Raw genomic sequence first — 115,343 nt, 5'->3', positions numbered from 1 at the left:
CGGCACCGGCAGCGCCTCACCGAGCCCAAAGGTTGCACCAGTTACAGTCCCACCAGACTGGGCTGCCATCGCCTGCCGCAATGCCGCAATAGTCTGCTCCCTAGACTGCCCCGCAGCAATATTGACCGCCGTTGTCACTTCTTGTTCCACCTCATTTCGTTGTCATCCCGCTGTCGACCCTCTGTCGACTCACTGCCATGCTCACCACGAACCCTGCTCGAATATTCTTTCCCAACAAGCGGATTAAACACTACCTTAAATAGCACGTACGTTCGATATTAATGTGCGAAGAAAAGCGCCGCACACCACCGCGCGACGCTCTAACCTCAGCCGAACACTACATTGCGTAATGCTTACGCCTTCACATCCAGGACTACATCGAATTCGAGCAAATCAGCCGACGACGACACCGGCTTGCGCTTTTCGCCCTCATGCGATGCCTTGAAGGCACGGCCCTCACGCCACCCCTGGTAGGCCTCCTCGCTCTCCCACTCAGTGAAGACGAAGTAGCGGCTCTCCCCTGCGGTTGGACGCAGCAGCTGGAAACCAATAAACCCCGGGACATCGGTCATTTTCGAAGAGTTAGCGGAAAAGCGACGTTCGAGCTCTTCTCCCGCACCCTCAGGAACGGTAATAGCGTTAATTTTTACAATGCTCATAGTCATAACACTAGCCACACGACTCTCAACAATCTATAGTTCCACCGCTACTAAACTTAAGAAGTATGACTGAATGCAGCCGATACCAACACTCTTCAGGGTCTTACCCAGACGCGACTCAACGCACGACAAAATTTATCAATAATCCCGTGCGGCTGGGGACGGTGATTGGCGTCATCACCGCAGTGATTACACTGCTCGCGCTGCTTAACGCACATATCATCGGCTCCATTGGCTGGTGGATCATGATAGCGCTTTTACTGGCTCTCATCGGCGCCACTCTTTTCGTGCGCCAGGCAAAAACACCCACCAAAGAAACTCGGCCGTCCTATTTCGCCGAGCCGATGCGTGAGTCACCAAACGACATCTCTTGGACCTCCAGCGTAAGCGTGCTGCTGATTTTCCCCGGCGCATGGATTATTGCGGCTGTCGCCGAACGAATCTCCTCTACACCGATCGCCTGCATAGTGACCCTAGTTCTGTCCGCCATCACCGCTACCTGCGCAATCCTGCCGCGGCAATTCGGCTTCCTCCCGATGGCCGCACAACTTCCCGACGACTTCTCCCAACGCTGCCCTTATCCCGCCGACTCACCAGAGGCCCGCATCCTCGCGGTCCTCTTCACCGCACGTCTGCGCGACAACTACGTCTTCTTCACCGACCAGCTGCCTTACTTCGCCATGCTTGACGACGATGCCGTGAGCGCAGCCCTCCACACGCTCGTGGCCGATAAGCGCATCACCATCACCAGGAACAATTCTGCCCTGACGGAAAAGGACCGTGCCCGCGAGTTTGCACAACTCACAGACACGGCCCTTGCCAACTAGTGGCTTACTCCCACTCAATGGTTCCCGGCGGCTTGGAAGTCACATCCAGGACCACTCGGTTGACCTCTGGCACCTCGTTGGTAATACGGGTGGAAATCTTCTCCAAAGTGTCGTACGGAACGCGAGTCCAGTCAGCGGTCATCGCATCCTCAGAGGAAACCGGGCGCAGCACAATTGGGTGGCCATAAGTACGACCATCGCCCTGAACACCGACCGAGCGAACGTCGGCAAGCAGGACGACCGGGCACTGCCAGACAACCTCATCCATACCTGCGGCCGTCATTTCCTCGCGCGCAATGGCGTCGGCACGGCGGAGGGTATCCAGGCGCTCCTCATCGACAGCGCCGATGATGCGGATACCGAGCCCCGGACCCGGGAACGGCTGACGAGCAACGATTTCTTCCGGCAGCCCCAGCTCACGGCCGACCGCACGGACCTCGTCCTTGAACAGCAGGCGCAGCGGCTCAACGAGGGTAAACTCAACGTCATCCGGCAGACCACCGACGTTGTGGTGGCTCTTGATGTTGGCAGTACCAGAACCGCCGCCGGACTCCACCACATCCGGGTACAGGGTGCCCTGAACCAGGAAGTCCACGGTCTCGCCCTCCGGAGCGCCCTCCAGTGCCTGAGCGACAGCGCGCTCGAAGGATCGGATGAACTCACGGCCGATAGTCTTACGCTTGGTCTCCGGATCGGTGATACCAGCCAAAGCATCCAGGAAGACTTTGGAGTCGTCGACGGTGATCAGCTTCGCGCCAGTTGCAGCAACGAAATCCTTCTCAACCTGCTCGCGCTCGCCCTGACGCAGCAGCCCATGATCGACGAAGACACAGGTCAGACGGTCACCAATAGCGCGCTGCACCAGCGCGGCGGCAACTGCGGAGTCAACGCCGCCAGACAGACCGCAAATTGCGCGACCGGTCTCACCGACCTGATTACGGACCTGCTCAATCAGCTCTTCCGCGATATTAGCGGCAGTCCAGTCCGGCTCCAGGCCAGCAATCTCGTACAGGAACTTCTCCAGAACCTGCTGACCATACGGCGAGTGGTTGACCTCCGGGTGGTACTGCACACCGGCCATGCGCTTTTCCAAGCACTCGAAAGCGGCTACCGGAGCACCCTTGGTGGACGCCGTAACGGTGAAGCCCTCCGGTGCCTCAGACACCGCGTCACCGTGGCTCATCCACACCTCGTGCGTCTCCGGCACACCAGCGTGAGCGACACCGCCACCGTCGACGACGTTTAGCTGCGTGCGGCCGTACTCACGGTCACCGGTAGCAGCGATCGTGCCGCCGAGCACCTCAGTCATCACCTGAAAACCGTAGCAAATACCAAACACCGGAATGCCCAGCTCAAGCCACTCTGGGTTGAGCTTCGGGGCACCTTCGGCGTAGGCACTGGACGGGCCGCCGGACAGCACCAGCGCGGCCGGGTTCTTGGCCTTGATTTCTTCGGTCGTCGCATCATGCGAGACCACTTCGGAATAAATTTTTGCCTCGCGCACACGTCGCGCGATGAGCTGTGCATACTGCGCACCGAAGTCCACGACGAGGACGGGCTTAGTCACCTGTTCAGACACGCCCTAAAGCTTATCAAGACTTACGGACTGCAGGCATACCCAGGTTCAGTGCAGCCGGAGCATCTTCCGGCACAGCCGGGTTCACCGGAGCAATCGGCTCCAGTCGCACGTAGGACTCACCCTGCGCCGGACGCTGATCTTCCTCACCCTTATTCGGCCACAGCGACGTTGCACGCTCCGCATTCGCGGAAATCGACAGTGACGGGTTCACCCCCGGGTTGGCTGCCATCGCCGAGCCGTCGTGAATCGAGAGCGTCGGGTAGCCCCACACGCGCAGGTACGGGTCGACTACGCCGTTTTCGGGCGAATCCGAAATCGTCGCGCCACCAATGAAGTGAGCTGTCAAAGGAATGTTTGCCAACTCACCGATAGTGCCACCAGCCAGCACACGACCATTCCGACCACGTGCATTGAGCTTGTCCGCCGCACGTTGCGTAGCTTCGTTGCCCGACGGAATCCACGTCGGGTTCGGCTCCCCCTCGCCCTGCTTACTCATCAGGAAACGCACCGGCCCGATCTTTTGCAGGTACGTCGTAATCGAGTTGTCGCGATTCTGCATCACCAAAGAAATCACGGTGCGCTGCGACCACTTACGCAGGTTCAGGAGTTGTGTCAGGTAGTTCGGGTGCTTTACGACGATCCCCACAGCCTGTAGCCAACGCGGAGTTGCACGACCCCCTTCGGTCATAATCATCTGCAGCATTGCAATGGCATTAGACCCCTTGCCGTAGCGCACTGGCTCGATATGGGTGTCCTCGTCCGGGAAGAATGACGAAGTGATAGCTACACCGTTAGAGAAGTCATTTTCCGGGTCCACCTTCGTACCCATCGCGCCCAAGATAGCCTCGGAGTTGGTGCGGGTCAGCTTGCCCAAAGACTTCGGCAGCAGCGGCAAGTACCCATCGGCCTGCTGCCGGTGCAGCAAATTCTGGGTTCCCCAGGCACCGGCGGCGAGAATAACGCGCTTAGCTCTAAACTGCTGCTTGCCCTTAGCTACCCAACGGCCACTGCGCTCAGTGTCAATAACCCAGGAGCCATCAGCCTGAGGATGCAGGCCAGTAACGGTAGTGCGGTCAAAGACCTGCGCACCGAACTTCTCCGCCAAGTAAAGGTAGTTCTTAACCAGGGTGTTCTTTGCATTGTGGCGGCAACCAGTCATGCACTCACCACATTCCGTACAAGCAGTGCGGTCCGGTCCAACGCCACCAAAGTAGGGATCGGAAACTGTTTGCCCTGGCACACCCTGACCACCAGTCTTGGCACCGAAGAACACGCCCACCGGGGTTGAGCGGAAAGTATGGCCCACCCCCATATCTTCGGCTACCTCACGCATGACAACGTCGGCAGGCGTGTCGGATGGGTTGGTGACCACCCCGAGCATGCGAGATGCATTGTCATAGTGCGGAGTGAGTTCTGACTCCCAGTCGGTAATGTGCCCCCACTGACGGTGCTGGAAGTACTCGGTACCCGGCTTATACAGAGTGTTTGCGTAGTTAAGGGAACCACCGCCGACTCCAGCACCAGCGAGAATCATGACATCTTTCAACATGTGCACGCGCTGGACGCCAAAGAGCCCCAGCTTGGGAGCCCACAGGTACTTATGAAGCCGCCAGCTGGTCTTGGCAAAGTCTTTATCTTCGAACCGTCGACCGGCTTCGAGAACTGCCACTCGGTAGCCTTTTTCGGTCAACCGCAAAGCAGAAACAGAGCCACCGAAACCGGAACCGACGATTACAACATCGAAATCACGTTGTTTACTCATGGGAAAAGCCACCTTCTCTAAGGGCGTAACACTAATGCGCGGAACTCATGTTCCTAACCCTAAGCGGAGGTGGCTTTTCAGTAAGGTAGTTTTGCGAAAAAACTATCCGATTACTTTAATTACAAACCCTTTGGACGTACCGACAGCTCAACGCGGTGGAAGGACTTCAGGTTGGTAAAGCCGCACTTGGCCATTGCGCGACGCAGGCCACCGACGAGATTGCGGTCACCGAACGGCGAGGCGGACGGGCCAAACAGAGCCTCTTCCAGGCTGACCAATTCCTTCTCATCGTCGACAACCGGCCACACCGCACCTCGCGGGTACTTCGGGTGTGCCGCAACAGACGGCCAGACATAGCCCTGCCCCGGGGCTTCGTTGACGGTTGCCAGCGCACTGGACAGCGCCACAGCATCCGCACCGCAGGCGATTGCCTTGGCAATATCACCGACGGTATCAATGCCGCCGTCGGCAATGATGTGGACGTAGCGGCCCTCGGTCTCATCGAGGTAGTCCTTACGAGCAGCTGCAGCATCCGCAATAGCGGTAGCCATTGGCACATCGATGCCGAGCGCATCCGGGGACGTCGTAAAGCCTGTACCGACGATTACACCAGCGGCGCCTGAGCGCATCAGATGCAGCGCAGTCTGGTAGTCGACAACGCCACCGGCAATAACCGGAACGTCCAGGCTGCCGATGAAGTCCTTGAGGTTCAGCGGCTCACCCTGAGCAGTGACGTGCTCTGCGGAAATCAGCGTGCCCTGGATAACCAACAAGTCAATGCCAGCTTTAATAGCCAGCGGCGCCAACTCACGGACGTGCTGCGGGGAGACACGAACTGCAGTGATCGCACCGGTTGCGCGGATTTCCTTGATGCGCTCAACCAACAGCTCCGTATCAATCGGAGCAGAGTGCAGTTCCTGCAGCTTGCGGTTCACTGCCTCGGATTCGCGCTTGGTGGCGGCATTCTTTGCCAACTTCACCAGCTCGGCAATCTTGTCCTGCGCATCGGCGTGACGGGCCCAGATACCCTCGGCGTTGAGAACCGCCAAGCCGCCCAGGCGAGCAAACTCAGCGACGGATTCCGGGCTGGCGATGGCATCTGTCGGATGCATCATCATCGGGAGTTCGAAATCGTAGGCGTCAATTCGCCAGGAGGTATCGACGTCCTTGGACGACCGAGTACGACGAGTGGGAACGAGTGCAATATCGTCCAACTCGTAGGTCCGGCGTGCCTCGCGGCCAATACCGATTTCAACGATGTCGCGCATGAGCTTTCCTCACATGCCCTTTCCGTGGAATTTAACTCGACTAAGCCAGTTTAGCGCTGGTAGTAGTTCGGCGCTTCGACAGTCATCTGGATATCGTGCGGGTGCGACTCGCGCAGGCCTGCAGCGGTGATCTGGACAAACTGTGCGTCGTGCAGCTGCTCGACGGTAGCGGAACCGGTGTAGCCCATAGCTGCGCGCAGACCACCGACCAGCTGGTGAACGATGGAGTCGATGCTGCCGCGGAACGGAACACGGCCCTCGATACCTTCCGGAACCAGCTTCTCTTCGCTCTTGACGTCAGCCTGGAAGTAGCGATCCTTGGAGTAGGAGCGCTTCTCGCCGGTCAGGCCGCGGCCCTGCATGGCGCCCAGCGAGCCCATGCCGCGGTACATCTTGTACTGCTTGCCGTTAACGAAGGTAACCTCACCCGGAGCCTCAGCGGTACCGGCCAGCATCGAACCGAGCATGACGGAGGATGCACCGGCCGCCAGAGCCTTGGCGATGTCGCCGGAGAACTGCATACCGCCATCGGCGATAATCGGAACGCCAGCCTTCTTAGCTGCGACAGAGGCTTCCATGATGGCGGTGATCTGCGGGGCACCTACACCTGCGACAACGCGAGTGGTGCAAATCGAGCCCGGGCCGATACCGACCTTGATGGCATCTGCACCCGCGTCAATCATGGCCTGTGCAGCACCACGGGTAGCTAGGTTGCCGCCGATAATCTGGATGTTCTCGCCGAATTCCTTCTTAACGCGGGAGACCATCTCAAGTACACCTGAGTTGTGGGCGTGAGCGGTATCAACAACGAGCACGTCTACGCCTGCGTCAGCCAATGCGTGTGCGCGCTTCCAGGAGTCCTCGCCGGTACCGATGCCAGCACCGACCAGCAGACGGCCGGAACCATCCTTGGAAGCATTCGGGTACTGATCCTTCTTGACGAAGTCCTTGACGGTAATCAGACCAGTCAGACGGCCTTCGCCATCGACGATCGGCAGCTTCTCCACCTTGTGAGCGCGCAGCAGGTTCAGCGCCGCATCGCCAGACACACCCTGCTCAGCCACGACGAGCGGCATCGGTGTCATGATTTCGGAAACCTTGCGGTTCAGGTCTGCCTCAAAACGCATGTCGCGGTTGGTGCAGATACCGACCAGCTTGCCGTCCTCGTCGACGACCGGCAGGCCCGAGATGCGGTAACGAGCGCACTTGGCATCTACTTCGGCGATGGTGTCATCCGGGGAACAGGTCACCGGGTCGGACACCATGCCAGCCTCAGAGCGCTTTACAATCTCGACCTGCTGAGCCTGCTCCTCGATGGACAGGTTGCGGTGCAGGATACCCATACCGCCCTGGCGGGCCATGGCAACAGCCATGCGAGCCTCGGTGACGGTGTCCATAGCAGCGGACACAATCGGAATGTTCAGACGCAGCTCACGAGTGAGCTGCGTCGAAGTATCAACGCCGGAGGGGATAACGTCCGAAGCGTCCGGCAGAAGCAGGACGTCATCGAATGTAAGGCCGACTAGTGGAATCTTGTTGGGATTGTCTCCGCCGAGGCTAATTCCCGTGGGGTTGGTCATGGACTCCTCCTGCTCCACCCTTGCCGACATCCGGCCAGGGGCGCTATCGCTTCGTGGTTGCCAAACGTTATATACAGGGTAGTCCTTAAGTGATAGAACGCGACAATTAGACGGAGCGACAGGCGCCCGACAAGGGTTAGCCAAAAGCTAGCTGAGGGTTATACCAAGGTGAACTAAACCCCAACTAAGTAGATTGCCAATCGTCAGGATTGCCGTACAGAGCTGTTACGGTAGTGATTGTGAACCATAACTTTTTCTCATCCATGCCGCGGGATCCGTTCGAGGGAGATCCCAATGACCCGGCAAGCTTTCTCGAGCCGGATGAGCCGTTTGCTCCGCTGACAGACCAGGAACGTCGAGAGGTTCTTGAAGATCTGGCCGCAGTTCGCCTATTCCGCACCGCTTTGAGCCCAGAGGGATTACTGGGTGTCTGCATGTTGTGTGAGGACTGCGGTGACGAGCACTTTTACAACTGGGAAGTTTTGGAAAACCACTACCTGATGCTCCTGTCTGGACAGGCGTCCCCGGTTCACGAGCCACAATTCGATCCAGACCCCTCCCGTTACGCTCCATGGGACTACTGCGCAGGCTTTGTCGACGGTCTGCGTTCTCGCCGACCTGGCCGTTTCTAAAAATTTGGTAAGAGTTTCACGGAATTGTTTGCGTAGTATCCCGGCTGGCCTCCTTAGGTTTACCAACCGTTCATTGTTGGCCTCCACACTTGAGCTCACTGCTTCAAGAAAGCTCAATGAAGGAGACATCAATTCCGATGACGTACATCGACCACTTGCCCGGGCCCAATGCGGATTTGTGGGATTGGCAGCTGCACGGCTCTTGCCGCGGGCAGGACTCCGCGACCTTCTTCCACCCGGAAGGCGAGCGCGGACGCGCACGCAGCCTACGCGAAGCCCGTGCGAAGGCTATCTGCCGTTCTTGCCCCGTTCTTATGCAGTGCCGTAGTCACGCACTCAAGGTTGGTGAGCCATACGGCGTCTGGGGTGGTCTCAGCGAATCTGAACGAAATGAAATCCTTCGAGCTAAGCCGGCCTCACGTGAACGCGAACTTGAACGCGTTCTAGTCGCTGCCATGTAGTCCCTCCCCTTCTCTCGGACTCCAGCCAGTTCCAGTTCACATAAAACCAAAATGCTCCCCACCCTCAGATTGAAAGGCGGGGAGCATTTCACGTACTAGCAGCTAGCACACTAGCTCATTAGCAATTAGTGAGCGTGATCGTGCTCCGGCTCCTCTTCCGGCTTGTCCACAACGGAAGCCTCAGTGGTCAGCAGCATGCGTGCCACGGAGGTTGCGTTGACGACTGCGGAGTGAGTGACCTTGACCGGGTCAATGACACCGGACTCAATCAGGTTCTCGTAAGTGTCAGTAGCAGCGTTGTAGCCGTTGCCGTTCTCCTGCTCGCCGATGTGGTAAACGACAACTGCGCCATCCTTACCAGCATTCTCAGCAATCCAGAAAGCCGGGCGGATCAGAGCCTTGGCAACTGCACGGACACCGACTGCCTCGTCACCCTCGAACTCGTCAGCAAATGCCTCGAGTTCACGGGAAATCTGCACCAGTACGGAACCGCCACCGGCGATGACGCCTTCCTGAGCTGCTGCACGAGCAGCGTTAATGGCATCCTCGACGCGCAGCTTGCGCTCGTTGACCTCGGTCTCGGTTGCAGCGCCGACCTTAATAACAGCCACACCGCCTGAGAGCTTCGCCAGACGCTCTTCCAGCTTCTCGCGGTCCCAGTCAGAGTCAGTGCGCTCAATCTCGGCACGAATCTGGTTACGACGCTCTTCCACGGCCTCAGCGGTGCCGGCACCGTCAACCAGGACGGTCTCGTCCTTGGTAATGGTGATGCGGCGTGCGTTACCCAGCACCTCAAGTCCAACGTCCTTCAGCTGCATGCCAGTGTCAGCCGTAACGACGGTTGCACCGGTGACAACTGCCAGGTCATCCATGAACGCCTTACGACGGTCACCGAAGTACGGTGCCTTCACTGCGGCAACCTTCAAGGTCTTGCGCATAGCGTTGATAACCAGCGCGGACAGAGCCTCGCCCTCGATATCCTCAGCCATGATCAGAGTCGGCTTGCCGGACTCGGCAATCTTCTCCAGAATCGGCAGGAACTCCGGCAGGGAGGAAATCTTCTCGCGGACCAGCAGCACCTGTGCACCGTCGAGAATTGCCTGCTGAGCCTCAACGTCGGTAATGAAGTACGGCGAGAGGAAGCCCTTGTTGAAGGACACGCCCTCGGTCACGGACAGCTCGGTGGCAATCGACTGCGACTCCTCCACAGAGACGACGCCGTCCTTGCCGACCTTGTCCATGGCACCTGCAACCAGGTCACCGATTTCAGTGTCGCGCGAGGAAACGGTTGCCACCTGTGCGATGGCAGCAGAGCTGCTGACCGGGGTGGCACGCTGCTTCAGCAGCTCAACCGCCTTGTCGGATGCAGCGTGAATACCGCGATTCAGAGAAATCGGGTTTGCGCCAGCTGCAACGTTGCGCAGACCCTCGTGGACCAACGCCTGTGCCAGCAGCGTTGCGGTAGTAGTGCCGTCGCCGGCAACGTCATTGGTCTTGACCGCAACGGACTTAACCAACTGCGCGCCGAGGTTCTCAAACGGATCCTCAACGTCGATGTCGCGGGCGATAGTCACACCGTCATTGGTGACCAGCGGACCGCCGAAGGCCTTGTCCAGGACTACGTTGCGACCCTTCGGGCCAAGCGTGACCTTGACTGCGTCGGCAAGCGTGTCCACACCGCGCTTGAGGCCTTCGCGAGCCTCTTCGTTAAAAGCAATAAGCTTCGCCATGTGTGGGTACGTCCTCCCTTTAGTTCTCGATAACAGCCAGGATGTCGCGCTGCGACAGCAGCAGGTACTCCTCGCCCTGGTACTTCAGCTCAGTGCCGCCGTACTTGGAGAAGATGACGATGTCGCCTTCCTTGACGTCCATAGGAATGCGGTCATCGTCATCGGCCCAACGACCCGGACCAACTGCGATAACGGTAGCCTCCTGCGGCTTCTCCTTAGCGGAGTCCGGGATAACCAGGCCAGAAGCCGTGGTGGTCTCTGCTTCGTTGATCTGAACGAGGACGCGGTCCTCCAGCGGCTTGATGTTGACGTTCGCCACGATGAATTCCTCCATACATGCGGTGATGTGATGTTCTTGTGCCGGTTGGTCTGCCGTGCACAGCCGTCGTCGCGGGTGAACAACTGTGTGTCAAACAACCTTCGTTAGCACTCTACCTCTGCAAGTGCTAACACTCAACAACAGTGAGCGCTAATGCTAATTGGTCAGCTTGTCGGGGTTGCAAGCCATACGACCGAACACAGTAACCGTCATCCCGTGTTCCTTGATGTACTCATCGCTAAAGCAGGGGCCACCAGAACCGGTCGTGTAACGACTGTCTGGCTCCCTCCTTTGCCAGGCACCTTCGTCCCATTGGTAAACCGCCAGTCCCCCCACTGTTTGTGCGTCCACCTATCGCCCACCATCCGTCACAGGCGACAATCGTAAAGTTTTCCTCCGTGGTTGGGAACTCCGGCGCCTCACAGTCTCCGCTAAACGGAGCCGAGTGGTAATCAGTCTCATTGCATTACAGGTTCTTCCACTGGCATCGATGGGTCGGTCGGACAGGCGTAACCAGAGGGATTGACCCCTGCGGCAATTAGGTAGGCGGCAGCTGCGCCAATCATGACACCGTTGTCGGTACACAGCTTAATCGGCGGCACGTGCAGCGTAATTCCCGCCGAGGTAGCTCGCGCCGCTGCGAGTTCACGCAACCTCGAGTTCGCAGCTACACCACCACCGAGCAGCAGCGTAGTAGCCCCCACATCCTGAGCCGCACGGACAGCCTTCTTGGTCAACACATCGCAGACCGCCTCCTGGAAGGAAGCACAAACGTCCTCTACGGAGTATTCACGACCTTCCTTCTCCGCTGCCTCGACATAGCGGGCCACGGCTGTCTTCAAGCCGGAGAAGGAGAAGTCATGGCGCGCATCCTGCTGGCGCATCATGGCCCGAGGAAACGCGATGGCCTTGCGGTTTCCCTGCTTAGCCAACTTATCGATAATCGGGCCGCCCGGGTAACCCAACCCAAGCAACCTAGAAACCTTGTCGTATGCCTCTCCGGCTGCGTCGTCAAGCGTCGACCCGAGCTCCTGCATCGGGCGACCGACCCCCTGTACACGCAGCAGCTGTGTGTGACCGCCAGAGACCAACAGCGCTACAGCATTGGACAAATCCGCGCCGTCAAGGGCACCAACAGCAACGTGACCGGCGAGGTGGTTGATGCCGTAGAACGGTACACCCCAGGCAGCGGCGTAGGCCTTCGCGCCTGCCGAACCAACCAGCAGCGCACCGGCGAGACCAGGCCCCACGGTAGCGGCAACGGCATCTGGGATAAAAGTATCGATACCGAGCTTGGCAGCTGCTTGCGCGCGCGCCTCGGAGACTACTGGCTGCAAGGCTTCCAAATGAGCGCGAGAGGCAATCTCGGGAACCACACCGCCGAAACGGGCGTGCTGTTCCATGGAGGATGCGACGACGTCGGCAAGCACTTCTACCTCAACAGCGGCAGGGGTGGCGGTGTCGTCGTAGCGCACACGCATCACTGCAGCGCCAGTCTCATCGCAGGAACTCTCGATTGCCAGCAGGGTCAACTCGGTCATAGCAGTCATGGTACTAGCGCACCACCGGGTCGCTTACCAGCGACCGAGTTAAATTTCGAGGCGACCGAGGTTCCTCACTGCAGCACGCCAGAGGGCGTATTCCTCTGGGTAGTCATCGCGGTAGTGACGAACGGCGCGCATACCGTGCTTGATACGCTCAATTTCCTCGTCGCCGATGTCCTCGCCCTCGGCGTCGACGAATACGACCGTTCCGCAAATTGCGGTGGTGGGGTCGGTGAAGAAAGCCGAGTTGCCCGTAGCAGCCTCATTGCGACCGAGGGACGCGACCGGGTTCGGTTCAGCGCCCTCAGCCTTGGCCGTCGGGTTGTAGAGAGCGGCGTAATCGACGCCATCTTCCTGAAACGCCACCGAAACACGGTCAGAGGAAACTCCGCCGAGGAATGTAGCAGCGGCCTCCAACTCAAATTCGACGATGCGATGCGTCAGGTCAGGGTTCACCAGAAAACCTTTAATCATGGAAACAGAGGTACCGCACCGCATCCGCTCCCGCATCTCGAGAGCGCTACCCCCACTATGGCCGCGGGATGTTGCGGAGGTTCGACCGTGCCATGTTGATCATCTGACCAACGCCGCCGCCAAAGACGGTGCGAGTAGCGGCCTTGGAGAATCCCATCAGCATGTCCCAGGTGATATTCGCCGGGATGGACAGGGCGTTCGGGTCGGTGACCATGTCCACCAGTACCGGACCGTCGTAGGCCAGCGCCTCTTGAATCAGGCGAGGTGCATCGGCCGGATCTTCAATTCGGATGGCCTTGATACCCAACGACTCCGCGACTCCCGCGTAGTCAACTGCGCCGTGATCGGTCTCGTGCTCCGGCAGCCCCTGAACCAACATTTCCAACTTGACCATACCGAGCGAGGAGTTGTTGAACACAAACATCTTGATCGGCAGCTGCTGCTGCTGCACGGTGATGAGCTCACCGAGCAGCATTGACAGGCCACCGTCACCGTTGAAGGTAATGACCTGACGGTCCCGGTCAGCAGCCTGCACACCAATAGCCTGCGACAGTGCATTGGCCATAGTGCCGTGACGGAAGGAACCAATCTGCTCTCGCCTGCCATTCGGCGTGACGTAGCGTGCAGCCCAGACATTGCCCATGCCGGTATCGACGGTAAAGACGGCATCGTCATCGGCGTACTTATCAATCAGGTCGGCCACATACTCCGGGTGAATCGGGCGCATGTTCTCAACGTCATGGGTGTATGCCTCGATGACGTGGCTGAGCAGGCGCTCGTGGTTCCGCAGCTGCTTGTCCAGGAAGGAGCGGTCGGTCTTTTCATCCAGGTACGGCAGGATGGTTTCGATCGTTGCGGCCACATCGCCGACGACTGGGTACTTCACCGTGGTACGACGACCGATGGCGCGACCATCGATATCGACCTGGGCGACGTTCTTAGTCGGCAGGAAGTCGTTGTACGGGAAGTCAGTACCGAGCAGAATCAACAAATCAGCATCGTTAGAGGCATCGTGGCAGGCGCCGTAGCCCAGCAGTCCGGACATTCCGACGTCATAGGGGTTGTCGTACTGGATGTACATCTTGCCACCCAGCGCATGCCCCACCGGCGACTTAATCTTCTCCGCAAGCTTGAGCACCTGTTCGCGGGCATCCTTCACACCTGCGCCACAGAAAAGCGTGACGGTTTTAGCCTCATTGATTGCGTCGGCAAGCGCGGCGGCCTGACCGGCATCAGGGAATACGACTGGGCGACCGCTGCTGATAGTGGAGGTGACGAACTCATCATTTTCCACTTCATGCGTTGTAATGTCGCCCGGCAGAACCAGCACGGAAACACCGTGGCCAGTCATGGTCGACTGGATAGCATGATGCAAAACGACGCCACCCTGCTCAGCGGAGTTCACCATCTCGCAGTAACCGGAGCACTCGTTGAAGATAAACTCCGGATGGGTCTCCTGGAAGAAGTTCGAGCCAATCTGGCGAGAAGGAATGTGCGATGCCAGCGCCAGCACCTTTGCGCCGTTGCGGTGGGAGTCATAGAGGCCCTGAATGAGGTGGGTGTTACCCGGACCGCAAGAGGCCGCACACACTGCTAATTCGCCGGTGACCAGGGACTCGGCACCGGCAGCGAAGGCCGCAGCCTCCTCGTTGCGGACGTGCACCCACTCAATGGAGGACTCACGCACCGCGTCGACAATGGGGTTCAAACTATCTCCGACGAGTCCGAAGATTCGCTTGACACCTTGATTCTCTAGGGTTTCTACGAGCTGCTTTGCAAAGGTTTTAGCCATGTGACCGGTCTAACGCAGAATAGTCGCTACGTCAACATTTAGCCGGCGGGCACAGGCCGGCACATTGTGTAAGCGTCCGCCCCAGAGCCCGGGTAGTAGTTTTTTCGTAGCCCCATATTTTCGAAGCCGTAGCGTCGATACATGGCGATAGCGGGTTCATTATCCGTGCGCACTTCCAAAAACACCGGGCCCGGATCCTCCGCCACAGCTGCCATCAGCGCGTCCATGAGCTGCGCCCCAAAGCCCCGGCGCTGCCACTTCTGCCCCACGCCGACGGTGTGAATCTCGTACTCGGCGCCACCCGCAGGTCCCAGCTTGGTAATCCCCGCATAGCCGCACAGTTCTTCGACCCCGTCTGCCTCTGCGATCAGCCCGACGTAGAAATTGTTCGGCGCGGCCAGCTCTGCCATAAAGGCCGATTCCGGCCAGGGATCATCGCCGGCAAATAGCTCCGCCTCAATCGCCGCACACGCCTTGGCTGCAGGAGGCCCGAGACGCACTAGCTTGACGACGCTCATCTCATAGCCTTCGGGACAACGGCATCCGGACGGCGCAAGTACAGCGGCACCAGTGGGCCCGGCGCGGTGTCAAAGTCAACCGTTTCAACCATGGCTTTCGGAGTGGGAAAGACTTGTTCGGCAGCAACCTCAAGCCCGGCAATTTGCTCGATGTGGCTGAGGCTGCCGCGGGCGTGGCTCGGCGTGAAGTCGGCGACTTCTGCTGCGAGTTCTTCCTTGAGCAGCTCCATGACGTCGGCTGGCTTGGCCACTGCCGGGCCGAAAACTCGCTGGCCATCGTGGTAGGCCGCGAAGTACACCTCGCGGCGGCGAGCATCGGTGACGACCAGTTCATCGCCAACACCAACCGCGAGCGCATCCAGGCTGCAGATGCCGTAGCAGGGAATTCCCAGAGCGTCGGCAAAGGAGGCTGCGGTTGCCATACCAACGCGCAAGCCCGTAAACGGTCCCGGACCACAGCCGACAACCACGGCATCTAGCTCGGTTGCCGCCACCCCACTGTCGGTGAGGCACTGCTGAATCAGCGGCACCAGCACCTCGTTGTGCGCGCGGGCATCCAGGTGCAGCTTTTCGGCCACGGTTTCACCATCGCGGACAATTCCCGCGGTGACCTGTGGGGTCGATGTGTCAACGGCCAAAATGTTCATACTCAGTAACCTACTTGAACCGACTTGAAGCTACTTGCTCCACTTCCAGGTGACGACGCGGGTATCGTCGTCACGCGAACGATCGATGCTCACCTGCAGATAGCGCTCAGAGAGCACCTCGGCGAGCCCCATTCCCCACTCGGCGACCACGACGCTGTCCTCGAGGTCGGTGTCCAGATCGAGTGAATCCAGCGCATCGAAGGCCTCGCCATCAGAGCCGGGTCCCTCTTCGCCGAAGAGTCGATAGGCGTCGACATGGATGAGGGTGACGCCGTCTTTTGCGAGCGGACGGTGCTCGCGGGCGATGGTGAACGTCGGCGATGTCACGCGCCCGCGCACATTCATGCCGCGGGCGATGCCCTGCGTGAGAGTGGTCTTACCCGCGCCGAGTGGGCCATCGAGAATCACCAAATCCCCGGCGGCTAGCTCCCGGCCAATCTCCTCGCCGAGGTCACGCATGTCCTCTGCGGTTGGCGCAATGCGGCTGCGCACCCACTTTCGCTCGCTGCGTCCCTTCGGTGCGGTGAGGATTTCGTAGTTAATGGTGCCGGATGCCTCCGCGAGGTCATCGAGACCGGGCTCCCCCAGTGTGGGATCACCGACGATGACCGCAGTGTCGCCGGCCTCGACATCACTGTCGGGACCAAGGTCGACGACGAACTGATCCATACATACGCGTCCTACCTGCGGATAGCGTGTGCCATTGATGCTGACTTCGAAACGACCGGATGCCGAGCGCATCATGCCGTCGGCATAGCCGCAGGGCACGATGCCGATGGTGGTATCGCGGTCAGCTGTCCAGGTCTGTCCGTAGGACACCGACTGCCCTGCCGGCAGCTTCTTGACCAAGATGACCGACGCTTCCCACCGCATCGCTGGGCGCAATCCATGGGTGGACCCCACAATTGGCTCGCCACCATAAATCGCCAGCCCTGGGCGCACCATGTCGAAGGCCAGGTCAGGACGCGACAACGATGCCGGCGAATTCGCCGCATGGTTAATCAGCTCATCCAGCCCCGCCTCGCGCAGTGCAGTAATCGCTGCACGGAAATTCTGCGCCTGCTTATCGACGCTCGCGTTGCCCGGCTCATCCGCGCACGCAAAGTGCGTGAAAGCACCGGTGATGTTCAGCGCACCGGTCTTGTGCAGCTCGACCAGCTGATCAACCGCATTCTCAAAGTCCCCATTGGTCATAGAGAATCCCGAGCGACCCAAGCCCGTATCGACCATCACCGTCACACGTGGTGTCACCGATAGCGCCCGCCCGGCATTGGCCACGGCCAGCGCATGAGCCATCGACGGCAGGCCGAGGTCAATATCTGCAGCCACAGCACGCTGCAGCAACGAGGTGGCTGCCGCGTCCCAGATCCAGGCGAGGATGGGGATGGTGTGGCCGTCGTCAAGCGTGGTGCGGAGTTCCTCGCGGAGGGAGAGCGCCTCGTCGATTGTTACGACGCCGAGCTGTGTTGCGCCGCCGGCCAGTGCGGCACGCGCCGTCTGCAGCGCACCCTGCGAGTAGCCGTCCGCCTTGACGACGGCCATGAATTCCGACACCCCTGCGATGGCCTTGACGGTCTTCACATTGTGGGTGATTGCGTCGAGATTAACGGTATGGGTCAGGATGGCTGGTGCCGAGGAAGTCATAGCCGTATTTTGCCACTGATGCCTTCATTGGTGAACCATGCGGTGGCATCTCGGATGGATTCAGCGATGTCCTGGGCGCTGCAGGGTGCTGGTCCGAACTCTGTCTGCGCGGCCAAGAATGCGGCGCGAGCGTGAATAATTACTGGTACGTAGAGGGATTCGCCTCGTGCTACCCAGGCGCCAAGAAGTCCGGACAGTACATCGCCGGAGCCCGGCGTGGCTGCCCAGGAGCTACCCGCGTCAATCACAACTGTGCGCTGCGTTTTCGGATTGGCAATCACGGTGCGGCGTCCCTTGAGCAACACTTCACAGGAGAACTGCTCGGCAAGTTCACGGGCATCTGCGATGGCGTTAGTGACCTCGTGCCCGGTAAGGCGCTCAAATTCGCCGGCGTGCGGCGTGAGAACAGTGCGCAGGTTGCGCTCCTGGCCGCGCTCGCGGACGAGCTGTCGGAGATTCTCATGCATCGAGAGCAGCGTCAGGGCGTCAGCATCGATGACTACTGGTTTGTCGGTGGCCAGGATGGCACGCAGTTCCTCGGCCGCGCGCTCATCAGTGCCCCGACCAGGGCCGGCAACCCAGGCATCGACGCGTACCTCTTTACGATCCACCGAGTCCGGCTGCGCAATGACCGTCGGTAAGGCTGCGGTGATGCGGTTGCGGGCGTCCACGTCGCCGACATAGATAACCGCGGGACTGGTCGCGTGCACGGCAGCGGAGGCACACAGCTGACCAGCGCCCGGATACTCCTGACTACCGGCGGCGATACCCGTTACTCCGGTAGAGTACTTGTGGTCAGCAGCACCGGGTTCGAGCTGAGTCTTCGCGCCAAAAGGTGCCGGAAAGCTCCCGCCTAGGGCTTCGTAAAACTCTACGGTCGGAGTCTGGTGGTGGACGGCATTGTAGTGACCGTTTTCATAGAGCGTCTGCCCCAGTCCTGGAAGTTCGAGGGAGCAGACATCGAGCGCAATTTCGTACAATTCGACCTCACCACAGGCTTCCGACAGCGCATGCGCGTAGCGCAGTCCGCCGAAGGTCACCGTTGTCGTGGCCTCGACGTGGGATGGCAGGTACGGATCCTGGCCCTCTTCCAGGTCGAGGTCGAGGTTGATGGTCTGGGAGGGCGGATCAAAAGTGCGTCCGGTATCGGCTTCCACGCCACTCGGCACGTCGACCGAGAGAATAGGCACCTCGCCTATGTTTGCCTCGCGCACCAGCCACGCAGCCTCTTCGCGCAGCGCACCATGACCACCGAGCCCCACAATTCCGTCGATAATCAGTGCGTAGTCTTCACTTATCGACCACAGAATCTTCGATAAATCCGTCTCCCGGTCACACCCCAACGGCAGCACCCGCCCGCCTGCGAGCTCAAACGCTTTCAGCGCCCGTTCATGTGGCTTGGTGCCCAGCAAAACTGCATCCACGCCATGTCCGCCCGAAGACAAGTCCCGGCCGGCATAGAGCGCATCGCCACCATTGCCTCCCGACCCAACCAACAGCAGCACACGACCGCGACCAGGCTCCGGCGACACCTTAGCGAGCATCCGCTCCGCCACCTCCGACACAGCGGTGGCTGCGTGGCGCATGAGTTCGTCGTCACGCGTTTGTGCGTCCAGATAGGGCTGTTCCGCGGCGCGAATTTCGGCAGCTGTGTAGCAGTACGTCATAAACCCAGCCTACGATTAGCCCCTATGGATGACTACTCCCCGAGCACGCGAGTTTTCGGCCCTCTACTGCGCGCCTTTCCGCAGGCATACCTGCGCTCGTTGCGTCATCCCGAATGGATCCCCCACGGCGTGCAGGACGTTCGCGAAATCCTCGACGGCAAAGTCACTCCCGACCTGGATGGATACAACGGCCGCACACCAATTGTCCTGGTTCACGGCACCTGGATGAACTCGTTCAACTCCTTCGCCATGTTGGGGCCGTTCCTCGCCCGGAATCGCCCTGTATTCTCACTCGATTACGGCTCCGACCCCGCCGCGCTGGTCAGCCGCCTCCGGAGCGTCAAAGCCACCACCGATTTGAGCGATGCGCTCGCCGAAGTCACCGACCTTCTCGACCGCTTCCGAGCCCAACTCTCCCTACCCCGCATCGACCTCATCGGTCATTCCCAGGCCGGTCTGCACTGTCGCAGTTACGCCAACGCGAGCATCGATTCGCTTTACGACGACGCCCTCAACCATGGCCTCAACGAAGAAGACGCCGAGCAGTTCGCCTCCGACAACAGCCCCGTGCGGGCAGTCATCTCGCTTGCGGGAAACCATCGCGGCACTACTGCGTGGGGCATGCGCCGAAGGCTCAGTGCCTTTGAACGATGCGGCCTACCAATGCACAAACTCGTCGACCGCCTTGTCGGCCGTGCCTGTATTCAACAGCTGCTGGACTCCGACTATATTGCGACTCTGAACCGCGCAGTGCGTGGCATTACCCGACGCGGCCCGCACTACCTGAATATCGGCACCCCTTTCGACACCGTAGTTCGCCCGTGGACCGGCGCCTTTTTGCCCGAACAAGAGGGTCACCACATTACGAACGTCAACAACGCCACCGGCGGTGGCGACTGGTCTGACCACCTCGCGCTGCTCTACTCCCCCAATACCTTAGAACTCATCCACGAGTTCTTAGACGAGCTGGATCGCGCCGAGGAGGGTGGCGCCGAGGACTCTTCGACCAACAAGCAAACGCCGCGCCATGTACGGCAGCGAGTCCTGCCTATGTACGGCGCACTGCCGACGAGGCTCGGGCGGCGGAGACTCGGACGGCGCGGCCAAATCTAATTCAACATGGACTTTTAGAACATATTTCTAAAACCCTATTGACACTTTTTCAAACAGGTGTACGATTTAGGTTGTAGGGAAAATTTGTAAGCAAAAGTTCTTGGTCCGGTGCACAGAGGTTGGCGGGGGCTGGTTGAACGAGCCTCTCCACGCTTCTCTCCACCACAGAACTCAATCTTCAATTCTCCGGCGGACACGTAGTAATCAGGGGGATAACCAATGTCATCGCCGCCCATAGAACTTCTAGCACCAGGTCAAAAGCCCTCATGGGCCAACCAGCAATCCGACGACCCCATTAGCATCGCGGCCCGTGCCACCAACGCCGCAGACCTTCAGCTCATCGATATCTGCGCTCCCGGTGACGCGGTAGATGTCAATCACCATCTCGCCCGCATAAGCATTCGAACCGGCCTTAGCCGCGGCAAGTGCTCTACGCTGTGCGAGATTGCACTGATGTTCGAGCGCCTACCAAAAGTCCGGGCTCTCATCGAATCCACCTTCTGTTTCTCTCTAGCCCATCTCCGCGCCATCGCCAATGGCGTTGCCGGGCTGTCACCAGACCAGTTCGACACGGTAGAGCCCCATCTTTTGGAAATGCTCGCTCCGACGCGACCTCGACAAGCAATGATTGGTGTCTACACGCTGTCTCGCCTAATCGGCGACTTGGTTTCTGAGTACAACGACTGCGCCCGCAACGACGGCACCCAACGGGTTCCAGAAGGCGAAGCGGTCACACTCGCCGACACGGGCGATGGCAAGCACAAAAAGGTCACAGCAATCCTTGAAAACGACCGCGCGACCGAGCTCATGGCCAGGATCCAGGGGATTCGCAACATCGCAATCAATCGTGGTGAACAGTGCACGCAGGCGGAAGCGCTACTACAGCTGGCACAGAATTCGACCAATGCCGAGATTGTCATCAATGTCTACCGCGAGGTCGGCGGTGGGCCAGCATGGATTGATGGCGTCGGCTGGCTGAGCGAGGTAGCCACCGAAGAATGGATTGCTCGCGCAACTCACATCCGTATCTCCGCCGACAGCAAGGTGGATGGTTACCGCCCCACCGAGAGCCAAGTGGCTCGCGTCCGTGGTCGCGACGGTACCTGCCGCTTCCCTGGCTGCGACGTCCCGGCATCCAAGTGCGACCTGGACCATATTCAGCCGTACAACCACGACAATCCCGACCAGGGCGGGCCAACTGACACAGAGAATCTACACTGTCTCTGCCGCCGACACCACAACCTAAAAACTCACGAGGGCTGGGACATCGACAGGTACCCCGATGGAACGGAAGTGTGGACTTCCCGCGATGGAGACACCGCGACTAGCGTTCCGGTTGGGGCGCTAAAGAACGTCGGCAAGCAAACTTTTCATCAGCGCGTGACACGAAAGATGAAGACGATTCAGAAACGCAACCTCGATTGGATGTTGTCATTTTGCGACGTACCTGACGAGGTCTGGGAGCTAACAGAGGAGGAAGAAAAACGCATCGGGTCCCTCACGGATGAAGAACTCGATGCGGAAATTGAGCAATACCGACGAAAGCAGGACGAACTACTCGACGGTGACTGACTTAGCCAGGTTGCGCGGCTTATCGATGTCCTCGTTACCGCACTGGCGAGCGATCTCAGCTGCCAGGAACTGCATCGGAATCGTAGACAACAGCGGCTGGAGCAGCGTGGACGTCTCCGGGATCTCAATCAGGTAGTTCGCAAACGGAACCACCGACTGATCCCCTTCTTCGGCAATCACGATGGTCTTGGCGCCACGGGCACGAATCTCCTGGATGTTGGAGACAATCTTGGAGTGCAGCACGGCGCGTCCCTTCGGCGATGGCACTACAACGACGACCGGAAGATCATCCTCGATGAGTGCAATTGGACCATGCTTGAGCTCGCCTGCCGGGAACCCCTCTGCGTGAATGTAGGCAAGCTCCTTGAGCTTCAGCGCACCCTCAAGTGCGACTGGGTAGCCAACGTGTCGGCCGAGGAAGAGCATCGTCGGAATAGCACCGATTTCCTTGGCCATGTCGATGAACTCATCGCCCTTAGCAACGACCTTGTCAATCAGTGCCGGGATGGTCTCCAGCTCTTCAAACTCGCGAGTGACCTCATCCGGGTACTTAGTGCCGCGTGCCTGGGCAAGAGCCAATCCGACCAGGTAATTTGCGGCTACCTGCGCCAGGAACGACTTGGTTGCAGCAACACCAATCTCCGGCCCAGCGTGCGTGTAGAGCACGGCATCAGACTCACGCGGAATCTGTGCACCGTTGGTATTACAGACAGCCAGCACGCGGGCGCCCTGGCTCTTTGCGTGCCGCACGGCCTCGAGGGTGTCCGCAGTCTCACCCGACTGCGAAATAGCGACCACCAGCGTCTGGCGGTCCAGCACCGGATCGCGGTATCGGAACTCGGACGCGACCTCAATCTCGACCGGGATACGCACCCAGTGCTCAATGGCGTACTTGGCCAACAAACCGGAGTGGTATGCGGTACCACAGGCGACGACGAAGACCTTCTCGATGTCACGCAGATCTTGGTCACTCAGGCGGGACTCGTCGAGAACGATGCGGCCATCAACGAGGTGACCGGCCAACGTATCGCGGACGGCGGCAGCCTGCTCGTGGATTTCCTTCATCATGAAGGAGTCATAGCCACCCTTTTCGGCTGCAGCGAGATCCCAGTCGATGGTGAATGGTCGACCCTGCTGCTCGTTGCCGGCGAAATCCAGGATGCGGTAATCATCTGCGGTGATGATGACGACGTTGTCCTGCCCCAGCTCCACGGCCTCGCGGGTGTGCGCGATGAAAGCCGCAACGTCAGATCCGAGGAACATTTCGTTTTCGCCCACACCGACAATCAGCGGAGTGGAGCGACGAGCAGCGATGATGCGATCCGGGTGGTCTGCATGAGTAAACAACAGCGTGAAAGCACCCTCGAGGCGGTTGAGCACGGACAGCGCAGACGCCTCGAAATCACCAGCGGTAGATCCGCCGTCGGAACCGTCCAGGGCACGTGCGAGCATGTGCGCAGCGACCTCGGAGTCGGTTTCGGACTTCAGCTCAATGCCGGCATCCTCCAGCTCCTGACGTAGCGGAGCAAAGTTCTCGATAATGCCGTTGTGGACGATAGCCACCTTGCCGTCATAGGACTGGTGTGGGTGGGCATTCTCATCAATTGGGCGACCGTGGGTAGCCCAACGGGTGTGCCCAATTCCAGTGGTTCCAGTGATTTTGTCGCGCCCATCCGCGTCAAGGGCAGCCTCGAGGTTGGCGAGTTTACCGGCCTTCTTCTCTACAGTGATATGCCCCTGATTGTCGACAATGGCGACACCCGCGGAGTCATAGCCACGGTATTCCATGCGTCGTAGCGCATCGACAGCAATATCCAGGGCGGGCTGATGGCCCACATATCCAACGATTCCACACATGCCCTACAGAATAACCCGCGAAGCGGAAAATCGTCATAACGAAATAGACATTCTCGCTCATCCTGGCACTTTTTCAGCAAAGGTATGCCCCTTATAGTTAAGCTATTCACTGTGGCTGACAACTTGAAGACTCTGACATCTAATCTTTCCAAGCGTGGACCGCACCGCGTCATGGTCGGTGACCTAGCTTTTACTGGCCTGCCGGGAAAGGTCTACACGCCTGCAGAGGGCAATGGCATCCCCGGTATCGCCTTCGCACACGATTGGCGCACACCGATTGAGGAGTACCACGCCACGCTGCGTCACCTAGCTTCGTGGGGCATCGCGGTCGCTGCTCCGGACACCGAAAATGGCATTGTGGCAGACCACCGTGGTCTCGCCAACGATTTGGAGACAGCGCTCCAGATTCTCGCTGGTGTCCGCCTCGGTGAGGGCAAGGTCGTCGTCCACCCAAAGAAACTCGGTGTCGCCGGCCACGGCATGGGCGCTGGCGTAGCCGTCCTCGCCGCCGCTGGTCACGACATCATCTCCGGCGTTGGCTGCGTCTACCCCGCGACTACCGCGCCTTCCTCCAGCGCGGCTGCAACTAATGTCTCGGCTCCGGGCCTCGTCCTGGCCCCTGGCGAGGATAAGTGGCTCGATCGCGGCAACCCGGCTCGCCTGGCTGTTCAGTGGAAGGGCGATGTCGTTTACCGCGAAGTAGACAACGCTGACCAGAGCAGCTTCTCGGAGACAACTCTTCTACGTCGCCTAGCGGGCTTCTCTTCTTCCAAGGTGAAGTACCAGGAGGTTGCGCGCGCCGCGCTCACAGGCTTCCTGCTGGCCACGGTCGGTGACGACAAGAAGTACTCGGATTTCGCAGACCCGACCGCCACTATCAAGGGCACAACTAACCGCGATATGGAGTGGCTCATCAAGGAGCTGCCGGAAAACCCGGAGCACTCGCTGGTTCCCGGCAAGTAGTCACTAGGCCACGCTTCAGGACACGCCCCGAATCGACTTCACCGTCGGCGTCCCTTTCCCCGCCCGCCCGAACAATCGCGTAACGGTTCCCTTCGGTCGGGCGGTTTTTTGCTGCTTCTCGACGCCCTTCGCCACCTCTCTCTCCTTAATTTCGCGTGCTTTACGACGCTCTTCCAAACCCTGCAATTCTTTCTGTGCCCTCTGTATCGCCGTTTCGAACTCCTGCCTGGTCATTGCAGCAGCGTCGTAATAGGCCTGCCCAATCCGGTCATATTTCGCGGCATGCTTACTCCCCATTACCACTCACCTGCCGTTGGCGAATTAACCGCGCCCACAAGCTCCTGGGCGTTGGGCTGCTCAGGGGGCTCGGGCACAGTTGAAGCAGATTCCTGCACTGATGCTGCCGAGTCCTGAGCTGGTTCTGGCTGCGTTTCTGCTTGTTGTTCTGGCTGCGGCTCCTGTGGCAGCTCGATTCCCAGGTGCTTTAGTTTCTCAGCTGGAGGAGGCGGTTCAGGCGCGTCTTCTGGTTCAGGTTCAGGCTCAGGCTCGGGTTCGGGTTCCGGGGCTGGTTCGCAATCCTCAGGTTCCGGTTCGGGTTCGGGCTCGGGTTCCGGCTCACAGTCCTCCAGCGCGGGAGCTGGTGCTGGTGCTGGTGCCTGTTCACACACTGGTTCTTCCATTTCTATGCACATGTCTAAGTTGAGCAGTGAGGACGCGACACTGCCTGCAACACCCACAGCCTCCGCAATTCCGGCGATGCTGGCCGCACCTACAGCACCAATGGCACCTCCAGCGGATATCCCAGCAGCAACGCCTGCCTCTATCCCAATATCAACGTTGGCAACAACCCCAGTTCCACCAGCGATAGCACCGTTGCCACCGGTTACAGTAGCTCCTTCGCCACTCACAGACTCAGCCACCTCTGCACAGGCCGCCGAGGTAGCACCCGAACTGGCAGGGACAGTAGGAGGCTGCGGCGGGGTGGCGACCACTGCGGCCTCAGTGTCACACGCTGCCTGCTCAAGACACTGCTCGATGCAGGCATTGCGCGCATCGTAGAGCTGACCAGTGGAGTCGACGAGACTGTTGCACACCTGCTGGGCCACTTGTGCGGCTTCGGCGCCGACCTCCGGATCGTCGACAAGCGCTTCGCACTGAGAGAGAACACCGTCGGTTTGCTCAGCCATATCTTCGGCCTGCTTTTCGCAATCCTCGAGGACCTCGTCGACTTTCTTGCCGCACTCGCCGACACTCTGCGCGCCATCGGCGGACTGCTCATCCTGATTCGCACAGTCCTGCGCGGCTTTATCACAGCGCTCTTTGGCAGCGCCGGCAGCATCGCCTTTCAAACCGCCCCAATCGAAAGCCATAGCAATAGTTATCGCGGAGGCTATCAACCCCACGGAGTTGGAGAACTTGGATAGGGCGCTGCCTTTCCAGCCGTCAGCGCGTCGCGCCTTATCCAAGACTTTGGGCAGATTCTTGCCGATGCCGCCGACCCCGCGCTTGGCTCCAATACGGCTTCCACGGCCAATAACACGCACCAATATCGGAAGAATTCGAGCAACCCATGGCATCAGTCCACTACCTCAATTCCACCGAGGTCGGCACTCCCGTCGCTGTCACAGCTTGCAAAGACACGCCACTGTTCCCGCACTGCCGGAGCATGGTTGCCAAGTCCCGCGTACATCGATTGCCCGTGCTCACGCAGCCGCACTGCCGCCTGCTGCAGACGATGCCCCTGGGCGGCAAAACCCTGGCCACAGTCTGCTGCTGAGATATTGGGAGCGCTTCCCCACCGCTCATGGCCGTCACGGCCGCGCTGCTCGATCTCTCGGGCAGCCGCTGTCACTGCATCCTCCGAAAAGTGCAGCAAGCCTCCGCCACTGCCTCCAGTAAAACTTGCGGACACGAAAAATCCCCTTCCCCCGCGAAAAACAGTTCTTATTACTGTTAGGCGCGAAAAAAGGGGATTCGGTTCCGTTGAGGTCCTAGCGCGGGTGCCCCCGGGCTAACGAGCGCGGTAGATGCGCTTACAGCCCTCAACACCGGTGAAGCTGAATGGACCGGTGCCGATCAGTGCGTCGTCTCCCAGGTTTGAGTACTCACCCGGATCTTCATGCGTCACCTGAGCGTGGCGGTAGTAGGTCGGATCATCGAGCTTTACGCGCTCTTCCAGTTCACGAGCATTATCTGCGGCGCGCAGCTGGGACTCGTAGCCCTCGACCACATTGCCGGTGAGGAACTCAGCAACTGAGCCGGAACCATAGGAGACAACAGCGACCTTCTTACCAGTCAGGTCCTTCTCGGTGTCCAGCAGCGAGAGCAGGCCGAAGTAGGCCGATGCTGTGTAGGAGTTACCGATGATGCGGTTGTACTCAGTGGTTGGGCCTAACTGGCGGGCCTCGTCCTCTGCGGTGAGCTCCACACCGTTATTGGCCGACAGCTGCCGGTGCGCCTTGTAGGCCATCTTGGTGAACGGCTGGTGGTAGCTGAAGTAGTCAATCTCGCTGAAGTCCACACCGCCGCGGGCACGGTAGTCCTCGTAAGCCCCCTGAACAGCGTCGATGTAAGCGCCAATAGAGAGCTTGCCCTCCACCAACGCCTGACTGCGGTGGTTCGGACGCCAGAAGTCCATAACTTCGCGGGTGAAGACGCCCGAAGCCGCATCGATGGCCAGGATGCGCGGATTAGCGGTCACCAGCATGGCCACAGCACCTGCGCCCTGGGTTGGCTCCGCAGCGGAGTCCAGGTCATAGCGGGCAATGTCGGAGGCGACAACGATGACCTTTTCCTCCGGATTGCGGGCCACCAGAGCGCACGCAAACTGCAGCGCCGCGGTACCCGAGTAGCAAGCCTGCTTCAGCTCAACAGAGCGCGCGTGCGGGTCAAGACCAACCAACTCGTGGACATAGACGGCAGCGGCCTTCGACTGGTCGATACCGGTCTCAGTGGCGAACATGATAGTGCGCACGCCGTCGATACCGTGGCGATCCACAATCTTCTTCACCGCAGTCGCGGCCATCGTCACCGGATCTTCATCAGAGGCAACCACGCTGGAGCGTTCCTGCCCCAGGCCCTTGTGATATTTTGCCGGTTCCGCTCCGAGTCGGGGCGCAATATCGGCGAGGTCAATGCAGTACGAACCCGTCGCAAAAGCGATGTCATCAATACCGACCGGGGTCACATTGCTTGTTGTCATCAAAACCGTGCCTTCACTACCTCTACAGATTTTAAGAAATAACGGGCAACGAAACATCCCATGTCATCAGAACGACCATCAGAGCAGTCATCAGACCACGGGATATTTTGCCCACAAAATGTTAATTGCCTACTACAGAAATCTAGCGCGTTTACCTGAGATTTGTCTTAGGTTTTGCGAATTGTTGCGACGCACTACTTCGCCCGCTCGATAGAAACGTGCGCCTCCATCAGCTCACCCGGGTTCGTCTGTGCCGCGAGCAGGGAAAGCTCACCACACCAGACGATTGCCGCACAGCACGCTGCTAGACGACGGGCATTCTCACCCGGCTCACGGTCCTCCTTGCAGCCCAGCGCCGTGAGATTCTTCTCCACGAAGTCCAAGCCCTTGCCGTTGCCCACGGAACCGACGATCAAATGTGGCAGGGTGCAGCTAAAGCGCACGGAGCCGTCGTCAAGCGCCTCTACCTGCGTCAGCCCCTGCGAGCCCTCGACGATATTCGCAGCGTCCTGACCGGTAGCGAGGTAAAAGCCCAGCAGCATATTGGCGTAGTGCGCATTACCGCTGCGCAGCGAACCGGCCATGATGGAGCCGACGAGGTTCTTGCGCTCGTTGAGCTCGGCCAGACGCTTGGCAGTTGTGCGCAGACGTTCGCGGACAACTGGCTCTGGAATGACGGCTTCGGCAATCACGTACTTACCGCGACCCAAAATGCCATTGACGGCGGAGGTCTTCTTATCGGTGCAGTAGTTTCCCGAGATAGAGCCATAGCCCAACTCTGGCATCTGCTCCATCAGGTAGGACATCAAACGCTCAGACGCCAGCGTGGCCATGTTGTGGCCCGAGGCGTCACCGGAGAAGAAGTCAAAGCGGACAAAGAGCAGACGCGATGCGATCTGAAAGTGAATATCCACCAGCCTGGCAAAACGCGAGGAGGACTCCACGACCTTCTTCAGCTCGTCATAACGAGACAGGATGCTGTCACGCGCAACGACGGCGTCAGCTGCCGAGTCGAGTGTGAAAATCACCGAGCGGGTCATCTTCTCGCCGACGAAAGTACAGGTAATGCCACCTTCAATCATGCGGGAGACCTTCGCACCGCGACCACAGGACGGCCACAGCGGGGTCTCGTAAGTCGCCAGCGGAATCTTCACCTCGTCATTCATGACGTTGCCACTAATGCGCACCGGGCCAATCCAGCTCAGTGGTACGTGTGCATATTCCAGGTCGTGCGAGCTCTTTTCAGCCATTATCCTAAGCGACCCTTTCTAGCTGCATGCAGCTTCGGTTCCCAGCTTCTGTAAATTTCAGCTGTCTTAAATTCTACGGTCAAAAAACTGTGGTCAAAGTTGAGCGGCCAGCTTCAGCGACAACGGCCGAATGCCAGCTGCCTGCCAGCGCGCGGTGATGTCCGCGGCAGTCTCTCGGGTCGAACTCTCAGCATCGGCACCATTTGAGGCTCCGACCAAAGCGATTCCACAGTCACCACCACCGGAGCCACTGCTCTTGCCCGCGGCCCCCGCGCCATCGGCGATGTCGGCGAGCGCTTTCAGTTTCTCCGTCTCAATGCACACAGCACGCTCGCGCTCATAGTCCTGCAGCAGCGTCCGATTCTCGCGCAGGCAGGCAAACGCCGCTGTGTGGTCGCCGTCGGCAAGCGCCTGCCAGAGTTTTTCGCTTATCGACGAGACCCCGCGTACAAAAACACGGTCTGCGCCACCGGCCTTCTTCAACTGAGAGTCCGTCTTCACCGGACTGCCCGTCCAGCCGACCAACAGTTGTAACCCGCCGAGGTCGGCACGGGCGTCAATGCGAAGATTCGGCCATGGTGCCGCCACGGCAGCGACAGGATCAGCCGCCACGAGTTCTGCGAGCGCCGTCGGATTCGGCCGGCGATAGAGCACCACCCCGCCGTGCGCGGAGCACGCGATATCGCCGCCGGAACCAGCCGCACCAGCCAGAAGCGTGGCCACCATCGCAATCTTGTACACGTCCAGCGAATTGAGCTCCAGGCCTAGGTGCGCTCCCAGCGCACGAGTCACTGCCACAGCGACAGCCCCGGAGGATCCCAGGCCGTACTTCGCACCGCTGTCGGCGTCATCGAGGTCCGATTCAATGACAATATTGATGGGGCTCTCTGGGGTGTTTTCCAGCTCGCCCGCAGCAATGCGATAGACCAGGGAAATCGTATAGGTAGCAATGTCACCTGGCGCATCGATATCAATGACGCGCCCCTGCGGGCCGTAATAGCTGGAGTACACGCGAGAGACCGGCTGCGATGGGTCGGCATCGTGGCACCGAACCGTCACATAGCGGTTGACTCCTGCGATGACGGCCAGCCCCTCAACATCCATCACCGCATATTCGCCGGTGAGATACAGTTTGCCACAGCCGCGGCCAATCGATTCGCCTTCGAGAGGTTCGCCCTTAGCGCTACTCAACTACTCCCCCAGCTACACCAGGTATGCGCCGGGGCCGGAGCCGGAAACCAGCACGTCAATATTCTCGAACTCTGCGCGGAAACGATCCGCGATGGTCTCGGCATCGCCGCTGCGGCACAGCACCTTCACATTCGGACCGGCATCCATGGTGGCGTAGCACTCGGTGCCCTCGTCGCGCAGCGTAGCGACGAGATCGAGAGCCGCCACCGAATCCGGATTCCAGTAACGCACCGGAGGAAGAGCCCCCAGCATAGTGGCGTGCATACGCATGGCATTGGCCTCGGCAAGCTCGCCGACCGCAGTGAAGTCCGCAGCGGCAATGGCGGCCTTCATGTCCTCGATATCGCGGGGCACCTGCTCCACCCACGCCGGGAAGAACGGTGAGGTCTCGACCGTGCGACGCATGGCGGCACGGCTGTCAATCTTCTTGCGGCCTGGGGCCAAAACCGCCACGACCAGGGAGAGGTCCAGGCCGGAATCCGGCAGAGCCACTGCATGGCTCGAAGCATCGTCATCGCCGGGCAGCCACTCGACGAGGCCGCCGAAAATAGAGCGACAGGCCGAGCCCGAACCGCGACGGGCCAGAGCCGAGAGCTGTTCCGGGGTGTAGTCCAGGCCGTAGGCCTTCGCCGCGGCCAGCGCGAGAGCACCGAAGCCTGACGCGGACGAGGCCAGTCCAGCGCCCGTCGGAATCTCGTTGGTGCTGGTCACCTCTGCGAAGCTAGTGCTGCCCGCACGCTCGCGGACCAAATCCAAAAACTTCTGAACACGGGACAGATCCTTGCCCGCCATCTCCTGGCCGTTCAAAGTGCCCAAGTCGGCGGTGACGCTGGGGTCGTCGATAAGCGACACCGTGGTGGTCGTCGGAGCGATGCCCAGAGTAAGGGACAGCGAACCTGTGGCCGGCAGCTGCACCGCCTCATCGCGCTTGCCCCAGTATTTAATCAGGGCGATGTTGGGATGAGCGACGGCGGTAGCGGTCGTGGTCACGAGGGATTTACCTCCACAGTCCAAGTAGCAACGGCATTGGCGCCCATCATGGCATGGCTAATCAGTTCCGCGTGATCGGCGGACTCTGCCAGCGCCATCACACAGCCGCCGCAACCGGCACCAGTGAGCTTTGCACCGTGGGCACCTGCCAGACGTGCGGCAGTGACGAGATCAGTGATGGACTCATGCCCAACACCTAGTTCCTCTAGCGCTTCCTGCGCCGAGTCCATGCGATGTCCCAGACGGGCAAAATCGCCCTTGGCCAGGTTGTGCACCGCAGCATCGGTCAGCTGCCCCAAGTGGTCCAACAACTCTTGGCCGTGGACTCGATGGGAATCGACGAAACCACGCACGCGGGCAACGGCCAGCGACGTCGAGCCACGCACACCGGTATCCCCCAGCACCAGCCACATCTTCTTGGCTACCTGCAGCGGATGGAACTCCCCCTGCTTGAAGTAGACCGGACGAGACGCACGGGCAACCGTGGCATCCAGGCCAGAGGGGTTACCGTGCGCCAGACGCTCAGCTTCCTGCACCAGGTCAAAGCGCTGACGCTCGGTCAAAGTGCCATCGGCGAGGTCACGCACTGCGTCGATAAGCGCATGTGCCACAGCGGCGGAACCACCCAGCCCTGCGGCGGGTGGGATACCGGAGCGGAGACGAATCAGCAGGTCACGTTCGGGAATACCGAAGGTGCGCAGGCCAGCGCGGAGTGCAGCGGCGATGGAGGAAAAGCGCTCCGGCAGCTCGTCGATGTCAATGACCTCGCCATCCATGGAAAACAGCACGGGAGAATCCTCCACGCGGTCAATCCACGCCATCGTGCGCAGCGATGTCACCGGCAGCGCAATAGCCGGCTTGCCATAGACGACAGAATGCTCGCCCAACAGAATCGACTTGGCATGCCCTTCACCGAATGCGGCACCCTGCTCGTTGGCCAGGGCATAGAACTCTCCGGTCTCCAATTCCTCGGACTTGTCGAGGCCGAAGTCGTCGACGCTGGCGTTTTCTACGCTGGTCACGAAGCTACACATCCCTTTCCGAAACCGACTGTGCGGCAGCCTGCGCCTCCGCGGGGCCATGGATACCCGGCACACCCGCAATGTCGAAACCGTACTTGGAGAACTTCTCCGCACCAACACCCCAGACGTGGTTAAACCACTCCGTCATCGGTTCGTTGGCGCGGCGTTCGGCGAGCTCCTGCGGGGTCACGTACACCACTTCATCGACCTCATCGGGGTTGATATCCACCGACTTCGGATCGACGATGCCGGCGTAGACATGGTTGTACTCGTGCTCCGCCAGTCCCGAACGATCATCGATGACCTGGTAGATAACGATGCCGATTTCCTCCAACTGGGAGACATCCGCACCGAGCTCTTCCTTCGCACGACGCTCAACGGCATCCGCCACCGGCTCCCCCGGCAGTGGGTGCGAGCAGGTCGCATTCGTCAGCAGCAGTGGTGAGTGATACTTCGACTCCGCACGGCGCTGCAGCAGCATGCGTCCCTGCTCATCGAAGAGGAAAAGAGAAAAGGCACGGTGCAAAATTCCCGGCGGAACGTGTGCTTCAAGCTTGCCGACGGTACCGAGAACTCGACCGTCACGATCGACTACCTCTACCTGGATGTCGGCTTCACCCGGGGCAAAGCGGGCTTTAATGTCCTCTGGCGCATCATTCATTTCCACACTCCTGACTTTAGACTGCGGCCACAACCGCAGCTAACTCCCCGGCAATCTTGCGGGCCGATTCCGCATCGGCGGCCTCCACCATGACGCGGAAGAGCTCCTCGGTGCCGGACGGGCGCAACAGCACGCGACCGGTGGAGCCCAGCTTCTCCTCGGCTGCATCGATGGCGGCCTTGACCTCATTAGACTCCAGAATTGCGGCCTTGTTGGACACCGGCACGTTGATAAGAGTCTGCGGCAGCACCTTCATTACCGAGGCCAGCTCAGCCAGAGACTTACCAGTGCGTGCCATCCGCGCCATGAGGTACAGACCAGTGAGGGTGCCGTCACCAGTGGTGGCGTGATCCGGAATGACCACGTGCCCCGACTGCTCACCGCCGAGCGAGTAACCGCCAGCGTTCAAATCAGCCAGCACATAGCGGTCGCCGACCTTGGTGGTGCGCAGGGCGATATCGTTTTCCTCCATCGCCAGCTTGAGGCCGAGGTTGCTCATCACAGTGGCCACCAGCGTGTTGTGGTGCAACAGCCCCTCTTCCTTCATGGCGACGGCCAGAATGGCCATGATTTGATCACCGTCGACGATGTTGCCCTGCGAATCCACAGCCAGGCAGCGGTCGGCATCACCATCGTGAGCCAGTCCCAGATCCGCGCCGTGCTCCAGCACTGCCGCGCGCAAAACCTCAATGTGGGTGGAACCGCAGTTATCGTTGATGTTGTAAGAGTTCGGCTTGTCGTGAATAGCGACGACGTCGGCACCGGCGGCCGCGTACGCCATGGGGGCTGCCTGCGAAGCAGCACCATTTGCACAATCCACCACGACGCGAATGCCGTCGAGCTTGGTACTGACCGCACGGGAGAGGTGGAACAGGTAGCGGTCGAGCCCGTCTGGGGCCTCCTCGATGACACGACCCACTCCGGTGCCCGTGGGGCCGGTCTCCGGCAGGTTGTGGAGAGCGTGTTCGATTTCCTTCTCCACCGCGTCGTCAAGCTTGGTGCCGCCCGCGGCGAAGAACTTGATGCCGTTGTCCGGCATGGGGTTGTGAGAAGCCGAAATCATCACACCCATGTCGGCACCGTAGTCGTCGGTGAGGAAAGCGACAGCCGGAGTGGGCAGCACACCGACACGCAAGACGTCGACGCCCTGGGAAGCCATGCCGGCAGACAGCGCTGCGGCGAGCATCTCACCGGAGACACGCGGATCGCGGCCAACAATGGCCAGGGGACGACGCCCCGATGGATTCGTGCCGCTAGTCAGCACAGTGGCCGCAGCAGCACCCAGCCGCATTGCCAGCGGTGCGGTCAGAGTCTTATTCGCCAAACCGCGGACGCCATCAGTTCCGAAAAGACGTGCCATTGTTGCTAGACCACTCCTTGGGGGTTTATGAGTTTTGGTATCGCGGACTGTTGCATTGTCAATGCTGTATTACTTTAGCCGGTCGCGCAGGCGAATCCAGACTAGCCACAGGACACAAATGGCTGCGGGTCATAAACCGTAGTCTGAGTTTCACGCGAGATTTCCGCGCCAGAGAGGTTCCGAATGACGCGTGTGTCGGAAGTGGTAAAACCCTGCGCACCCGACGACGGCTGGCAAGAGCTGCCACTGACCTGCATGCGCTGCGGTTGCGTGTATGCCCAACGGCCACCATTGATGGACTCGACGTTGACCCTCTTCACGCCCTTGATGCGCACAGTGACGTCGGAGCCAGTAGTAACGGCCTCGATAAGAATCGGAGTGTCGGAACTGTTCTTAAACGCCAGGTCGATTGCGCCCTCGTACACCGTCGCTTCACGGCCGGCCGGGTAACGCGAAATGTAGTAACTGTGCGGAGTGTGCGCGACATCCTCCATGCCCGCAAAGTACGAAGCATTGTACAAAGTAGTGGCGAACTGGCTAATGCCACCGCCGACAGCCATGTCCGCATGGCCGTTGAGGATGATGCCCGACTCGACAAAGCCCTGCGCAGTACCGCGCGGCCCCGTGTAGCCGTTCAGGCTGAATGTATCGCCCGGCGCCACGAATGCGCCGTTGACCATCTGAGACACCAGGGCAATGTTTGTTCCCGATGCCGAGCTGAAACCACCGGTGGTGAACTCACCAATGACATCATCGAAGGTCGCACTTTCCGCTTGTTCAGTGGTGTAGGTGGCGGGCTGGTCCTCGTAGACCGCATCGAACTCGCGCTTATCCGTCGAAGTCACACGCTCGGCGAAGTCCTTCATAGTTTCATCCCACTTCACGGCTACGCCATCAACTGAGGGGACCACTTCACGCGAACCACCGCTGAAGCGTATCGACGCATTGCGCTTATCAACCTCGGAAGCAGCCAGCCCCTCCTCGAGGATCTCGCGTGCGCGGTCGACATTGATATCGGCGGCCAATCCGCCGTCGCGCGGCACAAAGCTGATGATCTCAGCCATGCGCTCCGGAGGAATTACACCATCTTTGCCATCGCGGCCCTTGGCAACAATCGGACCCGACACGGCATCGGCAGCCTCTCCCTCAGCTGCCTCACGAACCTGATCTTCACCGATAGCCGGGTCGTGCGCGGTGGTCTCCACATCGATGCCCTCCGGCGACAACCACTTGGCGGCCAAATCCCCGCTGACCGCATTGCGGTCGACATCTTGGCCGATGACCGGTGGAGTTGTTTCCACGCGGCCGTCAACAAGCTTGACCTCACCATCGACGGGAGCAATAGTCAGTTCGCCGACGAGACGGTCGACCTGCGGTTCGAACTTAGAGCTATCGATATCGCTGACCAAATCCAGCTCACGGGTAGTAAAGAAACTGCGCACCCAGGTAACTGGGTTCGCCGTCTGCTTGCCCGCCTGAGCAACCGTCTTCTCCCAGTCGATGCTCAGCCCCGCCTCCTCGGGCAGAACCTCCGCCGCGCGCTCGCCGGCACGCAACACCACTGGATGAGTGGAAAGATCACCGAGCTGTTCTTCGAGCTTCGCTTCAGCGTGATTCGCGCTCAGCGTGCTGATGTCAATCCCCGCAACGGTAGACCCGCGCGGGACATGGTCCTTATTCAGCACGTAATCGACAGCGTAAAACACACCGAAGAGCGCGAAGATACCGAGGACAATGCCGAGGAAAATCTTTAATCCGCGGTGACTGGAGGAAGACTTTTGTTTGGCCACAGCCACTTACTTTACCGTGGAAACACTACTAACTAGATTTTTATTAGATTCCGCAGGTGTCCGGAATGCGTTTCTTGTTCTTCGCATACTGCTGGAAAGCATCGACCACGGCATTGGCATAGACCTCGGCACCATCCGGGGTCGGGTGGATAAGGTCCGCGCGCAGCTTGGACAAATCGTCACGCACACCATGGCACCAGTCAGCCACATAGACATTGTCGCGCTTCTTTGCCGCGTCGAGGACTTCCTTCTCCGACTGAGGCATCCACACGCGATCACCGTACGGGTTGATTAGGACAATGATGCGGTCTTCACCCAGCGAATCGAGAATCTCATCCAACAGGTGTTCGTCCGATGCCGCAGCCGACTGATTGATACCAAGCCCCAGCACAACGAATGGATCGAGCGTACCCGCCGCCTTCATACTGGCGATAATCTCCGGCGCGGCCGGATAACCACGGGAAACTGCCGCATCGATGTAGATGCCGGGCAGCTTCTCCTCCAACGCGGACGCCGAGGCGAGCATCACAGAGTCGCCGATAGCAGTGATCTGGTCACCACGCGGCATAACGCGCTTGGCCAACTCGGCTTCCTCCGCCTTCTGTGCCTGTGCACGGCGCTCAGCTGTCTCCTGTAGCTGTGCCTCCAAACGCGTCATCTTCGGCGCCGTGGCCATCCCTGCCACTGCACCAACCACGACGACCAACGCCAGCACTGCTGCAACGCGCGGCTTCCAAGAACCGGCGTACTGCGTGCCCGAAAACTGCGACATCCAACGGCGGTAGCCCATCCGGCGAATTGGGGATTCCACATTCTTGTACGACCAATTCGCCAAAAGCAGCGCCAGCGCAATACCTGCAAAGGCAGCGAGTTTCTCATACTGCATCGCCTCATTGCGCTCCAGCAGTTCACGGATGAGCACAATGACCGGCCAGTGCCACAGGTACAGCGAGAAAGAAATCTTTCCCAACCAGCACAGTGGCTTGAACTCAAAAATCTGACGCACGGGCGAGACACCGCGAACGACAAGGTAGAGAATCGCCGCCGACAGCAACGACGCGAACACCAACCCACCGCGGTAAGTCGCCGACGCGGTATCTGACATCATCAGCAAAACCAACGACAGGAAAATCAGCGGCAGCGAGGCCACTACGAAAGCCTGGGCAGAACTGCCAAAGAAATCTCGCAGCAAGGGTTCTGTGCGTGGCCAGGAGTCCGCCTCCGCGCGTGACGACGTCGACGTCAACCACAATGCGAGGGCCGCACCAAACAGGAGACCAAAGGCGTGAGTATCGGTGCCGTAGTAGACCCGCGTGGGGTCAACCTTCGGATCGTAGAGTGACACCATCCACACGAAAGAAGCAACCGCGCCAATGCCCGCCACTGCTGCCAGCTTGCGAGATGCCAGCTTCAGCGCGAGAAGAGCCACAAAGATTAGTGGCCAGAGCAAGTAGAACTGCTCCTCTACCGACAGTGACCAGTAGTGGGCTAGCAGCTGCACACCAGAATCCGCGAAATAGGACTGAGAGCCCGCAATCTGCGTCCAGTTATTGACGAAAAAGACCGTGCCGAGAAACTGCGTCGACAATCCAACAGCGGGATCACCGCCAACCAGACCTGCGGCGGCGATGGAAATAAATAACACAAATATCGCAGCCGGGGCGATGCGGCGCAGTCGACGGAGCCAGAAGTCCTTTAGATCGATGCGCCCAGTGACCGCGCGTTCGCGCACCAGAAGCGAAGTGATAAGAAATCCGGAGAGCACGAAAAAGATATCCACACCGATGTAGCCACCGGGCAGCACATTATCGAAGTAGTGGTAGATCACCACAGTGGCAACGGCCAGACCGCGCAGCCCATCAATGCCTGGTACGCGTCGAATGCGGAAGGGATGCTTCGCCACCGAAGACGAGTTAGAGGAGCTCTTCACGTCGGAGGTCTTGGTGGCTGTGGTGCTCACCGCCATACGGTTTCCTTCTTCCCATCGCACTGCAATCGCACTTCCATCGCACCGCAATCGCACCGCGAACAACGATTCTCGTGGCAGTTTTTAACGGATAAAAGTCTAACGTACGGGGCTTGCCCCAAAAATGCAGCCATGCCTGGTCACGGCGGACTTTAACCCAAAAAAGCACCCCGGCTTGCGCGTAATACGCAAACTGAGGTGCTTTTCGAAGCAGTAAAGCTTAACGCTTGGAGTACTGCGGTGCGCGACGGGCCTTGTGCAGACCAGCCTTCTTGCGCTCGACAGCACGAGCGTCGCGGGTGAGGAAGCCAGCCTTCTTGAGAACGCTGCGCTCCTCCGGGTTGAACTCGTTCAGGGCACGAGCGATAGCCAGGCGCAGAGCACCGGCCTGACCGGACGGGCCACCACCGTTGATGTTGGCCTTAATGTCGAACTGGCTCTCGCGCTCGACCAGGACCAGCGGGTCCTTGATTTCCTGCTGGTGCAGCTTGTTCGGGAAGTAGTCCTCGAGCTCGCGGCCGTTGCAGACAATCTTGCCGGAACCAGCGGTCAGAACGACGCGGGCGACAGCGCGCTTACGACGACCGACCGTCTGAATCGGACGATCCAGGGTCAGCGGTGCAGCCGGAGCCGCCTCAGCCTCTACCTCAGTAGCAACTGCATCGCCGATGGAAGAGGTGAACTCTTCGGTGGCAGCAGCAGCGGCAGCCTGAACATCATCGTAGGAAGCCTCGGTGGCCTCTACGTTCTGGTTCTCGTTGACGTCCTGTGGGTTGGTCACTGTGCCACCGCCTTGATCTCGTAGTTTTCAGGCTTCTGACCGGCGAACGGGTGCTCGGAGCCGGCGAAGACGTGCAGCTTCTTGATGGACGCACGCGAAAGCTTGTTGTGCGGCATCATGCCCTCAATAGCCTCAGCGATAACGCGCTCCGGGTGAACCTCGAGGGAACGACCCAGGGTCATCGACTTCAGACCGCCCGGGAAGCCCGAGTGGCGGTAGCGCATCTCACGTTCCCGCTTGTTAGAGGAGACGTGCACCTTATCGGCGTTGATGATGATGACGTGGTCACCGCAGTCGACGTTAGGGGCGAAGTAAGCCTTGCCCTTACCGCGCAGCAAGTCTGCGGCGTGAGTAGCCAGACGGCCGAGAACAACGTCGGTAGCGTCGATGACGTACCACTTGCGCTCGATGTCACCGTCCTTCGGATGGAAAGTAGACAACATGACTCCTTTTAGGGTCCGTGTAGATTTGCCAGCCACCGTGCACACTGTTGTTATTCCCCGGCGGCCGGTGGAGACCCGAGGCAACATTCACGTGTGCGCACACAGTTTGGCTACTTTACCTTGAGATGGCGCTAGAACAAAAATGCCAAAGCCAGTCTCAGCTGCAAACTGCTGAGACTGGCCTCCCCCCCCCGGAGTGCTGCTAGCAAGAATACGTCAAAGGCAGATACCTAATTGAGGATCTCAATTGAGCAAATGCCCTCCCCCTCCCCCGGTTACATAGCTCAATCAAAAGTGCCTCAACCAGGATCCAAGCTATCCCCAGCTAGCTGCCGCACGGCGGTTAATATCCGCCATTCGCTGACTACCTGCGCTGACAGTATCCGCAATAGTTGTGAGAATCATATTGAGCTCCTCCGCTGCTGTGTCCCATTCACGCTGAGCCTCCTGATAAGAATCCGAAGACTCACCCTCCCACGTAGAGACCATCGGCGCGATGCGCTTCTTCAAATCTCCGAGCAGCCCGTTGATAGTGCCAGAAGTGGAACGAATGTCATCCGCAGCACCGTCGATGCCGCCGAAGCTGTACCTAATTGGTTGCATTAAGAACCCTTTCCCCAAAAGGTGATGTGTGTTGTGTGATTCAGTGTTGTAATTGTGCGATCCGACAAAACGTTTAGAGGTTCAGCAACGACGCACCCGCTGCTGCCACCTGCTTGAACGACGACGCCCCCTCGTCCTCGCCCGCATCGAAGCTGCTGGAATTTGCGCGGATGTTATCCGCAATATCCGTCAGCGCATTGGATAGACGCATAGCTGCGTCATCCCAACGAAGCATCAGATCATCGAAGCTGTCTTTAGCCTGGCCCTTCCATTCCCCCGCCAGACCGTCCACGACGCCTCGAATGCGCCCCAGCTCGCCCTGTACTTCCGAGTTGACGCCATCGACGTCCCCTGCGGTAGTGGTCATTTGATCTGATTCGGCTGCAAATAGGTTTGCCACTGTTTCCCCCTTTTTCGTGTTGAGTGACTGATTAACGACGGCATTTTTACCTCCCCGCGCGAGCCAGCCAGCTTCCCGCGTTAAAAAACCCGTCATATTGTTTGGCGCGAAAAACCCCGATTCGGTTCCATTTTGGTTTTCCGACCTTTACCCCTACCTCCCCCCACCCCGCCCCAGTCACCTTCTCTACGCCCCTTGCGTATTACGGCACCGGCCGAGCGCTTACTACTGCCTGGTCGCATACGGGCCGTACCGGCGCAATAGTCCTTCCTCTGAACTGGCACCCCACACTGACTTGAGTTCCGTCCATCACTTTGTGATGCCAGAGCACTATCGAATTACCTGACGGCAGCCGCTCTTCTAGGACTACGACATCGGTGCCCAGTACTTGCCTGCGTTCCGGCGCGGACTTTGTCTCATCCCCGGCAACGGAGCTACTCAAAGCTGCTGCTAGATGTTCAAGCGCCATGTCCTGCGAAAGCGGATTAGCGAGCACCAATACGCGCATATCTCCGCCATCCACCGCAATCAGACGGTCGAACGGACTTGCCGAATCAAGCTCCCACCCGCCGGGAAATCGAGCTTCCACGCCTGCATTGGCCAGCATGACTACTGGAGCAGAATCGGGAACCGGTTTCGATGTGGGTGGAGGCGTAGTTACAGGTGGCGTAGTTACAGGAGGAGCCTGTGCGTGCGATGTCTCACGCTGCTTCTGCCTCCCCTCGTTCTCCCTGCCTATGCCGCCACTAATGAGCCATGCAGCAATCCCAACAATCAGCACCACCACCGTCAACAAACCAACGGCAGCTACTGACACAACTGTGCTTTGATTCGACACTGCGCTGGCTTCTCCCCTGGCTGCAGGATGCCTCCCCGCGAGATCCTCCAATTGCTCCACTTCACCGGCTTCAGCGTCGCCGATGCTTTTCAACCAGGCCGGATTTACGCACTCCCCGAGCCGCGAGGCTGGACAGTCGAAGACCAAAAACCCACGGTCGCGCAGACGATCGACTAGTAGAGCTCGCCGCGGGTTCGCTAGCCCAGGTGGAACTTCGCCGACGATGAACTCAATATCCTCCTGCCAGCGAGGCGGATACTCGGTAATACCGCGCCCACCGCTAACTTCCACATCATCAGGTATCCCCTGGGGTACATCCGGATACATGGTCAGCTGATAAGCCAGCGCAATAACTGTTTCCACCAGCGGTGCGCTGTCGTTCGCTCCGACCAAATGTGTCATCCGACTGTCAATGTGCCCACCGCTCAGACGAGTGACACAGACACGCGTTTCCTCTACTTCCACCAACACGCTATGAGACACAGTTGCCTCATCGAGTTCCACAACGGCGTCGGCAAGCGTCAGAATGTACGGATTGAGTTCGGCAGCCAATAGCGCGGAGGCCAGCCGGCACTGTCGCACAGCACCCCAATAGCTGGGCACAATGACTGTTTGCATGCTCTCGAGAAGCGGTCTAGGGCCATGCACAGCCAGTTCTGTGGTGTCTGCAGGTGCCGCGAGTCCCCACAGATGCCAGGTACCGTGGCGCAGCGTCGGGGTCTGCGTGGTGTCAGGAGAATCGACCCGAATCATCAACTGTCCTCCTGGTCACCAGCAGTATCCAACAAACCCAACTGCACAACCTGCGGACTCTGGCCGTGCGCCACCCAATAGCCACGACCCGGCGGCTGTTCGCAGGGCTTTACGCCGAGGATGGGGCCGTCGTCGCGTGTGCCATCCATAACAAAGACGCTGGCGCCCTGATCCTTAACCGCACCCATGACCGGGTCGTGGAGGGAACGCAACGCCCCGCTGATTCGACGGGCGAAAAAGATATTGAGCCCAATGTCGGCGGCGTGAGCGATGACTTCTGCCAGCGGCTGCAAGGGGTTACCCCGTGAGCCAGCCACGAGGTCATAGTCATCCACGATGACATTGATGGTTGGACCACTCCACCAATTTCGGGCCTTCAACTGCGCTGGAGTGATATCCGGTTGCGGGAGACGAGCCTTCAGTACCTCTGCCAGCTCCGCCAGCATGGGCGTCGCCACCGCAGCCGAGCCTGCATAGCCGGCCAGCCGCTCTTGGGGCACGGCCTCCATTAGCCCACGACGGTAGTCAATCACGACGAATTTCGAGTCCGACTGCGAGTACCGCAGCTGGTGAACGATGCCCCTCAGCGCGGCGGTTCTGCCACTGCCCGCCGAACCGAATATCAGTAGGTGGCGATCCTTTTCGGGGTGGAATATCACCGCGCCCAGACCGGCTTCTTCGAGACCCACTGCAATCGCACCTCTCGTCGCGGCCGCTGGTCGCGGCAAACGCGCAATATCAATCCGCCGCGGCAACAACTGGAGCTTGGGCGCCTGCTCACCGTGTGGCACCGTCTCTACAATCCGCTTGGTGTCCGCAGCACCGGTGAGAGCTACCAACATCGAAAAGCCGCCCGGCGCGACCCCACGTCCTGGGCTCTCCGGCACCAGCTCCGCTGCCTTACGATCAATCATTGAATCCATCGACTCCGCCTGACGCAGCTCAATCCGAGTACCAATCAGGTCGCGAACGGCAGGTCTCATGTCCGTCCACCGATGGGCTGTCAGCAGGACATGAATTCCCACCGCCAATCCATCTGCAACCAGCGCCTGCACATCGTCACTCAGCGCCGGAAGCTCCGTTTTGAACGCACCCCAGCCGTCAATGACCAACACCGAATCTGGCTGCCCTGCCGCCCGTGCTGCTTCCGACGAGAGCCATCCATTAGCGCGAAAGAGCTGTTCCCGACGACTTACCTCACGACGCAAAAAACCAAGCGTACGGCGAATAAGCTCCTCGTCTCCGCGGTGTGCAACCGACGCGACATGCGGCAACTCAGCCAGGTCGCTCAAGCCGCCCGCACCACAATCAACGATATAAAAATGCAGGTCACGGGCGCTGATGCCGTCGGCAAGCGCGAGGACCGCTGTGCGTGCAGCAGTGGTCTTTCCTGACCGCGGAGCTCCGACGATTGCCACGTGCCCGCCGGTTGTGCGCAGATCAATACGCAGTGGGTCTTGGCGCTGAAACAGCGGCTTGTCCACCAGTCCAATCACACCGGTCAATCGCTGTCGCGGCAGCTGCTCGTCGGGCTGGAACTCGATGGCCTCCGGTAATGGTGGCAGCCACACGCGATGCGCACGTGTCGGTACGTGCGATACCGCTGCCACCACGGCACCGAGCACCGTCTGCTCCGATGTCTGCACAGGCGGATCCACCATTCCACCATCGCTTGACGACGCACCGAAAGCCTCCCGCGTCCAATTTTCAGCGGTAAATTCAGCGACAGTGGCGACCTGCCCCTGCAGCCCCTGCTCTGCCCCAGCCGCCGCACCGTCAACAGGCTGCGGGCGGACCACCGGGCCGGAAACATACGCCGACCGAAAACGCACCGGCTCGGCGGCAGCAGATTTGATATACCCAATGCCCGGGATGGCCGGCAGATGATAGGCGTCCGGAACACCCAACACGCTGCGGGACTCCGCGACGGAAAAGGTCTTCAACCCAATGCGATAGGAAAGATGGCTTTCCAGCCCGCGCAAGCGGCCTTCCTCCAGACGCTGACTGGCCAGCAGCAAATGCATGTGCAAACTGCGCCCCAACCGACCAATCGCAACGAAGAGCTCGGCAAACTCCGGGCGTGCGGAGAGCAGCTCCGAAAACTCATCCACCACAATCAGCAACGCGGGCATAGGTGGCGCATCTATCTGCCCAGAGCGCCGGGCCTGTTCATAGTCGCTGACACCGGCGAAATTCCCCGCAGCGCGTAGCTGCTCTTGGCGCCGCGTCATCTCACCGCGCAGTGCGTCTTCCATGCGGTTGACCAGGATAAGCTCCTGCTCCAAGTTGGTAATCACCGCCGAGACATGAGGCAATTGATCCAGTCCCAGAAACGTCGCACCGCCTTTGAAGTCCACCAGCACAAAGTTCAACTGATCCGGACTGTGCGTGGCTGCGAGCCCTACCACGGTCGTTCGGAGGAATTCCGACTTACCCGATCCTGTGGCACCAACGCACAGACCGTGTGGGCCCATGCCGCCCTCGGCGCTCTCCTTAAAATCCAGATAGACCGGCGCGCCGCCGTCATCAGCCCCAACGGGAATACGCAGACGAGCACTGCCAGAGCGCGGTCGGTAGCGCAGAGTTGTCGGAGGCGGATACAACCCGAGCTCCTCCATAACCGGATCTTCCGAGGTCTTAACAGAATCATCTGCGCTTGTTGGCACTTCAAAACGCGCCAAGCTCCGCCCAAGAACCTCCGCTTCTGCTGGACTCAGCTGATCAGGTACACCAATCTCCTCCCTTCCGGACGCGGTTTCCGCATGCACAGTAGTGGTGGAAACGGCCAGCGCGATGCCATGGTTAACCGCGGCCTCCCACAACATTGACTGCGCCTCCACGACGGTCAGCAGAACTACCGAGGTCTCCGACCCCGCCTCGTCAAAAATCGGTGTCAGTTCAGTGACATCGAGCTGTCCGCTCGAATCCGCCAGCACAATCAGCACTGCAGCTGGCAGTGTGTCGATAGCCGTGAGCAGCTCCGTCAGCTGCGCACACGTCGCTGCCCGCAACCGCGCTGAGCCACAGGCATCAGTAACTGCGGGGTGCCCGTGGTGTGGTGTCCATTTCAGCCATTCCCACCCATCTCCCACAACTGCAATCAGGCAATCCTCCGGATGATGCAGCGCAGCGGCTTGGGCGACCATCGCTCGAGCCAGCCCCTGCGCCGCGGTATCTCCAGTGAGGGCGATAATCTCAAAGGCCGACACATCTATGGCAAAGGGCACTCCCTCAACCTGACGAGCCGATCGAATAACTTCCCGCAGTGCTACGGCGGAAACCGGATCCAGTTTCTCGGGCGCCGGAATTGCCGGCGGTGTCACAGGCGTTGTAGGCTGCTGCGTTGCCACCCCGATGCGCAGCTGCAAGAAATCCGGGTCCCCCTTTCGGCGTTCGCACGCCCGCCCCATCGCCCCCAGCTGCCACAGAGTTCCAGGCCGAGGGTGGATAAACTGCGCCGATTCACGCTGCATCCTCGCTGCTTTCGCCACCGCCCGGCGAATACTGGACAAATGCCTTTGATAGTCCTTCCGCGCCGGTGCCATGTCCTTATTTCCCGCCCCGCCCGACACCATCATGCCCACAGTGGAAAACACCATCATCAGCGGAAACATAAACGACATCGGGTTACGTCCCATCCCAGAGACAAACATCAACACCACCATGCCAACCACCGCCACGACCATGATCAACGGCATGAGTGCACGCATCAGCGGCACCGGCTGTGGCTCCGGCGCTTCCGGTGGCGCATCCGGCGCGATTGTGCCCGTCATAGGCTGCGGCACCGCTTTTCGGGTAGCCGAAATCCCCGCCCGTGCACTAGTCACAAAAATCCCCCCGCTATGTGTCGCCCCTTGTGTTCACTCGACGGCCAATCCCCCGACCAATCGGTGTGCACATAGCTTAAAACACACTCCGGATTCTCGCAGCGCATGGCCGAGACTGTTAGCGGGGGCACGCGCAGTTACTACCCCGAGTAGCGCTCTAACGAGTTGTACGCCACTCTAGAGGGACTAAAGCATGCAGAATTCATGGGGGAAATACATGCTGGGGGAACTCATTCGCGTGCGCATTGATGCCGCACACATGCCCGAAGACGCCAACCGAGCACACGCAGACCTTGCATTACCGACCAACGTCGCAATCGCCGCACTCGTACCGGATATCCTGCAAATTTTCGATATCGACATTGCGGACTTCCCGCTGGCACAGTGGCAGCTACGGACCGCCGCCGGCACGATATTGCTTGCCGACGACACCCTGAACGATGCCGGTATTGCGCCAGGCGAACGCCTGGTTGTTATCAACGACCCAGGGCCCGTGCCCAAACCTCGGCTCTTCGATGCCGCCGATGCTATTACCGACACCACCTATACCGACGGTATCGGTACGGCTGATTTAGTTGTTGGCTGTACCGCCGCCCTCGTAGCCACAGCTTCAATTGCAGCTGCCTCACTGAGCTTGAGCAGTACCGATTCCACACTGGCCGCGGCAATCAGCTTCATCGCACTGCTGGCAGTAGCCGGTGGACTGCGCCTGGCTCTGTTGTGTAGCGCAAAACCGGCGATTGTCATGTCCCTGGAGCTGCAAGTGCTCATTCTGGGCACCGCTTCGGGGCTCTGCTTCGTTGGCCTCGACCTACACCGCATACTCACCGACTGGCCGCCGACTGCTGCGATTAGCGTCGCGCTTGCCGTCACCGGTTTGGTTTTTCTCATTTCCAACACCGACGACGGCGACAACCGCATCACTGTTACCCTGGGCGCCGCGAGTCTCAGCGCTGCAGTTACCTTCGGTATTTACGCTGCGGCTGTCGCACTTTTCCAGAACTCGGTTCAATCAGGAGCACTCACCGCTGCTAGTGCAGTCATCCTGATACTGCTGGCACCTTCCCTGGCTATCAAGGCTGCCGGTATTCGCGTACCCAAAGTCCCTGCCGCCGGAGAGAGCTTCGATGACAGCGAAACTCCCGAAATATCCCACAACGCACCTAAGCGAGCGGGTTGGATTCTCGACGGCATCCTCTGCAGTGGCACCGGAAGTCTCAGCATTTTCACCCTGGTGGTACTTTTCTCCGGAGCCTATGCGAACAGGTGGTGGCCTCTGGGCATGGCTGCTGCTGTCATAGTCTTTTGTGCAATTCACTCCCGTGGCCAAGCCCGGAAAGTAGCTTCCACCTGCACTGCTTTAGCTGGTCTTGCCGTCATTGTGGCTGTCGCCTTTCAACAGTGGTTCGAAGGCAATTGGCCAGTTTCCGCTGGCCTTGTCGTCCCAATGCTTGCAGCCACCGCCTTAGCCGCATTTCCAGCGTCACGCATCTCACCTACAACGCGCCGCATAGCTGAGCTAACCGAGGCCTGCAGCATCGCCGTCATTCTGCCCATTGCGGCCATCATTGCCGAATTCCCTGAGTTCGTAAGTGGGTTCTTCCAGTGAAAAACCCACTTTTCATGAATGCCATAAAAACCCGTCTCACCGCCACGACCGCACTTTCCACGGTGCTTATCTCCACGTTGACGGCGGCCACCGCAGTAGCACCGTCGGGCATCGCACCAATAGCGGCTGCCCAGAACAGCCAGGACTGCGTGGCCACGATGCTGTCGTCGGAAAGCGCACTGCGTGAACCGACAGTGATCGAAAAAACTCTTCGGTTTCGCCAAGCATGGCAACTGACGACGGGTGCGGGGATTACGGTGGCGGTGATCGATACCGGGGTCTCACCCAATGAGCGCCTAGGCGAGGTTCTCGACGGTGGCGATTTTGTCGACGGCGACAGCGGGTTCGTAGACTGCGACGGTCACGGAACTCTAGTAGCCGGCATTATTGCAGGCCGGCCCGGTGCCGATGGTTTTGCGGGACTGGCGCCCGACGCGCACGTGTTGTCGATAAGACAAACGGCCGATGGCGAAGGCAATTTGGAGTCGCTGGCACAAGCTATCGACAGGGCCGTCGCGGAGGGCGCGAGGGTTATCAATATTTCGCTCACATCGTGTGCCCCGGCAGGTGTAATGCCCCAAGGTGCAACGGATGTTGCCGAGAGCGTCGCACGTGCGGAAGTCTCAGGCGCAGTAGTGGTCGCAGCGGCAGGAAATAAGGGCGATAGTTGTCAGGCCGGATCCGTAGCGTGGCCCGCAGTCCTGCCGGAGGTAATCGCAGTATCAGCAGTACAGTTCGACGATGCTGGCCAAGCACAACCCGCGGAGTATGCAATCACGGGACAATGGGTCAATGTCTCCGCTCCCGGCGGTCCCGTACTCGGTCCCGATCCGCGCACCCCTACCGGCCTCATAGACCGCCACGTGTTCGGGTCCGGGGATAACACCCGAGCTCAGCAAATCGCCGGCACCAGTTTTGCCACGCCAGCCGTGTCGGGAACGGCTGCCCTGCTGCTGGCACGAAACCCAGAGCTTTCCCCAGCACAGGTTCGCGACATCATCCTTAATTCCGCGAGCCCAATTAGTTCCGGGCTTGGCCTTGGCCGCGGCATCATTGCACCGTATGACGCTCTGATTTGGACCACTGCGGACACCGCCGCGCAGCACGCCGCCAATCCCGCTGCCGCGCCGGCTCCACCAGATCTGCTTTCTTCGCAGGAGCGCAATGCACCGCTCCGGGCGACTGGGCTGCTCCTGATATGCGCACTGGGCCTAGGTGCCTGGCTGCTCTCGCGCCCCAGACAGCGGCCCTAGCGCCGCCTGCTTACTCAGCTCAGGGCCTCCACGCAACGCGGCCAGAACTTCCCAGTCCACTGGCCGCGTACCACCGCTGTCGGCGTTGGATGATGCATTAAACCCGAGAGCAGCCAACGTCGTGCGATCGTGCACAGCAAAGCGCATTCCCTCTGGCGAAATGACGTGTACAGCCCCATTTACGCTTACTGCGATCGAGCTGCGCTCACGGCTGCGACCATCCACGAAACCGTCGACGGCCACACCCGAACCGTCGGCATGCGGGTAATCCACGTGCCGCCCCTCCGGAGCATGCTGCGACCACTGCACGAGAGCTTGCGGCCGTCCTGCTATCCGGCCGGTACACAGCCAGCCATCAGCATCGGCAAACGTCAGCGGCTTTTCAGGTAGTCCCGGGACTACTGGCGCATTCGCAACGGGAACTGCCGCCAGCTGCCCTTCACTGGCCTGCAGATCTGGACTATGCGCAGCTAATAGCTCTCCTAGCACCGGGGAGAGAATCGCGGCACCGTCGTCAAGCACGATAACGCGCCGCTGCCCGACCTCGACCACATTGCCGACTGTGTCGAATGGGGTGGCGAAGTGTGTGGGTGCGCCGCGGTTTGGAATTGCTGGCGCGGCCAGAATCGGAACCTCCGGAATCGTTCTGAGCAATGCAGGGGTGACAGGCCGGACTGCAGAGCGCTCCAACCCCAGCGCTCGAGAAACAGCGGCGTGCTCCGGATGGTTAATATCCAACCGCGAGCGGTAGCCCTGCGTAATCAGCCAGTGGTTTTGGCCATCGGCAACAACGGCACTGTCCGAGTGGGTCCGGGTAAGCTGCTGCGGTTCCCCACGTACTTCCTCAAGACGCGCAAGTGACTCTGCAACAATCCACGGTTGCCCGAGGTCTTGCACCGTCCGCTCGCATAAAGACAGTGCCAGCTCCGGCGCACCTACGCTGCCCGTCTTGGCAGCTCCCGAGGCCCCAGAGCCTGCCGGCGTGGCCGGAACTGCTGGTGCGCCCTCAATCCCGACAGCAAAACTGATGTCCTCTTTGTCCAACTCGCTACTGCGCACCCGTTTCGGCTCAGCAGGATTGCCCAAAATTAACCGCGCCGATGCGAGATTCGCGACTGGATGCAATCGACCATTGACACGTACATGTAGGCCCTCCGACCCTGACACGACAATCAGCTGCTCATTGGAGCTAGAACCGCCCTGCGGTCGCACCAACGACAGCACCGCAGTACCGGCGGCCAGTAAAACCACCAGCGCACAGCCGATAAACAGTGCTCGGGTTCGCGTGCGCAGAGGGTCGTGCAGCATTCGCGAATCCGCACGCACAAGCGCATGCTCAATCCGACGAATCAAGAATCGATGACCGCTGACCTGGCTAGGCGTGGTCGGTGTACGTGGCATGAGTTTCCCCCAAAACTATTCCCCCAAATAATCTCTACCCTGCAGAGTAAGCCAGGCCGCGCTACTGTGCGACCAGGGGAATTTTAGTGGGGAACATATTGGGGGGATTTTCACATGCCATTGTCATTGTGGCTGCTCATTACAGCAATAATCATCACTGCAGGCGCGCATGTCCCTGTGCGCGGACGCAGCCTTCGCGACCGGCTGCGACGCACCGAACCAGGACAGTTCATCGGACTACGTCTCACACCAGGTCTGCGTAGCCAGCTAAGCGCTGCGGATATCGTCTCGCTTGCCGACGACAGCCCAGTGACCCTGGATGCGCTGTGTTTTTATCACATTGCGCCGGAAATCCGCGGAGAGCATGCGCACCGCTACTTCCGAGCGGCCGAACGCTCCGGCACAACCCCTGAGCCCTGGACACATCTGGTGGCAACTCTTCCGGTGGAAGCCTCCACTGACAAAGCCCTACGCTTCCTCATCCACAGGCTGGGGACCCTTGGCATTCGCGTACGGCGATTAACGGCACAGGAGTGTGCTCTGACTGAGAGCTCTGCGGAGGTAGTACAGCTGCGCCGCACTGGACGTTCTCATCATGTGGCGGCGTTGGGGCGCAAACCGCACCTGTGGTTAAGCCGACAACGTGACGTCGCTATCACTAATGGTCCAGCGCAGGTCATAGGGGTCGGGAGCAGTGGACAAACCATCACAATGTGTCCCGCGAACCTTCCCCGATTGGAGGTCGACTGCGGAAATCAGGACATTTGTGAGTTGCTCATCGGAATGCTCTCGCTCGGCTATCGAGTAGGAATTCGCACGTCCCGTCCACATTTCTTTACTGTGGCTCTTGATCTGGGCGCAGTACTTCTCGCGCGAGCTGGAGACGACACCGTCGATGTGGTTGTCGTCGAAGAGTATGAGCCCGACCTGCGTACGGGAATCGCGAGAATCATCGAGGTCAGTCGTGCAGGTTCGCCCACGGCAGCAGCATCGGAAATGCCAGCTTCATGCCCTCGACTGGTGATGGGCGAATTCACCTGGACGCTATCTACCTCCCGCACTACCGATGAACTGCAGCCACTGGCTATGCGGGCAACTAGCGGTTCAGTCCCGGAATCAACGCGCCCAAATCTGGCAGACCGCCCGGCGCCGGGGAGCCGTCAGGCTCACCCTGCTGCGCTGGGTCATTCGGAGCACCATTTTCTTGGCCACCCGGCTGACCGCCTGCTGCAGGAGGCACATCCTCCTTCGGCATCTGTGCACCGGTGACATTGCCATTGTCGATAGTGGCAGCGCCCGCTGGTCCCGAGCACTCCAGAGTCGACGGGCCATAGGCCGCGCAGCTGTATCCGAATGCGCTCAACTGAGAATTCGCTGGCAGCGTCTTCATCTCACCCGCCGGCGGGAAAGTAAGGACCTCGTAAGTAACTCCTCCCGGATTCCAGGACACAGCATTGGCGGGAACCTCGTTCCCCGTGCCGTCATCGACCATCGGAGGATTGGCAAGATTCACCTGACAGGCCAAGTAGGCGTCACCGCTCAAATCGTTGAGGAAACAACGTGTCGTGCCATCCTCCAACTGAAAGAGTCGAGTATTTGGGCCGTCCGCCGGAGTGTAATCCGCATCATTGACCTGGGTGATTGCAGGAGTCTCCGTCGGCGTCTCTGATTCTGTCGATTTCGTCGACTCCTCAGTCGGTTTCGGCGGAGTCGAGGATTTAGTCTTTGCGGAAGAACTGACGGAGCGATTCGAGACTTCCGGCTTAGCCGGCTCGTCGTCTCCACATCCGGCCAGCGCGAAAGTCATCATCACACCGGCTGCGATCGTTGCCATAAATTTATTCATCCGCATGGTGTCCTAACCTACCCGACCATCGCTCCATCCCCTAGTAGCCGAGGGAGGAATTACTTCCGGAGAACTAGCTCGCATCTCGTCGATGCGTTCTGGCGTGATCACATCATTGAAAGCGAAGATGGTTACTTCCCTATCTCGATAAACAGGGGTTACCCCTGGAGCTACCCAGAGCCCTTCACCAGGAAACTCTAAATCCTCCTTGGAATCCCAAATACCCGGGGGTGACAAATAGATGAATCCCACGTTCAGCTTTCGGGCTGAGCGGTCGACATCGTTCACCCCATCCGGCCGATCGGGGTCTGGAAAACCGAGGTAATCAGCGTGCCAATACAGCATTGAGGTGGCAGTCCACTTATTCGCAACTGGCCAGTCATAGTGCGGGAACACTACCGGCAGATCATTGCGAGCGTACATCCAGCTGGACCCCTCCGGCGGATTCGTAAACGTGCGGTACTTATGTGCCTCCGGCTGCTCGGCCAACCAATCAAATGCCTTCAGGTCAGCATTGGAAATGATTTGCCATTCTCGAGGGCTCTTGTAGGCGAAATCTGCAGCGCTAGCATTAGACGCCACTCCATAGACGACGAGTACAGCAGAGCTCACCGTCGCTAAGCTCAACCCCAGAACCCACCCCGTCGATGGCACCTTTGACTCACTAATTCGAGCCGCCCACGCGCAGCCCCACGCCACGGCGATACCCGCAAACGCGGAATACAGATACGCGGTGACCATCACCAACCGGTGAGGCGTGGAATAGTGAAGCTCCGTGTACAGCGCGAGAATATCGCCCGGCACACCACCAAAATGATTGAGCGCGTGGGTCGTCATCAACACCGAAACAAACCAGGCCGGTACTACCCACACCCGTCGGCGCGAAGTACCTGCGAAAACCAAAACCGCCATCCCGATGAAACCGAGGATAATAATTGGCCAGAACGGCCGGAATTCCTCAGTGTGGCGAGTCAGCATTGTGGCGCCTCGATACCACGCATCGAAACGATCGAGGTCGTCTACTTCAGCGCTAACCGCGCGCACATCCTCGGTCTGAGAAGTTCCCGTAAGCCACTGCGGCAGTAGAACTGCCACTGCTGGCACAAAGGCGGCTGCAATCACCGCGACGTCGTAAAGCTTGGCGCGAACCGCACCCAGTTCAGGATGCGCGGGACGCGGCAGGCGGTAGCACAACCACCAGATTGCACCGAGCATAACAACTGTAGGCACCGATGCCGGATGGAGCTCTCCGATACCGATTATTGCAAGAGCGGCGCTCAAGATGCGCTGAGGTGCGTGTGGGAGCGACGTAGCAAAGGCAAAAACGGTAATCGCTAGCGCAATCGAGACCTGGTACGGCCAAGCCCCCACGAAGACCCCGACGGGCATCAATACCGGAAGCGCTGCGGAAACAAGCGCCGCAACCCCCGCGGCAACGGCGGTGGACAGCTTTTGGCGATCAATAATTCGCCAGGTCAGCGCCGCAGCAGCCGTGGGTATGGTCACGGCCGGAATGATAATGCCGAGGTAATTGACCGCCTCGGTGATTGGTAGACGGACAATCAATACCCAAAGCGCACCGAACGCATGCCATGCGGCGGGATAGTAGGACACCGCCTGAGTTTCCACATTCTGGATCTCGCCCATCCTAGTGGCCGAGGCCATGCCATCTTCCGTAATCGAACGGAGCACACTTGCATGCCAGAGTGTGTCCCAGCCTTGCTGGATGGTCGCCATCCCCTCGGACATTGAAGCGATGCGGCCGATAGCGGTCCACGTGAGAACCGCCGCTGCGATGATGACCCCGATACTTGCGATTAGCCCATAACCCAACTCGCGCCATCGACTTGCGGCGAGCGGCTGCGCCTCGGCCGACACCGAGCGATCGACACTACCGCGCCGTCGCCGAATCAAAGCGCTGCCGCCACGCCAGCACAGCGCGAGAAGTAATGTCACGGCGCAGCAGATAGACGCACTGACCAAGGTGAAGCGCACATCGATAGCGCCGAGCACCCACCCTGCGGTGCCTGCGATACCAAACGTCACCGCAGGACCGAGGGCCAGCGCCCACGGTGTACGAACGCCGCTGGCTCGCACTACAACAGCGCCGGGGATTACGAGCAGCGCAACCAAGCTAACAATTGCCCACACCACTACCGAACACTCCTCCTACGGTCACTTTCTTCAGGGAATTTTACCGAGAGCTTGTACATTTAAGCCTCGTCCACATCTGTCCGGGCATCACGACGCTCACGGGTCTGCTCCGCCCTGGCCGCCAGATCAGCATCGGCGGGGTAATCAACACCTACCAGGCTGAGCCCACGCGCCTCTGCCACCGGGACCAACGGGGAACGCTTCTCTTCACTCAACAACTGTTCAGTGAATCCAACCTCACGCCGCCCTTCACCGACGCTAAGGCAGGCCCCTACCAGTGAGCGCACCATAGACCAGCAGAACGCGTCGGCAGTCACATGGGCCTCGTACAGCTCCGGTTCTTCCCGCGTAGATACGTCGAGCCACTGGAACCGCTGTAAATCTCTAGTGGTTGTGGCATGTGGCTTGTGTCGACAAAAAGCGGCGAAGTCATTGAGCCCCAGTAGAGCATCAGCTGCCACCTGCATACGGTCGATATCCACTGACCGTCGCCAGTGGGCCGTATCGCGAGCACGGGTAGGAAGCGGGCCACTGACGCAACTAGTGACACGATAGACATAATGCCGACGTAACGCGGAAAAGCGGGCATCGAAACCCGGGGGCGCAAACGAGGCGCCCCGAAGCGTCACGTCCGCGGGCAATAGTCGCGCTACACGACGAACCAAATTACCCGGGTCCCCTGCGATAGAACGTGTGTCTAAACAAGAGACAGGAACATCTGCGTGAGCCACCTGACCGGAGGCATGAACGCCGGCATCTGTACGACCGGCCACAGTCAGTTGCACTGGAGTGCGCAACACCTTCTCCAGAGTGGATTCCAACGTCGCCTGCACAGTCCGCACCGGTTCTCCCGTAGGCTTATCGCGCTGAGCAGCCCAACCGTGGAAATCTGTCCCATCATAGGCAATGTCAAAACGCAACCGAACCAGGTCGGAGGCGGTACTCCCCGTAGCGGCACGATCGGGAGAATCGCACGGGGTATCCGGAGTCGTTGGCGTAAGTGATGTCACGGTTAACAGATTGTAGCCGCGACCCCGGATTAGAAAATCACCAGTTTCCACCGAAGGGCCTCCGTACAGCTCCCAATGTTGGTACGTAATCTTCGGTGTAACCGGAGACAGAACTGGGGTCGGGCGCTGTGCGCCGTCGTCAAGCACAAAGAACCCCCGGTAGAGAGTTCAGATATGAACTACTCGACGGGGGTTCAAAGCTGTGACGGCCAAAAGCCGTCGGCGAGGGGATTTACTCCTCCTCTGCAGCCTCAGCTTCAGCAGCCTCAGCCTCGGCCTCTTCGGCCTTTGCCTCTTCAGCCTGCTTGGAAGCAGCGGCGCGAGTTGCGCGAGTTGCCTCAGCAGTTGCGGTCTCTTCCTCAACCAGAGCGATCAGAGAAATCGGGGCGTTGTCGCCCTTGCGGTTACCCAGCTTAATGATGCGGGTGTAGCCGCCGTCGCGATCAGCGAACTGCGGACCGATCTCGTCGAACAGCTTCTTAACTGCGTAGTTGTCGTTGAGCAGCTTTGCAACGTTGCGGCGATCTGCGAGAGTGCCGCGCTTTGCCTTGGTAATCAGCTTCTCAACGTACGGACGCAGCAGCTTGGCCTTGGTGTCGGTGGTCTTAATCTTGCCGTGCTCGATGAGCTGCTTCGCGAGATTGGCCAGAATCTTCTTCTGGTGCGAAGCGGAGCCGCCGAGACGGGAACCCTGCTTAGGGGTAGGCATAGGTATCTCCTCGTTTTAATGAAGTCGCGTCGGTGAACTACTCGTCGTAGCCAGCGCTTGCGCCATCAGTCCAGTCAGCGTCATCGCCCGAGGCAGCGTCCAAATCAGCGACAGCAGCCGGGTCGAAGTTGTTCGGGGAATCCTTCAGAGCCAGGCCAAGCTCAGCGAGCTTTTCCTTGACCTCATTGATGGACTTGTCACCGAAGTTGCGGATATCCAGCAGATCCGACTCGGTACGAGCAGCGAGCTCACCGACAGTGTGGATCTCCTCACGCTTTAGGCAGTTGTAGGAGCGCATAGAGAAGTCCAGATCCTCAATCGGAGTCTGGTACGCAGCGACATCCTCAGCCTCGCGCGGGCTCGGGCCAATCTCGATGCCCTCAGCAGCCTCGTTCAGCTCGCGTGCCAGACCGAACAGCTCAACCAGAGTCTTGCCTGCCGACGCCATTGCGTCGCGGGCGGTGATCGAGTTCTTGGTCTCGACATCGATGATCAGCTTGTCAAAGTCGGTGCGCTGCTCAACACGAGTAGCCTCCACCTTGTAGCTGACCTTCAGAACTGGCGAGTAAATCTGGTCCATCGGAATGCGGCCAATTTCGCCACCGGAGTTCGGGGTCGCCGGCACGTAGCCACGACCACGTTCAACGATCATCTCAATATCCAAGCGACCGGATTCGTTGAGAGTAGCGATGTGGTGATCCGGGTTATGAATCTCCACACCTGCTGGGCACTCAATGTCTGCAGCGGTCACCGCGCCTGCACCTTCGCGACGCAGGTAAACGGTAGCCGGCTCGTCGAACTCGCTCGAGAGCACCAGACCCTTGATGTTCAGGATGATGTCGGAGACATCTTCCTTCACGCCCGGGATAGTGGTGAACTCGTGCAGCACACCGTCGATGCGGATGCTGGTGACTGCAGCGCCCGGAATGGACGACAGCAACGTACGACGAAGAGAGTTACCGAGGGTGTAACCGAAACCCGGCTCCAGCGGTTCGATAACGAACCGGGAGCGAGAGGAATCAATGTAGTCCTCAGTCAGCGTTGGGCGCTGGGAAATGAGCATTTTCGAAAATCCTCCAGGTGGCGACCGCTATATGACGCCATAGGGAATGAATGGATGCAAGCGAAGTTAGTTATTACTTCGAGTAGAACTCGACGATCAGCTGTTCCTGAAGCGGAATGTCGATCTGTGCGCGTTCCGGGGTCTGGTGCACGAGGATGCGCAGGGACTCAGGAACAACCTGAAGCCATGCCGGGACGACAGCGTCGACCAGGTTCTCCTGTGCCTCTTCGAACCACATCATCTTCTGCGACTTCGGGCGCACGTCGATGATGTCGTACTGGCTTACCTGGAAGGACGGCACGTTGATCTTCTTACCGTTAACGGTGAAGTGGCCGTGGGAAACCAGCTGACGAGCCTGGCGACGAGTACGAGCCAGACCAGCGCGGTAGACAACGTTGTCGAGACGCGACTCCAGCAGGACGACGAGGTTATCGCCAGTCTTGCCCGGACGACGGTGAGCCTCGGCGTAGTAGCGACGGAACTGCTTCTCCATCACGCCGTAGGTGAAACGTGCCTTCTGCTTCTCCTGGAGCTGGAGCAGGTACTCCGACTCCTTGATACGAGCGCGACCAGCCTGCCCCGGAGGGTAGGGACGACGCTCGAAGTTCATGTCGCCACCGACGAGGTCGACGCGGAGACGACGGGACTTACGGGTTGCGGGACCGGTATAACGGGCCATTTCTGTTCTCTCCTTACCCTATTCCTAGACGCGACGACGCTTCGGCGGACGGCAGCCGTTGTGCGGCTGAGGGGTCACATCCGAGATCGAGGACACCTCAAGGCCAGCAGCCTGGAGGGAACGGATGGCGGTTTCGCGGCCCGAACCCGGACCCTTAACGAAAACGTCAACCTTCTTCATACCGTGCTCCATGGCCTTACGAGCAGCGTTCTCGGCAGCCATCTGGGCAGCGAACGGAGTGGACTTACGGGAGCCCTTGAAACCGACGTGACCCGAGGAGGCCCACGAGATAACAGCGCCCTTCGGGTCCGTGATGGACACGATGGTGTTGTTGAAGGTGGACTTGATGTATGCGTGGCCCTGAGCCACGTTCTTCTTTACAACGCGACGGCCGGTACGACGGCCGCGTGCGGACTTCGGAGCTGCCATGTTTTACTTCTTCTTTCCGGCGATCGTCTTCTTCGGACCCTTACGCGTACGAGCGTTGGTCTTGGTGCGCTGACCACGGACCGGCAGGCCACGACGGTGGCGCAGACCCTGGTAGGAACCAATCTCAATCTTGCGGCGGATATCAGCCTGAACCTGACGGCGGAGGTCACCCTCGACCTTCCAGGTGGCCTCAATCACGTCACGCAGCGCGGCGACCTGCTCATCAGTGAGAGCATCGGTACGCAGGTCCGGAGAGATGCCAGTCTTCTCCAGCAGCTCATTGGCACGGGCAGGGCCGATGCCATAAATGTAGGTAAGAGCGACCTCCATACGCTTGTTGCGTGGCAGGTCAACTCCAGCAAGGCGTGCCATACGGCAATTTCCTTCCGGTTGATGCGGTGGTTTACTCCACTGCCACCCTTCCCAGGCCCGGCTTACTCGGTCGGACGCCGAGTCGCGCAGGTGTTATAGAAAGGCTCCAGCCACCGTTGCCGGAGGTAGTCTCGCTTACTTCTGTGGAAAAGCTTTCATAAAGAACCGGCGCGCCAATCTGCTGAGACGCCAGGCCTCAACATCACGCGGCCGTCACCAGAAGCAGCTAGGACGGTGGAGTTTCTGTCTAGTTAGTAAATAAGCCCATAACCACTACCAACAGTGGTCAGGTCGATTTACTTGTAGCGGTAGACGATTCGCCCACGCTCGAGATCGTAGGGAGAGAGCTCCACTACGACTCGGTCTTCCGGGAGAATACGGATGTAGTGCTGGCGCATCTTGCCACTGATATGGGCGAGCACCTTGTGCCCGTTGTCCAGCTCCACTCGGAACATCGCGTTCGGCAAGGGCTCGACGACGCGACCCTCAACCTCAATTGCGCCTTCCTTTTTAGCCATGTCCTCCACGTCTCTCTGGCGGATACCCGGGACAATCCCGGCACCAGTTGGGAAATCTCTACTCTGCCTGGTGTTTTAGCAGTTCCGTGCAGGGATAATCATCACTGCAGCGACACTGCGCCCACACCATCGCCCAACTTTACACGCGACCTGCGTTTTTACCAAATACGACCATTATGGGACCGGTTGCAAGCGACGGCAGGCTGGTTCGCTCCACCCGTTCAGAATTCATCGCAGCCTTTATGGCAACATTCTGACCTTTCGCTTGGCCCTCACGCACTAGTTATTCGTATCGAGGAGTCAAAATACGGGGGCCGTCCGCCGTGGCGGCAACTGTATGCTCCCAATGGGAGGCCGGCATTCTATCCGCGCTGACGACCGTCCAGCCGTCGTCAAGCTCATCACTACCCCACTCGCCGCCGAGAATGAGCATCGGCTCAATGGCCAATACGGAGCCTTCGACGATGCGGGGGCCCTTTCCAGCTTTGCCCTCGTTGGGCAGGAAGGGGTCCATGTGCATCTCCCGCCCAATGCCGTGCCCGCCATATCCATCTACGATGCCGAGCTCAATATCGTGGCGCAGTTCAGCCTCACGGGTGGCCATTTCAAGCGCATACGAAATATCGGTGAGGCGAGCGCCCGGAACCATGGCCTTAATACCTTCGGTGAGGACCTCTGATGTCGCAATGTTCAGTTTTTCGACATCTTCACTCAGCTTTCCGACGCCGAACGTAAGTGCCGAATCACCGTGCCAGCCATCCAGGATTGCGCCACAGTCAATTGAGACTAAATCACCATCGGCGAGAACCGTAGAGCTTGACGGAATGCCGTGGACAACAACTTCATTCACAGATGCGCAGACAGACGCCGGAAAACCTTCATAGCCAAGGAAGGACGGCGTTGCGCCAGCATCGATAATGACCTGGTGCGCGATCTCATTGAGATCTGCCGTGGTCACCCCCGGCTTAGCAGCGTTTCTGCAAGCCAGCAATGCACGACCGACAATCTCGCCGGCCGCTTGCATCGCATCCAATTCTCCCTCGGTGCGGGCAGGAACTACTTTGCGGCGGCGTCGAAAACTCATCACGCTGGTTGAGTCTACTCTGACTTAGAAGGGAACCACCGGCTAGCCGAATCCCGCCACCTACGAGGGCATCGCTCCCCCAGCCAGCGCTCTGCTTCATGTATTTCTACGAGGCGTTGCATGGGAATCTTTATGGATGTTCATTCGTGACGCTTAATCTGCAATCGGCTTGCTTCGTTTTTCGGGCGGTTTACACCCAAAGTTGAGCTGCCCTACGATAACTGGCATGCATTCACTGTTGAAGTCCGCGCAGACTGCGGGCGCTGTTATTGTCACCAGCTCACTTTTCCTGGTTGGCGCTTGCTCAAGCAATCCCGAACCGTCGCCAGCGCCGACTATCCCCTCCACTTCCCCTGCCGCGGAATCGCCGGAGACCCCTGGAAGCACCTCGGGTTTCATGGGCACCTCTGCACTGCCTGAGTCAATCCAAAACTTCACACCTGATGCAATTAAGGAGGCGATTGGCAGCTGCGTCGAGTCGGATGACTCTAAACCCGTCATTTTTGGCAGCGAGAGCGTACATGGCTTCACCTGCGTAATGGCAGTTGGAGACGGTGGCACCGCAATGCTCAGTACGGCCGAGGACCCGGCCACTGTCGAGCGCATTAACGAAAAGGCTGAGTCCGTCGAAAACTACGTACCATACGAGCTACCCGGCAAGCACGCATTTAGCGGCATAAACAAGGGGTCCCCTTTCGTTATGGTCATTGACGAGGCCAACCGCATCTACCAAGAGTTCGTTTTCGCGAATATCAGCGCTGAGGCCGCGCAGCCACTCATCGACCAGATTATTCAGGACTTCCAGTAGCCCTCACTATCGGCTGCCCCCCCCCACCCCCCGCCCCAGACCCCAACAGCCACACACAAAAGCCGCCCTTCCAAACCTCAACGGTTCGAAAGGGCGGCTTCAACAACCATCTACAACCGGCAAACCCATCGGCTCCAGCCAGCAAAAAAGCTAGAGCGTCTAGTTATCCGGCGCGCCAGGAGCTTAGTTCAGCTTCTCCAGCTCAGCCATCGTGCGCTCGTTAATCTCCTCAACGGATCCCTCAGCGGCAATCTTGATGATCTTCTCCGAGTAGTAATCCAGCAAAGGAGCGGTCTCATTGGTGTACACATGCATGCGGTTGCGGATGACCTCTTCAGTGTCGTCTGCGCGACCACGGGCCAGCATGCGCTCGACTACGACATCCTCAGAAACGTCGAACTGTACGACCGCATCCAGCTCAGTGCCGAGGTTGGACAGCAGACGCTTCAGCTCTTCTGCTTGACCAACAGTGCGCGGGAAGCCATCCAACAGGAACCCCTTGGCAGCGTCGTCCTCGTTCAGACGGGACTCGACCATACGCACAGTCACGTCGTCCGGAACAAGGTTGCCGGCGTCGATGTAGGACTTCGCCTCAATGCCGAGCGGAGTACCTTCACCGATGTTTGCGCGAAACAGGTCACCGGTGGAGATGTGTGGGACACCGAGCTTCTCCGAGAGGATAGCTGCCTGAGTGCCCTTGCCTGCACCGGGAGGACCTACAAGTACGAGTCGCATTACTTCAAGAACCCTTCGTAGTTACGTTGCATCATTTGGCTTTCAACCTGCTTGACCGTCGTCAGCGCAACACTGACCAGAATCAGCAGGGCTGTACCTCCAAACATACCGCCTCGACCAGCGTTCGCGTCGCCAAGCCCCATATCAAGAGCGACATTTGGCAGAACAGCGATCAGTGCCAGGTACAGCGAGCCGACAGTCAGCAGGCGAATCAGGACGTAGGACAGGTATTCAGCAGTCGGACGCCCCGGGCGGAAGCCCGGAATGAATCCGCCGTACTTCTTCATGTTCTCCGCCTGCTCGTGCGGGTCATACTGCACGGAAGTGTAGAAGAAGGAGAAGAAGATGATCATCAGGAAGAACAGCAGAATGTACTGCCAACTGGACGGCGCCAGCAGGTACTGAATGACATTGCGCTGCCACCAGTTGTCCATGTTCGGATTCGACTGACCGGACTGAACAATCTGGGTAATCAGAACCGGCACGTAAATCAGAGAGGACGCGAAGATGACCGGGATAACACCGGCCTGGTTCACCTTCAGCGGCAGGTAGGTGGAAGATCCGCCGTACTGGCGACGACCAACCATGCGCTTTGCGTACTGCACCGGAATACGGCGCTGTCCCTGCTCAATGAAAATAACGCCGATGATGAGAATCAGCACGGCAACAATCACGGTGGCGAACACGACACCGGTAGTGGAGCGCAGAATGTTCGCTCCCTGCGCCGGCATACCAGCGGCGATACCGGAGAAAATCAGCAGTGACATACCGTTGCCGACGCCTCGGTCAGTGATGAGCTCACCCATCCACATGACCAGCACGGCACCGGAGGTCATCACAACGACCATCACCACGAGGTCAAAGACACCCGCATCCTTTACCAGCAGCGACTGCGAGCCGCCCAGCAGGGCGCCGCGGTCTGCCATGGCCACAATGCCCGCAGACTGCAGCAACGCCAACGCCACTGTGAGGTAGCGGGTGTACTGGGTCATCTTTGTCTGACCCGACTGCCCTTCCTTCTTCAACTGCTCGAAGTGTGGAATCACCACCGTGAGCAGCTGGACGATAATCGAGGCCGTAATGTACGGCATAATGCCGATGCCGAAAATCGCCATCTGCAGCAGAGCGCCACCTGAGAACAGGTTGATCAGCGAGTAAACGCTGGACTGATCTTTCGAAATCTGCTCGAGCTGCGCGTTGACCAACTGGTAGTCGATACCAGGGGTTGGAATCTGCGAGCCGATTCGGTACAGAATGATCATCGTCAGAGTGAAGAAGATCTTCTTACGCAAATCGGGATCGCGCAACGCCGCAATGAGACCGGAAGCCACGTGCATCCTCCCGAGGTCAAGAAATCCGCTTCTTCCACGCTTTTCCCGAAAGACTTACCCGCTTAGCCGCCAGTAGTCTCCCGCTTTAGTTAAGCCACGCGGATGACGTATTCCTCAAACCTTTAATTGACAGTATTTGACGTAGTGAGTCTACCAGCGTTTCTCCATATCGTCGCAATACGCCTCTATATCACCGTTAGTACAGCGCCCCGTCAATCACCCTCTTTTCGCTTGACGACGATTCCAGCGCTCATCCCCTCTGAGCCCCCGCCCTCTCATGTGCTCCACCCAACCTTCTCAAACAAAACTTGAACAGTGTTAAAGTTTTGCTCTGTGAGTACCTACAGCATCCGCATGCGCTCCAGCGCCGATGGCTGCCATATCTCTGGCGCTGAGCGTCTTGCACCGGCCACCGAACTACCTCAGTTGGCTTCTGCTATGACTAGCCGTGCACTTCACCACGACAAGGGGCGAGCCGACACAATTCACATCACTGCGGACAAGATTGATGAGTCGACCATCAGCACCGTGCCGGCGTTAGTCCCCTTTCTAGAGTCGAACTCCAGCCCTGGGGACGCCCGCAAGCTCATTACTCAACGCCTACGCGCTGCAGGTATACAGGCAGCTGATATCGCCGTCGAGATGGCCTATTCACTCACAGGTCTCCGCGGCGCCGCCCTCATCGACGCCTCCTCCGGTGAGCGGCTCGACCCAAACCCTGCCCGCGGTGTACGGGTTTCCACTTTTGATGCCATCTCGCACCCCAGCAAGGACTGCACCAAGGATCATTTTCACGAGGCACTCATCCTCGCATCCAAGGTTCACAGCGCCCCGGGCATCGTTGCAGAAATCTGCCTCTCCGACGATCCCTTTTACACGCGTGGCTATCTCGCACTGGACGGAGGCTTCCACCGTATCCCAAATATCAAGGACCACGGCAGCACTCTTGGAACTCGCATCTTCATCGTTGAACCCGGCACCGATATCCCCGAGCTAATCGATTACCTGGAGAACACGCCGGTCTATATCGAGCTCCCAGCTGACGCCAGTTTTTCGACGGACACTACCGGCCTCAGCAGCGACCTCTCAGCAATCGCCGCCCAAAGAAACACGGCCTGGGCCGGTGCAGGACTTGCCCGCACACTGCGCACTTTCGAAACCGCACAACTACCGCATAGCCGAATTGACGGAGCCGACTACCTATTGTTTTCTTCTTCGGACTACCTCGGCCTGTCCACGCACCCTGAACTCGTCTCAGCTGCCACCGAGGCAATTGGGCATTTCGGCACCGGGTCCGGCGGGTCTCGCCTGACCACCGGCACTAGCATCCACAGCGCACTTGAAAGCGAACTCGCGCAGTTCTTCGGTTTCGACGATGCCGTTCTCTTTGCGACTGGCTACCAGGCGAACCACTCAACCATCGCTGCCATCGCCACCGCCGACGTTGAAATCTTCTCCGACGCCGCCAACCACGCCTCGATCATCGACGGATGCCGCAATGCCCGGGCTAAAGTCACGGTCTTTCCGCACGCTGACTATCAGACGCTCGACCGTCTCCTCGCAACATCGAGCACCCGCCACAAACTTGTCATCTCCGACTCCGTGTTCTCTATGTCAGGCGAGGTCATCGACGGCCCGACACTCGAGCGCACCTGTCACCGTCGCAACGCATGGATGATGCTTGACGACGCCCACGGCGTCGGAGTTATCGGAGAACACGGTCGTGGCACTGCAGCACACCTGGACATTCGCCCGGACATTGTGGTCGGCACCGCGAGCAAGGCTCTCGGTGCCGAAGGAGGATACGTTCTCTGCTCGGCACCAGTTGGCGAACTGCTACGCAATCAAGCCCGTAGCTACGTGTACTCAACGTCCATGAACCCTGGTTCTGTCGCAGCTATCCGCGCAGCGTTGAAGCAGTTGGAGGTTGGGGACGTCGTCAAGCGATTGCAACGTAATATTGCGCGCGTCCGCTCCCTGGTTGGCGCGCAGTCAGACCCCGCATCTGCCATCATCCCGCTGCCCGTCGGGGACGAGACCGAAGCGATGGACGCCTCAGCACAGTTGGCGGAGCTAGGCGTGTTTATACCTGCAATTCGCTATCCGACGGTGCCCCGTGGTGAGGCAATGTTGCGATTGACCATCACCGCGCTGCACACCGACGCTGACATCGACCAACTGGAGTGGGCTCTGCGAACCACCGACCTGCTGTAAGCCAGCGGTTTGCGCTGCCCTCCCCTCCAATTTCCTCCCCTCTCAATACAAAAAAGCTCCTAACCACATGGGTTAGGAGCTTTTCTATTAAAGCTTAAATGCTTTAAGCCTCAGTGACAGAGCCGCCTGCAGCCTCGATCTTGGACTTTGCGGAGCCCGAGAACTTGGTTGCGGTGACGTTGACGGAGACGTTGATGTCGCCGTCGCCGAGGACCTTCACCGGCTGGTTAGCGCGGACGGCGCCCTTTGCAACCAGGTCGGCGATGGTGACGTCGCCACCGTTCGGGAACAGACGCTCCAAATCCGAAACGTTGACCACCTGGAAGGTGACCTTCGCCGGGTTCTTGAAGCCCTTCAACTTCGGCAGACGCATGTGAAGTGGCATCTGGCCACCCTCGAATGCTGCCGAAACCTGCTTGCGGGCCTTGGTGCCCTTGGTGCCGCGACCAGCGGTCTTACCCTTGGAAGCCTCACCACGGCCGACGCGAGTCTTCTTCTTCTTAGCACCCGGAGCCGGGGCCAAGTCGTGGAGCTTAATTGGTTCGCTCATGGTTTACCTACTCCCCCGCTACTTCTTCAACCTCGACCAGGTGACGCACAACGTTCACGAGACCGCGCACAGCCGGAGTATCCGGGCGGACGACGGAATCGTTGATGCGCTTCAGGCCGAGGGTGCGCAGCGAATCCTTCTGCTTCTGCTTGGTACCAGCGGTACCACGGACCTGGGTAATCTTCAGTGCCATGGAAATCACGCTCCCTGACCTGCGCGTGCGCGCAGCATACGTGCTGGGGTGACCTCTTCGAGGGACTTGCCACGACGTGCGGCGACCTCTTCAGGGCGAACCAGCTGCTTGAGAGCATCAACGGTTGCGTGAACAACGTTGATGGAGTTGTTGGTACCCAGCGACTTGGACAGAACATCCTGAACACCGGCGCACTCGAGAACCGGGCGGACAGCGCCGCCGGCAATCAGACCGGTACCCGGAGCAGCCGGGCGCAGCAGCACGATGCCAGCAGCGGTCTCACCCTGAACCGGGTGGGTGATGGTGCCAGCAATCATCGGGACGCGGAAGAAGTTCTTACGAGCCTCTTCAGCACCCTTCTGGATAGCTGCCGGTACTTCCTTGGCCTTGCCGTAGCCGACGCCGACCATGCCCTCGCCGTCACCGACGATGACCAGAGCGGTGAAGCTGAAGCGACGACCGCCCTTGACGACCTTGGAAACTCGGTTAATAGTTACTACGCGCTCGATGTACTGCGAACGCTCGTCCTGCTGGCGACGGTCGTTACCGCGGCCACCACGACGGTTGTTGTTCTTGTTGTCAGCGGAGTTACGTCCGCCTTCGCGCTTATCGCGTTCCGACATCACGCATTCCTTCCGTTGGACTTGTAAGTGCGCATTAGAACTTCAGACCACCTTCACGGGCAGCCTCGGCCAGAGCAGCAACGCGGCCGTGGTACTGGTAGCCACCGCGGTCGAAAACGACATTCTCGATGCCAGCATCCTTAGCGCGAGCAGCAATCAACTCGCCGACCTTGGCGCTCTTGGCCTTCTTGTCGCCCTCGAAGCCACGGAGATCTGCGTCCAGAGTGGAAGCAGCGGCCAGGGTACGACCGATAGAGTCGTCGATAACCTGAGCGGTGATGTGGCGGGAAGAGCGGTGCACGACGAGGCGCGGTGCCTCGGAGGTGCCGCGGACGTTCTTGCGCAAGCGTGCGTGACGGCGGGCGCGGGCGACACGACGACGAGTCGAGATGTCCTTGCCTACCGGGAGGCGCTTTTCGTTGGTGTTGCTCATTACTTACCCGTCTTTCCGATCTTGCGACGGATCTGCTCGCCATCGTAACGAATGCCCTTGCCCTTGTAAGGATCATCCTTACGCAGACGACGGATGTTAGCTGCGAGCTGTCCGACCTGCTGCTTATCAATACCTGTGATCGACAGCTTGGTGGTGCCGTCGACATCGAAGGTGATACCTTCCGGTGCTTCGATCAGGACTGGGTGCGAGTAGCCCAAGGAGAACTCGAGGTCCTTGCCCTTCTTGGCGACACGGTAACCAACACCGAAGATTTCCATCTTGATGGTGTAGCCCTCGGTCACACCGACAACCATATTGTTAATCAGCGAACGGGACAGGCCGTGCAGGGAGCGGCTCTTGCGGTGGTCATCCGGGCGGTTGACCACAATCTCATTGTCCTTCAGCTCAACGGTAATTGGAGCCGGGATAGAGACAGACAGCTCGCCCTTCGGGCCCTTGACGGAAACGTCCTGGCCGTTGACCTGTGCAGTAACATTTGCCGGGACAACGACAGGGTTCTTACCAATACGAGACATTGTGTAGTTCCCCCTTTACCAGACGTAAGCGAGGACTTCCCCGCCAACCTTCTTCTCGTAAGCCTGACGGTCAGTCAGCAGGCCCTGAGACGTGGAGATGATAGCCACGCCCAGGCCACCGAGGACCTTCGGCAGGTTAGTGGACTTTGCGTAAACACGCAGACCCGGCTTGGAGACGCGACGCACGCCAGCGATCGAACGCTCGCGGGACGGGCCGTACTTCAGGTTCAGGGTCAGGGTCTTGCCGACCTTGGCGTCCTCGACTGCGTAGTCCGCAATGTAACCCTCAGACTTGAGGATCTCGGCGATGTTAGCCTTCAGCTTGGACGACGGCATCGAGACAGAGTCGTGGTACGCGTTGTTAGCGTTGCGCACGCGCGACAGCATGTCGGCGATTGGGTCAGTCATGGTCATGGTTAGTGACCGCTTCCTTTCTCGCTGCGGTTCCTTCCCACCTCGTGGCTAACTCCAATGACCGCGCAAACAGCAACTGTCACACGACGAAAGCTTAAGTTGGAGCGATTACCAATATCGTGATTCCGGCGATTTAAGGGCTACTGTTCGCCAACTCGGTTCAATAGCCGAGTCAGCTCGCCACCCAGGTGACGCCAGAGACGATGCGAGGCGAGGGGCCTACAGCAAAGTTCTTACATTTTTACTGCCGCACCTCTTACAGAGGGCAGACCTGGTGATACTAACAAATACCGGCCGAAATGCAAAAACGCCGCGGCTGGACGTTAGTCCGCTCGCGGCGTGAAGCCCCACCAATTAGCAGTGGAACTCAATTTCTAGCCGATATGGCGCCGGCTAGAGGAAATTAGTAGAGCTGGTCGGCGATGATGTTACCCATAGCCTTTTCGCCAGCCACCGTCGGGTGATTGGTCATCGGGCCCATCACCGGATCTGCGAAACCGGCGACGAAGCGCTCATCCGGGTTTGGGTTGCAGGTACCGTGGCCGAGGGTTGCCTCGTAGACGTCGATGAAGCCGGCACCTACGTGCTGAGACGCGGAGCGAATGCTGTCGCGGAATGCCCCCTGAATCTCGCTGGCACCCGGTGCCGGGATCGGGAAGGTCTGGTTCGGGGCGTTCACCAGGCACAGCTGGTCATTGGTAGCGTACTCAGGGTACGAAGCCAGGACGACCTGAGCACCCGGAGCAACCTGGTGGACGCGGTCAGTGAACTGACGCAGCGTCTGCTTGAACAGCGACGGAGCCTTGGGGTCCGGCTTTGCGACCAGCTCGCCTGCCACGTCAACCCACTGGACCCAGTCCATGCCGCCGTACATCAGGACAACCTTCTCAGTGCCCTCTCCGATGTCGCCGTACTGGATGGAAGCTTCCAGGTATGCGAGGAGCTGACCCGGGAAGCCACCAAGACCGTTACAGGACCAGTCACCCAGGGACTTGTTCAGCTTCGACGCTGCAATCTTCGGCCAGTTTTCCATGTCGGTGGCACAGTTAGCGACCAGCACGTTCTGCCCCGGCGCCAGGCCACGCGGGCCACCCTTACCGGCATTAGCGGTGAAGGAGTCACCGAAGGTGACGATCTGCTTGACGCCCTTCGGGCCGGTGTCGCCGATACCCGGAATCGGAATGTTCGGCATTTCCGGCAGTGCCGGCTGTGCGTTGGCAGCACCTGCGCCCAAGCTCAGACCCAGAGCCGCAACAGTTGCAACAGCAGCCGAGCGGACGGCCACGGAGAAGTTCTTCATGTAGTTAATCCCTTTGCGTTTTAACTTAAGGACCGCTCTGTGTAGAACCACTGGCTCAACCACACAGAAGCTGAAGTCACTTAAATCTTGCCCAAATTGATAACGACCACAATGCATTTTGGCGGCCGTCACTATGACGAATGGCAGTTTACAACGAAATCATCACGAACGCCTAACTTTCATTTAAGAAAGCTTGTGACTTTACTAATTTTCAACCCCCAAAAAGGGTCAACTTTCACACCGGCAACACTGGTAACTTTTGCGCAGGCCCCGCACAGCGACATCCCCCCATGAACATAAGGGTTAACGGAGCAGCAAAAAGCCCCGGAGGCCAAGCGGCATCCGAGGCTTCAGACAGAAGCTACCGAAGAGGCAAAACTACTTCTTGAACGGGAAGCCCAGCTCGCGCAGCAGCGCGCGGCCTTCCTCATTGTTGGTAGCGGTGGTCACGACGGTGATGTCCATACCGCGCGGGCGGTCGATCTTGTCAACGTCGATCTCGTAGAACATGGTCTGCTCAGACAGTCCGAAGGTGTAGTTACCGTGACCATCGAACTGCTGATCAGACAGACCGCGGAAGTCGCGGATTCGCGGCAGAGCCACGGTCAGCAGACGATCCAGGAACTCCCACATACGGTCGCCACGCAGGGTGACGCGAGCGCCGATGGCGTCGCCTTCACGAAGCTTGAAGTTAGCGATCGACTTGCGAGCGCGACGGGTCTCCGGCTTCTGACCGGTGATCAGAGTCAGGTCGTTGATAGCACCGTTGATCTGCTTCTTGTCCTGAGCAGCAGCGCCGACGCCCATGTTAACGACGACCTTGGTAACGCCCGGAATCTGCATGACGTTCTCGTAGGAGAACTCTTCCTGCATCTTGCCGCGAATCTCATCGCGGTAACGGGCCTTCAGACGAGGGGTGTAATTTTCGCTCATGCTTAGATGTCCTTCCCGGTACGGCGGGAGATGCGAACCTTCTTGCCGTCCTCATCGAAGCGGTAACCAACGCGAGTCGGGGTACCATCTTCGTCGACCAGCATGACGTTCGACACGTGAATCGGAGCTTCCTGAGTGACAATGCCACCCGAGGATGCACCGCGCTCCGCAGCGGAGTTTGCAACGTGCTTCTTGATACGGTTAACGCCCTCGACCAGGACCTTGTCGCGCTTCGGGTAGGCCTCGATGACCTTGCCCTGAGCACCCTTGTCCGGACCGGAGATAACCAGCACGGTATCGCCCTTACGGATCTTCACTTAAATCACCTCCGGTGCGAGCGAGACAATCTTCATGAACTTCTTGTCACGCAGCTCACGCGCGACCGGGCCGAAAATACGGGTGCCCTTTGGCTCACCGTCGGCCTTGATGATGACAGCTGCATTCTCGTCGAACGAGATGTAGGAGCCGTCCGGACGACGGGTCTCCTTCTTCGCACGGACGATGACTGCCTTAACAATTTCGCCTGCCTTGACGTTGCCGCCCGGAGTAGCTTCCTTGACAGTTGCGACAATGGTGTCGCCAATGCCAGCGAAGCGTCGGGTCGAGCCGCCGAGAACGCGGATGCACTGGATTTCACGTGCACCAGTGTTGTCGGCAACGCGCAGACGGGATTCCTGCTGAATCACTGCGTTTCTCCTGACCTGGTTGCATTGTGCGTCAGATTTCCGTCCTAAACGCACGCGGTCTTTATGTCTTGTGTTTACGCTTTACGACGAAAGCACCTGCTAGAGGCAACTTCCATATCGCTTTGACCCCATGCTAGCTACGGTCATAGACCGTTGAGAGCAGCACGCAGCCACTTCGCGCAACCTGTGTATTATGGCACGTTCGTGCGGGACAACAAAATCCCTTAGTTTCATGCCCCCAACATGGTTTATACCCTCCGCAGCAACCCTATTCCGCGGAAACCCTAGACTGAGACAGTGACAAATCCACATTCCGAGAACGCTCAGACACAGCCAGCACAGACGCTTCCGGTATCGCTACTTGCCGGGTTAGCCTTATTATCCGCCGCCGCCCCGTTCGGCGCAGATACATACCTGGCCTCCTTCGTGGAGATAGCCAAGGAGTTCTCCACAACCGAGTCAATGGTTCAGCTCACTCTGGCAACCTTCATGATCGGTATGGCTGCAGGGCAGCTCGTCATTGGCGCTCTCTCCGATAGTTTGGGCCGTAGGAAGTTGCTTCTCATTGCGACTTTGGTGTTCTTGGGCTCGTCAATCCTCTGTGCAATAGCACCGAATATTGGCACGCTTATTGCAATGCGCCTGTTCCAGGGGTTAGCTGGTGGCTCCACAGTGGTTCTGGCTCGTGCTGTAGTCCCAGACCTCTTGAAGGGCAAGGCATCAGCGAGAGCTTTCTCGACGCTGATGGGCATTTCCTCCATCGCCCCGGCAATCGCTCCCCTTGTGGGTGGCTTTCTGGGCCCCGCATTCGGCTGGCGCAGCGTGTTCTGGTTTCTCGCAGCCATCAACGTCGCGATGGTCGCGATTGTGTTTCTGATGGTTCCGGAAACTCTACCGCCAGAGCGACGCTCCACAGGCTCTCTGCGCAATCTCCTGCCCAATATCGGCAGGCTGCTACAGCGGCCCGTATTTGTCGGCTACTTGTTAGCTTTCGCTGGTGGCTTCTCGGTGATGTTCTCCTATATCGCTGCGTCACCCTTTATCTTCCAGGAGCTGCTGGGGCTCACCCCTACTCAGTTCTCTCTCGTGTTCGCATCCAATGCAGCGATGTTGACCTTTGTGTCAATCCTCAACGGCAAGATGATCAACCGGCTTCATCCCCGCAAGGGCATTTTAGTTGCACTCACGGTCATGCTCGTGACGTCGATAGGCCTGATTGTTAATGCCATAGTCGGGATTAACTTCTTCACTACTTGGCTGTTGCTGTTCATTACGGTACCGATGATGCCGCTGATCTTCGCCAATGCCACAGCACTCGGAATTGAGGAGGTTCGAGATATCGGAATTGGCTCAGGTTCCGGCCTCATGGGCTTCGCACAGTTCCTCGCGGCCGCCACGGTTTCCCCGTTGGTGGGGCTTGGTTCCAATCTGCCTTTATCAATGGCCATATCAATGTTGACCTGCGCGCTGATTGCGCTGATCGCGGTATTGACATTGACGCACGACGGCCTCCGCAAACACCCACATAAGCTGGCATAAAACTACATACGAGAGGACTGCCCTCGTTTCACTTCACTGGTTGAGAATGTGCCCGAATCGGCATTAAATCGATGGTGAGGCCTCGTACCACCCGTAGGCGTGAGGCTGACATGGGAGAAAGGTCCTGCCATGACCACGTACGCGCATCCTCATGAACCGCATAAGTCTTCTGAGACGTCGAAGCTCAACTGGCTTCGCGCCGGAGTCCTCGGAGCCAACGACGGCATCGTCTCCACTGCTCTAATCTTGCTCAGCGTGATTGCAGCAGGTTCTTCTCGCGAAGCCATTCTGACTGCTGGTGCCGCCGCCGTTATCGCTGGTGCTATCTCGATGGCTCTGGGGGAATACGTCTCGGTTTCAACTCAGCGCGATACTGAGCGAGCACTGATTGCCAAAGAAAAGGCCGAGCTCAAGGACTTTCCAGATGAAGAGCATAAGGAGCTCGTGGGGATTCTCTCTGGCTACGGCATCCCACAACATATCGCCGAAGATGCTGCCCACGGCATCGCACAAAATGATCCGCTGGCAGCTCACCTAAAGCTGGAATTGGGCATTGACGGCGAGGAACTTACCAACCCCTGGGCGGCTGCTGGTTCTTCGGCACTGTCGTTCCTACTCGGCGCCATCCTGCCGATGATTGCGGCTCTGGTGTTCACCGGCCCCACCTCCGGCGCGATTGCGGTCACCGTTGTCACCATCGTGACGTTGGCCTTGACCGGCTACATCAGCGCCAAGCTCAGCTCCACGCACTCCGGCAAGGCTGCGCTACGTCTGGTCATCGGTGGCGCGCTCGGTTTGATTGTGTCCTACTTCGTCGGCCTGCTCTTCGGGCAGGCCGTCGGATAGCCCTTGAGATAGGTCGTCGGATAGGCTCCGGCAAAGCTCAAAAGCTAATCAACATAGCTGGTCTTCGTCTGGTTCAACCAGGCGTAGACCGCGCCAATTCCCAGGCCACCGCCTACGAAGTTGCCCAACCACACTGCCACCCAGTTGCCTGTAATGTGCAGGCCATCGAAGCCGGCAGGACGCGGATCGGCGAAAAAGGCCAAGGAAAACAGCGAGAAGTTCGCAATCACATGCTCAAGCCCGAGCCCAACGAACACCGCAATAATCGGCAGAATCACAGCGAACTTCGAAATGATTTCTTTGGCTTGTAGCGCGCCTAAAACAGCCATATTGACCACGAAGTTCGCGCCCATCGCCTCTACGAAAGCACCGAAGAACGGCTTGGCCAGCTTCCCCTCGGTCAAGGTGGAAATCAGATGTGTGTCATCAATCCCACCGAGTTTGGCGCTCTGGCTTAGCACCAGCGCCACAATCGCGGCACCGATGAAGTTGTAGAACGTGGCGACGGCCACCATCCGAAGAGCCACTCCCCACGGCATGCGACCGCGTGCAGCGGACCAGGACACAAACATCATGCTGCCAGTCGCCAGCTCTGCACCGAGCACCACAATGGCGAACAGTCCAAGCCCGAACAGGCACGCAAAGACCAGTCCCCCAGTGCCCGGAGCAACAGCTTCGGCCACTTGGCCAGCTACCGCTGCAAAGGCCGTTCCCAACGTCAGATACATGCCCGCCAGGACCGCTCGAACCGCAAAACGCCCGTAGTCCTGCGTCATCAGTTCCTGTTTTTTGTCACCAGCCGTATCCAGCGTTTCGTATAGCGTCACCGCCGAAGCCTTCCCTGCGTGCCGTTAATTGCAGTTATTCGCATAAAAGAATAACGATAGTCCGGCACGGAATCGCAACCGCTTTACGACGATCACAGCTCTCTACCCCCGTTCAAGCACTGCAACCAGGAACTGAGACTCATCCTCAAACGGACGAAGATCCCACGTCGAATAACGCTGAATCACGGTGAGCCCCGCCTCCTGCGCAGTGGTTTCAAAATCCGCAAAGTCCCAGCCACGGCCGGCACCGAAGCCGATGATGGCACGACCGCCCTCCGGATTCAGTGCCGCTGCGAAGGCCTGCAGTACCTTCGTGCGGTCTTCTGGCGCTACGAAGGTCAGGACATTGCCGGGGCAAATGATGACATCGAAAGCGGATGCCGTGTCATCGTGGGGCGTGTTCTCGAGGCCGTCGTCAAGCACGTGCGCCAATTGCGCCAAATCCCCTACCAACCACGTCGCGTCCGGGAACTGGCGTTTCGCCTCATCGATGAGATAGGGGTCGACATCGACGCCCATGACTCGGTGCCCAGCCTTCGCCAGGTAACCGCCCACGCGCCCCTGTCCGCAGCCGGCATCTAGAATTCGAGCGTGGCGTGGCGCCATCGCATCCACCAGCCGCGCCTCGCCATCGATATCGCGGCCCTCGCGCACGAATCCCCGCCACCGGTTGGCGTAGCGCCGAGAATGCTGCGGATCGGCGGCAATAATTTCTTTCCAAGTGCGGTGATTGTGGGTGCCATTGCTCATGGCCACCATTATGGCGCAGCTGGACACTTTTTATGTATCGGTGCAGCTGCGCACCGTGGGGTCTAAATCCCCAGTACCGACTTAGCGATCAGGAAGTAGATAATCAGGCCGGAGGCATCAACAAGCGTCGTAATAAACGGGTTCGCGAAGACTGCTGGGTCAATGCCGAACTTCTTACCAATCAGCGGCATGATGCCACCGACGGTTGCCGCGAGGGTACAAATACCCAGCAGCGTCAGGCCGATAACGAGGCCGATGTCCCAACCGTAGAACAATCCAGCCAATAGTAGGCCTAGAGAACCAAGCAATAGACCGAGGAACGCGCCGACCCTCACCTCTCGGAGAATGACCTTGAATATATCTCGCGGTTGGACATCCCCCAGCGCCAACGCACGCGTAATCGTAGTTGCAGCCTGGTTACCGGTATTGCCACCTGTACCAATCAGCAGCGGTACGAACACTGAGAGAACGACCATCTGAGACAGAGTCTCTTCGAAGGTTTCCAGGACTTGCACGGTCAATGTCGCACCGATTGCCAGCACGAGCAACCAGACCACACGAGAGCGAACAATCTCAAAGATTGGCGTAGCAAGGTACGGCAAGCGCAGTGGCTCAGAACCGGAAATACGAGCTTGGTCCTCGGAATCTGCTTCCTCCAGAATCCGGAGTGCGTCGTCCACCGTGAGCAGGCCGATAACACGCTGCTCGCTATCGACGATCGGTAGAGCTAAGCGCTTACGATTGGCGCACATGCGAGCCACCTTCTCTTCGGACTCGGTGGCCTCTGCGTAGTCGGCCTTCCTCAAAATTGCCGACACATGGATATCACGGTCGGCGCGCATCAAATCACGAAGACTTACCACGCCCATCAGTCGGCGATTCCGGTTCGACACCGGCAAGGTGTAGATAGACTCGGCATCATCCAGATGCTTGCAGACGGTCTCGAGGGCTTTCCCCACCGTCATGTCGTCGTGAAGCGATACCAGCTCCGGGCTCATACGGCGGCCAATGGAACCGTCGGGGTAGCCGAGAACAATGTTGGTGAGCTCGCGCTCATCATCCGGCAAATCGGCCAGCAGCTTTGAAGCAACCGAGGCTGGTAGCTCATCGAGCAACTCAGCTCGGTCGTCCGGTTCCATCTCCGCAAAGACTGCGGTGACTTCAGGATCACGGAGGCTGTCGATCAGATGCGCCTGCAGCGCTGAGTCCAGCTCATCGAAGGTTTCAACCGCCGTGTCTTTCGGCAGTGTGCGGTAGAACAGCGCACGTTCCTCATGGCTGAGGCGGCGCATCTTTCGAGCGGCAGCTTTGGGCTCAACATCAGTTAAGAGCCGCGACAATGTCGCCACGTCGTGTGAGCGAAGCGCGGACTCCAGGTCTCGATCATCAATCCTGGTCACGTCAGTAGTCACCGAACTTCTCCCCTCACAAAGCACAAATCGTCGCCAATGCTATCAGAGATAAAACCCAGCAAACCTGCACTGAAGAGACTAGAAACACGAAGAAACATGGCTTGCCAAAAACAAAACCCCGCCACAGAAAACACTTGCGTGTTTCCCGCGGCGGGGTTCTCGTCGTAAAGCCCTAGCTGTTTAGTTAGCCAACGGGTCTTACTTAGCCTTCTCGACGATCTCAATCAGGCGGTAGTGCTTGTCCTTGGAGAGCGGACGGCACTCTTCGATGCGGACGCGGTCGCCCACGCCAGCCTCTTCGTTCTCGTCGTGCGCCTTGACCTTGGAGTTCGTGCGCATGATCTTGCCGTACAGGGCGTGCTGCTTGCGGTCCTCGAGCTCGACAACGATGGTCTTCTGCATCTTGTCGGACACGACGTAACCGGTGCGCACCTTACGTGCGCCAGCCTCGGTGGTGTTCATGTTTTCCTCACTCATGCTGCATCACCATCGGTTGGTGCAGCAGACAGGCCGAGCTCGCGCTCACGCATAACGGTGTAAATGCGAGCAATATCCTTGCGGACAGTGCGGAGACGGCGGTTGTTGGTCAGCTGACCGGTAGCGCTCTGGAAACGGAGGTTGAACAGCTCCTCCTTAGACTCCTTGAGCTTGGCAACCAGGTCATCGTTATCCAGCGAGCGAAGCTCGTGGGCGGGAATGCCGTTCGACATCAGTACTGATCCTCCTTCCGAACGATTCGGGTCTTAATCGGCAGCTTAGCGCCTGCGCGCTTCAGTGCCTCGATAGCAACTGCCTCGTCCGGGTAGGACATCTCGAACATGATGCGACCCGGCTTGACGTTTGCAACCCACTTTTCGACCGGGCCCTTACCGGAACCCATACGAACACCCAGTGGCTTCTGGGTCAGCGGGCGGTCCGGAAAAATCTGAATCCAGACCTTACCACCACGCTTGACGTGGCGGTTGATGGCAATACGCGCTGCCTCAATCTGACGGTTGGTGATGTAGGCCGGCTCGAGAGCCTGGAGACCGTATTCACCGAAAGTCACCTTGTTGCCGCCCTTGGACATACCAGAACGGGTCGGGCGGTGCTGACGACGGAACTTAACGCGCTTCGGGATGAGCATGAATTAGCCCTCCTTCTTCTCAGATGCACGCTGACGACGCTTGCCACCGCGACGCGGGCGGTCGTTGCCGCGACGCTGGCGGGCGTTGCCGGCGTTGATCTCGGACTCGCGACGGCCACCGATCACGTCACCCTTGTAGATCCACACCTTGACGCCAATGCGACCGAAGGTGGTGTGAGCTTCGTGGGTGCCGTAGTCGATCTCCGCACGCAGGGTGTGCAGCGGAACGCGACCCTCGTGGTAGCGCTCGGTGCGGCCCATCTCGGCACCGCCGAGACGACCGGAGCAGACAACCTTGATGCCCTTGACGTGCGGCTGACGCATTGCAGACTGGATAGCCTTGCGCATTGCACGACGGAAAGCGACACGGTTGGCGAGCTGCTCAGCGATGGACTGAGCAACCAGCTTCGCATCCGCGTCAATGTTCTTGACCTCGAGGATGTTCAGCTGAACCTGCTTGCCGGTGAGCTTCTCGAGCTGGCCGCGAATGCGGTCAGCCTCAGAGCCACGACGACCGATAACGATGCCCGGGCGTGCGGTGTGGATGTCGACGCGCACGCGGTCACGGGTGCGCTCGATAACGACATCGGAGATGCCGGCGCGTTCAAGACCGGTGGACAGCAGATCGCGGATCTTGATGTCCTCGGCCAGGTAGTCAGCGTACTGCTTGTCGGCGTACCAGCGGGACTTCCAGTCGCTGGAAATACCGAGGCGAAGACCGTGTGGATGGATCTTCTGTCCCACTATCGGTCACCTTCCTTCTGGCTCTCGACGACCACGGTGATGTGGCTGGTGCGCTTGCGGACGTGGAAAGCACGGCCCTGCGCACGCGGGCGGAAGCGCTTCATGGTCGGTCCCTCGTTGGCGTAAGCCTCGGAGATGACCAGAGTACGACGGTCCAGGCCGAAGTTGTTCTCAGCATTTGCAGCTGCAGACGCAACAACCTTGGCAACTGGATCAGCAGCACCCTGCGGTGCGTACTCCAGGATGTTCAGTGCCTCGTCGACGGACTTACCGCGAACGGTGTCCAGGACGCGACGTGCCTTCATCGGAGTAACGCGGACGAAGCGCGCAGTTGCGCGTGCAGAAGTAATGTCGTTGCTCATGGCTTATCGACGTCCCTTCTTGTCATCCTTGACGTGACCCTTGAAGGTCTTGGTCGGGGCGAATTCGCCCAGCTTGTGGCCGACCATAGAGTCATCCACGAACACCGGCACGTGCTTGCGACCGTCGTGAACGGCGAAGGTGTGGCCGATGAAATCGGGGAGAATCGTGGAGCGGCGAGACCAGGTCTTGATGACCTGCTTGGTGCCCTTCTCGTTCTGTGCATCGACCTTCGCGAGGAGGTGCTCATCGACGAACGGGCCCTTCTTAAGGCTGCGTGGCATTCTCAGTTCCCTCCTTAGCGCTTCTTATTCTTGTTGGTACGACGGCGACGAACGATCAGCTGGTCGCTCGGGCGGTTCGGCTTACGGGTGCGGCCTTCCTTCTGGCCCCACGGGGAAACCGGGTGGCGACCACCGGAGGTCTTACCCTCACCACCACCGTGCGGGTGGTCGACCGGGTTCATGACAACACCGCGGACAGTCGGGCGCCAGCCCTTCCAACGCATACGGCCGGCCTTGCCCCAACGAATGTTGATCTGATCCTGGTTTCCGACCTCACCGACGGTTGCACGGCAACGAGCGTCGACGCGACGGATCTCAGAGGACGGCATACGCAGAACTGCGTACTTGCCTTCCTTACCGAGAAGCTGAATAGAAGCACCAGCAGAACGTGCCAGCTGTGCACCGGCACCCGGCTTGAGCTCCACGCAGTGAATGGTGGAACCGGTCGGGATGTTACGCAGCGGCAGGTTGTTACCAACCTTGATGTCGGCGTTAGCGCCGGACTCAACGATGGCACCCTGCTTCAGGTTCTTCGGAGCGATGATGTAGCGCTTCTCACCGTCTGCGTAGTGCAGCAGTGCGATGTTGGCGGTACGGTTCGGGTCGTACTCGATGTGAGCGACCTTTGCCGGAATGCCGTCCTTGTCATTACGACGGAAGTCGATGACACGGTACTGGCGCTTGTGTCCGCCACCCTTGTGGCGAGTGGTGATGTGACCGTGTACGTTACGGCCACCAGTCTTCGACAGCGGGCGCAGCAGAGACTTCTCAGGAGTCGAGCGAGTAACCTCGCTGAACTCGGAGACGGAGCTCTGGCGGCGACCCGGCGTAGTCGGCTTGTACTTACGAATAGCCATACTTTTGCTCTTCCTTAACTTCCTCGTCGGCTAGCGGCTAGGCTGCCGAACCGCCGAAGATGTCGATGGGATCGCTGCCGGCCGCGAGAGTCACGTAGGCGCGCTTGGTGTTCTTGCGCTTGCCGTAGCCGGTGCGGGAACGCTTGCGCTTGCCCTCACGGTTGAGGGTGTTGACGGAAGCGACCTTGACACCGAAAATCTCCTGGACCGCGATCTTGATCTGGGTCTTGTTAGCGTCGGTGTGAACCAGGAACGTGTAAACGCCCTGCTCCATGAGTCCGTAGGACTTCTCAGACACTACCGGTGCAACAATGATGTCGCGGGGATCTGCGATGGTAGCCATTACTTCTCCTCCTTACCGGCGGTGCGAGTGATGAAGTCATTAAGCGCCTGAACGGCGAAGATGACGTCATCGGCCTTCAGAACGTCGTAGGTGTTCAGCTGATCCTCAGACAGGATGTGGACACCTGGCAGGTTACGAACCGACTTCCACGAGTTGACGTCCTCGCGTGGCAGAACGACGAGCACGTTGTTGCGCTCAGTCAGACGCTCGACGAAAGTACGAGCTGCCTTGGTGGACGGGGTCTGACCTGGGACCAGTTCCTCGACAACGTGGATGCGGTCGTGGCGAGCACGGTCAGAGAGTGCGCCACGCAGAGCAGCTGCAATCATCTTCTTCGGGGTGCGCTGGCTGTAGTCGCGCGGCACCGGGCCGTGGACAATGCCACCGCCGGTCCAGTGCGGAGCACGGATCGAACCCTGACGAGCGCGACCGGTACCCTTCTGGCGCCACGGCTTGCGGCCACCGCCGCGAACCTCGCCGCGGGTCTTGACCTTGTGGGTGCCCTGGCGAGCTGCTGCACGCTGCGCGACAACAACCTGGTGCATCAGGGCGATGGACACCTCCGCGTCGAACACGGAAGCAGGAAGCTCAACCGAACCGTTCACGCCGCCTTCAGCGGTGTGTACGTCTAGCTTGAGGTTGGTCATGCGTGAGCACCACCCTTCGTGGCAGTCTTAACAACCAGCAGGCCGCCGCGTGCACCCGGAACTGCGCCCTTGATGAGCAGCAGGTTCGCGTCAGCGTCAACCTTCTGGATCTTCAGGTTCTGGGTTGTGACCCGGTCGTTACCCATGCGGCCTGCCATGCGCTTGCCCTTGAAGACGCGTCCTGGCGTGGCGCAGGCGCCAATGCCACCAACACGACGGTGAGCAGCCTGGTTACCGTGAGCAGCACCCTGGCCAGCAAAGCCGTGGCGCTTCATACCACCGGCAAAGCCGTGGCCCTTGGAGGTACCAGTGACGTCGACGTACTCAATTTCGCCAAAGATGTCGACACCAACGGACTGGCCGACCTCGTAAGAGGAAGCGTCCGGGGTGCGAATCTCGACGCTGTGGCGACGCGGGGTCACACCGGCCTTCTTGAAGTGGCCGGCCTCCGGCTTGTTGACCTTACGTGGGTCAATTTCGCCGTATGCAATCTGGACGGCGTCGTAGCCGTCGGTTTCCTTAGTGCGCACCTGAGTCACTACGCACGGCCCAGCCTCAACGACGGTAACCGGAACAACGCGGTTTTCCTCGTCGAAGATCTGAGTCATACCGAGCTTCGTGCCCAGGATGCCCTTGATCTCGTTTTCACTCATTTATCTTGTCTCCGCTACCAAAAGTCCAGGATCACTGAATGTTCACATCGACACTTGCCGGAAGGTCAATGCGCATAAGTGCATCGACGGTCTTCGGCGTTGGATCGAGAATGTCGATCAGACGCTTGTGAGTGCGCATCTCGAAGTGCTCGCGCGAGTCCTTGTACTTGTGCGGCGAACGGATAACGCAGTAAACGTTCTTTTCGGTTGGCAACGGCACCGGGCCAACGACGCGTGCACCCGTACGGGTAACGGTCTCCACGATCTTTCGCGCAGAAGCGTCGATAGCCTCGTGGTCGTAGGCCTTGAGCCTGATGCGGATCTTTTGTCCGGCCACGCTTGTCCTCTCCTCGGTCGGCGCGCCCCAATTAAAGGGGCGTCGACCCTGTCAATGTTTCTCGACGCCGTCAGCAACTATGGCCAGCGCCAGAAATTAAAACTGGGTTGTGCATTACTTCAAAGCGATTTCGTCTTCGATCGTCATGGCAAATTAACTTTTGGCCATGACCCGAGCGGACGAATAACGCCTTGCACTCAAATCCCAGTGGAAAACAAGTCCCCCTCGTGGGGCTCTTCATTTTGCCTACTGCCGCTGTTAATTTGCCATGCCACCTCCGACCCCCGCGGTCGGGCGTGTCGCCCGTTTTCTCCGTGAGGCACGATTGGGAAGAAACTTCCCTACGTGGTCATGCTCGCCTTACCATAGGCGCTAAGTCCAATTTCGTACTGGTTCCCAGCTGGGCCTGATACAACAATTGGCGCGAACGCCTTTGTTAAAGCAACCTCCGTATTAAAGCACGCCCACACTGCAAATGTAAAATCGCGATTCCAAAGTGCAACGTACATCACACCCATTACGGAACAGGCTGCTTAACGACGGCTATTGCGCCGGCCCCATCCCGTCTAATGTCGGCTATGTACAGATACAAAGAATCCCGACTTCCGCTTACGCGGAGTCGGGATTCTTCTAAGACCTAGTTAAAGCATTTCCCCATTGGGGAGAAGACTTACTTAATGATCTTGGTAACGCGGCCAGCGCCGACGGTGCGGCCACCCTCGCGGATAGCGAAGCGCAGGCCCTCGTCCATTGCGACCGGCTGGATCAGCTTGACAGACATGTCAACGTTGTCGCCCGGCATAACCATCTCGACACCTTCCGGCAGGGAAACGACGCCGGTGACGTCGGTGGTGCGGAAGTAGAACTGCGGACGGTAGTTGTTGAAGAACGGGGTGTGACGGCCGCCCTCATCCTTGGACAGGATGTAGACGGAACCCTCGAACTCGGTGTGCGGGGTGTAAGCGCCCGGCTTAGCAACGATCTGACCGCGCTCGATGTCCTCACGCTTGGTACCGCGGAGCAGCAGACCACAGTTGTCGCCAGCCTCAGCGGAATCCAGCAGCTTGCGGAACATCTCGATACCGGTAACGGTGGTCTTCTGGGACTTCTCCTTGATGCCCAGAATCTCCACCTCGTCGTTGACGTTCAGAACGCCGCGCTCAACACGACCGGTAGCAACGGTGCCGCGACCGGTAATGGTGAAGATGTCCTCAATCGGCATCAGGAACGGCTTGTCGGTCTCGCGGACCGGGTCCGGGATGTTGTCGTCACAAGCCTGCATGAGCTCGACGATGGACTCTGCCCACTTCTCGTCGCCCTCAAGAGCCTTCAGAGCGGAGATGTGAACAATCGGAGCCTCTTCGTCGTAGTCCTGCTCAGCCAGCAGCTCGCGAATCTCCATCTCGACGAGTTCGATGATCTCTTCATCGTCAACCATGTCGCACTTGTTCAGTGCAACGAGGATGTACGGAACGCCAACCTGGCGAGCCAGGAGAACGTGCTCACGGGTCTGCGGCATCGGACCGTCGGTAGCGGCGACAACCAGAATCGCGCCGTCCATCTGAGCAGCACCGGTGATCATGTTCTTGATGTAGTCGGCGTGGCCCGGAGCGTCGACGTGAGCGTAGTGACGCTTCTCGGTCTGGTACTCAACGTGCGAGACGTTGATGGTAATACCGCGCTCCCGCTCTTCCGGCGCCTTGTCAATAGCGTCGAAAGCGAACGACTGGTTCAGGTCCGGGTACTTGTCAGCCAGAACCTTGGTGATAGCGGCGGTAGTGGTGGTCTTACCGTGGTCAACGTGACCAATGGTACCGATGTTGACGTGCGGCTTCGTACGCTCGAACTTCGCCTTTGCCACTTTTAGTCCTCCTGGAGGTCTAGGTGGCCACGACTCTCGCAGCCACAATTTTGTGGTCACTCAATCCGCCTTCACAACATCAGAAGCTTTCAAGCTGTTCGCTTACGACTTCGGAACGTGCGCGCGCAAAAGAGCACTATTCTTTCACTGTGCCAGTTACTCGATACTAGGGCAGGATACTGGAGTTTTCCAAACCAGACCAACCCCCTAGTTAAGGGTGGGTAACGGCCAGCAACTCACATCGTCATTTACCTGCATAAATACTAGATATTTGAGTTGCGATCTAAAATCGCCCAACGATATGAATTGCGAGCAGCTACCCCCAAGAGCTTGCCTGTGCTAACACGAGCCAAGAGTCTGGCGACATCTCAGCACAGTCAAATCTTAAGGGAATCTACTAAAAAGCTGCAGACCCTCGCACTGCACCGTCTAAAAAGAGTGACAGCGCAGTGCGCACAGAGATGGAGTCAGCCCTGATAGAGCGCCCCACCCTGCCGATGCAATTTAAGCGCCGGTGCGCGCTGCAATGATCTCCTCGGCCACGGAGGAAGGAACCTCAGCGTAGGAGTCGAAGATCATTGTGTAGTTAGCGCGACCCTGGGTCTTGGAACGCAGGTCACCAACGTAGCCAAACATCTCGGACAGCGGAACCAGAGCCTTAACAGCCTTGACGCCCGTACGGTCCTCCATGGAGTTAACCTGACCACGACGGGAGTTGATGTCACCGATGACCTCACCCATGTACTCTTCCGGAGTAATGACCTCAACGGCCATCATCGGCTCAAGCAGGACCGGCTTAGCCTTCTGGACAGCTTCCTTCAGAGCCTGCTGACCAGCAATCTTGAAGGCCATTTCAGAGGAGTCAACCTCGTGGTAAGCACCGTCGAGCAGGGTTGCCTGGATGTTCACCAGCGGGTAGCCAGCCAGGGTACCGTACTGCATTGCGTCCTGAATACCAGCGTCGACAGACGGAATGTATTCCTTCGGAACACGGCCACCGGTCACCTCGTTGACGAACTTGTAAGTGGTGGACTCACCCTCTTCAACCTCGTCAGTAGACGGAGCGTAAGGCTCCAGAGCAATGATGACGCGGGCAAACTGACCCGAACCACCGGTCTGCTTCTTGTGGGTGTACTCGAACTTCTCGACCGGCTTGCGGATGGTCTCGCGGTAAGCAACCTGCGGGTTACCGATGTTTGCTTCGACCTTGAACTCACGCTTCATGCGGTCAACCAGGACGTCGAGGTGGAGCTCGCCCATACCGCCGATAACGGTCTGGCCGGTTTCCTCATCCAGGCGAACGGTGAAGGTCGGGTCCTCTTCAGCAAGACGCTGAATAGCGGTACTCAGCTTCTCCTGGTCAGCCTTGGACTTCGGCTCAATAGCAACGGAGATAACCGGATCCGGGAAGGACATGGACTCCAGAACGATTGGAGCATCCTGTGCACACAGGGTGTCACCAGTGGTGGTGTCCTTCAGACCAATGAAGGCGTAGATGTTACCTGCCACTGCCTCGTCAACAGGGTTCTCCTTGTTGGCGTGCATCTGGAACAGCTTACCGACGCGCTCCTTCTTGTCCTTGGTGGAGTTCAGGACCTGCTGGCCCGACTCCACGCGACCGGAGTAAACGCGGACGAAGGTCAGCTTACCGAAGAACGGGTGAGCAGCGATCTTGAATGCAAGAGCAGAGAACGGCTCATCCTTAGACGGCTTACGAACCATATCGACGTCCTCGTCGCCCATCTGGTGGCCGTGCACCTCACCGATGTCCAGCGGATTCGGCAGGAAGTCAATGACAGCGTCGAGCAGCGGCTCAACACCCTTGTTCTTGTAAGCGGTACCACAGTAGACCGGGTAGACCTCAGAGTTCAGAACCATCTTGCGGATGGCGCCCTTAATCTCGTCCATGGTCAGCTCTTCGCCACCGAAGTACTTTTCCATGAGCTCCTCGTCGGACTCAGCGACGGTCTCAATGAGCTTCTCACGGTACTCGTTAGCCTTGTCGACCAGGTCAGCCGGAATCTCCTCGACCTGCGCAGGAGTGCCAATCTCGACCTTGCCCGGCCACATGAGGGCCTTCATCTCCAGCAGGTCAACAACGCCGTCGAAGTCATCCTCAGCGCCAATCGGCAGCTGCATAACCAACGGCTTAGCGCCCAGGCGGTCAACGATGGTGCCAACGGTGTAGTAGAAGTCAGCGCCCAGCTTGTCCATCTTGTTGACGAAGCAAATACGTGGGACATCGTACTTCTGAGCCTGACGCCAAACCTGCTCAGACTGCGGCTCGACACCTTCCTTACCGTCGAAGACTGCGACGGCACCGTCGAGCACACGCAAGGAACGCTCGACCTCAACGGTGAAGTCGACGTGCCCCGGGGTATCGATGATGTTGATCTGGTTGTCGTTCCAGAAACAGGTCACAGCAGCGGAGGTAATGGTAATACCGCGCTCCTTCTCCTGCTCCATCCAGTCGGTTGTGGACGCACCATCGTGAGTCTCGCCGACCTTGCGGTTAATACCCGTGTAGTACAGGATGCGCTCGGTCGTAGTCGTCTTACCAGCATCGATGTGCGCCATGATGCCGATGTTGCGGACCTTGTGGAGGTCCTTCTTAACGGGAAGTGCACCTTCAGCCACTTGATTCCCCACTCGTTTCAAATCGGTTTGGCGGTGAGGCTCAATTACGGGATTGCAATTGGCCGTCAAATCCGCCGTCGGTCGGGTTTGCTTTATCTATAATGCCACCGTCTTGGCGCGAAGTCGCGCCGTGACGTACACCTTTTGCGTAAATTCTACGCAAGACATCGGGTGTAAGCGCCGGGCTGGCCCTATTTGAGTGACCCTTAAAGATCCGTGGACCGCGACCGACGCGCGCCGTTGACATACCGGCAGCTGCTTTACGACGGTGACCACTCGCGGCCCCGTCGATAAGCGATTACCAGCGGTAGTGAGCGAATGCGCGGTTTGCTTCCGCCATCTTGTGAGTGTCCTCACGACGCTTGACGGATGCACCCAGGCCGTTGGATGCATCGAGGATCTCGTTAGCGAGACGCTCGGTCATGGTGTTCTCACGACGCTGACGCGAGAACATCAGCAGCCAGCGCAGCGCCAGAGTGGTGCCACGGCCCGGACGAACCTCGACCGGGACCTGGTAGGTGGCGCCACCGACACGACGGGAACGAACCTCAAGAGCCGGCTTGACGTTCTCGATTGCGCGCTTCAGAGTCAGCACCGGGTCAGTACCGGTCTTCTCTTCGCACAGCTCAAGTGCACCGTAGACGATGCGCTCTGCGGTCGACTTCTTACCGTCAATCAGAACCTTGTTGACCAGCTGCGACACCAGAGGGGAGCCGTAGACCGGGTCGTTGACGACAGGACGCTTCTGTACTGGGCCCTTACGTGGCATGGCTTACTTCTCCTTCTTTGCGCCGTAGCGGGAACGAGCCTGCTTGCGGTCCTTGACACCCTGGGTGTCGAGGGAACCACGGACGATCTTGTAGCGGACACCCGGGAGGTCCTTAACACGACCACCGCGGACGAGCACCATGGAGTGCTCCTGCAGGTTGTGGCCCTCGCCCGGGATGTAAGCGGAGACCTCGACGCCGGAGGTCAGGCGCACACGAGCGACCTTACGAAGAGCCGAGTTCGGCTTCTTCGGGGTGGTGGTGTAAACACGGGTGCAAACGCCGCGACGCTGAGGGGAACCCTTCAGAGCTGCGGTTGCAACCTTAGCCTTCTTGTCATGGCGGCCCTTACGGACCAGCTGCTGAATAGTGGGCATGAAGCCTCTTTCTTCTTTCTCTCGCCGCCTGAGATTCTCGTGCCCGATACCGACCGCAGCGGAGTAACCACCATCCGTGTGAATGCTTCACAAGAAAAGTTATTACTCATCCAGTGGTGAGCCCATCGGTTTAACACGAGAAAAGCGGAGGGATTTTGAACGTGCGAAACCCAGTCAGCCGCTCTCGCTGGCCTACTGGGTAATGTCTCAAGTTCCCAATTCTTTTCTGGGATCGTTGTATAACAGTACGCGAGCTGGGGCTTTACTCCAAACACCCAGGTAATAGCGTAAAAATTTCAGCCACTTTGATCAGTGCGAAGGCCGACTCACAAATTATCGTCGTAAAGCATGGCGCGCCTCCCCACGCGCTCTCTTTCGTCACTGCAGTCACGCGCATGCTTTACGACGACTAGTTCTGTGGCCTTATTTATAGCCGGTTTTACGCCTCTAATTCACTTCGATGACACAGTTGCCGGCGAGCCCCACTCGCCCATCGGCTTCCACCTGAATGTTCGGAATGGTGTCGTTGGGGATGTCTGTTGGAATTTGCATCTCGGTCAGCGTGCTCGAAAGCTCAAACCCTTGGGTTTCTGCTTCTCGCTCCGGACTATTGCTATTAATGGTCAGCTTGATGTGGTCACCAGGCTGACCGTGATATGTGATCCGCGCTGTGGGCTTTTCGTGGTCGATTGCGATGACGCTTTCATCACAGGCGCCATTAGGCCCGATATTGCCCAGAATCGGCTCATCGGGCTTTCTGCTGTGCGCATTATTAGCACTCGGGGCAGGCGTTGTAGGTGCCTCCGACTGCGTATCATGACTGCCGTCATCGGCCTCACGGCCGACCTGTTGCTGGTCCTGTCCCCCACAACCAGCCAGGGCAGCCGCACATACAACTGCCGATAATGCGATTACGCCAACTTTTTCTACCTTCATATACTTTCAGGCTAGCTAGCGGACATGAGAATTATCGACGCTTAAGACAATTAGTCTTTCCACCACTGACGCTGCGGGACATCACCACGGGAGCCGTCCGGGAACACCTTTACACCCAGAACCTGGTGCAGCTGGATCTGGTTACATGCGAAGTTGTACTCGGAACCAGCCATGTACATGCCCCACAGCTTTGCGGTCTGCTCACCAACCAGCTCGACGGCCTTGTCCCAATCCTTGTCCAGTCGTTCACACCAGTCATAGAGAGTGTGCTCGTAGTCGAAACGCAGGTTCTGCTGATCGAGCATCTCAAAGCCCTGATCCTGCATTGCTCGCATGATAGTTCCGACACCGGTGAGCTCACCGTCTGGGAAGATGTAACGGTCGATGAAGGTGCCCTTGCGGGTGCGGTGGTTATCCCAGTAGGTGATGCAGTGGTTCAGCATCAAACCGCCTTCTTTCAACTTGCCATAGAGGAAGCCGAAGAAGCTCGGGTAGTTCTCCACACCGATGTGCTCCAAAAGACCGATTGCGGAGATGGCATCGAAGCCTTCTTCAGGAACATCGCGGTAGTCCTGGAAGCGCACCTCAGCAAGATCTTCCAGGCCCTCTTCCTTAATCTTGGCCTGTGCGTACTCTGCCTGCTGCTTCGACAGAGTCACGCCGATGGCCTTAACGCCGCGCCTTGCCGCATAGAGAACCATGCCGCCCCAACCACAGCCAACGTCGAGAAGCCTATCGCCTTCCTTCAGGCGCAACTTATCGAATACCAGGCGGTACTTGTTTTCCTGTGCCTCTTCGAGCGTGGAGTTCTCATTCGGGTAGTAGGCGCAGGTGTACGTCATCGATGGGCCCAGGATGATCTCGTAGAATTCATTACTGACGTCGTAATGCGACGAAATCGAGTCTGCGTCGCGTTCCTTAGAGTGACGTGCTAGACCGTTTTGCAGGCGCTTCTTCCACCATGCAGTACGTTCAATCTCGGGCACAACAGGAACATATGGCAGCCCCATCGAACGCAGGGAGCGAACAATCTTCGCCAAAGTTGCTGCAGGTGGCATCACGAATTGTTCGTGCAATTTCATCAGAGCGTCGAACGCTTCAATTGGGTGTCCGAGACGGACGCGAGTCAGCTCGATCTCACCGGTGACGAATGCGCGACCGAATCCGACATCATCACGCAGATGAGTAACGATGTAGTTCAGCGCATCGAGCGAGCGGACGTTCAAGCCTACTTTTGCATCGTCGGGGCCAGCGACTGAACCATCAAAAGCCGTCAGGCGAATTGGCAGAGGCTTCTCCGAGGTATCGATGAAGGCCTCGAAAATCTCTGCAACGTTCATTGGAGTAAATGCCATGGTGAATCCTTGCTATTAACTGGCTATTTCGAAGAATTGGAGAAAAGCCGCTTGAAGTGGTTGGGCTTCTAGTTAGGCACCAGTGACGGTCTTGTCATACAGCCGCGGGAACCGGGAATCAGGGTCGTAGATTGCTTTGAGCTCATCGGGTAGGTTGCCACCGTAGAGTGCTCCGAATTGTTCTGGTGAGTAGAACGCCTCGGAATACAGTGACTTGTGACCGCCCAAATCGCTGACCTTGGCCTCAATAACGCGGTTGAACGCGCCGAGGCGAGTATCTCCTGGGACATGGTTGTTCGGCACTGCAGACCAGAACCCGACATTGATCCAGGTGGTCTCGGGATCTAGCGGATACAGTGGCCAAGCACTGCTGCTGCCAGCGAGCTTGTCGCCAGTACCAATTAGCTCGCTGGAGCCATCACGAAGGTGAATCGGGCATAGCCACACAGGCTGGATATCGCAGGCTTGGAAAAACCAATCCAGGTATTCAGCCAAGTGGTCAACAGTGACCTCGATATCTTGGACGACGCGCTCATTGGCCGGCAGGCCTTTTCGTGCTTTCATTTTCGCGTCAATGTCGTACTTGCGATCGAGGCCGACGAACTTCCAATACACCGAGGATCGTTTGAGCTCGCGCGGCCACATTGCACGAACTGCGGGATTTTGGGTACCGAAGGCTCTAGAGCACCAGAACCAGTCAATATCCCAGCGCCAGATGTAATCGCGAATCTTCAGGCGATCTCGAGTAACGCCGGAGGGGTGCTGCAGGGACCTGTAGTAGATCTTGTCTCGGGAGTAGTCCGAGACGGGACCTTCCTCATCAGTTTTGCGTCCCAGCACCAGGTAAATCTCATTCGGCGAGAAAGCGACACCGTCAAGGAAGTGAACAGGCTCGCCTTGGAACTCCTTTTCCACGGAAATCTTTGCCAGATCCTCTGCAGCTTCCGTCGTGGAGTTGTACCGAACGTGTCGCAGCTCGACGTATGGAAGTGCTTCTTCGAGCTCGATTTTTAACCGTACGGTGTAGCCGAGGGAACCATAGGAGTTTGGAAAGCCACGGAAAAGATCGACATTTTCCGTGCGCGAGCAGGTCACAATTTCGCCGGTACCGACTAGGACATCCATCTCGATGACGGACTCATGTGGCAGGCCGTTACGGAAACTCGTTGACTCCACGCCAATACCGGTCACAGCTCCACCGAGCGTAATTGTCTTTAGCTCTGGCACAACCAAAGGCATCAGACCGTAGGGCAAAGTGGCATCTACCAGGTCTTCGTAGGTACACATTCCCTGCACGTCGGCAGTCTTTTCAACTGGATCGACGGCGATTACTCCGCCGAGACCGCTGACATCTAGACCTGGTACGAGAGTTTTACTACGCCCGCGAAAAAGGTTTGATGTGCGCTTCGCCAACCTGACCCGCTGGTCAGCAGGAATAGCTTGAAAGCTATCAACTAGCTTCCGCACGCCTTCTTCATGCGCATGCCAGCCCACAGGCTCAATGCGCACTGAATCAATTCCTCGCCCCGGCGCCATTTGCGCCACCGTAGAAGTAATTTTTCCGATTAGTCGTGGCAACGTGCCGACATCAGAATTTGGTCGATGAGCCATGGTGAATACCGCAACGGCATTTCACAGGTATTTTCTACGCGAATTCGCCCTAATTTTGTCTTTTTGGAAAAACTAAGGGCCTCTGCTGGGCTACCAATATCGAAAAATACCCGGATTGAACAGGTAAATTACGTCTACATATATAACTTGATTTAGGACGACTTAACTAGGCGTTCTTGTACCCTGCAAATGGGGTGGCAAGAAGTACGCCTCGCCATACTCAGCGCTCACCGTTCGTCGCTCACCGTTCGTCATGTTCACTGCCAGCGAAGGCAACTGCATTGCTAGTACCAGCGAGCTGACGTATAGGTGGGGCATGGCTAAAAAAGTTATTGTTATCGGCGGCCACGGCAAGGTGGCCCAAATCGCTACTCCCCTACTCATCAATGAAGGCTACGAAGTAACCTCAGTTATTCGTAACCCTGATCAGGTCTCGGACATTGAAGCGCTCGGTGCCACCCCAGCTGTCTATGACATCACCGAGCTCTCGACCGAGAAGTTCGCTGACCTGCTACGCGGCAATGATGCCGTCGTTTGGTCCGCTGGCGCAGGCGGCGGTTCATCAGAGCGCACCTACGCAATCGACCGCGATGCCGCAATCACCTCGATGGCAGCTGCCAAGGCCGCCGGAGTTAACCGCTACGTAATGGTGTCCTACTTTGGTGCCGGCCCGAACCACGGAGTTCCTGAGGATAATTCCTTCTTTGCCTACGCCGAGGCCAAGGCCGCCGCGGATACAGCTTTGCGCGAATCTGACTTGGACTGGACAATCCTGGGACCGAGCACGCTGACCTTCGACGAAGGCCAGGATTCCATTGACACCGATGCCACAAAGGCCACAAAGGTTGCCCGTGCAACGGTTGCCAATGTCATCGCGCAGACCGTATTCAACGATCAAACGATTGGTCGCACCATTAACTTCAATGAGGGCGATACCCCCATCTCAGAGGCGCTAAAGGCCTAGCGCCTCCTCTCAGGACGTTCGCACTGATGCGCTACGCCCCCGCCGCGATTGAGCCGGCATAACATGTCGGCCGTCGCGGTCCATTGTCAGTGCGAGCGAGGATATGTACTGCTCCGCGCCATCGTCGCCACGCTCCGCCGAAAGGATTACATCAGGTCGTTCGACCTGTTCACCGGTGATGACACAGGTGAAAGACTCATTGGATGGGTTCCCGTGCTCGTCGAAAAGCGGTGCGGCGATGCCGTCGTCAAAGCGACGTCGGTAGTAGCGCCCCTTAGTCAGAATTGCCATCGTCGGCGTGACGACGAAGGCGATTGCTGCGGCGACGAGTGCGGAGTACGGCACCAAGCTCTCGCCGAAAGCGCCGAAGTACATGGCGATTGAGATTGTCGCGGAAGCAACGAGCGAGGTAATGCCGACGGGGTTGAAGTCGTGAATCATTCCGCGTCGGTAGTCGGGATAAATCGGCGAGATCTTCAGGACCCACTTGTTAATTGCAATGTCCGTAGCCACTGTGAAAATCCACGCAATGGCGAGGTTTGAGTAGAACCCCAGAACCGCATTGAGCATGGAGAACATGTCGAACTCCATAAGCGCCAGTGCGATGCCGAGATTGACGAAGACGAAGACAATGCGTCCCGGATAGGACTTTGCCACTCGCGTGTAGGCGTTAGTCCACGCCAGCGAGCCAGAGTATGCATTCGTGGCGTTGATCTTGATTTGGCTCATCACCACCAAGACGACCGCCAGCGTGATTGCCAGCCACGTGGGCACCATTTCCTGGTACACCGTCATGAACTGATGCACTGGCTCAACGGCTTCGGTCATGCCGCCGCCGACCACCGAAATCATGTAGACCGCGAGAAACACACCGATAATCTGCTTAGCTGCACCGAAGATAACCCATCCCGGCCCAGCCATGATGACCGAGGCCCACCACGACGTGGCGTTGTCCTTTGTCTTCGGCGGCATGAAACGGATGAAGTCAATGTTCTCGGCAATCTGCGCCACCAGCGCCAAACACACACCGGCAGAAGCCATCATTGCCGCCAGGCTAGGACCTTCTCCCTGCCCCTGATAATGCAAGAAAGCGTCCACGGAGTCAGGGTGCCTGACGACGAGATACACCATCGGTAGCACCATCATGACTAGCCAGAGTGGGTTGGTCCACGTCTGCATCTTCTGTAGCGTCTTCATTCCGAAAACCACTACGGGGATGATGATGAGCACGCTCACCAGGTATCCCAGCCAAAGTGGTATCCCGAGCCCGAGCTTTAGGCCCTGGGCCATAATTGCGCCTTCGGTGGCGAAGAAGATGAATGTAAAAGTCGCGAAAATGACGTTGGTGATTACGGAGCCGTAGTAGCCAAAGCCGGAACCGCGTGTGATGAGGTCGAGGTCGAGATTGAACTTTGCGGCGTAGATTGCCAGCGGCGCGCTGGAGAGAAAAATCAAGACTGCGGCGATGAGAATGCCAACCACAGCGTTTGTTGTTCCGTGAGCAATGCCGATTCCAGCACCGATGGAGAAGTCAGCCAAGTAGGCCATTCCTCCCAGTGCCGAGCCGGCAACTGCTACTGGTGTCCACGTTCGGTAGTGTCGTGGCGCGAATCGGAGCGGATAGTCGTCACCCAACTTCGATGACGACCCAGTATTTCCCGCCCTCCGCTTTCCCTGCTTAGCGTCGGCCATTGTGGTCGTCATGAGATACCCCTGATGTCAGTTCACGACAGCTACTTCCTTCAGCTACCCCACACCAGCCGCCCAACTATAGGCCGGTCATCAGCTGTAATGCTGCCCAGCAAATTGCTGCCTCAGCGCCGAAAACCCATACGGCTGGCTTAGGCATAGCCTGCAAGTAACCAGTCATGATTCGGTAGTGCAGCAATTATTTGCTGTGAAATCAGATATAGTACGAACTGGCGTTGAGTCTCAATGAGCACACATTTTGAGCAGTTAGGCAGGTAACACATGCGCCTCACCCCGCGCGAGCAAGATAAACTCATGCTCTTTCTTGCAGCTCGTGTCGCCGAGCGACGAAAGAACCGCGGTCTAAAACTCAACCGGCCCGAAGCAGTAGCACTGATTAGCGATGCCGTCGTCGAAGCCGCCAGAGATGGTGTGACCGTGTCCGAAGCCATGACCATTGGCACCGAGGTACTCGGACCTGACGATGTCCTCGATGGTGTCCGCGAGGCAATCATGCTGGTACAGGTCGAGGCCACCTTCACCGATGGCACAAAGCTCGTATCCGTCCATGACCCAATTGGCGGCAAATAGATGGCAGCCCAGACCCCACGTATCCTCATCGCTCACTGCGGAGTCGATGCCAGCCCAGAGTTCATCACCACCGCAGTAGAGGGCCTCGACACTTTTGATCAGACCATCGTGACCTCCACAGGCACCGAGCTGCGCAGCACACTGGCGGATTTGGGCCGCGAGGACACCGAGAATCTCCATATCGTCGTTATGCCCATGACAAGTGGCCGCAATCTGCCACTCATCGCCGACACGGCCAAGACTTGTCAGTGGTTCAAGCGCAATCACTCGAATGTGCGCATTGCACTCGCGGCACCGCCGCTGGGTGCCACCACCACGCTGGCGTTTCTACGCGCAACGCTCCGGCGCGAGACCTCGGCCGACGATATCGCGGTCATATGTTCCGCTGCCATCGATCCGTTCGCGGACGCGGAGCTGTTCCGTATCGCTCGTCTGGCGTGGACGCACAGTTCTGGCGCCGATGTAGTGGTCGCGTTCGACGATGTCTACCCATCCGTCTCGCAGACGCTGGCACCGTATAAAGCCACGCTTGACGACGAGTCCTTGCGCCCAACCCGTCGGAGCACAGTAATCCGCGCTGATTTGCAGACAGCCGAGAATCAAAAACCACTCATCACCAGTACTGCACTGGCGACGGCCATCTCCCAGTCTGCTAAAACCGCTCTGCATCTTTTGCAGTCGCATGATGATGACGGCATTGAGGCAGCATTACTTGCCGATCATGAGCACGGTTATGCCCATAGTCACGGCGAGGAGGATGGCGGCCATGGACACAGTCACGGCCACGTGCATGGCCACGGTCATCATCACCACGGCCACGTGCATGGGCACAGTCACGGTCATGGTCACAACCATCATCACCACCATCACAGCGCAGATGTCCACACTGAGTTTGACCTAGGAAATATCGATGCAGATGCAACCGAGTAACAACACAGATTGTCGACAAATAGTTCTGAATAAAGGCCGCCGCGCTCTGCGACTAAAGGTGGCCAATACCGGCGACCGCGCAATCCAGGTCGGTTCTCACTATCACTTCTTCGAAGCCAATGCGGCTCTTTGCTTTGATCGCCATCAGGCCTGGGGAATGCACCTAAATATCCCCGCCGGCCTGGCAGTGCGCTTTGAACCCGGCGATACCAAGACGGTCACACTGGTCGACTTCGGTGGAGACCGCATTATCCACGGCTTCGCGGGGATGACTGAGGGCCCGCTGGATGATGAAGCCACTCGGGAAGCTGCCTTTCAGCGAATTGCCGACTACGGTTTTGCGCACGAGCCTGCAGAACCGATGCCAGTTGCCGCGGATGAGGAAACGACGATCAGCTCGTCGAGATACGCGGAGCTCTACGGCCCCACAACCGGCGATGTAGTACCGCTGGCGGATACCAATCTGGTCATTCGAATCGAGAAGGACTACACGGCCAACTTCCCCGGCGACGAGTCCATCTATGGCGGCGGTAAGTCCATCCGTGACGGCATGGCCCAAGATCCGCAGGCAACTCGCGCACAAGGCACGCCCGATACGGTTATTACGAGCGCGATTATTGTTGATGCTCTCCTGGGCGTCGTCAAGGCAGACGTGGGTCTGCGAGATGGCAAGATTGTCGCAATTGGTAAGTCGGGCAACCCGCATACGCAGGACGGAGTTCACCCCGACCTGGTCATTGGTGCTGGTACCGAGGTTATTGCCGGTGAGCATCGACTGCTGACGGCCGGTGGCATCGATACGCACATCCACTACCTGGCACCGCAGCAGGCCGAAGAGGGTCTCTCCAACGGCATTACGACGTTCTTCGGTGGCGGTACCGGGCCTGCGGAGGGGTCAAAGGGCACGACGTGTACGCCTGGTCAATTCCATATTCACACCATGCTGCGCGCGGCAGAGGGTCTGCCGGTCAATGCTGGTTTCCTGGGCAAGGGTTCGGGCAGTCAGCCGGACGCGCTGGTTGAACAGCTACTCGCTGGCGCTGCCGGGCTCAAGATTCACGAGGACTGGGGCGCGACACCTGCGACTATTCACAATGCGCTGGACATCTGCGATAAGTACGACGTTCAGCTGGCCATCCACACGGATACGCTCAACGAGTCAGGTTTCTTCGAGGACACGCGCAAAGCCATTGGTGACCAGACCATCCACACCTTCCACTCTGAAGGCGCCGGTGGCGGTCACGCCCCGGACATTTTGAAGGTCACGGCGATTCCGAATGTTCTGCCGGCTTCGACGAACCCGACGCTGCCCTACTCCATCAACAGCGCCGAAGAACTGCTGGATATGGTGATGGTCTGTCATCACCTTTCCCACTCGGTGCCGGAAGATGTCGCTTTTGCCGATTCGCGTGTTCGACCTGAGACCATCGCAGCTGAAACCGTGCTCCATGACATGGGCATCATTTCCATTTTCTCCTCCGATTCGCAGGCGATGGGACGAGTCGGCGAGTCCTTCACGCGCGCATTCCAGACTGCTCATCACTGCCGCGCCCAGCTCGGCCCACTTCCCGGTGCTGATGAAACCAATGGCGATGACAATGAACGCGTCCTGCGCTACTTGGCGAAGCTGACCATCAATCCCGCCATTTCCGCTGGAATTGATGACTATCTGGGTTCGGTGGAAGTCGGCAAGATTGCGGATTTGGTGCTGTGGCCAATCGATTCCTTTGCCGCAAAACCGGATGTGGTTCTGCGCTCCGGGGTAATCTGCTGGTCACAAATGGGCGATCCCAATGCATCCATCCCGACTCCTGAACCCTGCTATTTCCGCAATATGTTCGGCAATTACGGTTCCGCTCTCACGGCTACTCGCATTACCTTCATGTCCCAGGCCGCAATTGATGCCGGTGTGCCGGAAGAGCTCGGTTTGCAAAGCCGTGTTCTGCCGGTAAAGGACTGCCGCGGAATTGGCAAGGCAAACATGGTGCGAAACAACACTCTGGCCAAGATTGACGTCGATCCGGAAACCTATGTGGTCACCGTCGATGGCGAGCCCGTCAGCATCGAGCCTGCCCAGGAGCTTCCGCTAACGCGCCTGCACTATCTCTTCTAGGCTCTGGTGATGAGCTTGACTTCGTCGTTTTACCAGGCCTTGCAGTGGTCTGACACCGCATTCCCCTCCGGTCGCTATACGCTGTCGCATGGTCTCGAGGGGCTGGTCGCCGAGGGGATCGTCGGCAAGCGTGACGAGGCAGCACTTGCCACCGTCGCCGAGGACATGTTGCGTTATTCCTTCGCGCCGGTCGATCTGGCTGCGCATTTTCGCACGTGGGAGCAGGATTCGGTCGCTGGGATAATGCGAATCGACGCGATGGTGCATGCGGCACGACCGACGTTTTCGCAGCGGAGGGGCAGCGTGCGCGTCGGCAAGCAGATGCTGTTTATGGCGCGTGAGTTAGGGCTTGACGACGATACCCTGCGCGCGTATTCGAAAGCGGTGAGCAGCCCGGATGCGTCCAGCCGCTTGGCGTATGGGCACAGCCCGGTGGTGATGGCGTTGATTCATCGGTCCGCTGGACTGGATTCCGATGAGGCGGCGCAGGCCGAGGCCTTTGGTTTCGTCTCTGCTGTGGCATCAGCGGCGGTGCGATTGCAGGTGGCTGATTTTGTCGGTGCGCAGCGTCTGATTCGACAGCTGGCTCCAGTGGTCACGGAGGTTGTTGAGACTTCGCGGACGATTGGCACCGACGATATTGGTGCCTGTACGCCGCTGTTAGATATTGCCTCTGCGCGCCACGAGACTGCGGCGGCCCGATTGTTTATTACCTAAAGCTCGGCTTTTGGCCTCTGACAAGCAACTAGCAAGTTAACTATTAAGAAGGAATTTTTGACAATGGTTTTTCACGTTGGCATTGGTGGACCAGTCGGCTCCGGCAAGACGGCCTTGATTGAAACGCTCGTACCTGAGCTGATTTCCCGTGGTTTCACACCGGGCATCATTACCAATGACATCTACACCCAAGAGGATGCTCATCACATCCGGCAGGCGCTGGACGGCGTGGTCGACTCCTCGCGCATTATCGGTGTGGAGACAGGCTCGTGCCCACACACTGCGGTGCGCGATGATCCCACTATGAACCTCATGGCCAGCGCCGAGTTGCTGGAGGAGCACCCAGATATCGACATTGTTTTCTACGAATCCGGTGGCGATAACCTCACGCTGACTTTCTCACCTGCACTGGCGGACCTATTTGTCTTTGTGCTCGATACCGCCGAGGGGCAGAAGATGCCGAAGAAGCGTGGCCCTGGCATCACGGACTCCGATGTTCTTGTCATTAACAAGATTGACATCGCGCCCTATGTCCGCTGCGATGTGGACCAGATGCACACTGATGCGCTTGCCGTGCGCTCTGACAAGCCGGTCATGCTGACCAATTGTCTAGACGGCTCCGGCATTGCGGAGTTCGCCGATCTCATTGAGGCTGCGGCGAAGTCTGCGTCGGTTGATTCCTCCTCTGACCAGGCATAACCATGCTACGACCTGGCAAGGACGGCTTACTCGACCTGGAGATTCTGCCTGCTGGCCCCGGTACCCGGCGTGTTCGTGCACCGCTGTCTCTGGGGCGCATTCTCCATTCCGACCCGTCCTTCCCCGATGCCCACGTGGTCTATATTCGTGCCACCGGCGGCGGTCTCGCCCAGGGCGACCATGTTCGCCAGCGGATACAGGTTCGAAGTGGCGCACATGCGATTGTCACCTCTCAGGCGGCTACTCGAGTGCACTCAATGACCAGCGGCTACGCCGAACAGCTGACTGAATTCACGGTTGAGCCGGATGCCGTCCTCGAATACCTGCCGGACCCGGCAATTCCTTCGCGTGATTGCCACTTCCGCCAGCACACAAAGGTGACTGTCTCCCCCGGTGCTACTGCAATTGTCGGCGACTGCTTTACCGCTGGTCGCGTCGCTCACGGAGAGCTCCACGATGCCGCCGAGATTGATCTGCGTGCAGAGTTACACGCGCACGACAGTGTTCCCGCATTTATCGAAAAGGCTCACTATCTCGGCAAACGCGACCTCTCCTCGCCCATCGCGCATGGCAACTACCGCGCCTGGGCAAACCTCTGGGTCATATGTTCGCCACCGCTTGTCGACGATGTCCTTACCTCTTGGCAGGACTATCCACACAGCGACACTGCCCCGCTTATCGGCGCGTCTTCACTTCCCGATGGCCTTGGCATCTGGGCCAGGTTCATGGGCAATTCAATCGAGCATGTAACAGACGCTCAACATGATTACTGGAATCTAGCGCGGCGCATAGTCCTTAATGCACCGGCGTTTTCGCTGCGCAAGATGTAGCACGTCGCGAGTGCCGCGGTAGTCATCTGCTTTCCCGCCCCCACCGCGGCCCCGGGGTGCGTGCTGTGTCTAATCAGGCAGCCTGCTTAGACACCCGCATCAACACTGCAGGCACGCTTGGGCTGATTGGCACCCACCTGCTCGACGAATGCCGCAATCAACGCACGCCCATTGGCTTCCACCTGCTTATCGACGGCTCGGAGCTTGGCCACAATCGCCTCCGAATCCGTGCCATTGGTCTTTGACCATTCCTCCACTAACTCTGGGGTGGCCTCTGGGTGGAACTGCACACCGACGATGCTGCCAAGCCGGAAGGCTTGGACGGGGCATGGCTCACCAGTGGCCAGTAACGTCGCCTGCGGTGGGAGTACATCGACTGCGTCAAAGTGGGACTCTGCCACCTCGAAGGTTGTAGGTAGCGCACCGAGAAGTGGATCGCACGCACCTTCCGAGGTCAACGTGACCTCCGCTGCGCCTTCTTGACCTTGACCAGGTGCTGCCACTGTCACCGTACCGCCAAAGCAATTGGCAATGATTTGGTGTCCGAGGCAGATACCGATAACGGGAATGTGGGTGGTAAGAGCGTCGTCAAGCAGTGTGCGTAGTGCGGGCAGCCACGGTGCCTTTTCTTCATTGAGGGCGTCCATTGCGCCGCCCAGAATGATAATGCCCTCGCCGCAGTCAGTGATTGCCGGAACTGGTTCGCGACATAGGCGGACGGTGGTGTACGTTGCTCCGATTTCTTCGAGCCATGGTGCGATTCGGCCGATGGGGACTGTCGGATCGGGTTGGATGATGGTGATTTCAGTCATGGCGGGCACCTCTCATGCGCGCTGCTATGTCTACCGTACGAACGTACTGTTTATTGTAGCCACAAATTACGCATTTCAATAGCAAATTACTTAAGTAAATAGCAAAAAATCCCCCAACACCTTTTGGCTAGCTGTTTAAAAACAACTGACCAACTGTGGTGTCGGGGGAATTTTTGGGTTGCCGCCTAATGTCGGGCTCGGTTAACCGCGTATTGCTAACCAGTAAGCCCTGTTAGGAGCGTGGCTCTGCTCAGCGGTGAACTGGGGGATCTCAAAGGATTGCCACCCCCAGCCGCGGCCGCAAAGCTATTGATTTTTACTCGAAGGTTCCGATGTCATCCAGCGGAACTGCGGAACCAACCTGGTCGATGCCGTAGGTGTCCTCGGCACCGTAGAAGCCCTCACCGAAGGAGGCAAATGGTGCGGCTGCCTGGCGGGCAGCTTCCTCAGTCGGCTCAACAGTGATGTTGCGGTAGCGCGAGATACCCGTACCAGCCGGGATTAGCTTACCGATGATCACGTTCTCCTTCAGGCCGATGAGCTTATCCGAGCGCTTGTTGATAGCGGCGTCGGTAAGCACGCGCGTCGTCTCCTGGAAGGAGGCCGCGGACAGCCAGGACTCGGTGGCCAGCGATGCCTTGGTAATACCCATCAGCACGCGACGGCCCTCGATGACGCTGCCGCCGGAGGCAACAATCTCGCGGTTCTTAGCCATGACCGTGGAGCGCTCGACCAATGCGCCTGGCAGCAGGTCGGAGTCACCCGGCTTGGACACAATCACGCGGCGCAGCATCTGGCTGACAATAACCTCGATGTGCTTGTCGTGAATGGCCACACCCTGGTCACGGTAGACCGACTGGACTTCCTCAATGAGGTGACGCTGGACACCGCGGCGCCCCAGGACCTCGAGGACCTCGTGCGGATCGGCAGCGCCCTTGAGCAGCTGCTGCCCCTTAACCACATGGTCACCATCGCGGATGGCGCGACGACGGCCATCGACGGTGATTTCAGCCAGACCCTGACGCTTGGACAGCTTGTCGTAGACGACCTCGTCCTCGCTGTTGGCATCCGGGATGAGGGTGAGCGTGTAGAAGTGCTCGTCCTCCTCCAGGCGCACGCGACCGTTTTCGCGAACCAGTGGAGCCTTGTTCTTCGGCACTCGGGCCTCGAACAGCTCCTGGACACGCGGCAGACCACCGGTAATGTCGCCACCGACACCACCCTGGTGGAACGTACGCATGGTCAGCTGGGTACCCGGCTCACCAATGGACTGCGCAGCGACAATACCGACAGCCTCTCCGATGTCGACCAGCTTGCCGGTTGCCATCGAACGACCGTAGCACTTGGCACAGACACCGGTTGCGGTGGAACAGGTCAGAACCGAGCGGACCTTGACTTCCTTGACACCGTGGCTGAGAGCCAGGGTGATGTGGTCGTCGTTCAGGTCGGTGTCAGCCTCGATAAGGACATTGCCCTCAGCGTCGGTGACATCTGCTGCCAGTACGCGAGCAATCGCGGCGGTCTCGACGTACTTCGCACGACGGATCTCGCCGGTCGGGTTGCCGGTTGCGTCCAGAACATCCTCGCCAATCTCGACAACGACACCGTCGTGGGTGCCACAGTCCTCTTCGCGAACGATGACGTCCTGTGCAACGTCGACCAGACGACGGGTCAGGTAACCCGAGTCAGCGGTACGAAGCGCGGTATCGGCCAGACCCTTACGGGAACCGTGCGAGTTGTTGAAGTACTCGAGAACCGACAGGCCTTCGCGGAAGGAGGTCTTAATCGGGCGGGTGATGTATTCACCACGCGGGTTCGTAACCATGCCCTTCATGCCGGCCAGCGAGTGAATCTGGCCCATGTTACCGGCAGCACCCGACTTCACGATCATCGGAATCGGGTTGTCATCCGGGTACAGAGCCTCGACCTTTTCACCGACCTCAGCCGTCGCAGCCTTCCACAGGTTAACCAGCGACTCGTGACGCTCAGCGGCCGAGAGCTTACCGCGGCGGAACTTCTTCTCCACCGTGGCGGCCTTCTCTTCGTAGCCGTTCAGGATCTCACGCTTGTTCGGGAGAACCAGCACGTCAGACATAGCAATGGTGACACCAGAACGGGTAGCCCAGTAGAAACCAGCATCCTTGAGCTTGTCGACGGTCTGAGCGACCGTAATCATCGGGTACTTGGCAGCCAAGTCGTTGATGATCGCAGCCTGCGGCTTCTTAGCCATAACGCCTTCGACGTATGGGTAGTTCCACGGCAGCAGGTCGTTGAACATAACGCGGCCCAGCGTGGTGGAAGCCAGCCAGGTATCGCCCTTGTTCCAACCATCTGGAAACTGCTCGGACTCAATCTCGGCCGGCGGACGCAGGTGGCTGATGCGAACCTTAATTGGGCTCTGCAGGCCAATTGCACCGCGGTCGTAAGCCATGATGGCCTCGGCCGGGCTGGTGTAAATACCCTGCTCCGGTGCGTCCTCGGTGGCATCCTGGTGGCCACCCGGCAGCTCCGGCTTCTCCAGTGTCAGGAAGTACAGGCCAGTGACCATATCCAGACGCGGCATAGCCAGCGGCTTACCGGAAGCCGGCGACAGAATGTTGTTCGAGGACAGCATCAGGACGCGAGCCTCGGCCTGTGCTTCAGCGGACAGCGGCAGGTGAACTGCCATCTGGTCACCGTCGAAGTCGGCGTTGAAAGCCTCACATGCCAGTGGGTGCAGCTGAATTGCCTTACCCTCAACCAGGACCGGCTCGAACGCCTGAATACCCAGGCGGTGCAGCGTAGGTGCACGGTTCAGCAGGACCGGGTGTCCGGTAATGACATCTTCGAGGACGTCCCACACCTCTGGGCGCTGACGCTCAACCATGCGCTTCGCGCTCTTGATGTTCTGCGCGTAGCTCTTGGCCACGAGCTCCTTCATAACGAACGGCTTGAACAGCTCAAGAGCCATCAGCTTCGGCAGACCACACTGGTGCAGCTTCAGCTGCGGGCCGACGATAATAACCGAACGGCCGGAGTAGTCAACACGCTTACCCAGCAGGTTCTGACGGAAACGACCCTGCTTGCCCTTGAGCAGGTCGCTCAGGGACTTCAGCGGGCGGTTACCCGGACCAGTGACCGGGCGGCCACGACGTCCGTTGTCAAACAGTGCGTCAACGGATTCCTGAAGCATGCGCTTCTCGTTGTTGACGATGATTTCCGGAGCGCCCAGGTCAATCATGCGCTTCAGGCGGTTGTTTCGGTTGATGACACGACGGTAGAGGTCGTTCAAGTCCGAGGTCGCAAAGCGGCCACCGTCGAGCTGCACCATCGGGCGCAGCTCCGGCGGAATCACCGGAATGCAGTCGAGCACCATAGCGGCCGGGTCGTTGCCGGACTGCAGGAATGCAGTGACAACCTTCAGGCGCTTGAGGGCGCGCATCTTCTTCTGTCCCTTGCCGTCGCGAATAATCTCGCGCAGCTCCTCGGCCTCCTTGGCCAGGTCGAAGTTGCGGATCAGGGTCTGAATAGCCTCAGCACCCATACCACCGGTGAAGTAATCCTCGTAGCGGTCGACGAGTTCGGTGTAAATACCCTCGTCGATAATCATCTGCTTCGGCTCGAGCTTGATGAAGGTGTTCCAAATCTCGTCGAGACGATCCAGCTCGCGCTGGGCGCGCTCACGGATGTGGCGCATCTCGCGCTCGGCTGCGGACTGAACCTTCTTACGGGCATCAGCCTTGGCACCCGCTGCCTCGAGTTCAGCCAGATCCTCTTCCAGGGTCTGGGCACGCTCGGCCAGCTCCTGGTCACGATCGTCCTCAACCAGCTTCTTGTCCACGAGCATGTCTGCTTCGAGGGTTTCCTGGTCGTTGTGGCGAGCCTCTTCATCCACGGAGGTGATGATGTTGGCAGCGAAGTAGATGATCTTTTCCAGATCCTTCGGAGCCAGGTCGAGCAGGTAGCCGAGGCGGGACGGCACACCCTTGAAGTACCAGATGTGAGTGACCGGAGCGGCCAGCTCAATGTGGCCCATGCGCTCACGGCGAACCTTCGACTTGGTCACCTCAACGCCACAGCGTTCACAGATGATGCCCTTGAAGCGAACGCGCTTGTACTTACCACAAGCACACTCCCAGTCACGGGTCGGGCCGAAGATACGCTCACAGAAAAGGCCATCCTTTTCCGGCTTCAGCGTACGGTAGTTAATCGTCTCGGGCTTCTTGACCTCACCGCGAGACCAGCGGCGGATGTCGTCGGCGGTAGCGAGCCCAATCCGGAGCTCGTCAAAGTTGTTGACGTCGAGCACCTGTTTTCCCTTTCCCTCCGCATCGAAGTAATGCGGAAACCAAATTCTCTGCGGAGGTTTTTGTACGTTGTCGTCTGTGTTGGGTTATTCGCGAGTTAGGGCTTCCCGACCCTGATACTCACGCAATGTTTCGTCGTTAAGCGAGAAACTATGCGGAGTCAGCGTCGGAACGCTCATCGCGGGACAGGTTAATGCCGAGGGAAGCGGTCGCGTGGTCGAGTTCCTCATCGTCGGAGGAGCCCAACTCAACCGGAACGCCGTCGGCCGAAAGGACCTCAACGTTCAGGCAGAGCGACTGCAGTTCCTTCAGAAGCACCTTGAACGACTCCGGAATACCCGGATCCGGAATGTTGTCGCCCTTCACGATTGCCTCGTAGACCTTGACGCGGCCAACCACGTCATCGGACTTGATGGTGAGCAGCTCCTGCAGGGTGTAGGCAGCGCCGTATGCCTGCATTGCCCACACCTCCATCTCACCGAAGCGCTGACCACCGAACTGAGCCTTACCACCCAGCGGCTGCTGGGTAATCATGGAGTACGGACCGGTGGAACGAGCGTGAATCTTCTCGTCGACCAGGTGGTGCAGCTTCAGCATGTACATGTAGCCCACCGAAACCGGGAACGGGAACTTTTCGCCAGAGCGGCCGTCGAACAGCGTGGCCTTACCGTCAGCGTTGACCAGCACCTCGCCGTCACGGTTCGGGCGGGACGACGCGAGCAGACCAGCGAGCTCCTCGTTCTCAGCACCGTCGAACACTGGGGTTGCAACCAGGGAGTCGGACGGAACGTCGTGCAGGTCGGCCGGAAGACGCTTAGCCCAATCCGGGTCGCCCTCAATGCTCCAGCCGGCCTTCGCCAGCCAGCCGAGGTGAACCTCGAGGACCTGGCCGATGTTCATACGACGCGGAACACCGTGGGTGTTCAGAATGATGTCGACCGGGGTGCCGTCCGGCAGGAACGGCATGTCCTCCTGCGGCAGGATCTTGCCGATAACGCCCTTGTTACCGTGGCGACCTGCCATCTTGTCGCCGTCCTGGATCTTGCGCTTCTGCGCAACGTACACGCGGACCATCTCGTTGACACCCGGTGCCAGGTCGTCATCGTCTTCACGGGAGAAGACACGGACGCCGATGACCTTGCCGGACTCACCGTGCGGAACACGCATGGAAGTGTCACGGACCTCGCGGGACTTCTCGCCGAAGATAGCGCGCAGCAGGCGCTCCTCCGGAGTCAGCTCAGTCTCACCCTTCGGCGTGGTCTTAGCGACCAGGATGTCACCGTCGCGAACGTCGGCACCGATGCGGACGATGCCGCGTTCATCCAGATCCTTCAGCATCTCCTCGGACGCGTTCGGGATGTCACGGGTGATTTCCTCCGGACCCAGCTTGGTGTCGCGGGCGTCGATCTCGTGCTCCTCGATGTGAATCGAGGTCAGGATGTCCTCCTCAACCATGCGCTGGTTCAGGATGATGGCGTCCTCGTAGTTGTGACCTTCCCACGGCATGAATGCCACGAGCAGGTTCTTACCAAGTGCCATCTCACCGTTGTCGGTACCCGGACCGTCAGCGATGACCTGGCCGGCCTCAACACGCTGGCCCTCGTCAACCAGTGGCTTCTGGTTGTAGCAGGTGCCCTGGTTGGTGCGCTCGAACTTGCGCAGCAGGTAGGTGTGGCGCTGGCCTTCATCGTCCATGATGGTGATGAAGTCTGCCGACACGGTCTCGACCACACCGGCGGCCGAAGCGACAATGACATCGCCCGCGTCGTAAGCAGCACGCTGCTCCATACCGGTACCGACGAACGGAGCCTCCGAACGCAGTAGCGGCACAGCCTGACGCTGCATGTTCGCACCCATCAGGGCACGGTTAGCGTCGTCGTGCTCGAGGAACGGAATCATGGCAGTAGCCACGGAGACCATCTGACGCGGGGAAACATCGAGGTAGTCGACCTCATCAGCGCGGACGGACTCGACGTCACCGCCCTTCTTACGAACAGACAGGGTCTCCTGAACGAAGTGGCCGTTCTCGTCGATCGGAGTGTTGGCCTGCGCAACGACGTAGCGGTCTTCCTCATCAGCGGTGAGGTAGTCGACCTCATCGGTGATGACACCATCGCGGACGCGACGGTACGGAGTCTCAATGAAACCGAACGGGTTCACGCGTGCGTAGCAGGACAGCGAACCAATCAGGCCAATGTTCGGACCCTCTGGGGTCTCAATTGGACACATGCGGCCGTAGTGGGACGGGTGAACGTCTCGAACCTCGAGACCAGCACGGTCACGGGTCAGACCACCCGGACCCAGTGCGGACAGACGACGCTTGTGGGTCAGACCCGACAGCGAGTTGTTCTGGTCCATGAACTGGGACAGCTGGGAAGTACCGAAGAACTCACGGATAGCCGCGGAGACCGGGCGCACGTTAATCAGAGTGGTCGGCTGGATCGACTCCACGTCCTGAGTGGTCATGCGCTCACGAACCACGCGTTCCATGCGGGACAGGCCCACGCGAACCTGGTTCTGAATCAGCTCGCCTACGGTACGCAGACGACGGTTACCGAAGTGGTCGATATCGTCGGTCTCAACCGGGATCTCGACCCCTTCCGGCGAGGTCATAACATTCTCGCCGTCGTGCAGGCGCACGAGGTATTCAATGGTGGTAGCGATATCCTGTTCGGTCAGGACCATCTCGCCAGAGACCTCAGTACCCAGGCCCAGCTTGCGGTTGACCTTGTAGCGACCGACCTTGGCCAGGTCGTAGCGCTTCGGCTTGAAGAAGTTGTTCTCCAGCAGAGCCAGCGCGGACTCGCGCGTCGGCGGCTCACCCGGGCGCTGCTTGCGGTAAATCTCCAGCAGAGCCTCGTCGGTGTTTGCAACACCGTCCTTCTCCAGGGTGGCCATCATGATCTCAGAGAAGCCGAAGCGCTCCTTGATTTCCTCAGTGGTCCAGCCGAAAGCCTTCAGCAGAACCGTGACCGGCTGGCGACGCTTACGGTCAATACGAACGCCGACGGTGTCCCGCTTGTCGACGTCGAACTCCAGCCACGCACCGCGCGACGGAATAATCTTCACCGAGTGCAGCGGGCGCTCGGTGGACTTGTCGATGGTCTCATCGAAGTAGACGCCCGGAGAGCGCACCAGCTGAGAAACAACGACACGCTCAGTTCCGTTGACGATGAACGTACCCTTGTCCGTCATCATCGGGAAGTCACCGATGAAGACAGTCTGGCTCTTGATCTCACCGGTCTCGCGGTTGGTGAACTCCGCGGTGACGTAGAGGGGAGCCGAGTAGTTGATGTCCTTATCCTTGGACTCATCCACGGTGTTCTTGACGGAGTCGAACCATGGGTCCGACAGCGTCAGGGACATCTTCTGGGAGTAGTCCTCGATCGGAGAGAGCTCTTCTAGAATATCTTCGAGACCGCTGGTAACCCGAGCGTCTTCTCCGAGCTCCTCCTGGCGACGAGCGCGCCACTCAGGCGTGCCAATGAGCCATGCGAAAGACTCACGCTGCAGGTCGAGCAGACCAGGAACCGCAATCGGCTCCTGAATCTTTGCAAACGAGTACCTCTTCGAAGCTCCGGGAATACCGGTTACTGCCTTGGTCTGGCGGGAGACTGCCAAGATGCGTCCTTCCAGCACCTCACGCGGTGGAGCACACCGGCAACCGGTGGTGCGCTCCGCCCGCTTGGTTTATACGCGATTCAAGTTGCAGGAATTATTTCTGTTGCGCACCGGGATACTTTGCGTCTAACCTTTGGTCACACACGAAAGTGATTCCCCCGCCACTTGGCCTCCAAGACCAGCCTTTAAAAGGCGAGCCCCCGAGCCCTAACGGCGGCGCCGCAGCAACTCCTTTAACAGCTAGATGCACGAAAAACGGTGCTACATAATAGCCCCGAGCCCCGAGCGCAAACTATAAAAGAGCTGGCGACAGATACACTAATTCCAGCGCAACGATTTAGCCTATATCAAAAACTGACAGTTGTCTAGTACAACTTGACAAATCGGGCGTGTCGCATTCACCCGTTACCGATATAACGATGAGGCCTGGGCGCTATGGCCGTCGTAAAGCGTTACTCTGCTTTACGACGGGTCGAAGGACGCACGATGCCCACGATTGCGATGAATACCAGAATCGAACCGGACGTAATGAGACCGATTGACCACGGCTCTAGAGCCGGGCGCTGGAAATTCTGTATTGCGCCGAAGAGAAGCTGATTGGAAAGGCCTTCGTCCATCTTTCCGTTGAAGCGCAGGTAGTCCATGATCGGCTCGCCATCGCGAGTCTCCCACCAAAGGTGGATGTCCTCGGCCATATCGATGACCGAGCCAGACTTCGGCTCAACCCAAAAATCACGGGTGCCCTGGTACTGGAGGAACCCGGATTTGTCATCCTGAGTTAGCTGAGAGACGTAAGAACGGTACTTCTGGGCGAGATTCGTCTTCTCAATATCCTGACGGAAATGCAGAACGCGGTTGCCGCCGCGTTCCTCTTCCCCGACAAACTTTGCTGGCAGGGAATCGTGGAGGAAATCATCAAAGATCAGATATTCCTTTTCCTCCGTGTCAGCCGGGAGCTTCACCCAGTTCCCCTCGAAAGCCACAGACCGCGGAACGCCCGCCATGCGGTCGACAAGCGTCGCAGGAGCCAGCGCCTCGCCGGTGAGTCGGTCGATGGTCACTGTCCAGATATTGGCCTCGATAAGCTCGGTCAGCGGGTCGGTGCCCATGACCTCCGGGGGAAGCTCACGCATTTCAGTCACACCGACACGGAGCGAAACCTTGTCCGCATCGGCAGGTTCGATGAGTACGCCGTGGAGCTGTCTCTGCAGCGGCGAGTGCACTTCTTCGCGCTTGCCTTCTTCGTTAATCCTGGTGGATACACCGTCTTCCGCCCGCAGGGTGTACGACACCGGCGGCAGGTTAAGCGGCATTTTGGGATCAACATTGAGCACTTTGGGCAGCAAGATGCCAGCAGCAAGCAGTGCAGTGCCTAGACCCAATAGAAGGATAGACAAAATTCTCGGCCGTGAGAGCATGTTAGATACTTTACAGGCCAATAAGGGCAATCAAGACAATGAGTGGGCTGGTTTTTGCCCCAACTTTCTGTGACGGGTGAGATTAGTGAGGTTTTGCCCGGGTCAGGTGGGTTAGCAAAGGCCCCAGAAACAAAAGAACCGCCAACCCCGGGCAAGAAGCCCAGAATTGGCGGTCAGAATTGGCAGCTTTAGGCCACTACCGGGGCCGAAGCAAGTAACTGAATTACTTGAGGGAGACCTTTGCGCCAGCCTCTTCCAGCTTAGCCTTAGCAGCCTCAGCGTCGTCCTTAGAAGCACCCTCCAGGATAGCCTTCGGAGCGGACTCAACCATCTCCTTAGCCTCCTTCAGGCCCAGGCCGGAGACGATCTCGCGGACAGCCTTAATAACGCCGATCTTCTTAGCGCCAGCGTCCTCGAGGACGACGTCGAACTCGTCCTTCTCCTCAGCAGCAGCCTCGCCGCCAGCAGCGCCTGCAGCAGCAACTGCGACCGGAGCAGCAGCGGTGACGTCGAACTCTTCCTCGAAAGCCTTCTTGAACTCGGTGAGCTCAACGAGGGTCATTTCCTTGAAAGCCTCGAGCAGTTCCTCAGTGGTGTACTTAGCCATGGATATTCTCCTATGAGTGTGGTGCGGCCGCTCCCCTCAGAGATCCCTGGGGTCGAAGCCGTCAAAGTGATATTTAAAAGTTTTTCGCGTGATTTAGTTCGCGTAGTTCGCGAGCCGCTCGGGATTACTTCTTTTCCTCGAGTGCCGCTGCAAGGCGGGCAACCGAGGAGGTCGGAGCATCGAGCAGGCCAGCGACGTTCGCCAGAACGCCGTTGAAGGCACCAGCCAGCTTTGCCAGCGTGGTCTCACGGTTATCCATATCCGCAAGAGCCTCGAACTGTGCTGCATCGATTGCAGCACCGTCCATGTAGCCGCCCTTGATCACGAGGTTCTTGTTGTCACCGGCGAACTTCTTAATCGCCTTAGCCGCATCCACAGCCTCGCCCTTGATGAAGGCGACTGCAGTCGGGCCGTTCAGGTGCTCATCAAGACCCTCAATCCCTGCCTCGTCGGCAGCGATCTTGATCATGGTGTTCTTGGCGACGGAGTACTTAACATCAGCACCGAGGGCGCGACGCAGTTCCGTGATTTCCGCAACGGACAGGCCGCGGTACTCAGTCAGCACGATAGCGTTGGACTCTTCGACGTCCTGCTTCAGCGCTGCAACAGCTGCAATCTTCTCAGTATTTGCTGCCATGTGTACTCTCGCCTCCTTCCTGGTCTTTGCAATTTTCCGCTCGGCCAAGTGAAGGATTCTTTTGCGCAAATACAACAAACGCCCCAATCCTCGCACAAGGATGGGGCGCACAATTCTTTTGGCATGTTCCACTTCAACTCCGCCGACCCCAGGGCCAGCAGGTGAAGCCAAACTGCGCAAGCGCTTCCAAGTCCTCCTGCGTGGGCCGCTCACTGTATTCCTACAATGAAACCTTCAATCCGCTTCTTTCAAAGCGAATGACCGACGGTCTTCGGTGAAACTTGAGTACCAACCTCCATCGTCCCAACTTAATGTTGGTGCCGATTGGAAGCCGGTCAAACTTCGTGAAGAAACTCTATACCAGACCCAGGCAATTAATCAAATCGCCTATCCAAAGCGCGCCGCACCAGGCTCTCCAAAGCGGCCGAACTCCAGGTCCTTCTCACGTTGCTGCACAATCATCTCGAGCTCGGCAAAGTACGCATTCAGGTCATCGTCGGCAAGCCAGAGCACTTGGTCTGCATAGTCGAGTACTACGCGCACCATGTCGTCGGGATGCGCGTCCAACCTGGCGGCATCGAGAATATCCACGGTGAGTGTCAATGCCACACGCACGACCGGCGGGATCTGCGATGCCAGGCACTGCTGCGCCACGGCGTTGCGAAGCTCCACGGCCTCCATCCGCGCAATGATGCGCAGCAACCGCACGACCACGACCTGCGCCGCCCGAGCTTGCAGAGCTTCCTCCTCGCTCATCCCCGCAAGCACCACAGAATCCTGGATATTGCGGCGAAGCACCTCAGCTACGCGCTCGTCCTCCCCTAGCCCCGTCAGTACCTCGCCCAGCAGCGTCTGCCCCGCGATGCGCAGGCAAGGCATGTCATAGGCGTCGTCGCCCAACGAGTCGAGGTACGAGATGAGCTGCGGTTCAATAATTCCGGAACCGTCGTCGAGCTGCGCCAGGCGATTAATCTCGCCAAGCGCCTCCAGCCCTTCTTCGGGTTCCAAAATCAACGTCATAGTCGCGATTTTAAGCAACAAACTTTGGCTGTGAGTCCATTTCGGCTCGATTAGTTCTTTGGATTAGCAATTCGCTTTACGACGTCTACCGCGCCCAAACCCCCACCGCGCTATCGGTATCCCTTATGAGAATGCAAAACCGCCGCCTCACACACCGGGAGAAAGTGCGCGTGGCGGCGGTTTTAAAGAGCTTGGCTCTGAGTCACCCTCGAGCGACTTGCGAAGAGCACACTCGCCTACCGGCTGATGCTGATTTAGGCGGTGTAGTCCTTGATCACGCTGGTGTCAACCGGGATGCCCGGGCCATTGGTGGCGGAGACGGTGATCTTCTTCAGGTACTTACCCTTAGCAGCGGATGGCTTGAGACGCATCAGCTCGTCGATAAGCGCACCGTAGTTCTCGGCCAGCTTCTCGGCGTCGAAGGAAGCCTTACCGATAACAGCCTGCAGGTTTGCAGCCTTATCAACGCGGAAGGAAATCTTACCGCCCTTAATCTCGGTGACAGCCTTAGCGACATCCGGGGTAACGGTGCCGGTCTTCGGGTTCGGCATCAGACCACGCGGGCCGAGGATACGAGCCACGCGACCAACCTTGGCCATCTGGTCCGGGGTCGCGATTGCAGCATCGAAGTCGGTCCAGCCACCCTGAATCTTTTCGATCAGTTCCTCGGAACCGACGAAGTCAGCGCCGGCCTCTTCAGCCTTGGTGGCGTTCTCGCCAGCGGCGAAAACGACGACTCGAACGGTCTTACCGGTGCCGTTCGGCAGGGAGACAGTGCCGCGAACCAGCTGGTCAGCCTTGCGCGGGTCAACGCCCAGGCGGATAGCAACGTCAATCGTGGCGTCGTAGTTCTTGGAGGAGGTCTCCTTGGCCAGGTTAGCGGCCTCGAGTGGAGAGTAGATGCGGCCGGCGTCGATCTTCTCGGCGGCGGCGCGGTATGCCTTAGAGTTCTTGCTCATGAAAAGTCCAATCTCAATTAAGTGAAATGGTTGGATTGTGGTGTTTAGCGGGCCGAAGCTGGCCCTACCACTTGATGAAGGTGCAGCTAAACGCTGACGGTTTTACTTAGCGCCCTCGACGGTGATGCCCATGGAGCGAGCGGTACCGGCGATGATGCGTGCACCCATCTCGATGTCGTTAGCGTTCAGGTCCGGCTTCTTCAGCTCGGCGATTTCCTTGCACTGCTCCCAGGTCACGGAACCGACCTTGTTGGTGTGCGGAACGCCAGAGCCCTTCTGAATGCCAGCGGCCTTCAGCAGCAGCTTAGCTGCCGGCGGGGTCTTCAGAACGAAGGTGAAGGAGCGGTCTTCGTAGACGGAGATTTCAACCGGGACAACGTTGCCACGCTGGTTCTCAGTTGCTGCGTTGTAAGCCTTGCAGAACTCCATGATGTTGACACCATGGGCACCCAGTGCCGGACCAACCGGCGGAGCCGGGTTAGCCTGACCAGCCTGGATCTGCAGCTTAATGATCGCAGAAAGCTTCTTCTTCGGAGCCATCGGATTAACCTACTTCCTAGTTACCGGGGCACGCCGCCCCGATGAAAAGGCGACTCACCCCGTCCGGATGCCGACGCTTTACGACGACCCTTGCGCCCACGACCATCATGGCCGCTGGCGCTGGTCATCGAGTTGGTGCCAGCCACCGGGGATACGAATTACTTGGCGCATCTGTGCTCAAGGCACAAAAATGCACGCCTAGCTACGTTACCGCAGCGTATGGCGTGCATCAAAATCCGTTACCAGATTGGTTGCTCGAGAGAGCTAGCTGGTGCCTTTGCTCGGCGCTTGGCTTGCCGCCCGGCTTAGTGCGAGGCCCGCTTAGTGCGAGGCCCGGCTTAGTGCGAGGCCTAGTTCAGCTTCTCGACCTCATCGATGCCCAGCTCGACCGGGGTCTCACGGCCGAAGATGGAAACCAGGGCCTTCATGCGACCGGTGTCCGGGTCGATCTCGGAGATGGTCGCAGCCACAGATGCGAACGGGCCGGACAGGATGGTGACGGACTCGCCGACCTCGTAGTCGATGGCTACGGCCTTCTTCTCTGCCTGCGGAGCCGCTGCGACAGCCAGCTCACCGTCGGCATTTGCAGCTTCCTCAGCGGCGTCCGCGGTGATGGTCTCCTTCGGCATGAGGAACTTAGCGACCTCACGAATCTTGACCTTGGACGGCTGACCCTCGCTACCGACGAAGGAAGTAACACCCGGGGTGTCGCGGACGACGGACCAGGACGGGTCATCCAGGCTCATGCGGACCAGAACGTAGCCCGGCAGCAGCTTGCGCTTAACGATCTTCTTCTTGCCGTCGTCCTTGCGCTCTTCGACTTCCTCAACCGGAACGATGACCTCGTGGATCTGCTCATCGACACCCATGGTCTGGGCACGCATTTCCAGGTTGGTCTTCACCTTGTTCTCGTAGCCGGAGTAGCACTGGATGATGTACCAGTCGCCCGGACGACGCTTGAGCTCACGCTGGAACTCGCGCAGGCGCTTACGGTACTCGGCGTCTGCGTCAGCAGCTGCTTGCGCCTCAGCGTCAGCGGCGGTCTCCTCTGCCGGCGCTGCTTCTGCTGCGGCTGCGTCGGCTGCGGCTGCACCCTCGGCCGGAGCTTCTACCTGAGCCGGTGCGCCCTGCGCATCCTGCTCAGTTGCGGCAGCATCCGCGGACTGGGCGTCGGAGAAAATATTCTGACCATCATTCATGTCGTGCTAACCCCTCTTGTATCTACATCAACGGTTCGCGACATTGGCATCTTCGCTCAAAGAGTCTTAAGAGCCAATATGCCATCCGCAATCACTTCGCACAGCAAGACACCAGCTGCGCTAACGAATAATCCCGCCGTCCGGAACTCGGAGGCGGGATGAAAAGCATCACTGCGAAACAGTATAACCGATTACTTGCCCAACACCGATCGGACACCCAAACCGGCCAGCGTGTCCACACCCCACACGAGAGCAATCATGGCAATCAGGAACAGGATCACGATGATACTGTAGGTGACCATCTGGCGGCCGGTCGGCCAAATCACCTTGCGCAGCTCGTCAACAACCTGCTTGATGAAAACCAAAGGGTTACGAGTCGAAAGCTCGTTGGTCTCCTTCTCACGCGCAGGCTTCTTCGCCACGGTGGTCTGCGCGCCCGTCGCCTGGCGCTTACCGGACGGGCGAGCCGCCGCCTGGAAAGTCTGGTTTTCCTCAGACACGATGCTCCTTCGCTACTTCGTGCATATGAGACCTAAAGATACTGCACAGTGAAACTCAAACGTGAATTCTTCAAGAGCAAACTCCAGGGACAATCTCCGGAGCCGAGCCCCCACTGTGCAGAGCAAGTCTGGTTCAGTGCGTAAATTCTAGCCGATTATCCACACTATCGAAGAAATGCGCTTCGTGGGAACCGCAGGCTTCGAGATTCGATTCCGCTGCTGGCCGCAGCGATACTCACTGACGGCCACTTCACTGCTGCTTCGCCCTAGCTCGTGCTGCAAGCCTGGACTGCTCGCTCGTGCTGCAAGCTTGGGCTGCAAAAAGGACGACCCACCAGACTACGGGCTGCAAATGTGAAACTGTGCGAGTTTAT

109 protein-coding genes and 1 pseudogene (1 of these 110 cut by a window edge) are annotated in these 115,343 nt (G+C 58.7%); 21 read left to right on the top strand and 89 right to left on the bottom strand.

Features of this window, described 5'->3' with window-relative positions:
* Both HMPREF2614_RS09665 and HMPREF2614_RS09660 read right to left on the bottom strand, forming a co-directional pair.
* A protein-coding gene (locus tag HMPREF2614_RS09665) for a hypothetical protein (protein ID WP_070560841.1) crosses the window boundary here: on the bottom strand, positions 1-138 show its 5' portion. 558 nt of this gene lie to the left of the window's left edge; the window shows 138 of its 696 coding nt (coding positions 1-138); its start codon is at positions 136-138; its stop codon lies beyond the left edge, outside the window.
* 215 nt (positions 139-353) lie between these two features.
* The gene (locus HMPREF2614_RS09660) at positions 354-659 is read right to left on the bottom strand and encodes an antibiotic biosynthesis monooxygenase family protein (protein ID WP_038629377.1); all 306 of its coding nucleotides are present in this window, start codon (positions 657-659) and stop codon (positions 354-356) included.
* 149 nt (positions 660-808) lie between these two features.
* On the opposite strand from HMPREF2614_RS09660, the gene HMPREF2614_RS09655 reads away from it, so the two are divergent.
* A complete protein-coding gene (locus HMPREF2614_RS09655; protein WP_038627755.1) occupies positions 809-1,486 on the top strand; it encodes a hypothetical protein in 678 nt (225 codons plus the stop codon).
* Positions 1,487-1,490: 4 nt separating this feature from the next.
* Here HMPREF2614_RS09655 and guaA read toward each other — a convergent pair whose 3' ends face one another.
* The 4 genes from guaA to guaB form a co-directional block, all read right to left on the bottom strand.
* On the bottom strand, positions 1,491-3,065 hold the full coding sequence (gene guaA / locus HMPREF2614_RS09650) for a glutamine-hydrolyzing GMP synthase (RefSeq protein WP_038627753.1): 1,575 nt from the start codon (positions 3,063-3,065) through the stop codon (positions 1,491-1,493).
* A 13-nt stretch (positions 3,066-3,078) separates the two neighbouring features.
* Positions 3,079-4,827, bottom strand: a complete 1,749-nt coding sequence (locus HMPREF2614_RS09645; RefSeq protein ID WP_038627751.1) for an FAD-dependent oxidoreductase — start codon at positions 4,825-4,827, stop codon at positions 3,079-3,081.
* A gap of 119 nt (positions 4,828-4,946) precedes the next feature.
* Positions 4,947-6,095 carry a GuaB3 family IMP dehydrogenase-related protein gene (locus tag HMPREF2614_RS09640; protein ID WP_070560839.1) on the bottom strand — a complete coding sequence of 383 codons (1,149 nt, stop codon included), beginning with the start codon at positions 6,093-6,095 and terminating at the stop codon, positions 4,947-4,949.
* A gap of 50 nt (positions 6,096-6,145) precedes the next feature.
* Positions 6,146-7,675, bottom strand: coding sequence for an IMP dehydrogenase (gene guaB, locus HMPREF2614_RS09635; protein ID WP_038629376.1), 1,530 nt, complete (start codon positions 7,673-7,675; stop codon positions 6,146-6,148).
* 263 nt (positions 7,676-7,938) lie between these two features.
* On the opposite strand from guaB, the gene HMPREF2614_RS09630 reads away from it, so the two are divergent.
* Positions 7,939-8,307: a DUF5319 domain-containing protein gene (locus HMPREF2614_RS09630; RefSeq protein ID WP_038629374.1), complete on the top strand. Its 369-nt coding sequence runs from the start codon at positions 7,939-7,941 to the stop codon at positions 8,305-8,307.
* A 137-nt stretch (positions 8,308-8,444) separates the two neighbouring features.
* Positions 8,445-8,768 (top strand): WhiB family transcriptional regulator, encoded by a 324-nt coding sequence (locus tag HMPREF2614_RS09625; protein WP_080972931.1) that lies wholly within the window; start codon positions 8,445-8,447, stop codon positions 8,766-8,768.
* A 125-nt stretch (positions 8,769-8,893) separates the two neighbouring features.
* Here HMPREF2614_RS09625 and groL read toward each other — a convergent pair whose 3' ends face one another.
* The 9 genes from groL to HMPREF2614_RS09580 form a co-directional block, all read right to left on the bottom strand.
* The gene (gene groL / locus HMPREF2614_RS09620; protein WP_038627745.1) at positions 8,894-10,498 is read right to left on the bottom strand and encodes a chaperonin GroEL; all 1,605 of its coding nucleotides are present in this window, start codon (positions 10,496-10,498) and stop codon (positions 8,894-8,896) included.
* 19 nt (positions 10,499-10,517) lie between these two features.
* Entirely contained in the window at positions 10,518-10,817 is a 300-nt protein-coding gene (groES, locus tag HMPREF2614_RS09615; protein ID WP_005510054.1) for a co-chaperone GroES, read from the bottom strand.
* Positions 10,818-11,275: 458 nt separating this feature from the next.
* Positions 11,276-12,349 carry a tRNA (adenosine(37)-N6)-threonylcarbamoyltransferase complex transferase subunit TsaD gene (gene tsaD, locus HMPREF2614_RS09610; RefSeq protein ID WP_049182358.1) on the bottom strand — a complete coding sequence of 358 codons (1,074 nt, stop codon included), beginning with the start codon at positions 12,347-12,349 and terminating at the stop codon, positions 11,276-11,278.
* Positions 12,350-12,406: 57 nt separating this feature from the next.
* Positions 12,407-12,835, bottom strand: a complete 429-nt coding sequence (locus HMPREF2614_RS09605; RefSeq protein ID WP_038627743.1) for a hypothetical protein — start codon at positions 12,833-12,835, stop codon at positions 12,407-12,409.
* Between the two features lie 55 nt (positions 12,836-12,890).
* Positions 12,891-14,627, bottom strand: coding sequence for a pyruvate dehydrogenase (locus HMPREF2614_RS09600; RefSeq protein WP_049182318.1), 1,737 nt, complete (start codon positions 14,625-14,627; stop codon positions 12,891-12,893).
* 38 nt (positions 14,628-14,665) lie between these two features.
* Entirely contained in the window at positions 14,666-15,145 is a 480-nt protein-coding gene (rimI, locus tag HMPREF2614_RS09595; RefSeq protein WP_038627739.1) for a ribosomal protein S18-alanine N-acetyltransferase, read from the bottom strand.
* Positions 15,142-15,792: a tRNA (adenosine(37)-N6)-threonylcarbamoyltransferase complex dimerization subunit type 1 TsaB gene (tsaB, locus tag HMPREF2614_RS09590; RefSeq protein ID WP_038627737.1), complete on the bottom strand. Its 651-nt coding sequence runs from the start codon at positions 15,790-15,792 to the stop codon at positions 15,142-15,144. Before tsaB ends, rimI begins: the two co-directional genes overlap by 4 nt.
* A 30-nt stretch (positions 15,793-15,822) precedes the next feature.
* Positions 15,823-17,436, bottom strand: coding sequence for an alanine racemase (alr, locus tag HMPREF2614_RS09585; RefSeq protein WP_070560837.1), 1,614 nt, complete (start codon positions 17,434-17,436; stop codon positions 15,823-15,825).
* Entirely contained in the window at positions 17,433-19,103 is a 1,671-nt protein-coding gene (locus HMPREF2614_RS09580) for an NAD(P)H-hydrate dehydratase (RefSeq protein ID WP_070560835.1), read from the bottom strand. The genes alr and HMPREF2614_RS09580 overlap by 4 nt, the downstream gene beginning before the upstream one ends.
* A 24-nt stretch (positions 19,104-19,127) precedes the next feature.
* On the opposite strand from HMPREF2614_RS09580, the gene HMPREF2614_RS09575 reads away from it, so the two are divergent.
* Both HMPREF2614_RS09575 and HMPREF2614_RS09570 read left to right on the top strand, forming a co-directional pair.
* A complete protein-coding gene (locus HMPREF2614_RS09575; RefSeq protein WP_070560833.1) occupies positions 19,128-20,216 on the top strand; it encodes an esterase/lipase family protein in 1,089 nt (362 codons plus the stop codon).
* Between the two features lie 453 nt (positions 20,217-20,669).
* Complete coding sequence (locus HMPREF2614_RS09570; RefSeq protein ID WP_224786609.1) at positions 20,670-21,788, top strand: HNH endonuclease signature motif containing protein; 1,119 nt, start codon at positions 20,670-20,672, stop codon at positions 21,786-21,788.
* On the opposite strand, the gene glmS is transcribed toward HMPREF2614_RS09570, so the two are convergent.
* Complete coding sequence (gene glmS / locus HMPREF2614_RS09565) at positions 21,771-23,645, bottom strand: glutamine--fructose-6-phosphate transaminase (isomerizing) (RefSeq protein ID WP_038627727.1); 1,875 nt, start codon at positions 23,643-23,645, stop codon at positions 21,771-21,773. The two genes, HMPREF2614_RS09570 and glmS, sit on opposite strands and share 18 nt — an antisense overlap.
* 111 nt (positions 23,646-23,756) lie before the next feature.
* Here glmS and HMPREF2614_RS09560 point away from each other — a divergent pair, with 111 nt between their 5' ends.
* Positions 23,757-24,608 carry a dienelactone hydrolase family protein gene (locus HMPREF2614_RS09560; RefSeq protein ID WP_049182332.1) on the top strand — a complete coding sequence of 284 codons (852 nt, stop codon included), beginning with the start codon at positions 23,757-23,759 and terminating at the stop codon, positions 24,606-24,608.
* A gap of 15 nt (positions 24,609-24,623) precedes the next feature.
* Here the strand turns inward: HMPREF2614_RS09560 and HMPREF2614_RS09555 are convergent, their stop codons facing one another.
* The 18 genes from HMPREF2614_RS09555 to eccCa form a co-directional block, all read right to left on the bottom strand.
* Positions 24,624-24,905, bottom strand: coding sequence for a hypothetical protein (locus HMPREF2614_RS09555; RefSeq protein ID WP_070560828.1), 282 nt, complete (start codon positions 24,903-24,905; stop codon positions 24,624-24,626).
* The gene (locus tag HMPREF2614_RS09550) at positions 24,905-26,185 is read right to left on the bottom strand and encodes a hypothetical protein (protein WP_070560826.1); all 1,281 of its coding nucleotides are present in this window, start codon (positions 26,183-26,185) and stop codon (positions 24,905-24,907) included. Before HMPREF2614_RS09550 ends, HMPREF2614_RS09555 begins: the two co-directional genes overlap by 1 nt.
* A complete protein-coding gene (locus HMPREF2614_RS09545; protein WP_049182335.1) occupies positions 26,185-26,520 on the bottom strand; it encodes a hypothetical protein in 336 nt (111 codons plus the stop codon). Before HMPREF2614_RS09545 ends, HMPREF2614_RS09550 begins: the two co-directional genes overlap by 1 nt.
* Before the next feature lie 99 nt (positions 26,521-26,619).
* Positions 26,620-27,810 (bottom strand): hydroxymethylglutaryl-CoA synthase, encoded by a 1,191-nt coding sequence (locus HMPREF2614_RS09540; protein WP_038627719.1) that lies wholly within the window; start codon positions 27,808-27,810, stop codon positions 26,620-26,622.
* 194 nt (positions 27,811-28,004) lie between these two features.
* Positions 28,005-29,060 (bottom strand): hydroxymethylglutaryl-CoA reductase, encoded by a 1,056-nt coding sequence (locus HMPREF2614_RS09535; protein ID WP_070560824.1) that lies wholly within the window; start codon positions 29,058-29,060, stop codon positions 28,005-28,007.
* 93 nt (positions 29,061-29,153) lie between these two features.
* Entirely contained in the window at positions 29,154-30,251 is a 1,098-nt protein-coding gene (locus HMPREF2614_RS09530) for a phosphomevalonate kinase (RefSeq protein WP_038627711.1), read from the bottom strand.
* A 12-nt stretch (positions 30,252-30,263) separates the two neighbouring features.
* Positions 30,264-31,241, bottom strand: a complete 978-nt coding sequence (gene mvaD / locus HMPREF2614_RS09525; RefSeq protein WP_038627703.1) for a diphosphomevalonate decarboxylase — start codon at positions 31,239-31,241, stop codon at positions 30,264-30,266.
* Positions 31,238-32,263 carry a mevalonate kinase gene (gene mvk, locus HMPREF2614_RS09520; RefSeq protein ID WP_224786608.1) on the bottom strand — a complete coding sequence of 342 codons (1,026 nt, stop codon included), beginning with the start codon at positions 32,261-32,263 and terminating at the stop codon, positions 31,238-31,240. The genes mvaD and mvk overlap by 4 nt, the downstream gene beginning before the upstream one ends.
* A gap of 4 nt (positions 32,264-32,267) precedes the next feature.
* Entirely contained in the window at positions 32,268-32,924 is a 657-nt protein-coding gene (gene idi, locus HMPREF2614_RS09515; RefSeq protein ID WP_049182338.1) for an isopentenyl-diphosphate Delta-isomerase, read from the bottom strand.
* A gap of 16 nt (positions 32,925-32,940) precedes the next feature.
* A complete protein-coding gene (glmM, locus tag HMPREF2614_RS09510) occupies positions 32,941-34,284 on the bottom strand; it encodes a phosphoglucosamine mutase (RefSeq protein ID WP_038627699.1) in 1,344 nt (447 codons plus the stop codon).
* 101 nt (positions 34,285-34,385) lie between these two features.
* On the bottom strand, positions 34,386-36,074 hold the full coding sequence (locus HMPREF2614_RS09505; RefSeq protein WP_070560822.1) for a VanW family protein: 1,689 nt from the start codon (positions 36,072-36,074) through the stop codon (positions 34,386-34,388).
* A gap of 43 nt (positions 36,075-36,117) precedes the next feature.
* The gene (locus HMPREF2614_RS09500; RefSeq protein WP_070560820.1) at positions 36,118-38,040 is read right to left on the bottom strand and encodes an acyltransferase family protein; all 1,923 of its coding nucleotides are present in this window, start codon (positions 38,038-38,040) and stop codon (positions 36,118-36,120) included.
* A gap of 220 nt (positions 38,041-38,260) precedes the next feature.
* Positions 38,261-38,821, bottom strand: a complete 561-nt coding sequence (gene rpsI, locus HMPREF2614_RS09495; protein WP_038627693.1) for a 30S ribosomal protein S9 — start codon at positions 38,819-38,821, stop codon at positions 38,261-38,263.
* Positions 38,818-39,261, bottom strand: a complete 444-nt coding sequence (rplM, locus tag HMPREF2614_RS09490; protein ID WP_005509852.1) for a 50S ribosomal protein L13 — start codon at positions 39,259-39,261, stop codon at positions 38,818-38,820. Before rplM ends, rpsI begins: the two co-directional genes overlap by 4 nt.
* A 318-nt stretch (positions 39,262-39,579) precedes the next feature.
* Positions 39,580-39,867, bottom strand: a complete 288-nt coding sequence (locus tag HMPREF2614_RS09485; RefSeq protein ID WP_005509924.1) for a WXG100 family type VII secretion target — start codon at positions 39,865-39,867, stop codon at positions 39,580-39,582.
* A 73-nt stretch (positions 39,868-39,940) separates the two neighbouring features.
* On the bottom strand, positions 39,941-40,267 hold the full coding sequence (locus HMPREF2614_RS09480; RefSeq protein WP_005510029.1) for a WXG100 family type VII secretion target: 327 nt from the start codon (positions 40,265-40,267) through the stop codon (positions 39,941-39,943).
* Between the two features lie 202 nt (positions 40,268-40,469).
* Positions 40,470-41,858: a type VII secretion-associated protein gene (locus HMPREF2614_RS09475; protein WP_049180787.1), complete on the bottom strand. Its 1,389-nt coding sequence runs from the start codon at positions 41,856-41,858 to the stop codon at positions 40,470-40,472.
* Positions 41,858-45,631, bottom strand: a complete 3,774-nt coding sequence (eccCa, locus tag HMPREF2614_RS09470; protein WP_070560818.1) for a type VII secretion protein EccCa — start codon at positions 45,629-45,631, stop codon at positions 41,858-41,860. Before eccCa ends, HMPREF2614_RS09475 begins: the two co-directional genes overlap by 1 nt.
* 247 nt (positions 45,632-45,878) lie before the next feature.
* Here eccCa and eccD point away from each other — a divergent pair, with 247 nt between their 5' ends.
* On the top strand, positions 45,879-47,294 hold the full coding sequence (eccD, locus tag HMPREF2614_RS09465) for a type VII secretion integral membrane protein EccD (RefSeq protein ID WP_224786682.1): 1,416 nt from the start codon (positions 45,879-45,881) through the stop codon (positions 47,292-47,294).
* Between the two features lie 14 nt (positions 47,295-47,308).
* Positions 47,309-48,547 carry a type VII secretion-associated serine protease mycosin gene (gene mycP / locus HMPREF2614_RS09460; protein ID WP_222867342.1) on the top strand — a complete coding sequence of 413 codons (1,239 nt, stop codon included), beginning with the start codon at positions 47,309-47,311 and terminating at the stop codon, positions 48,545-48,547.
* Here the strand turns inward: mycP and eccB are convergent.
* A complete protein-coding gene (gene eccB / locus HMPREF2614_RS09455; protein ID WP_070560811.1) occupies positions 48,506-49,948 on the bottom strand; it encodes a type VII secretion protein EccB in 1,443 nt (480 codons plus the stop codon). The two genes, mycP and eccB, sit on opposite strands and share 42 nt — an antisense overlap.
* A gap of 114 nt (positions 49,949-50,062) precedes the next feature.
* On the opposite strand from eccB, the gene HMPREF2614_RS10965 reads away from it, so the two are divergent.
* Positions 50,063-51,217, top strand: a complete 1,155-nt coding sequence (locus tag HMPREF2614_RS10965) for a hypothetical protein (RefSeq protein ID WP_080972803.1) — start codon at positions 50,063-50,065, stop codon at positions 51,215-51,217.
* A 589-nt stretch (positions 51,218-51,806) separates the two neighbouring features.
* On the opposite strand, the gene HMPREF2614_RS09445 is transcribed toward HMPREF2614_RS10965, so the two are convergent.
* The 9 genes from HMPREF2614_RS09445 to map form a co-directional block, all read right to left on the bottom strand.
* Positions 51,807-53,948, bottom strand: coding sequence for a DUF6541 family protein (locus HMPREF2614_RS09445; RefSeq protein WP_070560809.1), 2,142 nt, complete (start codon positions 53,946-53,948; stop codon positions 51,807-51,809).
* Positions 53,949-54,007: 59 nt separating this feature from the next.
* Positions 54,008-54,877: a tRNA pseudouridine synthase A gene (locus HMPREF2614_RS09440; protein ID WP_070561016.1), complete on the bottom strand. Its 870-nt coding sequence runs from the start codon at positions 54,875-54,877 to the stop codon at positions 54,008-54,010.
* Positions 54,878-55,190: 313 nt separating this feature from the next.
* Entirely contained in the window at positions 55,191-55,667 is a 477-nt protein-coding gene (rplQ, locus tag HMPREF2614_RS09435; protein WP_038627680.1) for a 50S ribosomal protein L17, read from the bottom strand.
* A 37-nt stretch (positions 55,668-55,704) separates the two neighbouring features.
* On the bottom strand, positions 55,705-56,730 hold the full coding sequence (locus tag HMPREF2614_RS09430; protein WP_038627678.1) for a DNA-directed RNA polymerase subunit alpha: 1,026 nt from the start codon (positions 56,728-56,730) through the stop codon (positions 55,705-55,707).
* 73 nt (positions 56,731-56,803) lie between these two features.
* Complete coding sequence (gene rpsD, locus HMPREF2614_RS09425) at positions 56,804-57,409, bottom strand: 30S ribosomal protein S4 (RefSeq protein ID WP_038627676.1); 606 nt, start codon at positions 57,407-57,409, stop codon at positions 56,804-56,806.
* Between the two features lie 24 nt (positions 57,410-57,433).
* The gene (gene rpsK / locus HMPREF2614_RS09420; protein WP_016422078.1) at positions 57,434-57,838 is read right to left on the bottom strand and encodes a 30S ribosomal protein S11; all 405 of its coding nucleotides are present in this window, start codon (positions 57,836-57,838) and stop codon (positions 57,434-57,436) included.
* Positions 57,839-57,841: 3 nt separating this feature from the next.
* A complete protein-coding gene (gene rpsM / locus HMPREF2614_RS09415; RefSeq protein ID WP_005509836.1) occupies positions 57,842-58,210 on the bottom strand; it encodes a 30S ribosomal protein S13 in 369 nt (122 codons plus the stop codon).
* Between the two features lie 296 nt (positions 58,211-58,506).
* Complete coding sequence (gene infA, locus HMPREF2614_RS09410) at positions 58,507-58,728, bottom strand: translation initiation factor IF-1 (RefSeq protein ID WP_016422077.1); 222 nt, start codon at positions 58,726-58,728, stop codon at positions 58,507-58,509.
* A 283-nt stretch (positions 58,729-59,011) separates the two neighbouring features.
* Positions 59,012-59,812, bottom strand: a complete 801-nt coding sequence (gene map / locus HMPREF2614_RS09405; RefSeq protein ID WP_038627674.1) for a type I methionyl aminopeptidase — start codon at positions 59,810-59,812, stop codon at positions 59,012-59,014.
* Between the two features lie 226 nt (positions 59,813-60,038).
* On the opposite strand from map, the gene HMPREF2614_RS09400 reads away from it, so the two are divergent.
* A complete protein-coding gene (locus tag HMPREF2614_RS09400; protein WP_049180781.1) occupies positions 60,039-60,620 on the top strand; it encodes a hypothetical protein in 582 nt (193 codons plus the stop codon).
* Positions 60,621-60,803: 183 nt separating this feature from the next.
* Here HMPREF2614_RS09400 and HMPREF2614_RS09395 read toward each other — a convergent pair whose 3' ends face one another.
* Together HMPREF2614_RS09395 and secY are read right to left on the bottom strand one after the other, a co-directional pair.
* Positions 60,804-61,355: an adenylate kinase gene (locus tag HMPREF2614_RS09395; RefSeq protein ID WP_005509947.1), complete on the bottom strand. Its 552-nt coding sequence runs from the start codon at positions 61,353-61,355 to the stop codon at positions 60,804-60,806.
* Positions 61,355-62,692: a preprotein translocase subunit SecY gene (gene secY, locus HMPREF2614_RS09390; protein ID WP_038627670.1), complete on the bottom strand. Its 1,338-nt coding sequence runs from the start codon at positions 62,690-62,692 to the stop codon at positions 61,355-61,357. Before secY ends, HMPREF2614_RS09395 begins: the two co-directional genes overlap by 1 nt.
* 348 nt (positions 62,693-63,040) lie before the next feature.
* Here secY and HMPREF2614_RS11420 point away from each other — a divergent pair.
* Together HMPREF2614_RS11420 and HMPREF2614_RS11415 are read left to right on the top strand one after the other, a co-directional pair.
* Positions 63,041-63,703: pseudogene (locus HMPREF2614_RS11420) on the top strand (6-carboxyhexanoate--CoA ligase); the annotation flags it as partial.
* Between the two features lie 9 nt (positions 63,704-63,712).
* Complete coding sequence (locus tag HMPREF2614_RS11415) at positions 63,713-64,900, top strand: aminotransferase class I/II-fold pyridoxal phosphate-dependent enzyme (protein ID WP_371325823.1); 1,188 nt, start codon at positions 63,713-63,715, stop codon at positions 64,898-64,900.
* Between the two features lie 103 nt (positions 64,901-65,003).
* Here HMPREF2614_RS11415 and rplO read toward each other — a convergent pair whose 3' ends face one another.
* The 10 genes from rplO to rplN form a co-directional block, all read right to left on the bottom strand.
* Entirely contained in the window at positions 65,004-65,450 is a 447-nt protein-coding gene (gene rplO / locus HMPREF2614_RS09380) for a 50S ribosomal protein L15 (protein WP_016422071.1), read from the bottom strand.
* Positions 65,451-65,457: 7 nt separating this feature from the next.
* Entirely contained in the window at positions 65,458-65,643 is a 186-nt protein-coding gene (gene rpmD, locus HMPREF2614_RS09375) for a 50S ribosomal protein L30 (protein ID WP_070561014.1), read from the bottom strand.
* Positions 65,644-65,648: 5 nt separating this feature from the next.
* Positions 65,649-66,266: a 30S ribosomal protein S5 gene (gene rpsE / locus HMPREF2614_RS09370; RefSeq protein WP_005510059.1), complete on the bottom strand. Its 618-nt coding sequence runs from the start codon at positions 66,264-66,266 to the stop codon at positions 65,649-65,651.
* 34 nt (positions 66,267-66,300) lie between these two features.
* Positions 66,301-66,699 (bottom strand): 50S ribosomal protein L18, encoded by a 399-nt coding sequence (gene rplR / locus HMPREF2614_RS09365; RefSeq protein ID WP_038627668.1) that lies wholly within the window; start codon positions 66,697-66,699, stop codon positions 66,301-66,303.
* Positions 66,699-67,235, bottom strand: a complete 537-nt coding sequence (gene rplF / locus HMPREF2614_RS09360) for a 50S ribosomal protein L6 (protein WP_005509895.1) — start codon at positions 67,233-67,235, stop codon at positions 66,699-66,701. The genes rplR and rplF overlap by 1 nt, the downstream gene beginning before the upstream one ends.
* 15 nt (positions 67,236-67,250) lie before the next feature.
* Complete coding sequence (gene rpsH / locus HMPREF2614_RS09355; protein ID WP_005509822.1) at positions 67,251-67,649, bottom strand: 30S ribosomal protein S8; 399 nt, start codon at positions 67,647-67,649, stop codon at positions 67,251-67,253.
* 403 nt (positions 67,650-68,052) lie between these two features.
* Positions 68,053-68,949 carry a GDSL-type esterase/lipase family protein gene (locus HMPREF2614_RS09350; RefSeq protein WP_038627665.1) on the bottom strand — a complete coding sequence of 299 codons (897 nt, stop codon included), beginning with the start codon at positions 68,947-68,949 and terminating at the stop codon, positions 68,053-68,055.
* A gap of 378 nt (positions 68,950-69,327) precedes the next feature.
* The gene (rplE, locus tag HMPREF2614_RS09345) at positions 69,328-69,882 is read right to left on the bottom strand and encodes a 50S ribosomal protein L5 (protein WP_005509901.1); all 555 of its coding nucleotides are present in this window, start codon (positions 69,880-69,882) and stop codon (positions 69,328-69,330) included.
* A gap of 2 nt (positions 69,883-69,884) precedes the next feature.
* Positions 69,885-70,199 carry a 50S ribosomal protein L24 gene (gene rplX, locus HMPREF2614_RS09340; protein WP_005509963.1) on the bottom strand — a complete coding sequence of 105 codons (315 nt, stop codon included), beginning with the start codon at positions 70,197-70,199 and terminating at the stop codon, positions 69,885-69,887.
* On the bottom strand, positions 70,200-70,568 hold the full coding sequence (gene rplN, locus HMPREF2614_RS09335) for a 50S ribosomal protein L14 (protein ID WP_038627660.1): 369 nt from the start codon (positions 70,566-70,568) through the stop codon (positions 70,200-70,202). It abuts the gene before it with no gap.
* Positions 70,569-70,865: 297 nt separating this feature from the next.
* Here rplN and HMPREF2614_RS09330 point away from each other — a divergent pair, with 297 nt between their 5' ends.
* Together HMPREF2614_RS09330 and HMPREF2614_RS09325 are read left to right on the top strand one after the other, a co-directional pair.
* A complete protein-coding gene (locus HMPREF2614_RS09330; RefSeq protein ID WP_049180780.1) occupies positions 70,866-72,107 on the top strand; it encodes a multidrug effflux MFS transporter in 1,242 nt (413 codons plus the stop codon).
* 129 nt (positions 72,108-72,236) lie between these two features.
* Complete coding sequence (locus tag HMPREF2614_RS09325) at positions 72,237-72,953, top strand: VIT1/CCC1 transporter family protein (protein WP_038627657.1); 717 nt, start codon at positions 72,237-72,239, stop codon at positions 72,951-72,953.
* 44 nt (positions 72,954-72,997) lie between these two features.
* Here the strand turns inward: HMPREF2614_RS09325 and HMPREF2614_RS09320 are convergent, their stop codons facing one another.
* The 21 genes from HMPREF2614_RS09320 to HMPREF2614_RS09220 form a co-directional block, all read right to left on the bottom strand.
* Positions 72,998-73,780, bottom strand: coding sequence for a formate/nitrite transporter family protein (locus HMPREF2614_RS09320; RefSeq protein WP_038627654.1), 783 nt, complete (start codon positions 73,778-73,780; stop codon positions 72,998-73,000).
* A 102-nt stretch (positions 73,781-73,882) separates the two neighbouring features.
* Positions 73,883-74,539 (bottom strand): class I SAM-dependent methyltransferase, encoded by a 657-nt coding sequence (locus tag HMPREF2614_RS09315; RefSeq protein ID WP_049180779.1) that lies wholly within the window; start codon positions 74,537-74,539, stop codon positions 73,883-73,885.
* A gap of 53 nt (positions 74,540-74,592) precedes the next feature.
* A complete protein-coding gene (mgtE, locus tag HMPREF2614_RS09310; protein ID WP_038627650.1) occupies positions 74,593-75,942 on the bottom strand; it encodes a magnesium transporter in 1,350 nt (449 codons plus the stop codon).
* Between the two features lie 198 nt (positions 75,943-76,140).
* Entirely contained in the window at positions 76,141-76,419 is a 279-nt protein-coding gene (rpsQ, locus tag HMPREF2614_RS09305) for a 30S ribosomal protein S17 (protein WP_005509926.1), read from the bottom strand.
* Positions 76,416-76,652, bottom strand: coding sequence for a 50S ribosomal protein L29 (rpmC, locus tag HMPREF2614_RS09300; RefSeq protein WP_005509851.1), 237 nt, complete (start codon positions 76,650-76,652; stop codon positions 76,416-76,418). Before rpmC ends, rpsQ begins: the two co-directional genes overlap by 4 nt.
* On the bottom strand, positions 76,652-77,068 hold the full coding sequence (gene rplP / locus HMPREF2614_RS09295; protein ID WP_005509813.1) for a 50S ribosomal protein L16: 417 nt from the start codon (positions 77,066-77,068) through the stop codon (positions 76,652-76,654). The genes rpmC and rplP overlap by 1 nt, the downstream gene beginning before the upstream one ends.
* A gap of 3 nt (positions 77,069-77,071) precedes the next feature.
* On the bottom strand, positions 77,072-77,812 hold the full coding sequence (gene rpsC, locus HMPREF2614_RS09290; RefSeq protein ID WP_005509954.1) for a 30S ribosomal protein S3: 741 nt from the start codon (positions 77,810-77,812) through the stop codon (positions 77,072-77,074).
* On the bottom strand, positions 77,812-78,174 hold the full coding sequence (rplV, locus tag HMPREF2614_RS09285; protein ID WP_005509775.1) for a 50S ribosomal protein L22: 363 nt from the start codon (positions 78,172-78,174) through the stop codon (positions 77,812-77,814). The genes rpsC and rplV overlap by 1 nt, the downstream gene beginning before the upstream one ends.
* Before the next feature lie 3 nt (positions 78,175-78,177).
* A complete protein-coding gene (rpsS, locus tag HMPREF2614_RS09280; RefSeq protein WP_005509882.1) occupies positions 78,178-78,456 on the bottom strand; it encodes a 30S ribosomal protein S19 in 279 nt (92 codons plus the stop codon).
* 14 nt (positions 78,457-78,470) lie between these two features.
* Complete coding sequence (rplB, locus tag HMPREF2614_RS09275; protein ID WP_005509800.1) at positions 78,471-79,313, bottom strand: 50S ribosomal protein L2; 843 nt, start codon at positions 79,311-79,313, stop codon at positions 78,471-78,473.
* A gap of 37 nt (positions 79,314-79,350) precedes the next feature.
* Positions 79,351-79,656, bottom strand: a complete 306-nt coding sequence (gene rplW / locus HMPREF2614_RS09270; RefSeq protein WP_038627647.1) for a 50S ribosomal protein L23 — start codon at positions 79,654-79,656, stop codon at positions 79,351-79,353.
* The gene (rplD, locus tag HMPREF2614_RS09265) at positions 79,656-80,303 is read right to left on the bottom strand and encodes a 50S ribosomal protein L4 (protein WP_038627645.1); all 648 of its coding nucleotides are present in this window, start codon (positions 80,301-80,303) and stop codon (positions 79,656-79,658) included. The genes rplW and rplD overlap by 1 nt, the downstream gene beginning before the upstream one ends.
* Entirely contained in the window at positions 80,300-80,956 is a 657-nt protein-coding gene (gene rplC, locus HMPREF2614_RS09260; protein ID WP_005509762.1) for a 50S ribosomal protein L3, read from the bottom strand. The genes rplD and rplC overlap by 4 nt, the downstream gene beginning before the upstream one ends.
* A gap of 31 nt (positions 80,957-80,987) precedes the next feature.
* On the bottom strand, positions 80,988-81,293 hold the full coding sequence (gene rpsJ, locus HMPREF2614_RS09255; RefSeq protein ID WP_003938093.1) for a 30S ribosomal protein S10: 306 nt from the start codon (positions 81,291-81,293) through the stop codon (positions 80,988-80,990).
* Between the two features lie 670 nt (positions 81,294-81,963).
* Complete coding sequence (gene tuf / locus HMPREF2614_RS09250; protein WP_038627641.1) at positions 81,964-83,154, bottom strand: elongation factor Tu; 1,191 nt, start codon at positions 83,152-83,154, stop codon at positions 81,964-81,966.
* Positions 83,155-83,658: 504 nt separating this feature from the next.
* On the bottom strand, positions 83,659-85,791 hold the full coding sequence (gene fusA / locus HMPREF2614_RS09245) for an elongation factor G (RefSeq protein ID WP_083300228.1): 2,133 nt from the start codon (positions 85,789-85,791) through the stop codon (positions 83,659-83,661).
* A 298-nt stretch (positions 85,792-86,089) separates the two neighbouring features.
* Positions 86,090-86,560 carry a 30S ribosomal protein S7 gene (gene rpsG / locus HMPREF2614_RS09240; RefSeq protein WP_016422052.1) on the bottom strand — a complete coding sequence of 157 codons (471 nt, stop codon included), beginning with the start codon at positions 86,558-86,560 and terminating at the stop codon, positions 86,090-86,092.
* A gap of 3 nt (positions 86,561-86,563) precedes the next feature.
* The gene (rpsL, locus tag HMPREF2614_RS09235; protein ID WP_038627636.1) at positions 86,564-86,935 is read right to left on the bottom strand and encodes a 30S ribosomal protein S12; all 372 of its coding nucleotides are present in this window, start codon (positions 86,933-86,935) and stop codon (positions 86,564-86,566) included.
* Positions 86,936-87,382: 447 nt separating this feature from the next.
* Entirely contained in the window at positions 87,383-87,871 is a 489-nt protein-coding gene (locus tag HMPREF2614_RS09230; RefSeq protein ID WP_038627634.1) for a hypothetical protein, read from the bottom strand.
* 50 nt (positions 87,872-87,921) lie between these two features.
* Positions 87,922-89,226 carry an SAM-dependent methyltransferase gene (locus HMPREF2614_RS09225; protein ID WP_038627632.1) on the bottom strand — a complete coding sequence of 435 codons (1,305 nt, stop codon included), beginning with the start codon at positions 89,224-89,226 and terminating at the stop codon, positions 87,922-87,924.
* A 72-nt stretch (positions 89,227-89,298) separates the two neighbouring features.
* Entirely contained in the window at positions 89,299-90,837 is a 1,539-nt protein-coding gene (locus tag HMPREF2614_RS09220; RefSeq protein ID WP_080972800.1) for an FAD-binding oxidoreductase, read from the bottom strand.
* A 316-nt stretch (positions 90,838-91,153) separates the two neighbouring features.
* On the opposite strand from HMPREF2614_RS09220, the gene HMPREF2614_RS09215 reads away from it, so the two are divergent.
* On the top strand, positions 91,154-91,801 hold the full coding sequence (locus tag HMPREF2614_RS09215) for an SDR family oxidoreductase (RefSeq protein ID WP_038627630.1): 648 nt from the start codon (positions 91,154-91,156) through the stop codon (positions 91,799-91,801).
* 9 nt (positions 91,802-91,810) lie between these two features.
* Here the strand turns inward: HMPREF2614_RS09215 and HMPREF2614_RS09210 are convergent, their stop codons facing one another.
* Positions 91,811-93,505, bottom strand: coding sequence for a purine-cytosine permease family protein (locus HMPREF2614_RS09210; RefSeq protein ID WP_070560804.1), 1,695 nt, complete (start codon positions 93,503-93,505; stop codon positions 91,811-91,813).
* A 267-nt stretch (positions 93,506-93,772) separates the two neighbouring features.
* Here HMPREF2614_RS09210 and HMPREF2614_RS09205 point away from each other — a divergent pair, with 267 nt between their 5' ends.
* From HMPREF2614_RS09205 to HMPREF2614_RS09180, 6 genes are all read left to right on the top strand, one after another.
* Positions 93,773-94,081 (top strand): urease subunit gamma, encoded by a 309-nt coding sequence (locus tag HMPREF2614_RS09205; protein ID WP_038627628.1) that lies wholly within the window; start codon positions 93,773-93,775, stop codon positions 94,079-94,081.
* Positions 94,082-95,011 carry a hypothetical protein gene (locus HMPREF2614_RS09200; RefSeq protein ID WP_049180775.1) on the top strand — a complete coding sequence of 310 codons (930 nt, stop codon included), beginning with the start codon at positions 94,082-94,084 and terminating at the stop codon, positions 95,009-95,011.
* On the top strand, positions 94,998-97,124 hold the full coding sequence (gene ureC / locus HMPREF2614_RS09195; RefSeq protein WP_080972809.1) for an urease subunit alpha: 2,127 nt from the start codon (positions 94,998-95,000) through the stop codon (positions 97,122-97,124). The genes HMPREF2614_RS09200 and ureC overlap by 14 nt, the downstream gene beginning before the upstream one ends.
* Positions 97,125-97,133: 9 nt before the next feature.
* Complete coding sequence (locus tag HMPREF2614_RS09190; RefSeq protein WP_038627626.1) at positions 97,134-97,841, top strand: urease accessory protein UreF; 708 nt, start codon at positions 97,134-97,136, stop codon at positions 97,839-97,841.
* 63 nt (positions 97,842-97,904) lie between these two features.
* The gene (ureG, locus tag HMPREF2614_RS09185) at positions 97,905-98,540 is read left to right on the top strand and encodes an urease accessory protein UreG (protein ID WP_141737478.1); all 636 of its coding nucleotides are present in this window, start codon (positions 97,905-97,907) and stop codon (positions 98,538-98,540) included.
* Between the two features lie 2 nt (positions 98,541-98,542).
* On the top strand, positions 98,543-99,370 hold the full coding sequence (locus HMPREF2614_RS09180) for an urease accessory protein UreD (RefSeq protein ID WP_049180773.1): 828 nt from the start codon (positions 98,543-98,545) through the stop codon (positions 99,368-99,370).
* An 86-nt stretch (positions 99,371-99,456) separates the two neighbouring features.
* Here HMPREF2614_RS09180 and HMPREF2614_RS09175 read toward each other — a convergent pair whose 3' ends face one another.
* From HMPREF2614_RS09175 to secE, 11 genes are all read right to left on the bottom strand, one after another.
* Positions 99,457-100,182 carry a type 1 glutamine amidotransferase gene (locus tag HMPREF2614_RS09175; protein ID WP_049180772.1) on the bottom strand — a complete coding sequence of 242 codons (726 nt, stop codon included), beginning with the start codon at positions 100,180-100,182 and terminating at the stop codon, positions 99,457-99,459.
* 316 nt (positions 100,183-100,498) lie between these two features.
* Positions 100,499-104,470, bottom strand: a complete 3,972-nt coding sequence (locus tag HMPREF2614_RS09170; RefSeq protein WP_005509745.1) for a DNA-directed RNA polymerase subunit beta' — start codon at positions 104,468-104,470, stop codon at positions 100,499-100,501.
* Between the two features lie 148 nt (positions 104,471-104,618).
* Complete coding sequence (locus HMPREF2614_RS09165) at positions 104,619-108,107, bottom strand: DNA-directed RNA polymerase subunit beta (protein WP_038627624.1); 3,489 nt, start codon at positions 108,105-108,107, stop codon at positions 104,619-104,621.
* Between the two features lie 434 nt (positions 108,108-108,541).
* The gene (locus tag HMPREF2614_RS09160; protein WP_049180771.1) at positions 108,542-109,507 is read right to left on the bottom strand and encodes a cell envelope lipid trafficking protein PgfA; all 966 of its coding nucleotides are present in this window, start codon (positions 109,505-109,507) and stop codon (positions 108,542-108,544) included.
* 223 nt (positions 109,508-109,730) lie between these two features.
* Positions 109,731-110,114: a 50S ribosomal protein L7/L12 gene (gene rplL / locus HMPREF2614_RS09155; protein WP_038627619.1), complete on the bottom strand. Its 384-nt coding sequence runs from the start codon at positions 110,112-110,114 to the stop codon at positions 109,731-109,733.
* A gap of 124 nt (positions 110,115-110,238) precedes the next feature.
* Positions 110,239-110,751 carry a 50S ribosomal protein L10 gene (gene rplJ / locus HMPREF2614_RS09150; protein WP_038627617.1) on the bottom strand — a complete coding sequence of 171 codons (513 nt, stop codon included), beginning with the start codon at positions 110,749-110,751 and terminating at the stop codon, positions 110,239-110,241.
* A 387-nt stretch (positions 110,752-111,138) separates the two neighbouring features.
* Complete coding sequence (locus tag HMPREF2614_RS09145; protein ID WP_038627615.1) at positions 111,139-111,771, bottom strand: hypothetical protein; 633 nt, start codon at positions 111,769-111,771, stop codon at positions 111,139-111,141.
* Positions 111,772-112,025: 254 nt separating this feature from the next.
* On the bottom strand, positions 112,026-112,730 hold the full coding sequence (gene rplA / locus HMPREF2614_RS09140) for a 50S ribosomal protein L1 (protein ID WP_016422044.1): 705 nt from the start codon (positions 112,728-112,730) through the stop codon (positions 112,026-112,028).
* Positions 112,731-112,832: 102 nt separating this feature from the next.
* Positions 112,833-113,270, bottom strand: a complete 438-nt coding sequence (gene rplK, locus HMPREF2614_RS09135; RefSeq protein WP_016422043.1) for a 50S ribosomal protein L11 — start codon at positions 113,268-113,270, stop codon at positions 112,833-112,835.
* Between the two features lie 350 nt (positions 113,271-113,620).
* Complete coding sequence (gene nusG / locus HMPREF2614_RS09130) at positions 113,621-114,469, bottom strand: transcription termination/antitermination protein NusG (RefSeq protein ID WP_070560802.1); 849 nt, start codon at positions 114,467-114,469, stop codon at positions 113,621-113,623.
* Positions 114,470-114,660: 191 nt separating this feature from the next.
* On the bottom strand, positions 114,661-114,969 hold the full coding sequence (gene secE / locus HMPREF2614_RS09125; RefSeq protein ID WP_016422041.1) for a preprotein translocase subunit SecE: 309 nt from the start codon (positions 114,967-114,969) through the stop codon (positions 114,661-114,663).
* Between the last annotated feature and the right edge of the window lie 374 nt (positions 114,970-115,343).

The sequence above is a fragment of the Corynebacterium sp. HMSC074C11 genome, from assembly GCF_001809455.1.
GTDB lineage: Bacteria > Actinomycetota > Actinomycetes > Mycobacteriales > Mycobacteriaceae > Corynebacterium > Corynebacterium amycolatum.
The sequence above is the reverse complement of the archived record's forward strand: the minus strand, read 5'-3'. Positions and strand labels throughout refer to the sequence as shown.

Excerpts from the sequence above, each read along its gene's own strand:
- HMPREF2614_RS09660 (WP_038629377.1), bottom strand. The coding sequence starts at position 659 with ATGAGCATTGTAAAAATTAACGCTATTACCGTTCCTGAGGGTGCGGGA.
- HMPREF2614_RS09645 (WP_038627751.1), bottom strand. The coding sequence starts at position 4,827 with ATGAGTAAACAACGTGATTTCGATGTTGTAATCGTCGGTTCCGGTTTC.
- HMPREF2614_RS09640 (WP_070560839.1), bottom strand. The coding sequence starts at position 6,095 with ATGCGCGACATCGTTGAAATCGGTATTGGCCGCGAGGCACGCCGGACC.
- guaB (WP_038629376.1), bottom strand. The coding sequence starts at position 7,675 with ATGACCAACCCCACGGGAATTAGCCTCGGCGGAGACAATCCCAACAAG.
- HMPREF2614_RS09630 (WP_038629374.1), top strand. The coding sequence starts at position 7,939 with ATGCCGCGGGATCCGTTCGAGGGAGATCCCAATGACCCGGCAAGCTTT.
- HMPREF2614_RS09625 (WP_080972931.1), top strand. The coding sequence starts at position 8,445 with ATGACGTACATCGACCACTTGCCCGGGCCCAATGCGGATTTGTGGGAT.
- groL (WP_038627745.1), bottom strand. The coding sequence starts at position 10,498 with ATGGCGAAGCTTATTGCTTTTAACGAAGAGGCTCGCGAAGGCCTCAAG.
- HMPREF2614_RS09605 (WP_038627743.1), bottom strand. The coding sequence starts at position 12,835 with ATGATTAAAGGTTTTCTGGTGAACCCTGACCTGACGCATCGCATCGTC.
- HMPREF2614_RS09600 (WP_049182318.1), bottom strand. The coding sequence starts at position 14,627 with ATGGCTAAAACCTTTGCAAAGCAGCTCGTAGAAACCCTAGAGAATCAA.
- rimI (WP_038627739.1), bottom strand. The coding sequence starts at position 15,145 with ATGAGCGTCGTCAAGCTAGTGCGTCTCGGGCCTCCTGCAGCCAAGGCG.
- tsaB (WP_038627737.1), bottom strand. The coding sequence starts at position 15,792 with ATGAACATTTTGGCCGTTGACACATCGACCCCACAGGTCACCGCGGGA.
- alr (WP_070560837.1), bottom strand. The coding sequence starts at position 17,436 with ATGACTTCCTCGGCACCAGCCATCCTGACCCATACCGTTAATCTCGAC.
- HMPREF2614_RS09580 (WP_070560835.1), bottom strand. The coding sequence starts at position 19,103 with ATGACGTACTGCTACACAGCTGCCGAAATTCGCGCCGCGGAACAGCCC.
- HMPREF2614_RS09575 (WP_070560833.1), top strand. The coding sequence starts at position 19,128 with ATGGATGACTACTCCCCGAGCACGCGAGTTTTCGGCCCTCTACTGCGC.
- HMPREF2614_RS09570 (WP_224786609.1), top strand. The coding sequence starts at position 20,670 with ATGTTCGAGCGCCTACCAAAAGTCCGGGCTCTCATCGAATCCACCTTC.
- glmS (WP_038627727.1), bottom strand. The coding sequence starts at position 23,645 with ATGTGTGGAATCGTTGGATATGTGGGCCATCAGCCCGCCCTGGATATT.
- HMPREF2614_RS09555 (WP_070560828.1), bottom strand. The coding sequence starts at position 24,905 with ATGGGGAGTAAGCATGCCGCGAAATATGACCGGATTGGGCAGGCCTAT.
- HMPREF2614_RS09550 (WP_070560826.1), bottom strand. The coding sequence starts at position 26,185 with ATGCCATGGGTTGCTCGAATTCTTCCGATATTGGTGCGTGTTATTGGC.
- HMPREF2614_RS09540 (WP_038627719.1), bottom strand. The coding sequence starts at position 27,810 with ATGACAACAAGCAATGTGACCCCGGTCGGTATTGATGACATCGCTTTT.
- HMPREF2614_RS09535 (WP_070560824.1), bottom strand. The coding sequence starts at position 29,060 with ATGGCTGAAAAGAGCTCGCACGACCTGGAATATGCACACGTACCACTG.
- idi (WP_049182338.1), bottom strand. The coding sequence starts at position 32,924 with ATGAATGATGCGCCAGAGGACATTAAAGCCCGCTTTGCCCCGGGTGAA.
- glmM (WP_038627699.1), bottom strand. The coding sequence starts at position 34,284 with ATGGCACGTCTTTTCGGAACTGATGGCGTCCGCGGTTTGGCGAATAAG.
- HMPREF2614_RS09500 (WP_070560820.1), bottom strand. The coding sequence starts at position 38,040 with ATGGCGGTGAGCACCACAGCCACCAAGACCTCCGACGTGAAGAGCTCC.
- HMPREF2614_RS09485 (WP_005509924.1), bottom strand. The coding sequence starts at position 39,867 with ATGCAACCAATTAGGTACAGCTTCGGCGGCATCGACGGTGCTGCGGAT.
- HMPREF2614_RS09475 (WP_049180787.1), bottom strand. The coding sequence starts at position 41,858 with ATGATTCGGGTCGATTCTCCTGACACCACGCAGACCCCGACGCTGCGC.
- eccCa (WP_070560818.1), bottom strand. The coding sequence starts at position 45,631 with ATGACGGGCACAATCGCGCCGGATGCGCCACCGGAAGCGCCGGAGCCA.
- eccD (WP_224786682.1), top strand. The coding sequence starts at position 45,879 with ATGCAGAATTCATGGGGGAAATACATGCTGGGGGAACTCATTCGCGTG.
- mycP (WP_222867342.1), top strand. The coding sequence starts at position 47,309 with ATGAATGCCATAAAAACCCGTCTCACCGCCACGACCGCACTTTCCACG.
- eccB (WP_070560811.1), bottom strand. The coding sequence starts at position 49,948 with ATGCCACGTACACCGACCACGCCTAGCCAGGTCAGCGGTCATCGATTC.
- HMPREF2614_RS10965 (WP_080972803.1), top strand. The coding sequence starts at position 50,063 with ATGCCATTGTCATTGTGGCTGCTCATTACAGCAATAATCATCACTGCA.
- rplQ (WP_038627680.1), bottom strand. The coding sequence starts at position 55,667 with ATGCCTACCCCTAAGCAGGGTTCCCGTCTCGGCGGCTCCGCTTCGCAC.
- HMPREF2614_RS09430 (WP_038627678.1), bottom strand. The coding sequence starts at position 56,730 with ATGCTCATTTCCCAGCGCCCAACGCTGACTGAGGACTACATTGATTCC.
- rpsD (WP_038627676.1), bottom strand. The coding sequence starts at position 57,409 with ATGGCCCGTTATACCGGTCCCGCAACCCGTAAGTCCCGTCGTCTCCGC.
- rpsK (WP_016422078.1), bottom strand. The coding sequence starts at position 57,838 with ATGGCAGCTCCGAAGTCCGCACGCGGCCGTCGTACCGGCCGTCGCGTT.
- rpsM (WP_005509836.1), bottom strand. The coding sequence starts at position 58,210 with ATGGCACGCCTTGCTGGAGTTGACCTGCCACGCAACAAGCGTATGGAG.
- infA (WP_016422077.1), bottom strand. The coding sequence starts at position 58,728 with ATGGCTAAAAAGGAAGGCGCAATTGAGGTTGAGGGTCGCGTCGTCGAG.
- map (WP_038627674.1), bottom strand. The coding sequence starts at position 59,812 with ATGAGTTTTCGACGCCGCCGCAAAGTAGTTCCTGCCCGCACCGAGGGA.
- HMPREF2614_RS09400 (WP_049180781.1), top strand. The coding sequence starts at position 60,039 with ATGCATTCACTGTTGAAGTCCGCGCAGACTGCGGGCGCTGTTATTGTC.
- HMPREF2614_RS09395 (WP_005509947.1), bottom strand. The coding sequence starts at position 61,355 with ATGCGACTCGTACTTGTAGGTCCTCCCGGTGCAGGCAAGGGCACTCAG.
- secY (WP_038627670.1), bottom strand. The coding sequence starts at position 62,692 with ATGCACGTGGCTTCCGGTCTCATTGCGGCGTTGCGCGATCCCGATTTG.
- rplO (WP_016422071.1), bottom strand. The coding sequence starts at position 65,450 with ATGAGCGAACCAATTAAGCTCCACGACTTGGCCCCGGCTCCGGGTGCT.
- rpmD (WP_070561014.1), bottom strand. The coding sequence starts at position 65,643 with ATGGCACTGAAGATTACCCAGGTCCGTGGTACCGCTGGTACCAAGCAG.
- rpsE (WP_005510059.1), bottom strand. The coding sequence starts at position 66,266 with ATGTCGGAACGCGATAAGCGCGAAGGCGGACGTAACTCCGCTGACAAC.
- rplR (WP_038627668.1), bottom strand. The coding sequence starts at position 66,699 with ATGAGCAACACCAACGAAAAGCGCCTCCCGGTAGGCAAGGACATCTCG.
- rplF (WP_005509895.1), bottom strand. The coding sequence starts at position 67,235 with ATGTCTCGTATTGGTAAGAACCCTGTCGTTGTCCCGGCAAATGTTACT.
- rpsH (WP_005509822.1), bottom strand. The coding sequence starts at position 67,649 with ATGACCATGACTGACCCAATCGCCGACATGCTGTCGCGCGTGCGCAAC.
- HMPREF2614_RS09350 (WP_038627665.1), bottom strand. The coding sequence starts at position 68,949 with ATGAAGAACTTCTCCGTGGCCGTCCGCTCGGCTGCTGTTGCAACTGTT.
- rplE (WP_005509901.1), bottom strand. The coding sequence starts at position 69,882 with ATGAGCGAAAATTACACCCCTCGTCTGAAGGCCCGTTACCGCGATGAG.
- HMPREF2614_RS09325 (WP_038627657.1), top strand. The coding sequence starts at position 72,237 with ATGACCACGTACGCGCATCCTCATGAACCGCATAAGTCTTCTGAGACG.
- HMPREF2614_RS09315 (WP_049180779.1), bottom strand. The coding sequence starts at position 74,539 with ATGGTGGCCATGAGCAATGGCACCCACAATCACCGCACTTGGAAAGAA.
- rpsQ (WP_005509926.1), bottom strand. The coding sequence starts at position 76,419 with ATGAGTGAGGAAAACATGAACACCACCGAGGCTGGCGCACGTAAGGTG.
- rpmC (WP_005509851.1), bottom strand. The coding sequence starts at position 76,652 with ATGTCGAACGGCATTCCCGCCCACGAGCTTCGCTCGCTGGATAACGAT.
- rplP (WP_005509813.1), bottom strand. The coding sequence starts at position 77,068 with ATGCTCATCCCGAAGCGCGTTAAGTTCCGTCGTCAGCACCGCCCGACC.
- rplV (WP_005509775.1), bottom strand. The coding sequence starts at position 78,174 with ATGAGCAACGACATTACTTCTGCACGCGCAACTGCGCGCTTCGTCCGC.
- rpsS (WP_005509882.1), bottom strand. The coding sequence starts at position 78,456 with ATGCCACGCAGCCTTAAGAAGGGCCCGTTCGTCGATGAGCACCTCCTC.
- rplB (WP_005509800.1), bottom strand. The coding sequence starts at position 79,313 with ATGGCTATTCGTAAGTACAAGCCGACTACGCCGGGTCGCCGCCAGAGC.
- rplW (WP_038627647.1), bottom strand. The coding sequence starts at position 79,656 with ATGGCTACCATCGCAGATCCCCGCGACATCATTGTTGCACCGGTAGTG.
- rplD (WP_038627645.1), bottom strand. The coding sequence starts at position 80,303 with ATGACCAACCTCAAGCTAGACGTACACACCGCTGAAGGCGGCGTGAAC.
- rplC (WP_005509762.1), bottom strand. The coding sequence starts at position 80,956 with ATGAGTGAAAACGAGATCAAGGGCATCCTGGGCACGAAGCTCGGTATG.
- rpsG (WP_016422052.1), bottom strand. The coding sequence starts at position 86,560 with ATGCCACGTAAGGGCCCAGTACAGAAGCGTCCTGTCGTCAACGACCCG.
- rpsL (WP_038627636.1), bottom strand. The coding sequence starts at position 86,935 with ATGCCCACTATTCAGCAGCTGGTCCGTAAGGGCCGCCATGACAAGAAG.
- HMPREF2614_RS09230 (WP_038627634.1), bottom strand. The coding sequence starts at position 87,871 with ATGAAGGTAGAAAAAGTTGGCGTAATCGCATTATCGGCAGTTGTATGT.
- HMPREF2614_RS09225 (WP_038627632.1), bottom strand. The coding sequence starts at position 89,226 with ATGGCATTTACTCCAATGAACGTTGCAGAGATTTTCGAGGCCTTCATC.
- HMPREF2614_RS09220 (WP_080972800.1), bottom strand. The coding sequence starts at position 90,837 with ATGGCTCATCGACCAAATTCTGATGTCGGCACGTTGCCACGACTAATC.
- HMPREF2614_RS09215 (WP_038627630.1), top strand. The coding sequence starts at position 91,154 with ATGGCTAAAAAAGTTATTGTTATCGGCGGCCACGGCAAGGTGGCCCAA.
- HMPREF2614_RS09210 (WP_070560804.1), bottom strand. The coding sequence starts at position 93,505 with ATGACGACCACAATGGCCGACGCTAAGCAGGGAAAGCGGAGGGCGGGA.
- HMPREF2614_RS09205 (WP_038627628.1), top strand. The coding sequence starts at position 93,773 with ATGCGCCTCACCCCGCGCGAGCAAGATAAACTCATGCTCTTTCTTGCA.
- HMPREF2614_RS09200 (WP_049180775.1), top strand. The coding sequence starts at position 94,082 with ATGGCAGCCCAGACCCCACGTATCCTCATCGCTCACTGCGGAGTCGAT.
- ureC (WP_080972809.1), top strand. The coding sequence starts at position 94,998 with ATGCAACCGAGTAACAACACAGATTGTCGACAAATAGTTCTGAATAAA.
- HMPREF2614_RS09190 (WP_038627626.1), top strand. The coding sequence starts at position 97,134 with ATGAGCTTGACTTCGTCGTTTTACCAGGCCTTGCAGTGGTCTGACACC.
- ureG (WP_141737478.1), top strand. The coding sequence starts at position 97,905 with ATGGTTTTTCACGTTGGCATTGGTGGACCAGTCGGCTCCGGCAAGACG.
- HMPREF2614_RS09180 (WP_049180773.1), top strand. The coding sequence starts at position 98,543 with ATGCTACGACCTGGCAAGGACGGCTTACTCGACCTGGAGATTCTGCCT.
- HMPREF2614_RS09175 (WP_049180772.1), bottom strand. The coding sequence starts at position 100,182 with ATGACTGAAATCACCATCATCCAACCCGATCCGACAGTCCCCATCGGC.
- HMPREF2614_RS09160 (WP_049180771.1), bottom strand. The coding sequence starts at position 109,507 with ATGCTCTCACGGCCGAGAATTTTGTCTATCCTTCTATTGGGTCTAGGC.
- rplL (WP_038627619.1), bottom strand. The coding sequence starts at position 110,114 with ATGGCTAAGTACACCACTGAGGAACTGCTCGAGGCTTTCAAGGAAATG.
- rplJ (WP_038627617.1), bottom strand. The coding sequence starts at position 110,751 with ATGGCAGCAAATACTGAGAAGATTGCAGCTGTTGCAGCGCTGAAGCAG.
- HMPREF2614_RS09145 (WP_038627615.1), bottom strand. The coding sequence starts at position 111,771 with ATGACGTTGATTTTGGAACCCGAAGAAGGGCTGGAGGCGCTTGGCGAG.
- rplA (WP_016422044.1), bottom strand. The coding sequence starts at position 112,730 with ATGAGCAAGAACTCTAAGGCATACCGCGCCGCCGCCGAGAAGATCGAC.
- rplK (WP_016422043.1), bottom strand. The coding sequence starts at position 113,270 with ATGGCTCCGAAGAAGAAGCTTTCTGCGATCATTAAGCTGCAGATCCAG.
- nusG (WP_070560802.1), bottom strand. The coding sequence starts at position 114,469 with ATGAATGATGGTCAGAATATTTTCTCCGACGCCCAGTCCGCGGATGCT.